This window comes from Microlunatus spumicola (genome assembly GCF_039536445.1).
GTDB classification, from domain to species: Bacteria; Actinomycetota; Actinomycetes; order Propionibacteriales; family Propionibacteriaceae; genus Microlunatus; species Microlunatus spumicola.
The window spans coordinates 115,344-230,686 of record NZ_BAAAYR010000007.1 but is presented as its reverse complement, the minus strand read 5'-3'; the positions used below and the strand labels follow the sequence as shown (position 1 = coordinate 230,686).

Below are 115,343 nucleotides of genomic sequence, written 5' to 3'. Positions count from 1 at the left end.
TCCGCCACGGTCCCGACGGCGCCTGGTCCCCGACGCGACGTCGCAGGGGGCCGGAGGCGACGGACGGCCCGGGCGAGTCGCGACGGACACCCCGTTCCTGAAGCAAAGGTGCATTCATGAAGCGCACGTCCTTGTCCGCCGCCGCCGCGGTGGCGCTCATCACCGGCCTCGCGGCCTGCGGCGGAGGCGGTGGCGGCGGAGCGGCCGCCCAGGGCGCCCCGCAGGTCGACGGGACCTTCACCATGAACCTGGGCAGCGACCCGGGCAGCGTGAACCCCTACAAGAGCACCGGCGGCTTCAACCGCCAGGTGTACGCGTTCGCCTACGACACGCTGGTCGGTCGCGGCGCGGACGGCAAGGCCGTCCCCCAGCTCGCGGAGAGCTGGAAGGTCACCGACAACACGGTCACCTACACGATCGGCAAGAGCGCCACCTGCGACGACGGGCAGGTGCTCAAGCCCAGCGACATCGCGGCCGACTTCAACTACATCAAGGACCCGAAGACGCTGTCGCCGTGGGTCGCGCTCTCCGTCCCCGTCGACTACACGGTCGCCGCCGACGACGCCGCGGGCACCTTCACGATCACCTCGAAGAACCCCTTCGGGTCGCTGCTGCAGGGCGCCGGCGCCGTGCCGATCGTCTGCCCGGCCGGCCTCAAGGACCCGGACTCGATCGAGCACGCCTCCGCCGGCACCGGGCCGTTCAAGATCACGAACTACGTCTCGGGCGACCACTACGACTTCGAGCGCCGTGACGGCTACACCTGGGGCCCCGCGGGCGCCTCGACCGCCACCCCGGGCACGCCCAAGAAGGTGACCATCGCCTTCGTGGCCAACGAGTCCACGATGGCCAACCAGCTCGTCTCCGGCCAGATCAACGCGGCCCAGATCACCGGTCCCGACCGTGCTCGCCTCGACAAGACCCCGGGCGTCCAGCGCTTCGACGTCCCGGTGATCGTCGGCGAGATCAACTTCAACGAGGCCTCCGGGCGGCTGTTCAACGACACCCAGCTGCGGCTGGCCGCCGCGTCCGCCGTCAACCGCGAGGACCTCGCGCCGGTGAGCACGGCCAACCAGGGCACCCTCGCCACCAACCTCATCGCGGAGGCGCCCGTCGCCTGCCCCGGGGACGAGACCACCGGGGCGCTGCCCACGTTCGACGTCGCCAAGGCGAACCAGACCCTGGACGCGGCCGGCTGGGCCATGGGGGCCGACGGCGTCCGCGCCAAGGCCGGCAAGCCGCTGAAGGTCAAGATCATCTACCAGACCGGCGCCCCGCAGACCGCGTCCGCCGTGGAGCTCCTCGGCCAGCAGCTCAAGGCCGCGGGCATCGGTGCCGACCTCGTCGGGCTGACCAACGCCGCCTTCCTCGAGTCGCTCTACACGACCGCGGACTTCGACATCTACTACAGCGCGATCAACGTCGAGTTCCCGTACATGGCCACCACCTTCTTCGGCGGGGCGACCCCGGCGAACGGCGGCCGCAACGCGGGCGACATCGACAACACCGCGTTCGAGAAGCTCTCGGCCCAGGCGGCCGCCGCCCCCGTCGAGGAGGCCTGCCCCCTGTGGACCCAGGCCCACCAGGAGCTCTTCAAGCGGGCCGACGTGATCCCGGTGTCGAACGGCGACCGCCCGTTCTACACCGCCAAGGCGACGCTGCAGACCGTCGGGCTGTTCGCGGTGCCGACCAGCATCCGCCTCACCTCCTAGGAGCAGGGTCACCCCGATGGCGAGCGGACGGAGCAGGGCATGACGAGCGCGACGACCGAGACGAGACCCGAGCCGCAGCCGGCGGTCCTGGTCCGGGAACCGACGCGGTCCCGGCGGGTCGGCCCCTGGGTCTGGTTCGTGGGCAGCCGGTTGCTCCGGCTGGTCGTCTCGCTCCTGGTCCTGGTGACCGCGACCTTCGTGATGGTCCACCTGATCCCGGGTGACCCCGTGCAGGCCGCGCTGGGCGAGCAGGCCACGCCCCAGCTGGTGGAGCTCCGGCGCCACGAGCTGGGGCTGGACCTGCCGCTCCCGACGCAGTACGCCCACTACCTGCGCGGGGTGCTCTCCGGCGACCTCGGGTCGTCGATCGTCACCGAGGCCCCGGTCTCGGACCTGCTCGGCACCCGGTTCCCGAACACGCTGCGGCTGGCCGTGCCGGCGTTCCTGCTCGTCATCCTCATCGCCCTGCCCGTGGGCCTGCTGACCGCCGTCCGGACCCGCGGCGGTCGCGGGCGGGTCACGCGGGGGGTCTTCGTGAACCTGACCGGCCTGTTCAACTCCATCCCCGACTACGTGATGGCGACGATCCTCAGCGTGATCTTCGTCGTCGGGCTGGGGCTGTTCCCCGCCGCCGGGCTCTCGGGACCACGCTCGTACGTGCTCCCGGTGGCGGCGCTGGTCGTCGGCCCGGCGGCGTCGCTCGCCCGGATCGTCCGCGTCGAGGCGCTGAAGGTCCTCGACACGGAGTACGTGCGGGCGGCCAAGTCGCGGCGGCTGCCGCCGATGCTGCGCTACCTGCGCCACGTCCTGCCGAACATGATGACGGCCTCCCTGACCTTCGGGACGATGATCCTGTCCGGCCTGATCGCCGGCACGGTGCTCGTCGAGAACGTCTTCGGCTGGCCCGGCGTCGGCACCGTGATCTCCCAGGCGGTCGTCCAGAAGGACTTCCCGCTCGTGCAGGGCGTGCTGCTGGTCCTCGGCACCGCCGTCCTGCTGCTGAACATGGTCGTGGACGTCCTGCTGGGCGTCCTCGACCCGCGCTCGCGGATCGGAGGCTCCCGATGAGCACCACGCTCACCGACCTGGCCGCGGCGGCGGCCGGACCCGCCGTGCGTCGGCGCCGGCGGCCGCGCGTCCCCGGCGGCGTCGCGCTCGGGCTGCTGGCCCTGTTCGTGCTGCTCAGCATCTTCGGCCCGTGGATCTGGGGCGGGGCGGCCGGCGCGACGAACATCCCCGACGCCAACCAGTCGTCCAGCGCCGAGCACTGGCTCGGCACCGACGACCTCGGGCGCGACCTCCTGGCCCGCACCCTGTACGCCACCCGCAGCTCGCTGGTCCTGGCCGTGCTCGCGACCGTGGTGGGCGGCATCGTCGGGGTCGCCCTCGGCCTGCTGTCCGGGGTGTCGCAGCGGCTCGGGCGCGTCCTCGGCGCCGTCATCAACCTGCTCATGGCCTTCCCGGCCCTGCTGCTGTCGATCTTCTTCGCCGTGCTGTTCGGCATCGGTTCCGTCGGCAGCGTGCTGGCGGTCGGGGCCGCGTTCGCCCCCGGCTTCGCGCGCATCACGCAGACCCTCACGGCCTCGGCGGTCAGCCGCGACTACGTCGAGGCCTCGAAGGTGCTGGGCAAGAGCCCGCTCTACGTCGTGCTCCGCCACATCCTGCCGAACATCGCCGAGCCGGTGATCCTCTACACGACCATCCACATCGGCACCGCGATCCTCGCGCTCTCCGGCCTGAGCTTCCTCGGGCTCGGCGTGCAGCCGCCGGCGTACGACTGGGGCCGGCTCCTCAGCGACGGCCTCACCCGGGTCTACATCTCCCCGCTGGCGGCCATCGGGCCGTCGGTGGCGATCGTGCTGGCCGGGCTGACGTTCAACCTCGCGGGCGAGCACCTCTCCGACCTCGTCGGCGGCCGTCGCTCGGCCCCGGGCACCGTCACCGACCCGGTCCCCGTGGCCGCAGGTCCGGCCGTCGGCGCGCCGCGGGACGCCGTGGTCCCCGGCGACGACACCCCCGCACGGTCGTCGGCACCGGCCGTCCCGGTGGTGGCCCCGCTGCTCGAGGTCCGTGGGCTGCGGGTGCTCTACCCCGGCGCCGACGGCGGCACCGTCACCCCGGTGCGCGACGTGTCCTTCAGCCTCGCCCCCGGCGAGACCGTCGGCATCGTCGGTGAGTCCGGCTCGGGCAAGAGCATGGCGACGTCGGCGATCGCCCAGCTCGTCGAGGCACCCGGGAGCGTCCGGGCGGAGGTCCTCACCTTCGACGGCATCGACCTCGCGGAGCGGTCCCGGGCCAACGAGTCCGTCCTCGGCCGGTCGATGGCGATGATCTTCCAGGACCCCGGCGAGGCGCTGAACCCGGCCATCAAGATCGGCACGCACCTCATCGAGCCGGCCGTCGTCCACCTGCACCAGTCCAAGCCGGTGGCCCGGGGCCGCGCGGTCGAGGCGCTGCGCGCGGTGGCCATCAACGACCCCGAACGCCGTTACGACCAGCACCAGCACGAGCTGTCCGGCGGCATGAAGCAGCGCGCCTGCATCGCGGTCGGCCTGATGGGCGAGCCCAAGCTGCTCATCGCCGACGAGCCGACCACCGCGCTCGACGTGACGGTGCAGCGGCAGATCCTCCGCCTCATCGCCGACGTCCGGGCGGAGAGCGGTGCCAGCGTGCTGTTCATCTCGCACGACATCGCCGTGGTCGCCGAGATCAGCGACCGGATCCTCGTGATGTACGCGGGGTTCGTGGTCGAGGAGGCGACGGCCGACGAGCTGCTCGCCCGGCCGGCCCACCCGTACACGAGCCTGCTGCTGGCCGCGAGCCCCGACATGGGCGTCGACCGGAGCGCGCCGCTGCCGATGCTGGACGGCCGGATGCCCGGCCCCGACGTCGACCTGCCCGGCTGCTACTTCGCCGCACGCTGCCCGCGCGCCGACCAGACCTGCGTGGACCGGCGCCCGCCGCTGCTCCAGATCGGCGCCCCCGCGCACCGCGCCGCCTGCTGGCACCCCCTCGCGGGCACCGCCCCGACCCCGACCGAGGAGGTCGCCCGATGACCGCCGCCCTCACCGTCGCGGACCTCGACGTCCGCTACGGCCCCGTGCACGCCGTCCGCTCGGTCTCCTTCGAGCTGGCCGCGGGCTCGGTGCTGGGCCTGGTCGGCGAGTCCGGCTCGGGCAAGAGCACCACGGCGCGCGCCGTCGTCGGGCTCGCACCCTCCACGGGAACCATCCGGATCGGCGACCAGGACGCGTCCTCGGCCGGCGGTCGAGCGGCCCGGCAGGCCCGGCGCCGGGTGCAGATGATCTTCCAGGACTCGCGCAGCTCGCTCGACCCGCGCTTCACCGTGGGTCAGTGCGTCGCCGAGGGCCTCGCCGCCGGCGACCGGGCCCGCACGGGCGACCGGGTCCGTGAGCTGCTGGAGCTCGTCAGCCTCGACCCGGCCCTCGTCCGGTCCCGGCCCGGCCAGCTCTCCGGCGGCCAGCGCCAGCGGGTCGCGATCGCGCGGGCGCTCGCGGCCCGTCCCGACGTCCTCATCGCCGACGAGGTCACCGCCTCGCTCGACGTGTCCGTGCAGGCCGTCGTGCTCAACCTGCTGCGTCGGCTGCAGGCCGACCTCGGGCTGTCCATGCTCTTCATCAGCCACAACCTGGCCGTCGTGCGCTACATGTGCGACGACATGGCGGTCATGTTCAACGGGCGGGTGGTCGAGCAGGGTCCGGTCGGCGACGTCATCGCCCGCACCGAGCACCCGTACACCCGGTCCCTGCTCGCCGCGGTGCCCGAGGTCGGCCAGCACCGCCTGCTGTCCGACGCGGCCATCGAGGCGTCGGCGGCGTCGAGCCCCGCACCCGGCCCGGGCTGCGACTACCGCCTGCGCTGCCCCGTCGGGCCCGCGGTCGACCCGGAGCGCGAGATCTGCGTGACCACCGACCCCGGGCCGGGCTCCGCCGACCGGGTGCACGGCGCGGTCTGCCACTTCGCCGCCGCGCGGCTCAGCCCCCTGCCCGACCCGGTCCCCGCCGCGCGTCGCTAGGGGTCGGCCGGGCTCAGCGACCCGCGGGCGGCGGGCCGGTGCTGGCGCGGACCACGAGGGTGGTCGGCAGCTCGATGCGGCCCAGCAGCGGGACCCGCTCGCCGTCGGCCAGGCCGAGGAGCGAGCGGGTCGCGAGCTGGGCCAGCTCGCGGATCGGCTGGTGGACCGTCGTGAGCGGCGGCAGGACCCACTGCGACAGGGGCACGTCGTCGAAGCCGACGACGCTCAGGTCCTCGGGGACCCGCAGCCCCTTCCCCATGGCCGTGGCGTAGACGCCCAGCGCCTGCTCGTCGTTGGCCGCCACGACGGCGGTCGGGGGTTCGGGGAGCTCGAGCAGGGCGGCCGCCCCGACGACGCCGGACCCGTAGTGGAAGTCGCCCTGGCGCACGAGCTCGGGCCGCACCGGGATCCCCGACCGTTCCAGGGCGGCGCGGTAGCCGGCCAGGCGGGCCTGGCTGGCGAGGTAGCGCATCGGCCCGGTGACCGTGGCGATGGCGCGGTGCCCGAGGTCGATCAGGTGCTGGGTCGCAGCGACCGCGCCCCCGAAGTTGCCGGAGCCCAGCGCCGGGAGCACCGACTCGAAGTCGCCGACCGGGTCCATGAGCACGGCGGGGACGCCGAGCTGGCCGACCGCGCGCTGCTCGTCGACGGAGAGGTTCGACACGGCCAGGATGACCCCGAGCGACCCGCGCGCGACCATGTCGTCCAGCCAGCGCTGGTGGCCGCTCGGACCGGGCTCGAGGGCCGTGACCACGATGGAGGCGCGGACCGCCCGGGCCGCCGCCTCCGCCCCGCGGATCATCTCGGCCGCCCAGGGCGAGCCCGGGTCGTTGAAGACGATGTCGATCAGCCCGCCGCGCTTCGGCAGCCGCGCCTTCGCGTTGTTCCGGGTGCGGGTCGACGGCACGTAGTGCTGCTCCGCGAGCACGGCCTTGACCCGGGCCCGGGTCTCGGGCGCGACGTCGGAGCGCTGGTTGAGCACCTTCGAGACCGTCGCGACGGACACCCCGGCGCTCGACGCGATCTCGGCGACGGTGACCCGTCCGGTCGACGGTCGGGGGTTGCTGGGCACGGGGCACCCCTCTCGGCGTGGCGGACGTCCCGCCCATCCTGGCACGTCGTCACCCGCGGGCGAAACTCCTCGAAACTCACGGTCGACCGTGCGGCTCGGCGACCTCGGCCGCCGCGCCGTAGGATGCGGTCGGAGGACGCGGCACCCGCCCCGTCCGTCGGTGCAGCGCCGCGGCGCCCGGCTGCGCACCCCGGGGACCCACGACCGTGCGCAGGAGAGCTGTGCGTGCGCCCGTGGTCCTCGACGCGCACGACGCCCCTCCGGTCGAGCTCGGGACCGGCGTCCGCGCGTACGGGCGGCTCTTGCGGCACGGCCCGGCGTCGAGGCCCTTCCTCTTCGCGGCCCTCGCCCGGCTGACCCTGGCGATGATCCCGCTCGGCATCCTGATCCTCGTCGAGGAGCAGCGCGGCACGTACGCGCTCGCCGGCCTGGTCAGCGGGGTCTACGCCGTCGGCGCCGCGGTCGGCACCCCGCTGTGGGGCCGGCTCATGGACCGCTTCGGCCAGCTCCGGGTGCTGCTGCCGACCGCGCTCACCAGCACGGGCCTGCTCGTGGCCCTCGCCCTGGCCACGACGCACGGCGCCTCCGACCACGCGCTGCTGGCGATCGCCGTCGGCGTCGGGCTCAGCTATCCCGCCATCGGCCCCGCGCTCCGGTCGAGCTTCCGCATCGTGCTGCCCGACCCCGCCGGGCGGCGCGTCGCCTTCGCGCTCGACGCCACCTCGGTCGAGCTGGCCTTCGTCTGCGGGCCGCTGCTGCTGTCCGCCCTCCTGCTGCCCGGGGTCGCGGCGGTGCCGCTGCTCGTCACCGCCGGCCTGCTGGCCGTCGGCGGCGTCGGCTACTGCCTGACCGGCGTCGCCCGCCGGGCCACCGCCGCGTCCCAGCAGGCCGCCGCCGGCCACGACGCCTCCGCCGCGCCGAGCGGGCCGCGCAGCGCGCTGACCGCGGCCGGCGTCCCCGTCGTCCTCGCGGTGATGCTCGTGATCAGCATCGGGTTCGGCCAGCTCGACACGTCGATGGCCGGGACGGCCGACCTCGCGCTCGGCAGCACCGAGCGCGTCGGGATCCTCTTCGCCGCCATCGCCGGGGGCAGCACCCTCGGCGGCCTGGCCTACGGCTCGCGGACCTGGTCGCTCAGCGAGCGGCGGGCCGTCCCGCGCCTGCTCGCCGTCTTCGCCCTGCTGCTGACCGTCCTCGCGGTGCTGCTCGCGACCGGCACCTCGAACCTCCCGGTGCTGCTGCCGGTGCTGTTCCTCACCGGCCTGACCATCGCGCCGACGCTGATCATGCAGCAGGCGCTGCTCGACCAGCTCGTGCCGCCGGCCCGGCTGAACGAGGCCCAGGCGTTCCTGTCCGCGTCGAACACCGCGGGCGCGGCGCTGGGGACGGCGGTCGCCGGCGTGGTGATCGACGTGGCCGGCCTGCCCTGGTCCTTCGGTGGGGCCGCGCTCGGCGTCGGCGCCGCCGCCCTCGTCGCCCGGCTCAGCCGGCGCGGCCGCGGTCGCTGACGAGACCCGGCACGCTCACCTCGCGGGCCCGTGCCACCCTTCTCCAGGCTCTCGCCCCGCCGCACCGTCGCCGCGCGCTGATCCGGTCCGACCCACCCACATCCGCACGAAGCGAGCCGACATGCCCACCACCCCCGCGCCGCCCTCCGACGCCCGGCTCCACGCCCGCCTGGGTGCCGAGGCCCTCGGCACCTTCGGCCTCGTCTTCGGCGGCTGCGGCAGCGCCGTGCTCGCCGCCAAGTTCCTCACCGACGACGGCGTCCAGCTCGGCATCGGCTTCGTCGGCGTCGCGCTCGCGTTCGGCCTCACGGTCCTGACCGGCGCGTACGCCTTCGGCCACGTCTCGGGCGGCCACTTCAACCCGGCCGTCACGGTCGGCCTCGCCGTCGCCCGGCGCTTCCGCTGGTCGGAGGTGCTGCCGTACGTCGTCACCCAGATCGTCGCCGCGAGCCTGGCCGGCGGCGTGCTGTTCGTCATCGCGACCGGGAGCCCGAGCACCACCGCCGCCCAGCTGCGGGCGACCGGCTTCGCCACCAACGGCTACGGCGCGCACTCCCCCGGCGGCTACGGCCTCGGCGCCGCGCTCCTGACCGAGGTCGTCCTGACGGCCGCGTTCCTCTACGTGATCCTCGGGGCCACCGACGACCGCACGAACAAGGCGTTCGCGCCCGTCGCGATCGGGCTCGCTCTGACCCTGATCCACCTGATCAGCATCCCGGTCACCAACACCTCGGTGAACCCCGCCCGCTCGCTCGGCGTCGCCTGGTACGTCGGCGGCCCGGCGCTGGCCCAGGTGTGGCTCTTCCTGCTGGCCCCCCTGGTCGGCGCCGCGATCGCCGGTGCGACGTACGCCCGCATCACCGGCGCCCGTCCGGAGGCCCCGTCCGTGCTGATCGCGGACGACGAGGAGACCGTGGCGCACGCCCGCCGGCCGTAGCCGTCGTCGCCTAGCTGGGCAGCCAGACCGTGGCCCGGACCATGTTGTGGTCCGAGGGGATGGTGCCGACGTACCGGCCCTTCTTGTCGAGCCGGGCCACGGTCTCCCACTCGCTGACCCGCATCTTCGTGGTCAGGACGTAGTCGATGTAGCTGCCGAGGCCCCAGCTCTTGTGGCCGGGTGCCTTGCGCGCCCAGCCGCCGTTGGAGCTGTTCAGCCAGGTGTGGATCTTGTGCTCGACGGTCGCGCCCTTGGGCTTGTGGGTCTTGTACCTCCCGCCGAGCGGGTCGACGAAGCCCGCCTTGACGTACACGTCGTACGGGCCGTTGCTCGGCTTCTCGAAGCGGCTCGAGTTCCAGTCGCCGACGGCGATCATGGGCAGGTCGTCCGGGTTGTGGTCCTTGAGCTCGGCGAGCGCGACCCGGGCCTGCTCGTTCTTGATCTTGTAGTCCTTGTCGGTCCCCACCGTGTGCAGGTTCGAGAAGAGGAACCGCTTGCCGGTGCTGCGCTGACGCAGCTCGGCCCAGGTCATGTAGTTGTCGCCCTTGCCCTTCGGCACGGGCAGCAGCCTCGAGCCCTGCGCCACCAGCTCCACCCGGGCGGCGTCGTAGAGGATCCGCTGACCCTCGGAGGCGCCCTTCTCCACGTACCGGCAGCTGTTCGGGGAGGTGTCCTTCTCGCAGTTGTAGCGGGTGGCGTTGGTGATCGCCCAGGTGCCCCCGAGCCGGGCGAGGAGGTCGTCGTACTGGTTGATCTTCTTCGGCTCGGACTCGCCGTCGTGCAGCAGGCCCTGGGTCGCTTCCTGGACCGCCAGCACGTCGAGGTCCTGGCCCAGGATCGTGTCGACCACCGCACCCCGGCGGTCCTCCCACCGCTTCTCGTTCTTGCGTCCCTCGTAGGAGTTGGCGTTGCGGATGTTGTAGCTCGCGACCCGGAGCGGGGCCGACAGGGTGGCGGTGGTGACCGTGGTGGCCTGCGTCGTGGTCGTCGGGGTGGCCTGGGCCGTGGTCGTCGGCAGCAGGCCAGTCGGGACGGCCACGGACAGCGCCAGGGTGACGAGCGCCGCGGCACCGGCGAGCCGGGGGCGGCCGTAGCGACGGGCGGGGCCCGCGAGGACCTCGCGGGCGGTCAGGGGCAGAGAGGTCACGAGGGGCTCCTTCGAGGACCGGGCCGCCTCGGTGCGGCCCGTTCGGCAGCCGTGCCCCCGCACACCGCGACGGTGCGTCGCCACCGTCTGCCCGTGTCCTCGCTCGTCGGGGCCCGCTCGTTACCAAGAATCCGGCGGCCCGTCCTCAGGGTCGCCCCGGGCACACTGGAGGTCCGCCCGGCCCGCGGGCGGACCTGGAGGGATGTCCCGTGACCTACCCCGTGACGTACGGGCCGCCGCCCGTGCTCGCGCTGCGCGACCCGATGCCGGTCGAGCCCGTCGCCTACCCGCAGATGCTGCGCACCCCGCGCGCCACCCGCGGCCGCGGCGTGCTCATGATCGTCTGCTTCGTGCTGTCCTACCTGCTCGTCAGCACCGTCCTGCAGGGCGCGGCGATCGGCTGGGACGTCTACCGCGGGCGGGTCGCCGTCGACGACCTGATGCAGATGAGGCTGAGCCTGACGCCCGCGCTGCTCGTGGCCGTGAACCTCTCGAACGCCGCCTGCATCCCGCTGAGCATGGTGCTGCAGCGGGCGTTCTTCGGCCAGCGCGGCCGCTGGCTGCACTCGGTCACCGGGCGGTTCCGCTGGGGCCTCCTGGGCCGCGGTGCCCTGGTGGTGCTGCCGTTCTGGGCGGCCTACCTCGCGATCACCCTGTACTACGCCCCGGAGACGGTGAAGACGCCGAGCGGCACGTACGTCGCGCTGCTCGTGATCGTCGTGCTGACCACGCCGTTCCAGGCCGCGGGCGAGGAGTACGGGGCCCGAGGGCTGATCACCCGGGGCGCCGGCTCGTGGTTCGCCTCGCCGCGGACGGCGCTGCTGGTGGGCACGGTCCTGTCGGGCGGCGTCTTCACGCTCGCCCACGGCGCCGGGGACCCGTGGCTGATCGGCTTCTACTTCGCCTTCGCCGTGGTGCTCTCGCTCGTCACCTGGCGTTCCGGGGGGCTCGAGCTGGCGGTGCTGCTGCACACCGCGAACAACCTCGTCGCGTTCGGCAGCCTGGTGCTGCTGCAGCAGGACACCTCGACCGTGTTCGACCGCGGTGCGGGCAGCGCGGGCCCGTCGGTCCTGCTGCCGGCCGTCATCCTCCTGCTGAGCACCGCGGCGCTCTGGCTGTGGGCCTCCCGCGCCAAGCCGCAGCGCGCGTACGTTCCGGAGGCTCCGCCGGCTCCGGCCCTCGACCCGGCGTCGACCTACGTCGGCCCGTGGGACCGGCCGGCGGGCTGAGGCTCGGCCTCGACGGCGCCGGCGGCGCCGGCGGCGCCGACGAAGACGAAGAGCCCGGCCGACCGAGGTCGGACCGGGCTCTCCGGGCCGCACCCCCGCCCGTGGGCTGCGGTGACGCGGGGACGCACCTCAGCCCGCGTGTTGGGGAGAGGGCAGGGGGCGGCGGTCAGTAGGCCCCGCGACGGGCGGCCACGGTCGTGAACGTACGGGCCAGGATCGTCACGTCGAGCAGGGTGCTCCAGTTCTCGGCGTAGAAGACGTCGAGCTTGACGCGCTGGTCGTAGCCGACGTCGCTGCGCCCCGAGACCTGCCACAGGCCGGTGATGCCCGGCTTGAGCGCCAGGAAGCTCTTGCGGTGCTCGCCGTAGCGCTCGAGCTCCATGGGGGTGATCGGCCGCGGACCGACGAGGGACAGGTGGCCCAGCAGCGAGTTCAGCAGCTGCGGGAGCTCGTCCAGGCTCGTCCGGCGCAGGAACGACCCGAGCCGCGACACCCGCGGGTCCTCCGCGACCTTCTGCGTGAGCGCGAACTCCTCGATCAGGTCCTGACGGCCCATGGCGACGAACGCCTCCTCGGCCGTCTTGTACGGACGGTCGGGCCCGGTGGAGTACTCCCACAGCATCGAGCGGAACTTGAAGACGCCGATGGCACGCCCACCGCGGCCGAGCCGCTGCTGGCGGTAGAGCACGGGGCCCGCAGGGTCGGTGACCTTGACGAGCAGCGCGACCGTGAGGAACAGCGGCGCAAGCAGGAACAGGCCGACCAGCGACCCCGCGACGTCGACGATCCGCTTGCCGACCGTGGCCCAGCCGTCGAGCGAGGTCAGCCGCACCTCCATCAGCGGGACGCCGTCGACGGCCGCCATGGTCGCGCTGGCGGCGAACACGCCGTAGAGGTCGGGCACGAAGCGGTAGCCCATGCCCAGGTCGTTCGCCAGGGCCATCAGCCGTGTCGACTCCTCGCGGCTGAGCGTGGTGTCGGTCTGGACGATCTCGTCGATCCGTACGCGGTGCGACGCCAGGGCCTGCTCGATGGTCGCGTAGACCGGCCGGTCACCGAGGAAGACCCCACCCGCGTCGGTGGGCGAGACGGCGGCGACGACGGACTGGCCGCGCCCGGAGCCGACCAGGCTGCCCGCGACCCGCTCGGCGAGCGGGCCGGTGCCGACGACCACGATGTTGTGCAGCGCCCGCTCGCGGCGGTGCAGCGCGCGCAGCACCCAGCGGAGGACCTGACGGCCGGCGAGCACCAGCGACACCCCGAGGACGAAGGCGTACGCCGGTACGGCCCGGCCCGGGAAGAGCGGCAGCTCGAAGGAGAAGAAGTCCAGGACGATCAGGGCCATGACGCCCAGCCCGACGGCGACCAGCACGCGGCCGACCTCGCTGACGCGCCCGTAGCTCTGCCGCGTCGCGTAGAGGCCGCAGGCCGCGAAGGTCAGGACCCAGGCCGGCGTCGCGACGGCGAGGTAGCCGGCGTACGCCGGGAAGCTCACGTACGCGACAAGCCGCTTGGGGTCGAGGAGCCGTAGCTCGTAGGCGACGGAGAAGGCGACGAACAGGGCGGCGACGTCGAGCGCCGCGGTGGCCACGGCCAGCCTCATCTGTCGATGGGCGCGTGTGGACGCGAAAGAACCGATCACGAAAATCTCCCCCGAGATTTTGCTGCCGAGCAGCGGCTACCAACGCAACGACGTTGATGCGAGAAGTCCCGGCCCCCCGGGTCTGTTGAAAACTTTAGCAACGGTTTCCGTCGAGCGCAGGGGCGCGCCAGGGTTTTGACAACGTTGCCCTGGTGACGTCCGCCACCGCCGACGCCGGAATAACGCCATGGTCGCCAGCGTCTCAAACACCTCGATGCTGAGGATCCCATTAATCTTTTGCCGAACAGAATCGGCTGACGAGCCGTCCTGCCTAGCCTCCTGCGGTGGACGGACGGCGACGCGTGCTGACCTCGGCCCTCGCCCGGCTGGAGGTCCCAGACGACGACGAGGGACGCGAGCAGCTCGTCTCGGACTACTTCCACGACTACGTCGAGAGCAGCCGCACGGGCGGTGCGTTCGTCCTGCACGAGCCCCGCCGCAGCATCGCCGTGATGGCGGCCGCCCTGCTGCTGCCTCACCTGCAGGCCCGGCTGGACGACTCCCCGGAGGGCCGGGAGATCCGCGACGCCCTCACCCACAAGCGCGGGCCGGGCCGCCTGCCGGTGCACGAGCTGTCCTCGGTGCTGACGGTCCCGGACGAGCCGGGCACGTACGCGCTCGGGCCGGACCGGCAGACGTTGCGGCGCCAGGCCCGCAAGGCCGAGCGGGCGGGCGTGACCTGGTCCCCGGTGGACGAGGCGGACCGGGAGGCCCTGCTGGCGCAGGCGACGGACCGGGAGCGCCACCACCCGTCCGAGGTCTACCGGACGACGGGTGAGGGGCTGCGGCGCCTGCTGGAGTACCGGCTCTGGCTCGTCGCCCGCGACGCCGACGGTGGCCCGCTGCTGCTCTCGGTGACCCCGACGAGCGGGAGCTGGGCGGCGCTGACGTACTTCCGCACCCTGGTCGACGACCCGGCCGCGACCGCCGCCCGCTACCTCATGACCCGGGTGCTGGCCGACGAGCTCGCCGCCCGCGGCGTGCGCCACCTGGCGGACTCGAGCAGCCCGATCGGCCTGCCCAACGGCCTGCGGCACTTCCAGCGGATGCTCGGCTACCGGATCCACCGCGTCACCGAGGCGCCGTCCGCCTCCACCCGCTGAACCGGTCCGGACGTCCCGCGCGACCCGGAGCGCGTTGCTAGGGTCGTGCGCCGGGGGGTGGGCAGGCGACGGCGGCTGCCCAGACGTCGTCCATGGTCCCCGCCCGGGGACCCGCACCGGCAGGTCGTGATGATTCCGCAGCCCCTCCCCTCCCCCGCGTCGGCCTCCGCCGCCCCTCCCCACCGTCGTCGGGCCCGCCTCGTCGGCGCGGCCCTCGCGGCCCTGCTCCCGGCGTCGGCGGTGCTCGCGCCCCAGCCGGCGGCGGCCGCCCCCTGGCGGCCGTTCGCCTCCAGCAGCCCGTACAACGTGCCGATCGGCGCCCGGCCCGAGGTGGACCCGGGGTCCGCGGCGATGGTCGCGCGGGCCGCCCGGGAGGACCAGGCGTACGCCGGCCTCTACGAGTTCGGCATCCCGATCTACACCGCCGACGCGTCCACGCCCCGCGTCGACGTGACCTGCACGATGGAGGGCGCCTGGGGCGACTGCCCGCTGAGCGGGCAGAAGATGCCGGTCCCGGCCGGTGCCGTCCCGCAGCTCGGCAGCGACGGCGCGATGGTCGTCATCGACAGCACCGACCACACGATCGGTGAGTACTGGCAGGCCGAGCGCACGGGCTCCGGCTGGCGCGCCTCCTTCGGCGCGGTCAACTCACTCAAGGGGTCGGGCTGGGGCGGCAGCAGCACCGGCTCGGGCGCGTCCCGGCTCGGTGGGGTCGTCCGGGTCTCCGAGATCGCGGCCGGCGACATCGACCACGCGCTCGTGGTGCAGTCCGACAACGTCTGCGCCAGGGTCTACCGCGCACCGGCGATCAAGACCGACGGGACGTCCTACCGCACCGACTGCCTGACCGAGGGCGCCCGGCTGCAGCTCGACCCGTCGATCGACCTGGACGGGGTCGTCGGGCTGACCCGGGGCGAGCGGACGGTGGCGGAGGCGCTGCAGACCTACGGCGCCTACGTCATCGACCAGGGCGGCGCCCCGCTGAGCGTGAGCTTCCAGCGAGCGGCCGACGCGACGGCGACGAGCCCGGGCGCGGTCTACACCTCGGCGGGCTTCGCCTGGGACTACTACGGGATGCCGCACGTCCCGTGGGACCGGCTGCGCGTCCTCGCCTGAGGACGCGCGTCCTCCCGGCTCAGCGGCCGGCGGACCCGGCCAGCGTGTCGCGGTAGGCGGCCACGGCCTTGTCGGCCACGCCCGACCAGGTGGAGCTGCGCTCGGCGTGCTCCCGGGCACCCGCGCCGAGGGCGTCGGCGCGGTCGGGGTCGCCGAGCACCGCGAGCATCGCGTCGGCCACGGCCCGTGGCGTCGGCTCCGCCAGCAGCCCGGTGACCCCGTCCTCGACGGCGTCCTCCATCGCACCCACGCGGGTCGCGACGACGGGCCGGCCGAAGGTGTAGGCCATGTGCACGCTGCCGCTGATGTTGACGGTGGCGTAGGTGAACATCACGGCGCGGTGCTGCGCGAACAGCCCGGGCAGGTCCTCGATCGCCACGTAGCCCGGGCGCAGGTCGACCCCGCCGATCGGTTCCGCGCGCCGCCGCACCTCCTCGAGGTCGACGTCGGGCATCACCGGCCCGGCCAGCGTCAGCGTCGCCTCCGGCAGCTGCTCGCGGACGAGGGCGAAGCCGTCGAGCAGGAGGGGGATGTCCTTGTACTTGGTCCACGCGCCGAAGAACAGGGCCGCGGGCGGGGCGGCCGACGGCAGCACGTCGACGGCCTCCTGGCGCACGAGCGCGGAGTAGTCGCCGTGCCCGCAGACCGCGGTGCGCCGGACGCCCGGGAAGGCACGGAGCAGCTCGGTGCGTGGGCCCTCGCCGAGCACGAGCACGAGGTCGGCGGCGGCGTACGCACGGGCCAGCAGCGCTCGCGTCAGCCGGCCGGACTTCTCCACGGAGTCGGACGACCCCGTGACGTCGTACGGGACCGGGTTGTGCGCCACGTCCACGACCGCGCGGGCCCCGCCGAAGCGGGCGACGAGGGCGAAGGCGGCGGTGTCGAGGGTGTAGCGGAGCTCGCCGAACTGCACGACGTCGGGCCGCTCGCGGCGGACGCGGACGAGCACCGACCCCCAGGCGGCGACGAGCTGGAGCGCCCGGAGCGCGCGCCGGGCCCTGCGGCGCAGGCCCCCGGTCTCGAGGCCCTCGTTCGGGTGCCAGGTGGGCAGGGACGGGTCGACCACGAAGCCGGCCCGCCGCGAGGCCAGCTCGGGCCGCGGTCCGGTCAGCAGGGTGACCTGGTGCCCGAGGGCGGCCAGCGCCTCGCCGAAGAGGTAGGAGAACTGGAACATGCCCCCGCTGGGCAGGAACTCGACGACGAGGACCTTCAGCGGCCGCTCGCCGGCGGCGGTCCCGGGGACCGGTTCCGCGGAGCTCAGCCCCACTGCGGCCTCCGGTCGCTCGGCACGCCGGGCGCGTCGTGGGCGGGCGGCTCCGGAGCCTCGGGCGGAGGCCCGACGGCGGCGGGGACGTCGGCCGGGCCGGCCGGCAGCGCGCGCCGCCGCTCCGGGCGCAGGGCCACGAGGCTGTGGTAGACCGCCTGCTGGATCGCCAGTCCGCCCACGAGGGCGACGACGACCGCGGCGCCGGCGACGACGAGCGGGGACGTGCTCGAGCGGAACGACGTTCCGGTACCCGGGTTGACGACGTCCAGCCGGTACGGCTTCGCGAGGCCCTGCAGGTAGGCCTGCGAGACCGTCGTCATCTCCTGCGTGACCTGCTCGGCCACCGTCCGGTCGTCGCTCGTCGCCCGGATCAGCACGACCGAGGTGGAGGGGGCGACCGTCACCTCGGTGGTGACGCCGGCCGAGCGGGCCGCGTCCAGCCCGAGGTTCTGCTCGGCCTGCTGCTCGAAGCGCTTGTTGCTCGCGACCTCGGCGAAGGTGGCGACGATCTGGCCGCGGCTCAGGGTCTCGTAGTAGGCCGCGGAGTCGGACGCGCTGAGCGTGGCGTCCGGCAGGACGACCGAGACGGACTCGGCGGTCCACTCCGACGTCGTCGTCGCGGCGAGCACGAGGCCCGCCACGAGCAGCACCAGCGCCGCGACCGCGCCGGCCAGGATGCTCCGGCGCAGGGTGCGGTCGGCGAAGCGCGAGGGCTTCTTCTCCACCTGTGGTCCTCTCGTGGTCTTCTCCGGCTCCCGGGACGACGTGCCCCCGGGTGCCCGACCCCGACGTCCGGCCCTGGACTCTAACGCCGGAGGCTGGGGCCGGGGGCTCTTTCGCGCGGACGGCTAGGCGCGCGTCGCCCCGCGACGACCCCGCTCGCCCACCTGGCGGTAGAGGGCCAGCAGGTTCCGGGCCCAGAGGCGGGCGTCGAAGTGCTCCTCCATCCGCAGGCGCGCGGCCGCGCCGAGACGGGTGCGCAGCGCGTCGTCGTCGAGCAGCCGGACGAGGGCGACCGCGATGGACGCGGCGTCGCCCGGCCGGGTCAGCAGGCCCGTCTCGCCGTCGACGACGATGTCGGCGATCCCGCCCACGTCGCTGGCCACGACCGGACGGGCGCACCCGCCGGCCTCCATCAGCACCGTCGGCAGGTTCTCGCCGAAGATCGAGGGCAGAAGCACCACGTCCGAGCCGCGCATGACCTCCACGACGTCGCTCCGCATGCCCGCGAAGACCACCGACCCGTCCAGCCCGAGGTCGGTGACCTGGCGGCGGAGCCGGTCGCCCTCCTCGCCCGAGCCGACCACCAGCAGCGTGGCCGAGGGGTGGCGGGACAGGACCTCGGGCCAGGCCGCCACCGCGTGGGTGATGCCCTTGAAGTCGCGCAGCGCCGCCACGACGGTGACGACGGGCCCGTCGCCGAGACCGAGGTCGGCCGGGAGCGTGGAGGGCTCACCGGGCCCGGGCGGCGTGAAGTGCTGCAGGTCGACCCCGTTGTGCACCACGTGCCAGCTGCCGGGCGTGCGCCCGGACCGGAAGTGCTCGGCGTAGCTGCGGCGCGAGGCGTTGGACACGAACACGGTGGCGTCGCTGCGCGTCGCGACCTCCACGGCCAGGCGCTCACGGCCCAGCTCGCGGCCGTGCATCGGGCGGTAGACCTGGTGGAAAGTCCCGACGCCGGGCTTGCCGGCCAGGCGTGCCGCCGGCAGCGCCATGGTCATGCTCATCTCGAGGTGGGCGTGCACGACGTCGGGGTTCGTCCGGCGGATGTAGCGGACGAGGCGGGCGAAGCCGGGCGCGTCGAGGGTGCGTCGTACGCCGAGGTAGCGCGGCTCGATGCCCGCCTCGACCAGCAGCGGCTCGAGGCGGGACAGCTCCGGCGAGCGGCCGTGCAGGCTGAGGACGTCCAGCTCGATCCCCACCTCCGCGGACACCCGGCCCAGCTGGGCCACCAGGGTCTCCGCCCCGCCGAGGCGGAAGGCGTCGATGACGGTCAGCACGCGCACGTCTGTTCTGCTCCTGGTTCCGGCCGGTCGCACCGGGCCTCCGTCGTCGCGAGGGGCACCGCTGGACCCTCGTTCGTCGGTGCCATGTTGACGGGTCCGGGACGATGACGCAGCATTTCCACGCAAACGGGCAGAGCCGCTCCCGACCTGGGGCAACAATGGTCGCGGACGCCGGGGGGCTGTCCACGGGCCAGCGCGCCCCGCCACCTCTTCCTCAGGGGGACTCCCACCCGTGCCGCCGTCACCCGGACCGGCCCGCCCTGCGGGCCCGCCCGCCGACCCCGCCGACCCTCCGACCGGGTTCACGCCCACGGACGGGGCGGCCGCGGGTTCCGTGGACCTCCACCTCGGCGTCGACGAGCCGCAGGAGCCGCTGCCCGGGCTCGCGGACCGCGTGGCGGACGAGGCCGGCGCCGGCACCGCAGCGGCCGGAGCGACCGCCACCCCGGAGACGGGGGCGGACGTCGGCCGGGCGTCGGCCCGAGGCTTCGCCTGGACCGCGCTGGCCTGGGGCGGCAACCGCCTGGTGGTGCTCGGCCTCACCCTGGTCCTCGCCCGCATCCTCGTGCCCGCCGACTTCGGCCTGGTCACCGCGGCGCTGACCGTCATCGCCATCCTCGACGCCGCGCTCGACCTCGGGCTCGGCGCGGCCGTGGTCGCCGAGCAGGAGACGGGCGTCACCCCGCGCATCCGGGCCGCCTTCACGCTCAACCTCGGGCTCGCGGCGCTGGTCGCCGGCGCCGGCGCGGCGGCCTCGCCGCTGATCGCCGCGCTGTTCCACGCGCCCGACCACGTCGAGCTGTTCGCCCTGATCTTCCTCTACCCGCTGTTCCGCGGGGCCGGCCTCGTGAACGACGCCGTCCTCAAGCGGGACCTGCGCTTCCGGCGGCGCACGATGATCGACGTCACGCGGGCCGTCCTGCGGGCCGGCGTGTCGATCCCCCTCGCCTTCACGATCGGCGGGGCGCTGAGCATCGCGGCCGGTCTCCTGGCCAGCGAGCTGGTCGCCATGGTGGTGCTGTGGTGCCTCGTGCCGATCCGGCCGACCACGGCGGTGCGCGGGGACGTCTCGCGCGGCCTGCTGCGGTTCGGGGGGCAGGTGACGGCGATCCGGGTGCTCGGCTCGTTCCGGACCACGGTCGACTACCTCGTGGTCGGCAGCGTCCTCGGCGCGTCCGCCCTCGGCTTCTACGGCATGGCCTACAAGCTGCCCGAGCTCGTCATCGAGAACGTCCTGTGGATCTTCTCCGCCGTCGCCCTCCCGGCGTACGCCCGGGCCCGCGCCGTCTCGGAGGGTGTCCTGAACAGCTCGATGCTCCGGGCGACCCGGCTGCTCGCGCTCTACGGGCTGGCCGCCGGGACGTCGCTCGCGGTCGTCGCCCGCGACGCCGTGCCCGTCGTCTTCTCCGCCACCTGGGAGCCCGCCGTGGTGCCGATGATGCTCATCTCGCTCAGCATCGGGGTGATGTCGGTGGCGTGGGCGAGCGGGGACGTGTTCTCGGCGCTGGGCCGGCCGGGCGTGCTCGTCCGCCTGGACGTGCCCGCCACCCTCGTCATGGCCGGGATGTTCCTGCTCGCGCCGCGCTACGGGCTCGTCGGCGTGGCCTCGGTGCACCTCGTCTTCAACCTCCTCTACTGCGTCGCGCGGCTGACCGTCCTGCACCGGGTCACCCGCGTGCCGGTCGGCGACGTGGTCCGCGCCGTGGCCCCGGGCTTCGCCGTCGCGGGCGCGACCGCCGCGGTCGGCCTCGCCGTCCGGGCGCTGCTGCCCGCCGGTCAGCTCGGCTCCCTGGTCGTCCTGGGCCTCGTCTGCGCCGTCGTCGTCGGGGTCGCCTCGCTGCTCGTCGACCGGGGGTCGGTCGCCTCGGCCCTGGCGCTCGTCCTGCCCGACCGGATGGCCGCCCGCCTGCCCCGCCTGCTCCGCAGCCCCTCGGGAGCCGCCGCATGAACACGCCCACCCGCTCCGTCGTCCTGGTCACCGCCAGCGAGCCCGAGCCCCGCACCTTCGGCAAGCAGGTCGTCCTCGGCGGCCTGCTGGACCACCTGGTCGCCCGGCTGGGGGCCGAGAACGTGCACGTGGTGCTCGTCGGCGACCCCGACCTCGAACGGCCGCCGGTGCCGTACGACCTGCACGTCCTGCGTCGCCCGGGTTCGCGGGAGCAGCTGCGCTCGCTGGCCACGCGGGTCCTCGGGCCGGCCCGGTCGGCGTTGCAGGAGGCGGCGCTGTGGTCGCCGCGGCTGCTGCGCGAGATCGGCACGCTCCTCGACGACCTCGACGCGGACCTGCAGGTCTGGGACACGATCCGGACCGCCCAGTACGCCCGCGCGCTGCCCCGCAAGCGTCGCGTCCTCTACGCCGACGACCTCTTCTCCCTGCGCTACCGCTCGATCCTGGCCCACGCACGGGAGCAGCAGGAGGCCAGCGACCCCCTCGGCGACTTCGGCAAGATGCTGCCCGGCCCGGCCCGGCGGCTGGCCGGTCGGCCCGCCGTCTACCGGCCCCTGCTCCAGCTCGAGCAGCGGCTGGCCGCGCGTTCCGAGGACCGGGCGCCGGCCGACTTCGACGCCACCGCGCTGGTCAACCCGGACGAGACCGCCCTGCTGGCGCAGCGGTCGGGCTCGGGCTCCGTGGTGACGCTGCTGCCCCTGCTCGGCAGCGGCTCCGACCGGCCGCGGACCTTCTCGGGCGAGCCGTCGTACGTCTTCCTCGGCAGCCTGGAGTTCCAGCCGAACCGGGACGCGCTGCGGTGGTTCCTGGGGACGTGCCGCGAGGCCGTCCTCGCCGCCGTGCCCGACTTCCGGCTCGCGCTCGTCGGGCGCGGTTCCGTGGACGCGCTGCCCGAGGCGGCCGCCTGGGGCGACCGGGTCCGTCCGCTCGGCTGGGTGCCCGACCTCGACGACGTGCTGCTGTCCGCCGCCGGGCTGCTGTCGCCGCTGCAGACGGGCAGCGGCATCAAGATCAAGGTCCTCGAGTCGCTGTCGCGCGGCCTGCCGGTCGTCGCGACGTCCTTCGGCGTGCTCGGTCTCGACGTCGACGAGTCGGCCGGCTGCCTGGTGGCCGACGACCCCGCCGGCCTGGCCGCGGCCCTCGCGCGTGCGGCCGACCCCGACGTGAACGCCCTCCTCTCGGCCGGCGCCCGACGCCGCTGGGACGAGCGCTACTCCCCCGCCGTCGCGCGGCAGGCGTACGACGAGGTGCTCGGGCTCGTCGCCCCCGACGCGGGGCCGGCGTGACCGTGCCGGGCGGCCCGACGGGGTCCTGCGCGTGACGGGCCTCGCCGCGCTGCTCGCGGCGGCCGTCGGGCTGGCGTTCGTCGGGCTGGCGCTGCTGCGCCCCCGTCTGGTCCTGGTGATGCTGGTCGGGCTCGGCGTGCCCAACCTCAACGTGGTCATCACCGCGAACACGGGCCTCAGCCCCTACCTCGGGGAGCTGGGCCTCGCGGCGCTGGCCCTGGTCGTGATGGCCCGGCGCGGCCAGCTCCGCCTCGCCTGGTCGCCGGTGGTGACCGGCGTGCTCGTCCTCTACGCCGCCTTCTGGGTCAGCCTCGCGACCGCCGTGGACCCCGTCGCGGGTGCGAGCGTGATGACGGAGCGGTCGAAGGAGCTCGTCTTCTTCGTCCTCGTCCTCGCGCTCTGCCTCTCGATCGACAAGGTCACCCTGGCGCCCGCGACCGCGGTGACGATCGTCTCCGCGCTGGCCGCCCTCACCGCCGTGCACGCCTTCGTGCTCGGCGGGCAGGGTGACCTCGGCGGCCTGAGCAACGTGCCCGTCGCGCTCGAGGAGGGCGCGCTCACCGCTCGGCACTCGGGCACCTCCCCCGACCCGAACTTCTGGGCCCGGCTGCTCGTCCTGCTGCTGCCGACCGCGCTGTCGTTCATGGCGCTGAGCCGTGGCTGGCGGCGGCTGTGGTGGCTGGGCTGCGCCGGTGCGCTGCTGGTCGGCATCTACCTCACCCAGTCGCGCGGCGGGTTCATCGCCCTCGCGGTCGCCCTGGTCGTCTGGCTCGTGCTGGCCGGCGGCCGCTACCGCCGGTCGCTGCTCGTGCTCCCGCTGGTCGTCGCCGTGCTGGTGCCGGTGACCGGCATCGCCAGCCGGCTGAGCACCCTCGGCGACGTCACCTCGACGTCGACCGCAACCGCTGACCTCTCGGTCGTCACCCGGGCCCGGCTGCAGCTCGACGCGCTGCGGATGTTCCTCGACTCGCCGCTGACGGGCAAGGGGCTCGGGAGCTTCGGCACGGAGTTCCTGCGCTACGACCGGGACTCGAACTTCTACCAGCCGGTCGACATCGTCGTCGCGGCGCACAACTTCTACCTCGAGCAGGCAGCCGACGGCGGCATCGTGCTGCTCCTGGGCTGGGCGGTCTTCTTCGGCACGATCCTCTTCGCCGCCCTGCGGGCCCGCGGGCTCGCGGGCCGTCGCAGCACCGAGGGGATGCTCGGTCTCGGCGTGGTCGGCGGGGTCGTCGGGTGGCTCGTCGCGAGCGTGTTCCTGCACCTGTCGGACTTCCGGGCCGTGCTCGTCGTGGCCGCCGCCGCCGCGGTCGTCGACGTCCGGGCCCGCTCGGGGCCGCGGCCCCCGGCGCAGGTGGCCGCCCGGCGACCGAGCCGCCGGGCCGTCCGGGTGGTCGCGGCGGTCGTCGCCGTCGCCTCCGCGGTGGGCGCCGTCGGGGTCGGGCTCGTGCCGGCGCGTCAGTACACGAGCACCACGACCCTGGCCATCGTGCCGGGGACGCAGCGGGTGGACGGGCTGAGCGCGTACGAGGTCGACCTCATCAGCCGCGACCTGCTCAGCCCGACCTTCGCCCGCGTCCTGACGTCGCGCGTCACCCCGGCCGCGGTCGATGCGTCGCTCGGTCGGAGCGTGCCCGGCCTCACGGTCACCGCGGCCCCGTCCCGGCTCGGCGGCGGGGTGACGCTCACGGTGTCGGGACGTGCAGCCGGCGACGTCGTCGACGCCTCCGCCGCAGCCACCACGCTCGGCACCGACGTGGTCGCCGGGCTCCGCACGCCGTGGGTGCTCGTCGGCCAGCCCTTCCCGCCGCAGGCGGTCACGTCCCCGACGCGCTGGGCGGCGGTCCCGCTGGCGCTGCTCTTCCTGCTGGCCTGCGGCGTCCTGGTGCGTTCCACCCGCCGCCGGGAGCACGAGCGTGGGATCCGGCTCGACGAGGCCCAGGATCGCTACGCGGTCCGCTGACCCCGCGCGCCGGGGGACGTGGGCCGTCCGTCGGCCCGGGGCCCTCGTCCGGGTGCTGGTGGTCCTGCTGGCCCTGGTGGTCCCGGCCGGTTGCGCGTCGGGCTCCGCGGCCGACGTCGACGACGGCCGTCCGTTCGCGGCGGACAGCCCCTTCAACGTCGCGGTCCCGGCCGGCGCGGCGCTCGACCCCGGCAGCGCGGCGATGGTGGCCCGGGCCACCCGGCGCGGCGAGGTCACCGCGAACCTCTACGCGTACGGCGTCCCCGTCTACCACGCCGGACGCGGCGACCCGGCCTACGACGTCACCTGCACGCGCGACGCCGAGTGGGGTCCCTGTCCGCTCGGCGAGGGCCGGCGGCGGATCCCGGTGGCGGCGGTCCCGTCGACCGGCACCGACGGCGCCCTCGTCGTGGTGCAGGAGGACGGGTCGGTCGACGAGTACTGGCAGGCCCGTCGGACCGGGTCCAGCTGGACCGCCTCGTACGGCGCGGTCAACTCCCTCGGCGGATCGGGATGGGGCGGTTCGAGCACCGGGGCCGGGGCGTCGCGGCTGGCCGGCGTCGTCCGGCTCGCCGAGGTCCGCAGCGGCACGATCGACCACGCCCTCGCCCTGCAGACCGACGACCTCTGCGCCGGGGTCGTCCGGCCCCCCGCCCTCAAGACCGACGGCGACTCCGACCGGTCCGACTGCCTGCCCGCCGGCGCACGGCTCCAGCTCGACCCGTCGCTGGACCTGTCGACCGTCCGCGGCCTCGGCCCGGGCGAGCGGGCCGTGGCCCGGGCGCTGCAGGTCTACGGCGGCTACGTGATGGACCGCTCCGGCGCTCCGCTGTCCGTGAGCTTCGAGGTGGCGGGCGACGCGACGCCCGCGACCCCGGGGTCGGTCTACCGCGCGGCCGGGCTGGAGTGGGACTACTACGGCATGCCGCACGTGCCCTGGCACCGGCTCCGGGTGCTCGCGGGTTGAGCCGCCCGTGGTGTGCGGGCCGACCGGTCCCGGGTCCTGGTGTCCCGAGGTCCTAGCCCGCGCTGACGGCCCGGCGGACGGCCGCGCCGCCGGTCAGCACCGCCGTGTAGAGGCGTTCGAGCTGCCGAGCCAGGGCGTCGAGGCTGTGCTCGTCCTCGGCCCGGGTCCGGATCGACGCCGACATGCGGGTGCGGGCGGCCGGGTCCTTCGCGAGCTCCTCCAGCGCGTCGGCGAGCGCCGTGACGTCGCCCGGCTCGACCACCCGGCCGTCGATCCCGTCGCGCACGAGGTCGGGCACCGCGCCGATGCGCGTGCCGACGACCGGCACGCCCGACGCCATCGCCTCGATGATCGCGATGGGCTGGCCCTCCAGGAAGGACGGCAGCACGAACAGGTCGGCCTGCTCGAGCCGCGCCCGCACCTGCGGCCCGTGCTCCTGGCCGACGAGGCTGTCGCTCAGCCCGCAGCGGGCGAGCTCGGCGACGATCTCGTCGTACTCCTCCTGCGGCGTCGGGCCCTGCCCGCCGACGACGACCAGCTCCAGGGCGGTCCCCCGCTCGCGCACCTGCGCGACGGCGCGGGCGAGCTCGATCGTCCCCTTGCGCCGGCAGACGACCCCGACGAACAGCGCGGTGGGCGGCTGGCGGTCGACGGCCGTGACGGAGAAGGCGTCGACGTCGACCGCGTTGTCGACCATGATCACCGGCACCCCGGGCACGAGGTCGCGGACGAAGTCCTCGCCCGGGCGCGACACCGTGCAGACCAGCGCCGCGCGGCGCAGGGTCTGCAGCAGGCGCCGGTCACGGCTCGAGTAGGCGGCGAACTCGGGCCGTCCGGAGTTCGCGGCGGCGGAGTGCACGTGCGCGACGAGCTGGGCCCGACCGAGCGAGCCGGCGATGCAGAGCGCGGCCGCGCGGACGACGGGCAGCCCCGGGTCCATCACCAGCTGCACGTGGACGACGTCGGCCCGCCGGGCGGCGAGCAGCGTGCGCCAGGAGTCGACGAGCGCGTAGCGCAGGTTGTCGAGGTTGAAGGACCCGCCCTGACGGTTGGAGAGCCGGCCGGTGTTCAGCAGCTCCATGTCGAACCGCTCGCGCAGGTGCGCGTCGGCGGAGATCGTCTCGGCGAAGGTGGCGATGCCCCCGCGCATCGGGGCGGCCTCCGCGACGACGACGACGACCGGACGACCGTCACGCCGGACGGGCCGTAGCGGGCCGGTCAGCGACCGGAGGGCGCGACGGGCGGCGGGCAGGGCGGGTGCCATGCGGGGCTCCTCGGCTGGCGGGACGGGTGGGGCGGGTGACGCACGGGCTCCGACGGTCGTCCCGGCCGGTGTGGGACCGGTGCGGCGGTCCGTACGGGCTCGGTGCGGTGACGTCGTGGCGTGGTCGTGCGGTGTCGCTGGTCGGTGGTCGGCGGAGAGGTGTCCCGGGCGGCGCCCCCGCGGTCGACCGGGCACGACCAACCCTAGGGGTGACGGTCGCCCTCCGCAGGCGTCCCCGGGCAGCCGGGCCGCGGTTCTGCACGGTGCTGATACCAGTTCGCGGCTGGTAACGTTCCGCCTCGATCGGTGCCTGGACGGCGGTGTCCTCGTGGTGCACCTGGGTGAGAGGTGCCACGTGAGTGCGCCGAGCGTGTTCGAGCGGGTGGGCCTGGACGTGAACGCACGTCGTCGTGACGGCGACCTGGCCTGGCTGGGGCTCCTGCTGTCGGTCGTGTCGGCCTTCCTGATGGTCGGCCTCGTGTGGTGGTTCGTCTCCTGACGTCCCCGCCGGGGCGTGGTGGCCCCGGTGACGTCAACGGAAGTCCCGGGACCGGTAGCTCTGCGGGATGACCGCGGTCGCGGCCGGGAAGAGGCCGCTGAGCGGTTCGAGCCGGTCCGCCACCAGGTTGGTCACCCCGTCGACGTACTCGATCGTGCCGCGCACCATCAGCGCGTTCGTCCGCCGGCCCACCCGGACGAAGCGCTGCCACATCGGGCGCGAGCAGACGATGTTCAGCATCCCCGTCTCGTCCTCCAGGTTGAGGAACGTGACCCCGCCGGCCGTCGAGGGCCGCTGCCGGTGCGTGACCAGGCCGGCGACCTTGACCCGGGTGCGGTCGTGCTGGACGCCCAGGGCACTGATCGCGACGATCTCGTGCTCGTCGAGCACCGGCCGGAGGTGGCCCACCGGGTGGTCGTCCGGGCTGATCTGCGTCGCCCACAGGTCGGCCAGCGTCAGCTCCGCAGCGCTCATGCCCGGCAGCTCCGGCGGCGCGGCGTCCACCGCCGTGCCCGGCAGGGTGTCGGCGCTGTCGGCGTACCCCGCGTTCCAGAGCGCCTGGCGCCGTGAGAGCCCGAAGGAGTCGAACGCGCCGGCGGTCGCCAACGCCTCGGTCTGGGGCACGGTCAGCCCGGTCCGCCGGACGACGTCGTTGATGCTCGTGTAGGGGCCGTCGGCCCGGGCGTCGACGATCCGCTGGGCCTGGGCCCGGCCGATCCCCTGCACCTCGGTGAGCCCGAGCCTGACGGCGAACCGCCCGTCGCGCCGGTGGCTGTGCGTCAGGTCGGGGGCGCTGCGGACCCACGGCCCCACCGGCGGCTGCTCGCGGTCCAGGCACCCGGGCATGCCCGTGGCGAGGCTGCCGCCCTCCATCCGGCCCTCCCCGTCCGCCGGGTCGAGCAGCTCGAGCCCGGCGTCGACGTCGGAGGCGACGACGTCGGGCCGCCGGACCTCGACGCCGTGCCGCCGGCCGTCGGCGACCAGCGACTGCGAGGAGTAGAAGCCCATCGGCTGGGCGCGCAGCAGCCCGGCCAGGAACGCCCCCGGGTAGTGCAGCTTGAGCCAGGACGAGGCGTAGACCAGCAGCGCGAAGCTGATCGAGTGGCTCTCGGCGAAGCCGAAGTTGGCGAAGGCCTGGATCCGGGCGTAGATGTCGTCGGCCAGGTCGCCGACGATGCCGTGCGAGGCCATCCCCGCGTACAGGGTGGTGCGCAGCCGCTCGATCTTCTCCACCCCGCGCTTGGACCCCATCGCGCGGCGCAGCAGGTCGGCGTCGTCGCCGGTGCACCCGCCCACGGTCATGGCGATCTGCATCAGCTGCTCCTGGAAGAGCGGGATGCCCTTGGTGCGCTCGAGCACCGGCTTCAGCGCCGGGTGCAGGTAGGTGATCTCCTCCTTGCCCGTGGCCCGGCGGATGTAGGGGTGCACGGCCCCGCCCTGGATGGGGCCGGGCCGGATCAGGCCGATCTCGACGACGAGGTCGTAGAAGCGGCGCGGCTGGAGCCGGGGCAGGGTGCCGATCTGGGCACGGCTCTCGACCTGGAACACCCCGATCGAGTCGGCGCGGCACAGCATGTCGTAGACGCCCTGCTCCTCCTTGGGGATGGAGTCGAGGTCGAGGCGCTCGCCGACCTGGTCGGCCGCGAGGTCGAGGGTGTACTGGATCGCGGCGAGGATGCCCAGGCCGAGGAAGTCGAACTTGACCAGCCCCATCCACGCGCAGGAGTCCTTGTCCCACTGCAGGACGGTGCGCTGGTCCATCCGTCCGCGCTCGATCGGCACCACCTCGCCGACCGGCCGTTCGGTGAGCACCATGCCGCCGGAGTGGATGCCGAGGTGGCGCGGCGCCCGGAGCAGCTGCTCGGCCAGGTCCACGACCGCCGTGGGGATGTCGTGGTCGTGCTCCTCGGCGTGGCCGTTGACGGTGACCGTGCCCCAGGAGTCGATCTGCTTGGACCAGGCGTCCTGCTGCCCGGTCGAGTAGCCGAGGGCCTTGGCCATGTCCCGCACCGCTGACTTGGGGCGGTAGCTGATGACGTTCGCGACCTGCGCCGCGTTGTGGCGGCCGTAGCGCCGGTAGACCTCCTGGATCACCTCCTCGCGCCGGTCGGAGTCGAAGTCGACGTCGATGTCGGGCTCCTCGTCGCGGTTGACCGACAGGAAGCGCTCGAACGGCAGGTCGTAGAGGATCGGGTCCACCGCGGTGATCATCAGGACGTAGCAGACGACCGAGTTGGCCGCCGAGCCGCGGCCCTGGCAGAGGATGCCCTGCTCGCGGGCGAAGGCGACCATGTCGCGGACGATCAGGAAGTAGCCCGGGAAGTCCTTCTCCTCGATCACCGCGAGCTCGCGCTCGAGCCGCTGCCGGGCGACCTCGCGGCGCTGCGGCGGGTAGCGCTCCTCCAGCCCCCGCCGGCACAGCTCGCGCAGCCAGGAGGCGGGCGTGTGGCCGGCCGGGACCCGCTGCTTGGGCAGCCTGGGCTTGGCCTGCTGCAGGTTGAAGGCGCACTCGTCGGCCAGGCGCACGGAGGTGGCCACGGCCCCCGGGTAGCGGGCGAAGCGCTGCGCCATCTCGTGGCCCGAGCGCAGGTGGGCGCCCGGCGGCGGCAGCCAGCCGTCCATGTCGGCGAGGCTCCGCCGGGCCCGGACCGCGGCCATCGCGGCGGCCAGGCGTCGCTCCTCGGGGGTCGCGAAGTGCACGTTCTGGGTGGCGACCACGGGCAGCCGCTGCTCGGCCGCGAGCGCGGCCAGGACGTCGTTGGTCGTCGAGTCGGTCGGCAGCCCGGCGTCGGTGATCTCCACCGCCACGTTCGCGTGGCCGAACAGCCCGACCAGGTCGTCGAGCGCCCGGGCCGCGGCCGCGGTGCCCACCCGTGTCGGCCGGCCCGCCTCGGCGTGCCGGGTCAGGGCGGCGCGCAGCGGGCCCTTCCGGCAGCCGGTGAGGACGAGCCAGTGCCCCTCCGACCGCTGCCCCAGCTCCTCGAGGTCGTAGACCGGGCGGCCCTTCTCGTCCCCGCGCAGCTGGGCGTCGGTGATGGCCGCGGACAGCCGGTGGTAGCCCTCCACGCCGCGGGCCAGCACCAGCAGGTGCTCCCCCTCGGGGTCGGCGACGCCGTTCTGCGGCACGGTCAGGCCCAGCGAGAGCTCGGCGCCGTAGACGGTGGGCAGGTCGTACGCCTTGGCCGCCTCGGCGAACCGGGCGGCGGCGTAGAAGCCGTCGTGGTCGGTGAGGGCAAGCCCCGCCAGCCGCAGCCGGGCCGCCTCCTCGATCAGCGACTCGGGGTCGCTCGCCCCGTCCAGGAAGCTGAAGTCGCTGTGCACGTGCAGCTCGGCGTAAGGCACGTACGGCTCGTCCGGCGAGCCCGGCCGGCCCTCCGGCACCCGGTAGGCCGGGCGCTTGTGCGAGTAGCCGGGCGCGCTGTCGTCACCCGCGTGGTCGAGGCTCGGGCGCCGCTCCGGCGCGGCCGGCTCGACCTCCGAGGGTGTCGGTGCCGCCCGGCGACCCGACAGCGCGCGTTCGAGCTCGCCCCACGACTGCGGCGGGTTGCTCCAGCCCATTCCTAGCCCCCGTCCGTGCGGTGCGCGACGACGCGCACGGCGTCGAGGACGGACGGGCCGGGCTCACTCATAGCGCGCCTCGACCCACCACTGTCCGCCCTCGACCATCAGCAGCCAGGCGGTGCCGTCGACGGCGACGACCTGGAAGCGCGCGACCGCGCGGGCGGCCTGCGGGTCCCACCACAGCTCGTCGATCGGCCAGGGACCGGCCCACGCGTCCACGACGAGGTCGACGTCCCCGTCCGGAGGGCGCCGGTCCGCCGAGGACCGGGAGGAGGGCCGGCCGGAGACCCGTACCCGGACCGGCTCGGCCGAGACGGCGCCGCGGCCGGTGAGGCGGACGGGCAGCCCCTCCGCCGAGAGCACCGTGGCGGGCAGCGGCTCGGCGAGGACCCGCGCCGGCGCCGGGGGCGGGATGCTCCCCGGCCACGGCAGCCCGGCCGGGCGGCGGTCGCCGGAACGTTCGCCCCAGGGCGTGAGCGACTGACGGTCCCGCGGGCTGCGACCACCCTGCAGCGAGGGGGTGAGCACCTGCTCGGGCCCGAGCATCCCCTGCAGCCGGGCGACGCCACGCACGATCCGCTCGTCCGGCGCGGTGCCCCACAGCCCCTCGCCGTGGTCGGCGAGCGACTCCACCGCCTCCGGGACGAACCGGACGGTCTCCACCGGCTCCGGCGCCGGGTCGCCCTGGAGCTGCCAGTAGAGCCGGTCGACGAGGTCGGCCGCGCTGAACCAGCGCGGGTGCGCCCACACCCGCGAACCGACCCAGCCACGGTCGCCGCTGACCTCGATGCGGACCTCCCCGCACACCAGCCCGTGGCGGGACAGCTCGGCGACGAACGACTCCGCGGTGCGCCGGCTGCTGAAGGCGATCGGCTCGATCGTCTCCAGCCCGGGCGAGAAGGTGACCCGCGCGTCGAGCTCGCGCGGCGGTTGCCGGGAGACCGCGGGCCGCGCGTCCGCCCCGCGGGCCAGCCGGTGGAGCCAGGAGCCCGTGGCGCCGAAGCGGGTCGCCACGTCCCGCACCGGCAGCGCGGCCAGGTCGCCCAGCGTCCGCAGCCCGAGCCGGCGGAACAGGCTCACCTGCTCGAGGTCGTCGAGGACCGCGACGGGGAGCCGGGACAGGAAGCGGCGCGAGCCGCCGACGGGCACGACGACGCTCTCCTGCGGCGCGGCCTGCTTGGCCGCCTGCTCCGCGGTGAACATGCCGTCGGCGATCCCCGCGCGGCAGTCCCACACCCCGGCGTCGACCAGGTGCTCGGCCACGACCGCGGCCGCCTGGGCCTCGCCGCCGTAGAAGCGGCGCGGCACCGAGAGGGCGCACAGGCCCGGGCGGATCGGGGTGACCGTCGCGCTCACGTGCTCGACCGCGGACAGCACCGCCTCGAACGCCCGCACGTCGCGCTCGGGGCTGTGGTCGACCAGCACCAGGTCGGGGCAGCGGGCGGCGGCGTCGCGCCGGCGCATGCCGCGCCGGACGCCGTCGCGGCGCGCCTCCTCCGAGCAGGCGAACACCTCGCCCGCCTCGATCACCGCGACCGGGTCGGTGACGGCCAGCCCGAGCTCGGCGGCGGCCGCGACGACGGGCCAGTCCGGGCACCAGACGACCATGACCCGGGGCGCTCCCCCGCGGTCGTCCTCGACGGGCGGCTCGGTGCCCGCCCGCGTCCGGTCGTCGGGCGTCCCCGTCCGGTCGCCGACCAGCAGCGCGCTCACCGGGTGCCCCCGGCGACCAGCGCGGGCTCGCGGGACGTGCGGAACGGCTCGGAGGTCGTCCGGACCGGCTCCACCCCGCCGCGGCCGGGCAGGTCCAGCCCGAACGTCTGGCGCGGCGAGCCCGTACGGCCCACCTCCACGACCATCCGCCGGCCCGAGAGGTGCCCGTGGCCCCGGCCCAGCCCGGACCAGACCGACTCCCGCACCCGGTACCGGGCCGAGCAGCGCGGCCACTCGCCCCAGCACACCAGCGCGGCGTCCTTGGTGCGCAGCCGCGCCCGCAGCCGCTCGGCCGGGTGCTCGCCCACCGCCACCGACGGCCGCACCAGCACCACGGAGGCGACGTCGACCAGCGCCGCGACGACGCTCAGCCAGTGCTCCCCGGGGTGCGGCACGACGATGGTGCGCTCGAGGTCCACCCCCAGCCCCGCCGCGGCCTCGTAGCCGAGGTCGGGCGCCCCGACCACCCCGACCCACTCGCCCGCCGAGGAGGGCCCGGCCAGCAGGGCCAGGGCGAGCCCGGCGCTGTCGGTCGCGTACGCCGCCCCCGTCGCCAGGTCGAGCTCGGGGACCAGCCCGGGCAGCCGGCGCCCGCTGGCCCCGCCCTGCATCCGGTGCACCCGCTGCCGCAGCTCGTCGAGGGTGCCCGCGTCGACCGCACGAGGCCCCTTGGGGACCGTCGGGAGCCCACGGACCGGGAGGTCGGGGACCTCGTCGAGGACGGCTGCGACTGACACCCCGCTATATTCGAACACGTGTTCGAGATCGTCAACCCCGTCCACCGGATCGACCTCGACGTGAGGTCGAGGCCCGGACCGTCCCGCCCGGGGTCGCACCGGCCCGCCCCGTGACCGTACGGCGGCGCAGGGGTGACAGCACGGTGTCGGTGTGCCCGTGGACCTTCTCGCACGGCCCGACGAGGCCCATAATCCTGCTGACAGCCAACACGTCCCTCGTGCACCCTGAGCGGGCCCCGTGACCAGCCAGGTCACGTCCTGCTCGGCGCGCACGGGGCAGAGGGGAGGTGGTCGTGTCCACGGTGGTCGTGCTCAACACGGACGACACCGCGCTGCACACCGTCTCGGTCACGCACGCGATCAAGATGCTGGTGCGCGAGGTCGCCGTCGTCGAGGAGTCGCGGCTCGGCGCCTCCATCGGCCCCTACCCCTGGCCCGTCGTGCTGCGGCTCGTCCGCTACGTCAAGACGACGTTCCTCTACGCCGCCGCACCGGCCTGGTCCAAGCGGGGCGTCCTGCGCCGCGACGGGCACCGCTGCGCCTACTGCGGGACGACGGCCGAGACCGTCGACCACCTCGTGCCGCAGTCGCGGGGCGGAGCCAACACCTGGCAGAACACCGTCGCCGCGTGCCGGCGCTGCAACAACGTCAAGGCCGCCCGGACCCCGGCCGAGGCCGGGATGCCGCTACGGCGCCTGCCGCACGTGCCGACGTGGCGCGAGGCCTACCACCGGCGGACGTGAGGGCCGGGTCCCTCCGTGGGGAGGGCCCGGCCGTCCGTCGTGCGCTCAGGCGGTCGCGCTCGGGTCGTCGTGCGCTCAGGCCTGGACGGTGAGCCCGTCGGTCCGGGCGAAGGCCGGACGGCCGAGCGCCGCCGGACGCTCGTGGCGCTCCGTGTGCCGGGCGCGGAGCACGGCCCGGGCGGAGTCCAGCGCGGACACGGAACGGTCGTAGGACCGCATCGCCACCCCCGTGAACAGGCAGTCGACCAGCACCAGCTGCGAGACCCGGCTCGACATCGCGCCCGTGCGGAAGGTGGTCTCCCGCGCGGCCGTCGTCAGCACGACGTCGCTCTGGGCCACGAGCGGCGCCCGGTCGAAGTTCGTGATCCCGACCGTCGTGGCGCCCCGGGTGCGGGCGACCCGGAGCGCGTCGATGACGTCGATCGTCGTGCCCGTGTGGGAGATGCCGATCGCCACGTCGCCGGACCCGAGGCCGGCGGCCGAGGACAGGGCGGCGTGCGGGTCCGCCCACACGCAGCTGGCCACGCCGAGCTTGTGCAGCTTGCCGTGCAGCTCCTGCCCGACGAGGGCGCTCGCGCCGACCCCGTAGACGTCGACGCGACGGGCCTTGGCGATCGCGTCCACCGCGGCCGCGAGCGCCGCGACGTCCACCGCCGCGCCCGTGTCGGCGATCGAGCGCTGGTCGGCGTAGGTGATCTTGGCGACCATCTCGGCGAGCGAGTCGGTCTCGACGATCTCGCCGTCGGACGCCGTGCCGGAGGCGCGGTCGTTCTCCTCGCCCTGGGCCGCCCGGGCCAGCGCGATCCGCAGCTCCGGGTAGCCGGCCAGGCCGAGCGCACGGCAGAAGCGCAGCACCGTCGTCTCGGACGTGCGGCACAGCCGGGCGAGCGAGGTGATGGAGCGTTCGCTGACGCCGGCCGGGTCCGCGAGGACCGCCTCGGCGACCCGCTGCTCGGCCGGACGCAGGCTGGGCAGCGCACCGCGGACGCGGATCAGGATGGACAAGGACGACCGCGTGGAGCCGGCCGCCGGGCTCGAAGACGTGCTGGCCGGGCGGGACGGCCTGGTGCCGTCCGTCCGTGGGATGTGCCCCACCCCAGCCGCCGGACGAACCGGCGGTCTGCGCATGCCGAAATCAGTTGTTGACACATCGCCCCCCTGACTGTGTGCCTTGGTCGGGATCCTACGGGCCACGGCGTTCCCGCGTCCCTCGTTCGCACAAAAACTCCCGCCCCGTGGCGGGCAGGTCCGAGACGGCGTCCGCGACGACCGTCCGCACGGGCCCGGGTACGGGAGCCGGGCCGGGTCAGGCCGCGGACGTGCGCGGTGGCGGGTGCGGTGGCGGGTGCGGTGGCGGGTGCGGTGGCGGGTGCGGGTCGAGGCCGCCGCCGCCGTGCTGGCTAGCGTGGGCCGCAGCGGCGGCACCCGACGCCGCACGAGCCCGAGGAGCGCGGTGCCCACCTGGGACGCCCAGGCCTACGCGGCCTTCTCCGACGAACGGCCCCGGCCCTTCGTCGACCTGCTCGCCCGCGTCGGCGCCGAGGCGCCGCGCACGGTGGTGGACCTGGGCTGCGGCCCCGGAGCGCTGACCGCCGGGCTCGCGGACCGGTGGCCGGGAGCGCGGGTGACCGGGGTCGACTCCTCCCCCGCCATGATCGAGGCCGCACGGCCGTACGCGGGACCGCGCGTCTCCTTCGTCCTCGGCGACCTCGCCGGGTGGCGCCCGGAGGAGCCGGTGGACGTGCTCGTCAGCAACGCGGCGCTGCAGTGGGTGCCCGACCACCGCAGCCTCCTGCCCGGCTTCGTCGCCGCGCTCGCCCCCGGCGGGTGGCTGGCGTTCCAGGTGCCCGGGAACTTCGACGCGCCCAGCCACCGCGTGCTGCGCGAGATCGCCGCCGAACCGCCGTACGCCGACCGCACGGCCGGCCTCGCCCGGCCCGGCGTAGCGGGACCCGCCGACTACCTCGCCGACCTCGTCCACCTCAGCTGCCGCGTCGACGCGTGGGAGACGACCTACCTGCACGTGCTGACCGGCCCCGACCCGGTGCTGCGCTGGCTCGAGGGCACCGGGGCCCGGCCCTACCTCGACGTGCTGCCGGAGGACCTGAGGGCGTCGTTCACCGCCACGCTCCGGGACCGGCTCGCGCAGGCCTACCCGGCGCAGGCATGGGGCACGGTGCTGCCCTTCCGGCGGCTGTTCGTCGTGGCCCGCCGGGAGGAGCGGTGAGCGGGCCGGACTGGTTCGCGGCCCCGTCGCTGCGGACCGCGCACCTGCGCCTGGACGCGCTGCGGCTGGCCGACGCGCCGGCCTTCCTGGCCGCGCTCGGCAGCCCGCAGGAGCGCGCCGACGTGCTGGCGCACCTGCGCTACCCGCCGATGGTCGGCCTGGCCGACGCCCGCCGCGTGGTCGCCGCCGCACTGACCGACCCGGACCGGGTGGCGTACGCCCAGCGGCTCGCGGACGGGACGTTCGTCGGGACGACCTCCTTCTACGAGATCGCCCCGGCGGTCAGTGCCGTGGCCATCGGACACACCTGGGTCGGGCGGCCCTGGTGGCGCACGTTCGTCAACACCGAGTCCAAGCTGGCCATGCTGACGCGGGCCTTCGAGGAGCTCGGGGCCGAGCGCGTGGTCTGGCACACCGACATCCGCAACGTCCGCTCGCAGGAGGCGATCGCCCGCCTCGGCGCGCAGCGCGAAGGGTTGCTCCGCCACCACCGGATCCGCTCCGACGCCAGCTGGCGCGACACCGTCCAGCTGGCGATGCTCGCCGAGGAGTGGCCCGCCGCGCGCGCCCGCCTGCTCGCCCGGCTCGACCGCCCTGCCGCCGACGGCGGGCAGCGTGCCGGGACCGGAGGGGACGCCGGCACCGGGTAGGACACCGCGCCGGGTAGAACACCGGGGCCGCGTAGGACACACCGGGGCCGGCGAGGACCGGCGGGGGCACCGCTGACGGCCGGGCCGCCCGCCGGGAGCGTGACGGCGGGCGGGAGGATGTGGTCATGCCCGCGCCTCGAGCCGCCCGATGAGCACCGACGTCCAGACCAGCCGGGACGACGAACGGTCCCGCTACGAGGGCCGCGTCGACGGCGAGGTGGTGACCGTGCTGGCGTACGTCCGGCACGGCGACGTCCTCGACCTGACGCACACCGCGACCGAGCCCGAGTTCCGCAACCAGGGGCTGGCCAGCGCGGTTACCGCGGCCGCGCTCGACGACGTGCGGAGCCGCGGGGAGAAGGTGCGTCCCTCCTGCCCCTTCGCGGTGGCCTTCCTCGACGAGCACCCCGAGTACGGCGACCTCGTGGCCTGAGGCCTCCGCTCAGCCGGTCCGCGCCGGCAGCGACAGACCCGCCTCGCGCAGCTCCACCTCGGCCAGGGCGTCGATCACCCGCCGGTCGCCGGCACGCCACGCCCGGACCGGGTCGTCGCTGATCGCGGCGAGCACGTGCATCGGCTGGTTGGCCATCGCCCGCAGCGCGAACAGGTCGAGATCGGCCGCGCCGTCGATGAAGCGCTGCGCGGCCCGCGCCCGGCGAACGAAGCGCACCCGCCGCGGCAGCCAGACGAGCAGCACGGTCGTCACCGGGATGAGGAACACCAGCCAGCCCATGACCGTCGCGAGCCGCTCGATCGTCACCGCCTGCCGGTCGGCCGTCGCCACCAGGTCGCCGAGGCTCCCCGACGCGGCGTCGAACGGTCGCCGCAGCTGGTCACCCAGCCCCGGGACCTGCGCGGCCGTCGTCGCCGCGTCGCCGAACTGGCCGGCCAGGTCTCGCGCCGTCCGCGCCGTCTCGCGCGCGGGACGGGCCAGCGCGGCCACCGCCCCGTCCACGACGAAGCCGACCACGGCCCAGACCACCGTCCAGACGAGCACGGCGACGTCGCCGGCGAGCTGGCCCGCCAGCTGGCCGCGCCGCTGCGCGTAGATCCTCATCCGGCCACCTCCGGGTGGCAGGATAAGCGCGGTGCGAAGAGGAGCAGGGCTGCTCGTGCTGGCGCTGGTCACCGCAGGTTGCAGCAGCAGCCTGACCCCGGACCCGCCGCCGGCCCCCGACACGGACGCCGCCCGTCAGGTCGCGACCCAGCTCGCCGACGCCCTCGAGAAGAAGGACCTGACCCCGGTCGCCTTCGCCGGCACGACCGGCGCGCAGGCGGACACCCTCTTCCAGCCGCTCGTCCGCGGCATGGGACCCGTGGCCCCCCAGGTCGACGTGACCACCGTGGAGGGGACACGCGCCACCCTCGCCTACCGCTGGACCTTCCCCGGCGTGCCCCGGCCCTGGACCTACGACACGACCGTCGAGCTCGTGCGCGAGGACGGCGGCTGGCGCCCGACCTGGTCCCCGTCCCTGGTGCAGCCCGCCCTCGACGGGGCGCACCGGCTGTCCCAGCACCGGCTCTACCCCGAGCGCGGCGAGCTCCTCGGCGAGGACGGCGACCCGATCGTCGAGAAGCGTTCCGTGGTCCGGATCGGCATCGACAAGGCCCACCTCGCGGCCGACCGGCAGGAGGCGTCGGCGACCCGTCTGGCGCGGCTCGTCGACGTCGACGCCAAGGCCTACGCCCGCCTGGTCGCCCGCTCCGGCAAAGAGGCGTTCGTCCCCGCCATCGTCTTCCGGGAGTCGGACCCCGACCGGCCGTCCAACCGCCAGGTGTTCAAGATCCCCGGTGCGCTGCCGGTCCAGGACGACGCGATGCTCGCGCCCACGCGGGACTTCGCGGCCGCGCTGGTCGGTCGCGTGGGACCCGCGACCGCCGACGTGGTGAAGGCCTCCGACGGGGCCGTGACCGACGGCGACGAGGTCGGGCTCAGCGGCCTGCAGAAGCGCTACGACGAGCAGCTGCGCGGCACGCCCGGCGTGGTCGTCCAGCTCGTCGCGACCACCTCGGGTCCGGCCGGCCCCTCCTCCTCCGCCCCGGCGTCCCCCAGCCCGTCGACCTCCCCGGAGAGCAAGCCGGCCACGACCTTCGAGGTCAAGGCCGTCGCGGGCAAGCCGCTCGGGACGACCCTCAACGTCGGTCTGCAGAAGCTCGCCGAGAAGGTGCTCGACCGGGCCTCCGGCGGTGCGTCGCTCGTCGCCGTCCGCCCCTCCACCGGAACCGTCCTCGCGGCCGCGAACAACGAGGACTCGGACGGCCAGCCGGTGGCCACGGCCGGTCAGGTCCAGCCCGGGTCGACCTTCAAGGTGGTGTCCGCCCTCGCCCTCCTCCGCGCCGGGCTGAAGCCCGACTCCCGGGTGGAGTGCCCGCGCACGATCAAGGTGGGCGGACGGACCTACGAGAACTACGACGACTACCCCAGCGCGCACCTCGGGCGCATCGACCTCCGGACCGCCTTCGCCCAGTCGTGCAACACCGCCTTCATCGGGCAGCGGGGCGAGCTCGGCGACGCGGACCTCGCGTCGGCGGCCGGCTCGCTGGGCGTGGGCACCGACTACGACGTCGGCTTCCCCGCCTACTTCGGGTCCGTCCCCACCGGCGGCAACGCCAACGCCCGGGCCGAGGCGATCTTCGGGCAGGGCAAGGACCAGGTCTCGCCGCTGGCGATGGCCCTCGTGGCCGCCAGCGTGGAGGCCGGCCGCACCGTGCTCCCGACGCTGATCGCTGACCAGCGGCCGACCTCGACCGCCAAGCCGCTCACGCGCGCCGAGGCCGCGAGCCTCAAGTCGCTCATGCGGGGCGTCGTGACCCAAGGCAGCGGACGTCGCCTCGCCGGGCTGGGCGGGCCCGACGTCATCGCCAAGACCGGCACCGCCGAGTACGGCGGGAAGACCCCGCCGAAGACGCACGCGTGGATGATCGCCGCGCAGGGTGACCTGGCCGTCGCCGTCTACGTGCAGGACGGCGAGTCCGGTTCCAGCAGCGCGGGCCCGCTGCTGGAGGCGTTCCTCCGCGGCGCCCGCTGACCGCGGCGCCGCCCCTCCCACCCCGCTCACCCGCCCAGGCCCGACGGGGTCGCCCGCCAGCCGCGGGCGTCCCCGGTGGCCAGCGCCAGGGCTTCCAGCTCGGTCAGCGCCGCCAGGCAGACGGGCACCCGGACGCCGGCCGCGCTCGCCAGCTCGCCGGGCGTGCGCCACCGCTGGGCGGACAGCGCCTCGAACACCCCGAGCTGGACCGGGTCCAGCCCGTCGGTCCGACGTCCGGGCCCCTGCGGCTGCGCCAGCAGGTGCTGCCCCGCGGGCGCCACGAGCTCAAGCACCTCGGCCGCCCGGGTCACGAGGACCGCCTGGCCGCTGCGGACCATCAGGTGCGGGCCGACGGAAGCCGCCGAGTGCACAGGTCCCGGCACCGCCATCAAGGAGCGACCCAGCGCCGCCGCCCAGCCGGCGGTGTTCCGGGCGCCGGAGCGGACCGCCGCCTCCACCACCACCGTCCCGCCGCTCATCGCGGCGATCAACCGGTTCCGCGCCAGGAACCGCACCCGCGTCGGGTGGGAACCGGGCGGGAGCTCGGACACGACGAGGTGGCGTGCGGCCAGCGCCTCGAAGATCCGGGCGTTGCCGGGCGGGTAGGCGACGTCGACACCGTTCGCCACCACCCCGACGCTCGGGCCGTCGACCGAGAGCGCTCCCCGGTGGGCGGCCGCGTCGATGCCGAAGGCACCGCCGGACACCACCGTCACCCCGGCATCGGCGAGGTCGGCACCCAGGTCGGCGGCCACCCCGCTCCCGTACGCGGTCGCCGCACGGGACCCGACGACCGCCACGGAACGTTCGGTGAGCGCCACGAGGTGACCCGGTCCGCGCAGCCAGAGCCCGAGCGGCACTCCCCCGCGGCGCTGCACCGCCTCGAGCCCGGCGAGGTCGTCCAGCCCCGCCGGCCACTCCTCGTCGCCCGGCACGACGAACCGGACGTCCGCCGCCACCTCCGCGGCCCGGCACACGTCCAGGTCGAGGGCAGCGGCGCGCTGCGCCACCACGTCGCCCAGAGCACCAGCGCGGACCGCCGCCCAGGTGTCGGATGCGCCGAGCCGCTCGACCAGCCCGGTCACCACAGGGTCGCCGGCGTCCGCCACCCAGGCCAGCGCCAGCCGTGCCGACCGGTCCTCGGCCGGCGTGGTCATCCCACCTCCCGCGCGAGGATGCCGGGCTGCTCGCCCCGGCGCATGGCGAGCGCGAGCGCGGTGTCGTCCCGGCTCGGTCGGTCGCGCCCGGCCAGGTCCGCGACGGACCAGGCCAACCGGAACACCTTGTCGACCCCGCGCGCGCTGAGCCGGCCGCGGTCGAGCGCGTCCCACGCGAGCTGCGCGCCGTGCGGCGCCGGCAGGGAGCGGCGCAGGTACGGGCCCGGGACCTCCCCGTTGGTCCGCCACGGTGTCCCATGCAGGCGGCTCCGCTGGCGTTCGCGGGCCTCCACGACGCGCTCCGCCACGCGCGCCGAGGGCTCGCCCTCCGCGCCCGCCGCCTTGAGGTGCGACCGCCGCAGGGGCAGGAACGCCTGGGCGATGTCGACCCGGTCCCGCACGGGACCCGAGATCTTGTCCGCGTAGCGGCGCACCGCGGCCGGCGGGCAGCGGCACTCGGCACCGGGCGTGGACGCCATCCCGCAGGGGCACGGGTTGGCCGCGAGGACGAGCTGGAACGCCGCCGGGAAGCGCGCGTTGAGCTCGCTGCGCGCGATGCTCACGGTCCCCGACTCCAACGGCGTCCGCAGGGCGTCGAGCACCTGGGGCGCGAACTCAGGCGCTTCTCCCATCGAAACCCCACCACATCACTGCTTCCGCCCCAATACCCGGAGTCGAGCCGTCCTACATTGGCCGCGTGTACGCAAAGACGCTGGTTCCGGGGCCTCGCCCGATCGCGGCGCTCGTGGCGACCACTGACGAAGCCGAAGTGCTGGTGCCACAGCTCACGGCCCGCGGCTGGGTGCCGTTCGGGGACCCTCTGCCAGCAGAAGCCGCCGGGCAGATTGTGATCGGCGCAGACCGCCTACGCCTGGTCGTCGACGGTCAGGCCCTCCTCGACGACTTGAATCCGTACGCCCCCGACGGTTGGTGGGCGGCGGTGGACCAAGGTCAGGGCCGGTGCATGGTGGTCATCCTGCGGAGCGGGCAGGTCGACCTGGCCGCGAACGACGCTGGTACGCAGATTGCGGCGCTCATAGGCAGCAGAAGCAGCGTGTACGCGTCCCTACCAATCACGACGTTCCTCGAGCCCTGAACGGGCTCGATCGCCCGCGCTGGCACGCTAAGCACGGTCGTCGCTGCTGCGCGCAGCCGGTCCCGAGGAGGTTGCTGATGTCGAAGAAGCCGGCAGACCGCGGTCTGTGCTTCTGCTGCCAGAAGCCGCTGACCTCAGCCACAGTTGGTGGGGACAAGTTCACCAAGGAGCACTACATCCCGCAGTGGCTGTTCAAGCGGCACGGCCTCCGGCAACAGACAATGGACCTACCCAGCAAGGCCGAAATCGCTTACGGCCACCTGTGGGTGCCGTGTTGCGAGGCGTGCAACGGCCAGCTGAACACCGAGATCGAGGAACGCGCTCGGGTCCTCATCACGAGCGTGCCTCCGCCGTGGAGCGAAGAGGACCGCCAGATCATGAAGCGGTGGCTGGCCAAGGTGTACCTGGGGGTCCGGGTCCGCGCGACCACGTTGCCGCTGGACCAGAAGGATCCGACCAGTCCGACCATCGCTGATCAGCGGGAGATCGACGAGGCAGTGCTGCTCAGGATGGTTGTCCAGGGCCTTGTGACGGTCCCGCACAGCTCGCTGTTCGTCTACGAGTGCGACCCGAACGACGGGGACGGCTTCGACTTCTTCTCCAGCGATGTCGCCAACCTTGTCCTGGTGCGCTCCGGGTCGGTCGGCTTGGCATGCATGGTTCTTGACGGGCAGCTCATCGAGACCGGTATGACCCCAGCGCACCCGCTCCTCAGCGAAGCGACGCTGGGCCCGCTCAACGCGGTCTCATTCCGAATGGTCGCCGCCTACGCCATGGCGGCCTGCGCAGCAGCTGACGTGTCACACGACGCGATCTACGTCTCCGGCACGGATGGTCAGCCGAGGCCGCTGTCGGTGCGGTTCACGCCGCACTGGACGAGCGGTCCACCGGCGGCCCAAGTACGCGAGATGGCGATGGCGATGGCCGAAACGGTCGCGGCTGACGTGCAGTGGAGTGACTTCAACCCACCGCAGTGAGGACAGCGCGGGGGTTCCGACTATGCACGTCCCACCAACCGCCGACTGAGGTCGTGAGCGGGGACTCCTTTGGGGTGAGTTCACGTCAGGTCCCCCGGTGGTCGGAGTCGAGCGGTTCGCCGTCAGCGCCGAGTCCGTCTTGGTAGACGCCCTCCAGGTTCCAGGGTGTGATGTCCAGCGGCGCGTTGGGGCCACCCGGTCCGGCAGGAACATCCGAACCCTGTCTCCGGGCGGCACGTTGAAGTGGACCGGGTGACCCTCTGCCATCCCGTAACTGGAGGCCGACTTGACGGTGTCGATCTGCTTCTGGTCGAGCCTGACGCGTGCGAGCTGGCTCAGCTTCGGCGGCCGAACTGGTTGGTCGAGGATGGTGACCTCGTCAGGTTCTCGATTGAGCCTGCTGCCCGTGGGCGCGGCGCTGAGCGCGGAGCCCTCGCCGCCTCCGCCCGCTACTCTCCCGGACTGACCATTGGTCGTCGCCCTCAGCACCGGCGGCAGTGTCACGTTCTCGATGATCACCGTCCTCGACCGGCTGATCGGAAGTAGACCGTGGCCTTTCCGGCGACGGAGCGGACAGTCGGTCGGTCGCATCCGCGGACCCGCGAGGTGTGGTTTTGCTCAGCGTCTCGGCGTGCACGCGAGCTGCTGCCGACGAGACACGCCAATCTGACCGCAGGAACGTCGAGTCGCTCACCCTGGCCTGCGATGTCTGTAGCTCGCCGTAGGGTGCGCGAGTGTTGATTTCTGACGACCGCGGGCGGGACGGACGCGCGCTGACCGACCTGACCCGCGACGAGCTTCTCGAGATGGTGACGACCCAGCAGGCGGGTATCCGCGTCCAGTTCCCTGGCAAGGACGTCGCCCGCGGCCTAGCTCGCCGGGTGCGTCCCAGGGTCAGTCGGACGATCGCCAAGTACTCCGTCGGTGACGCAGAAGCGCAGGCTCGAAACCTCGTCGTCGAGGGCGACAACCTGCAGGCGATGGCGAGCCTTTACCGCTACCGCGGGCAGTGCGACCTCGTCTGCTGCGATCCCCCGTACAACACCGGCCTCGACTGGCGCTACAACGACAAGTGGGACACCGACCCGAACGACCCTGGCCTCGGCGACTGGGTCGGGCCCGAAGACACCGGCCGACACACCAAGTGGATGAAGTTCATGCTCCCCCGGATCGAGCTGATGTACTCGCTCCTGAAGCCCACCGGGGTCCTCGCCATCTGCATCGACCACCGCGAGCTGTTCCGCCTCGGCCAGATGCTCGACGAGCGCTTCGGGGACGAGAACCGCCTCGCGATAATCAACTGGCAGAAGCAGACCGGCACGAAGTCGCACTCGACCGGCGTCAGCACCGCCACCGAGTACGTGCTCGTCTACGCCAAGAACGCTGAGGTGGCTCGCACCCGCAAGGTCGAGCGCTCCGCGGTTACCGCAGGCGGCTACCGCAACCCTGACAACGACCCCGTCGACAACTGGGCACCGTCCGACTCCACCCTCATGGGCGGCCCAACGCACCCCGGACAGGTTTACGCGATCCAGAACCCCTTCACGGGGAAGCTCCACTACCCCCAGGAGGGCCGCTGCTGGCGCAACGAGCGCGCCAAGATGAAGGCCGGCGTCGAGGAGTGGGGCGTCGAGTACGAGGACGTCGTCCTCGGTGACGGCCTGCACCCCGGACTGTTGATCAAGGGCGTGCGCAACCCCGACGACCCCGACGTCGAGACCGACCCAGTGCTGAAGGCAGCTCGCGAAACCGCGCTGGCTCGACGAGATGCCGGCGGCTGGCCGCGCTACTTCTGGCGCTCCGACCGCCAGCAACGGCCCGGCCAGGGCGAGCTGCGCTACAAGACGTACGAGCAGGAAGTCCGCGAGGGCGTGGTCCCCACGTCCTTCTGGGCGGACGACGACTACGCCGCACTAGAGCTCGACGCCATCTCATGGGACAGCGAGCAGTCCGGCACCACTGACATCGGACGTCGCGAGCTGAATGCCGTGGTCGGCCGGGGTCACCAGTTCGACACGGTGAAGCCGCTGGCCCTCATCCAGAAGATCATCGCCATCTGGTCGCCTCCCAAGGACGGGCTCGTCGTCGACGTGTTCGCGGGAAGCGGCACACTCGGTCACGCGGTGCTCAACCTGAACCAGGAGACGGGCTCCACCCGACGGTTCATCCTGGTCGAACGGGGCCGCCCCGACCGCGGAGACAGCTACGCCCGGACTCTTCTCGCCGACCGGCTCAAGCGAGTCATCAACGGCGACTGGGCCAATGGGCGGGGACGCGCTGTCGCGGGCGGTTTCCGGTTCGTCGAGCTCCAGCGCCGAGTGGACGCGGCCGCGGTCCTGCAGATGGAGCGTGACGAGATGCTCGACACCGTCATCGCGTCCCACTACGACAGCAACCGCCGACGCAGCGCGAGCCTCATCGCGATGGCCGACCAGGGTTACCAATACCTCGTCGCCAGGAACGCCGACAACGAGGGGCTGTTCCTCATCTGGGACGGCCCGAACGAGAACACCAACTTCACCGAGGACGTCTACGACGCCATCGCCGCAGAGTCTGAGAAGGCAGGGCTGAAGCCGACGTACCACGTGTACGCGAGGCTGTACCTCTTCCAGACGGAGACGGTGCGCTTCTACCAGATCCCCGACCGGATACTGGCCGACTTCGGGCTGAACGTGAGCAGTGAACCCCTCCAGGAGGACGTCCCGTGATCGAGCTGCTCGGCTTCCAACGTCGCGCCTCCGACAAGATTGCCGACCGGTACGCCGACTACTGGGCCGACCCTGCCCTTGCCGGCAGTCAGAAGAACCCCCGCGCGCTGCCGTTCTTCCAGTCGCTCGCGTCCATCACCGCGAGTGGCAAGACCGTCATCCTCGCGGCTGCGGTCGCCGACATCGCCGAAGGCCTCCAGACGAAGCCGGTGATTTTGTGGCTGAGCCACGGCAAGGTCGTGGTCGAGCAGTCCTACGCGAACCTCGACGAGGGTGGGCGCTACCACCACTTGCTCGGTGACTGCGAGCTCCACGCCCTCGCGGAGTACGACAAGTCTGACGTCGAGACGACGACGCGACCCCTCATCTACTTCGCCACGGTCGGAACGTTCAACCGCAAGGACAAGGAGGAGGGCTCCCTCCTCATCTACAAGTGCGACATCGACTACACCGATCAGTCGACCTGGGACGCGCTGAAGGACCGGCTCGACGGGCACGGGCAGCGACGGCCGCTCATCGTCGTCTACGACGAGGCGCACAACCTGAGCGATCAGCAGAGCGACCTGCTGCTGGAACTGGAGCCGCAGGCGCTCCTGATGGCTAGCGCAACCATGAGGCTGCCTGCGCGCCTGGCTGCCGAGATGCAGGAGCTGGTCAACAAGACTGGCCGCCCTGACGACTGGCTGGTGACACAGGTCAATGCTCGTGCTGTCGCCGACGCCGGCCTGGTGAAGAGCACCCTGGTTCTTGCCGGCTACCGCGCTCCGATGGAGGAGACCCTCGACCAGATGCTCGAGGACCTGGTCGAGGCGACGGCGGACGCCGAGGCGGCCGGCATCACCGACCCACTGAAAGCGGTGTACGTCTGCCTGACGAACATCGTGGAGGGCAACGCGTTCCAGACTGACGACCCGAAGCAGCCGTTCTCCGAGCGTCAGGCTCCGCCCATTGTCATCTGGCGCTACCTGGTCGAACATCACGGGGTCGACCCCGACTCGATCGCCGTCTACTGCTCGCTGAAGTTCGACCGCAACTACCCGGCGCCGGACACCTTCCACCTGTTCAAGGACGGCGACAAGGACTACACGAACTTCATCGCCGGCAACTATCAGCACGTCATCTTCAACAAGACCCTCCAGGAGGGTTGGGACGACCCGATGGCGTACTTCGCGTACGTGGACAAGAGTATGGACTCACAAGTCCAGGTCGAGCAGATCATCGGGCGTCTGCTGCGTCAGCCGAACCGGCAGCACTACACGGCGGAGCGGCTGAACACGGCCGCCTTCTACGTTCGGGTCGACCGCAACGCGGTGTTCGACGAACTCATCCAGGACGTGGAGCACAAGCTGAAGGCGGACGCGCCGACGGTGAAGCTCGTTGCGAAGTCGCCGGGCAAGGACAAGCCTGTCGAGCTCGAACCGTCGGAGCGGCGTCAGGTTCCCGGTACCGGCTACGACACCACTGGCGCGGTCGCTCCGATTGCGCAGATGCTCGCGCAGTTCACCGACTACCGGGGCGACGTCGTGAACACAGAGGGCTCTGGCGCTCGACGCACGGTCACCCAGACGGTGGGCGCCGTAGAGACGGTCGTCGAGTCTCAGTGGGAGGCCTTCAAGCGGTCGAACGTGGTCACGGCCAGGTGGCTCTTCACCCGCGAGGTGCGCCGGCTGTTCCAGAACGCGCTCGGGGTCGCACCGACGTCCGATCCGAAGTTCAACGCCATGATCGGCTTCGGCAGCTCCGCCCACGCTCACGTGCAGACGCTTGCGCACCAGGTCGTCGACGCCTACTTCGAGAACATCTACCTGAAGCAGCGCAAGCCTGACCCGTACGTGGTCGGCACGCAGCTCGTGCGCGTCGACGACCTAATCCCCTACAAGTACTCCCTGCACGAGGGCTACGACGGCATGAACAAGCTGGAGCGGGCCTTCGCGACCGAGCTCGACAAGAAGGAGCTCCCCTGGGTGCGCAACCCGTCCCGGAGCGGCTACGGCATCCCGCTGGCCACTCCGGGGGCTACGAGCACCTTCTACCCAGACTTCCTGGTGTGGCAGGGCACAGACGTCATCGCAGTCGACACGACGGGTGGGCACCTCCTGCCCGACAAGGCCGCGCGCAAGTTGCTGACGATCTACACGCCGGTCGGTGCGGCTGCGCGCATCGTGATCAAGTTCGTCAGCGAGGGCTCTTGGCAGGCCGACCCGGCACCGACTCGCACGTCTGGGGACGGCTACACGGTGTGGGAACTCAGCCCGAATCAGGAGCGGAAGGCCGTCCATGTCTCAGACATGGCGGAGGCCGTCGCCCGCGCGCTCAACGTGCCGGACTGACGCGTTCGACCCTATGACTCGCTGTCCTTGTCGAGCGAGCACGACATCCGGGCTGATTCGACATCGGTCGGCTTGAGCTCGGTGTTCGAGTCGTCCTCGCTCTCGGACCACGCGGAGAGTCAGACGTTTCCTTGGACGTGGGTGTCGTGACTGCCGCGGAACCAGAGCCCGGTCTTGGTGGAGCGGCGAAACTGGCCAAGCCACCCGAGAGGGGTGACGACGACGTCGACGCGTCGATCGTGGCCACCGTGGCGGGGCGGGCCAGCGGCAAGGAGTAGTCGGTACCAGCCGGCGTACCGGGGCAGGAGCAGGACGTCGTTGGGGCGCTGATTTGCAGTTCGACCGGTGTGGAGCAGGGCCGCGACCTTCGGATGAGTGGGCAGAGTCAGCAACTGCTCGAGCGCAACCTCGGGCAACTCCACCGAAGCATCGAGAGGGGTGCGGGCGTGGATCCACAGGTGGAGAGGGTCACTACCACTCCCCCATACCTGCTCCCACTCGGGCTGGGAGCGGCGGCCCCAGTACGGTTGGAACAGGGTGCCGCGCTCGAAGGTCGTCGGCGTCAAGGGGAGGTACGGGCCCTCGTTGTCGCCGGGTCTCCAGTCCGCGCCCCATGCGAGCACGTCGTCGAGCTGTGGTCCCCACCAGCGCTGCACAGCGGCGAGGACGGGCTCGTCAAGGGGTCGACCCGCTTGATCCCACCGAGCCAACCCTCGCAACGGTTGGGCCCACCCAAGGCCGTAGGACGTCAGCTGTAGCAGCGGCGCCCACCAGGCGATGAACTGACCGTCCTGGTTGTCGCCCCGCGGGACGGGTGGTGGGCTGTACGTGCCGCCAGGATCGGCGGCCATCGCCCATGCCAGCGGCAGCCACCGCACCCACGGCCCGGTATCGCCCGTAGCGGCCGCCGACTCCGGTCCCAACACCCAGTCCTGCACGCACAGCAGGCTAAACGCGCGTCGATCACTCCGCAGAGAGCAACAAGATGTTCAACGGTCACCAACTCGCCTCAACTCGGTGACCGGGCCACCAGTCGCGGCCGTGCAAGTCTGCCCACGCCAGGTCGTGCGGAGGTCTCCCTTCGCTGCGCTTGCCTCGGTGCGTCGACGCGCTCGCGGCGGCGCTCACCGATGCTCGGCCATACACAAGCGCGGACGTTCAGGACAGCAAGTAAACGACGAGCGCGACGACGAGCGCCGCGACCAGCACGAGCAGCAGGGTTCGCCCGGGACGGCTTCGGCTGCCCTCGAGCTTGACGTGGACCTTGAGGTCGCCCGCTGGTCCGCCGAATTCGCCGGGCAGGCCCCGAGCCTCGAACCAGACGACCGGCGCATCAGTCCCCTTCGGGATCGTGAACGCTTCGCCGTCGAACGGGTTGACGAACGTGTGCGCTCGGCGGACCTCCCTCGCCGGAATCGAGACGAAGGTCTCGGCGTCCCCACCGGGTAGCGGCGAGGGCCAGTAGTAGGTCAACAGCAGGTTCCCGCGAGGTCCGCCGAAGGGCGCGAACTCCCCGCGTCCTTCGGCGACCAGATAGCGGCCCGGCCGCAGTCGCGCTGCGACCTCGACTAACCCTCCGTCGGGACTCTTGATCAAGAAGCCGTCCCGGTAGTAGGTCCGCCCACCCACCACGGTCACCTCGACGTCCCGGCCGCGCACCGCAGCGAGCTGCCTGATCTGCTCACCAAGCATCGCCTGAAAGGTGGCATCCCCAGACGTAGTCCAGGATTGCCCGTCCCAGGCCAGGTACGCCCGGGCGCCGGGTCCCCCGGCACCCGGGGCCGGGCGAGGGCGCTGCTGCCGCAGTCTCTGCTCGGCCTCTTGCCGAGCGGCTCGAGCAGCCCTCTCTGCCTCGTCCCGCTCGCGGACCCTCTGCTCGGCCGCGCGAGCGCGGAGCCGACGGCGGTGCTCGTCGTACTCGGCCCGCTGCTTGCTAAGCACCTCGTAGGCCTCGGCGGCGGCCACGAACTCCTCGATCCGCGCGGTCGTCCTCGCCTGATCGGGGTGGGTGACAGAGGCGAGCCGCCGGTAGGCGCGCTGGATCTGCTGATCCGTGGCGTCGCTGTCCACGCCCAGGATCTTGTAGAACGAGGTTCCCGACCAGCTCGCGGATGCACCAGACCCTGTCGCCAACGCCGCCCCTGACTCGGTGGAAGACTGTGCGCACAAGTCTTTCAGAGATCCCGCGCGCATCTGATTCCCGCGGCAGGGAGGCAGTCGTGGCGGCTACGGCGTTCCGGCAGCCTGCATCTCTTCCTCCAGGAGGGGCGCTACTGCGGCAGGCGGAAATGAGCGCCGAACGGGTCGGCTGAGTAGTCGTTGGGATCTCCGTACTCGACCCTGGCGCCGTCGGTCCCGGTGACGCTGACCTCGTACACGTGGCAGCTGCTCTCGGGAAAGGTGCTCAGATCCCAGGACATCGTGTAGACGCCGTCGAACTTCGTGCCGGAGATCAGCTGGTCCGTCATGACCCAGGTGCCGCCGGTGCCGGCGGTGTTCCCGTCGGCGTCCACGCAGTAGAGGTTGGCCCCGACTGCGGAGAAGTCGAGCGGGTAGCTGCCGGCGAAGACGCTGAAGCCTCCCGGGCTGGCGGCGTGAGTGATGAAGGTGACGACCCCGTCCCTCGCCGACGCCGAGATCGAGTAGACGGCCAGCTCGGTGCCGCCGGCTCCCACGGCGGTGACATCGAGGACGAGCGGGAGGCTGACCTTCTTGCCGGCCCGGTCGGTGACGCTGATCGTCAACCTCGACGACACGGGCTCGGTGGGCGTGCCGGCGGCGGTCACGCGGTTGCCCGAGGTGCTCAGGCTCAGCCAGCCGGGGACGCCGTCGCCAGCGAGCACGCTGAGGGGAGGCTGCCCGCCTGTGGTGTCGACGCTCGCGGTGAGCGCTTCGCCGACGTCACCGCTGACGACTAGGCCGGATCCGGCGTAGCGCAGCGTGCTGGAGTCGAAGGCCTTCTGCACGGCCTGGCCCATCACCCGCTGCCCGCTCTTCGTCGGGTGGAAGGTGGCGCTGCTGAGCGCCTTCTTGATCAGCTTGGGGTCGGGACCGGTGAGCGTGCCGCTCACGCGGATGCCGTTGACGGTCACTCCAGCGGTGCTTCCGCTGCAGTTGTGCGGCACCGAGGCGGCGTAGGTGTCGGCGTAGACGAGGCGCCCGGCGTACTTCGGCGTCGCGTTCAGCGCGTCGATGACGGACTTGGCTCGCGCGTTCAGGCCGCGAATGATGCTGGTGTCAATCAGCTCGGCGTCGGCGGTGTAGAAGCCTGCGCGCAGGCCGAGGACCAGGTTGTCGGTGACACAGACCGGCTTCCGGTCGAGACCGGCGGGCGCGCCCGCGTAGCTGGCGGGGAAGACGGCCGGGTACCCGGCGACGGCGAGGACGGAGTCGGGCGCGGACCTGTCGAGGATCGAGGCGTACAGCGTCGTCAGGTGGGCCCCAAGCGAGCTCTTCGCGTCCTTCCCGATGATGCCGGTGCCCGCCTTGACCGCAGCCTTGCACTTCTTCGCCGAGGACAGCTTCGGGATGTAGCGGCTCTTGCTGATCCGAGGCAGGCGACGGTCGGGGGTGAACAGGACCGCTGCGCACTTGGTTCCGATGTCGGAGAACCCAACGTCGTTCCCGCCCGCCGACACCGAGACCCACTTCGTGTCCTTGGCGACGCTGCTGGTCTGCCAGTCCTGGCCGTTCTGGTACCCGGAGAAATCTTCTCGTCCGCGCTCCGACGGCGGCTTGGCCAGGTTCTTCTCCGACGTCTTCTTCATCACCGGGTCGGACTTGTCGTACCCCAGGAACTTGCTGCCCTTCTTCGTGACGATGGGGGTCATGTCGTAGCTTCGGGCGCCTGAGCACGCCCAGAAGGCTCGCTGGCTCTTCGAGACGTGCGGCAGAACGGTGTAGGCCTCCTGGTCGAGCGAACCGTAGGCGTCCGACGCGGAGCGGTGACAGGTGTTGTGATGCTTGTCGGTCCGGCGGTCGTCGGTGTTGACCGGCTTCGTCTCCCAACCGCCCAGGCCCTCCCCTGCTGCGTAGGAGTCGCCCAGCGCGACGTAGGTGGCGCCCTGCGTGGGCCCGCCTGCGGTGGCTGTCGGAGCCGGTATGCCAGGCATCACGGGAAGCAGCGTCAGCGCGGCCGAGGCCAGGGTGCTGGCCGCTGCGCCGACCAGGAGCCGTCTGGCCCTACCGGTCCTGGCCGCATGCGTGGTTGTGACGTCGAGGGCCCCCATGCTGACCGACAGTAGCGAGTTCTCTCAGGTCACGCTCATCGTTGTGCAACTTGGCGTACCCGACGCTGCCGCCGATGGGATGATGCCCGGCGCGAGCACCGCGCTCCTCGCACGGCGGTGGCTACTTCTGCTACATGCCCCTCAGGGTCGCCATCACCGTCGGGACGGCGAGCCGCTCGAACCCGGCTTCGGTGAGGGTGAACTTGTGGAGCGGGGGCGGGGTGTCCTCGCTGTACTTGGTGGAGTAGTCCGCGAAGGTGCCGTCGACGGCGTTGCGGCCTTCGGGGTACTCGACGTCCAAGAGGCCGAACCGGTGGAGCATCTGGTGGGAGCCGTAGGCGGCGGGCGACAGGGCGTAGCGCCGCAGTCGTGTGTCTGCGGCCACACTCGTTTGCCCCTTCACTCCGACCGCGTCGCTCGTGCGGACCCACAGCACCATCAGGAGCGCGATCTCGGAGGGGGTCAGTGCCAGGTGCCAGCCGTTCGTGAAGAAGGCGGCCGGGAGGGAAAAGACCTTCTCATCGTCGCCGGGGACGACGTACGGCCGGCGGGACGCGACGTCGAGTAGCCCGGCTTCCATCTGCGGCCTGAACCCTTCCTCCTTGCGGGAGCCGCGAGACGCGTTCGGCAGTGTGACGAGACGCATGTCGTCGTCGGCGAGCCGACGGAGCGCTCGAACAAGCTGACGCCGGCGGTTGTCGTCCACGTCGTGCTTGGTTGTGCCCGCCCCCGAGCCTTCTGTGGCGGGAACGGCGAGCAGATCCGACCACGGCCGCACCTCGGGGTCGTTCGTGTGGTGAGCGATGACCGGCCTGGTGGTGTCGGGCTTGTACCCAGGACCGCGCTGGCACTGCGCGATGAACAGCACCGTGAGGTACAGGGCTTGTGACGTTCCGGACGGGCTGATGAGGCGGGTCGACGGCGGGCGCTGTCGCACTGCCGGGAGCTTGCGGTCGCTGACGGGACCGGTGATCGGTTTGGCCAGCTGGGCGAACTCTGGCCGCAAGCGGATGCGCCCTGGGCGCCGACCCTCGACGTGCTCAGCCGCTAGGGCGCGAAGCACATGGTCGAGTTGATGGTCGGCCGTGAGAGAACGCAGCCGCGACTCCCGGGCCCTCCGCCGACTCTCGGCATCTCGTGGCGCCTTGGTCGGGTTTGGGTTCCCCGTGCTGCCGACCAATTTCACCACCTTGAAGTTCACCCCTTGTCGTGCCCGTAGCCCGAAGGGCTCGTGATTCGTCATTTCGATGTCTCGACACGGGCACGTCAAGCGGTGATCTTCACCCTACACGACCTGCCCACACCCGGGGTGATGCTGGGTTCAAGGCGGCGGACGGTCGGGCGGCCAGCAGAGGCGAGGATGGTGATGAACAGTGTTCGAGTGGCTGAAGCTGGCGTCCGAGACCACGGGTCCGGGAGCGGCGCTGATCGGGCTCGTGCTGGCTGTAGCGGTAGCGCTGGCCGTGATGCTGGTGGTGTTGGCTGCGGTGGTGCTGTCGGTGGTCTCGGTCCTCTCCGACGGCGCCCGCGGGCAGCGAGCTGCCGAGATCCTTCCCGAGCTTCTCCGTCTGGTGGGCATCCTGCTGCGCAGCCGATATGACGGCAGCCCGACGTCTGATTCGCCGGCAGTCCATTCCGGTGTGCCTGGCGACATCGATCGCGCTGATGTCGGCGTGCCGGCAGGGTCGATCAAAGGTGTTGTGGGACCTGTCCTCGACCCCCTCACGGAAGCGCCGTGCGCGTCAGATCAGCCTCGAGCGCGCTCCTGAACCTTCCACGCTCGGCCCTCCCTTTCCGCCTGGGGTGTGGTTTCGCTTTGGCGCCTCGTCCAAGAAGAGGACCCCGCGGTGGGCGCAGGAGATCGCCCCGGGCCGGGCGATCCTCGGTCCGCCGCCCACGATGCTCGCCACGCTCGCCGAGTGGTGCGGGTCGACGTACGGCGGCCGGCTGACCAGCCCTCCGGAGAGGTCGAAGCCGGCGAGGGAGTGCACCGCGGACACCTCGAGCGCGTCGACCGGCTCCAGGTCGGGCAGCAGCCCGGGCAGCCGGCAAGCGAGCATCGTCTTGCCCGCGCCGGGCGGACCGTGCAGGAACATGTGGTGCCGGCCCGCCGCAGCCACCTCGAGCGCCCACTTGGCCTCCTCCTGCCCGACCACGTCGGCCAGGTCGAGGACGCCGAGCCGGTCGTCCGCAGACGCCGTGACGCTCAGCTCCACGGGATCGACCAGCGGCACCGGGTCGCCCCGCAGCTCGGCGACCAGCTGGCTGAGCGAGGCGAGCCCCAGGACGTCGACCCCGTCGACGAGGCTCGCCTCTGACGCCTGCCGCAGCGGCACCACCACCCGGGTGAAGCCGGCGCGCGCGGCAGCCAGGGTCGCCGGCAGGACCCCGGGCACGGGTCGGAGCCGCCCGTCCAGGCCGAGCTCGCCGAGCAGCGCCGTCCGCGACAGCGCGTCGAGCGGCACCACGCCCGCGGCCGCGAGCACCGCGGCGGCGATCGCCAGCGCGAACGGCGCGCTAGGACAGTTCTAAGGAAGCCCTGCCATGAACACCACAGCCGACCGCACCACCATCGTCCCGCCCTGCCCCGACTGGTGCCAGCGCGACTTCCCGATGCACCGCGAGGACTTTGACGGCCACGAGGACGGCCTCCCCGCTCGGTGGCACGCGATCGAGTACGACCCCATCGAGGCCAAGACCGACCAGCCCGACAGGCACGGCGACCAGCCGGGTACGGAGGTACTCGTCACGCGCACCGACAAGAAGTTCGGCGACCGGACGGTGATCGGCGAGGTACGGATCGCCATGATCACGCAGGGCTTCCCGCACTACACGATTGAGGAGTTCGATCACCTCATCACGAGGCTTCAGGAGGCTCGCGTCCGGGCGGTTGATATCCCCGCCCCCTGACGGCACAGCAAAGCCCCCTCTGCAGAAATCATGCGGAGGGGGCTCTTGCTTTGCATGACGGCCATGAGCGCCGTCTGTCACGCAAGGTCTACATTAGAGAACGCGACGGTATTCTTAACCTAGAACCATCCGGCGCCCACCGAAGTCGGCTACCACCTCGACGTGCCCACCCAGAGCCTCGACATAGGCCTGGACTGTCGCAAGTTCGGCACGTTGCACCTGCCCCTGCTCGAGTCTTGAGACGCGCGCCTGGCTTACGTGCAGTTGCTTCGCCACCTCGCGCTGGGTGAGCCCCTGCTCCTTGCGAATCTCCGCCAACCGATAGGCCCGCGTGACCGCCTGGAGACGCTCACGCTCTTCCTTCACCGCGTCTTCGTTTAGATCAAGCTCGGACCGGACATCTCGCCAATTCCTAGCCATGATGATCACTTTCCTAGTTTCATATGTGTTTCGTAACGCTGCTCAGCAATCGGAATATTTTCCTTGTACCACTGCTTCCAATTACCGGCTTTGTCTCCTGCGACGAGCACTAGGGCCTGCCGGCGCGGATCGAAGGCGAAGAGCATTCGAACCTCTGATCGGCCGCTGCTACCGGGTCGCAACTCTTTCAGGTGATGCAGGCTGCTGCCTTTTATCCGATCGACTAGCGGTCGGCCGAGGGACGGACCCTCGGCTTCGAGCATGTCAAGAGCGGCAGCTACCTGCTCCTGCGTGCTCTCGTCTGCACTCGTCAGCCACTCGGACACCTCATCCAGTAGGACAACCTCCCACATGCGGACTACTGTACAACCTCAGCGTTGTACACCTCAAGTGTTGTCAAGGATCTGTCCCACGCAACGCCACGACGCTCCGCCTCTGCCCGTCGAAGCGGCCGACCCTTGGCCCGCAGGTAGCGAGTGCGCGCCGCGTCGTCGGACAACCCATACCGCTCCCCAAGTCGAGGGTAGGTCCAGCCCTCTTCGCGCAGCCGGATCAGCTCATCGAGGTCGACTGACGGCGCCGGCGTTGCCAGCGGCCGACCCTCTGGCCTCGCCTGGATGCCGGCCGACTTGAAGCGCCGAGCCAGATACGTAGCCGAGTAGCCCAGCCGACGCCCGACCTGCGCAAAACTCAGCCCCTGTTCGTAGAGGCCGCGTGCTTCCTTGAGGTCGAGCTTCGAAGACCGCGACCCGCGCGTGGACATGGCGGCACCTTGCCACAACACCTCCCAGCAGGTGGCAGATCAGATGACGATCCACAGTTCGATCGCGTGTTCGATTACCCTTCCCAAGGTGGGACAGCGTCGGGTCGACCGTGTCTGGCCAGTGCCCCTGACAACGCGCCACGTGTGGGCAAGGCTCGACGGCACGCCGCACGCTGCACCCGTCCAGGGCTACGTGCTCGAGTGGCGACGCCACAGCTACCGATGGTTCGCGAGCGTCGTCACAGTCGCACTGGACGAGCACGGACGGCCGCGAGCTGAGGTGCGCTGGGTAGACGTCGACCGGCTGACACCCGTGCGCAGCGACCCGAACAATGGAGGTCGAGTGCGGCACCTTGGGTGACCCGGCGGCCCAATAGGCTGACGCAGTGCCTAGACGCTTCGTCCTCGTGATCGTCGGTGCCGCTGGTTCGATTGTTGGATTCGCTACGGGAGCGCTCGTCGCCCAGCCCGGACCGTTCAAACCTGAGTGGTTTGAGGCTGTAGGTACGTGGGTTGGAGCACTCGTCTCGGCGGCAGCTGTTGTCCTCGCCGTGCTCGTGTTCCGGTCCGAGGAGTTCATGCGCCGCATGGAGGTAGCGCGTTTGAACCAGCGTGAGGACGCCGCCGCCAAAAGTGTCGCTCGTCAGGAGTTTCTCGCAGCTGAGGCAGTCGGCTGCTCCCTTCGCTTCGCCTCCGGACACCAATACCCAGACCGTTGGGTTGCGAATGATCTTTATCTGAACGTCCTCAACAAGAACGCTGACATCACTGTCACGGACGTCGCCGTTTACATCCCCGCTCTCTTCGGAGACCGTTGGCGCCCGCTGAGTCCGTTTCTTCCGGCAGGTCAGACCGCAATGGAAATGGGGAGCGCTAGCGAACCGCTCGAACTGAAGCCGACGAACGACGACCTAAGCGGTCGCGCGCAGTTCCGCTACACGGTAAACGGCATTCGTTGGACCCGGAGAAATGGAGAGGCGCCGGTGCGCGCCGAACTGACGTGAGGGCAGGGGCAAGGACCCCCCACGGTCCCCCAGCGGACTCCGGAACGTACTGCTCCTAGCCTTCTCTACGGGTCTGGGGCTTCAGGTCTGCCAAATCCCCAGACCCACGCGCACCGCGAGTTGCAGTACGTCCCGGAGTCCGGGCAGAGGTCGGAGTAGCTGCCTCCCCCTCCCCCCGCCAGCGCTTTAGGGCCAGGACGGGACCGCGTCAGCGATCGCCGACCTGCATTGCGGTACCACACTTGCACCTAACCCCATATCTGCGTCAGCCTCTTCTCTACCTCCCGGCCAGAGCAAGAGGAGTGGGAGTCTTGCGGCCCCTGACAATCGAACGCCTGTCCCATACTTTCCACTACGAGATGCAGCGCCTGGCCCTTTCCTAGACCCTGCCGAACAAACTCGTCGCCACGGTCGGTGGGTACGGTCACCGTTTCCGCCACATCGTCCCGCGTCACGTCGACCCGCAGGCGACCGCGATAGGTCAAGTCTTCCGCATTCTTCAGATCGACGCGCAGCACATTTTCTTCTCCTGCGCCGAGGTTGGTCACAAACGTCCTGAACTTGAGCGTATCAGGGTCGAGCAGTTTAGCTTTCCTGCTCGGCGACTGCATATCGATCTCCGTCACAAGATTGTCGCCAGCGCCCTGCCCGACACACGTTAGAAGTACACCTGGGCTGGCCGGCTCGGTGGTAACGTCTTCAACTCTTAAATTGTCGACGGTGAGGGCGCGGACTTCATCACTTCGATTTCGAAGCGTGGCGACATACGAACTGGGCCGGGCTTGACCGTACTGTTGAATCCAATCCAGTTGCCCCTGATTGTCCGCGCCGCAGGGAACAGTATCTGGCTTCGTTATTGGGAAACTGGAGAAAGGTGCGTCCGCCGGAACCCAATAGTCGTGGTAGTCGTCTGGGCCAATCCACTTCATGCGCAGTGCTGCAGCTGCTGCGGAGGACACCGACGGAGTCGGAGAGGCCGAAGCTGACTTGACCAGCGAGGAACTTGGCGAAGGGCTTACCGAAGTTTCAGGCTCAGCGGCGGTTTGACTTGCCGGGACAGCAGATATTGCTGTTACGAGACCCATGAAACCGGCTGCGACGATCACCGCCCTGCCGAAAGGATGCGTAAGTTCCTTCGCTCCAGCATCGCGGGAACTAGGTGCAGTCGTCTCAGGTCTCTCCGCGGGCCCCGCAAACCAGCGCGGAGGAACTCTCCAGAAGAGCAGCAGCACGGCAACGCCAGCAACTAGTAGTGGGCCGACGAAAGCCCTCCACGTCGTCCACCCGAACCAGATGTCGGAAAGCGCCACTACGGCCACGCCCGTTAGGGCAGCTTGTGCAGCAACTCTCAACCGCCGACGTGTCCGTACGTGCATGGTGCTGATGCTGCCAGCAGTGGACGAGCACGTTCAGGGACCCCTACGAATCTTCCCCGTGCGCCCCTACTTGTACCACTGCCGGGGCGCTGACACCCGAACGCCGCAGGTGCCACCGTCCCAGGTCCATGTGAGCTAGCTGCGGGAGCGCGCCTCTTCGACAGGACTCGAGAAGGGGCGGGGCGCAGGACCAGCCTCGCGAAAGAGTCTCGCGGTTACACGGTTGTGCTGCTGGGCCTTCGCTCCCGAAGCGGCCACAACAACGAAGACCGCTCAAGGTGACGTTGACGCCCCGACCCTGAGTCCTCAGGAAGCGGTGATCTTGGTGATCGTGGCGTTGTGCGTGAAGCCCCAACCGAGGCGCATGACCACGCGAATGCCGACCCGGTCGCTGCTGAAGAAGGCGGACTCATCCACCTTCAGCTCAGCGTTCTTTCGCAGTGCGACGACCACGCGCGGACGTGGGATGCACCAGATGACGTTGGCTGCGACGGCAGGGCTGGCGAGCACGGGAACGCCGCCGATGGTGCGTCGAGACGGCTGGGTGACGTCGGGGGTGATGAGCGGCTTCGCCGTGCCCGTGCCCTCCTTCACCTTGAGCAGCCGGCCCAGGGTGGCGGGAGCGGTGACGAACGTCAGGTCAGCGGGGCTGACGTAGAACTGCTCCGCGTTGAGGATCGCGTCACTGAAGGCGGGTGTGCGAGGTCAAGTGCCGGTCGAGCGCCACCACGTCGACCTCGCCCAGGCGCCCACACCGCCAGTTGCGGGCCAGCACCTCCATCCCCTGCCGCTCGAGCTCCGCGACCGCGAGATCCTCCCCGCGCCGCCCGATGACCTGTCGTTCCGTCCCCATCGCTCACCTCCGACGGAAGGATGGTGAGCGGAGGGCGATCCGAGCCGGTCCTGACGCCGGCTGTGGACGGAAAGACGACGTACGGATCCGTGCTGTGGACGACCGGCACGGTCCACGCCGGCCCTAGAGGAGACGCAGCGTGCCGGTGACCACGGGAAGCCCATGCTCTGCATGGCAGATCTGCCGTGGTCAGTACCGGTCTTTCACGTAAACGTGAAAGTCCTGGGACAGGTGGGGCAGCTCAGAGGTGCAGAGGTTCGCCGAGGGTCGGCGCAGCATCGCGGCCGGGGAGGCCGCAGCGGCTCAGCCGCCGACGCTCTTGGGGACCTGGAGGTCGGAGTGGGCGATCTCCTCGATGGAGACGTCGCGGAACGTCAGCACCTTGGCGCTCTTCACGAAGCGGGCCGGGCGGTACATGTCCCAGACCCAGGCGTCGCCCATGGAGACCTCGTAGTAGACGTCGCCACCCTCGGTCCGGACCTTGAGGTCGACGGCGTTGCAGAGGTAGAAGCGCCGCTCGGTCTCGACCGCGTAGGTGAAGATGCCGACGACGTCCTTGTACTCGCGGTAGAGCTGGAGCTCCAGCTCGCTCTCGTACTGCTCGAGGTCTTCCGCGCTCATGACGCCCTGACTTCTCCCTGCTCGTCCTGCTCGTCCTGCTCGTGCGTCTCGTCCTGCCCGTACGCCACGGCGTCCTCGACCTTAGTGGCCCGGCGGACGTTGACGAACCGCCGGCGGTGCGTGGGCGAGGGCCCGTACGCGTCGAGGCGCTCCTGGTGCAGCGGCGTGCAGTAGCCCTTGTGGACGTCGAAGGCGTACTGCGGGTGGACGAGGTGCTCGGCGGCCATGATCCGGTCCCGCGTGACCTTGGCGATGATCGAGGCGGCGGCGACGCACGCGGCGACCCGGTCGCCCTTCCAGACGGCCAGGCCCGGCACGCCGAGCCCGTCGACGCTGAAGCCGTCGGTGAGCACGTAGGTGGGCGCGACGTCGAGCCGTACGAGCGCGCGGCGCAGGGCGGCGAGGTTGGCCACGTGCATGCCCAGCCGGTCGCACTCCTCCGGCGGCACGGCGACGACCGACCAGGCGACGGCCTTGCGGGTGATCTCGCCGTAGAGGCGCTCGCGGGCGAGCGGGGTCAGCAGCTTGGAGTCGCGCAGGCCCTCGATGCGGCGGGCCCTGGACTCGCCGAGGATGACCGCACCGGCGACCAGGGGGCCCGCACAGGCGCCCCGGCCGGCCTCGTCGGCCCCGGCGACGGGGTCGAGACCGGCGCGGTGCAGAGCCCGCTCGTAGCCGTAGAGACCGCTGTCGCGCCGGAGCCGGATGCTGCCCGGCTCGGGAACGACCTCACGGGGGACGGACGTGGTCAACAGCTGACGCCCGCAGGCTTGATCTCGCCCCGCTCGGGTGCGGCCTGCGTCGGCGCGGGGATCTCCGCGAACGTCGCCGGCACCCGCAGCCGTTTGGCCCGGTCGAACGGCGACACGATGGCGAAGGCCGGCCCGACGACGTCGGAGATCGGCACGAACGCCGTCTGGCCGCGCCCCTGCGTCGACAGGTCCGACAGGTGGCAGCGGGAGTCGGCGCTCAGGTCGCGGTGGTCCCCCATCACGAAGATGCGGTCACGCGGCACGACGACCGTGAACTGCACGTCCGACGGCGTGACCTGCGTGCCCGACGGGCTCGTGTAGAGGTAGGCCGTCTCGTCGAGCGCCGTCCCGTTCACGGTGATCCGCCCGCTGTCGTCGCAGCAGACCACCGTGTCGCCGGGCATGCCGATGACGCGCTTGATCAGGTGCCCCGGGGAGCTGGCGGTCGGGATCCCGACGAACTCCAGGATCCGGTCGACCGTCGTCGGGTCGTCGGTCGGCTCGTCGCCCAGCCAGTCCGCCGGGTCCTTGAACACCACCACGTCGCCGCGGTGGAAGTCCGTGATCTTCTGCACGACCACACGGTCGCCGATGAGCAGCGTGTTCTCCATCGACTGCGACGGGATGATGAACATCTGCCCGACGAACGCCCGCAGCAGCGAGCTGACGATGATCGCGCCGACGACGACGAACACCAGCTCCTTGAGGAAGGCCAGTCCCGCGTTCGGGCGCCGCCGGACGGGCTGCTCCATCGTCAGCTCCTCGCTCGCCATGGCTCCCGTCCGGTTGCGCCCACCATCACCCGGAACCGGGTCAGATCTCGCGCTTCTCCTTGATCTTGGCAGCCTTGCCGCGCAGACCACGGAGGTAGTAGAGCTTGGCGCGCCGCACGTCGCCGCGACGGTCGATCTCGATCTTGTCGATGATCGGGGAGTGCACCGGGAAGGTGCGCTCGACGCCGACGCCGAAGCTGACCTTGCGGACCGTGAAGGACTCGCGGAGGCCGTCACCCGCACGGGAGATGACGACGCCGGCGAAGACCTGGATGCGGGAGCGGTTGCCCTCGACGACCTTCACGTGCACCTTGACGGAGTCACCGGGACGGAAGGAGGGGACGTCGTCGCGCAGCGAGGCGCGGTCCAGCTCGTCGATCAGTCTGCTCATGTTGTCTTCCTCGCCGGTGCCACAGGTCACCATGCTCGTCGTGCTCGGATTCGGGATGGCCCGCTCGTTCCGCTTCGCTCCCCCTGTGGCAGGTGGGCGGTACGTGGGCAACAGCGAGCAAGTCTGCCACAGCGCGGGGCACCCACCGAAACGCCGGGCCGGGAGAAGCACCGCGCCCCTCCGGCGGCCCTACGGCCTCGGGGAGGACGCGGGGTGACCGGAGGGGCGGCGGGGGTGCGCCGGAGGCTCAGGAGAGCCCTGGGCGCCCTACGACGGGCTCAGGAGACGGCGGACGGTCAGTCGCGCCCACGGGCGAGCGAGCCGAGCAGGTCGCGGTTGAGGCGGCTGATCGTCTCGAACGGGATGCCCTTGGGGCAGACGGCCGTGCAGTCGCCGATGTTCGTGCAGCCGCCGAAGCCCTCGGCGTCCTGCTGGTTGAGCATGTTGACGACCCGGCTCTTGCGCTCGGGCTGGCCCTGCGGGAGCAGGCCCAGGTGGGTCACCTTGGCCGAGGTGAAGAGCATCGACGACCCGTTCGGGCAGACCGCGACGCAGGCGCCGCAGCCGATGCAGGTCGCGGCGTCGAAGGCGTGGTCGGCGTCGTTCTTGGGCACCGGCGCCGCGTGGGCATCGGGGGCCGTGCCCGTCGGGGCCGAGATGAACCCGCCGGCCTGGATGATCCGGTCGAGCGCGCTGCGGTCGACCATCAGGTCCTTGATGATCGGGAACGGCCCGGCCCGGAACGGCTCGACGTCGATCGTGTCGCCGTCGTTGAAGCTCCGCATGTGCAGCTGGCAGGTCGTCGTCTGCTGCGGCCCGTGGGGGACGCCGTCGATGACCAGGTCGCAGCTGCCGCAGATGCCCTCGCGGCAGTCGTGGTCGAAGGTGATCGGCTCCTCGCCGCGCATCGTCAACCGCTCGTTCAGGACGTCGAGCATCTCGAGGAAGCTCATGTGCTCCGAGACGTCCTCGACCTCGTACGGGACCATCCGGCCCTCGGCCTCGGGGCGTCCTGGCGCCAGACCTTCACGGTGATGTTCATGCTGTACAACCTCTCCTTCGCGCTCGTCGCGCTCGGGTCTTCCTCGCTCGCGCGCAGGCCGCTCGTCTGCGCCGAACCTGATGTCTCCGCTGCGGCGCCCGTCCGGTCCTCCCGGACCAGGTGCACCGCCCACCCGTGAGCGGGAGGCGTGTGCTCCCGCGTCAAGCGTGTCCCTACTTGTAGCTGCGCTGCTTCAGCTCGACGTACTCGTACACCAGGGGCTCCTTGTGCAGGACGGGCCGCTGGCCCTCCCCCGCGAACTCCCAGGCCGCGACGTAGGCGTACTCGTCGTCGTGACGCAGGGCCTCGCCGTCCTCGGTCTGCGACTCCGCACGGAAGTGCCCACCACATGATTCGCGCCGGTGCAGCGCGTCGATGCACATGAGCTCGCCCAGCTCGATGAAGTCGGCCACACGGCCGGCGCGCTCGAGAGCCTGGTTCAGCCCCTCGCCCGTCCCGAGGACGCGCACGTCGGACCAGAACTCCGTCTTCAGCTCACGGATCCGCGAGATGGCCTTGCGCAGGCCCTCCTCGCTGCGCTCCATGCCGCAGTAGTCCCACATGATGTGGCCGAGCTCCTTGTGGAAGGAGTCGACCGTGCGGCTGCCCTTGATGGAGAGGAGCTTGTCGATCCGGCCCTTGACCGAGCCGACCGCCTCGGCGACCGCCGGGTCCGACGCGTCCACCTTGGGGAACGGGCCGGACGCCAGGTAGTCGTTGATCGTGTTCGGCAGGACGAAGTAGCCGTCCGCGAGGCCCTGCATCAGCGCGCTCGCGCCGAGCCGGTTGGCGCCGTGGTCGGAGAAGTTCGCCTCGCCGGTCACGAACAGGCCGGGGATCGAGCTCTGCAGGTCGTAGTCGACCCAGAGGCCGCCCATCGTGTAGTGCACGGCGGGGTAGATCCGCATCGGCGTCTCGTACGGGTTCTCGCCCGTGATCTGGGCGTACATGTCGAAGAGGTTCCCGTACTTGGCCTCGACGCTCTTGCGGCCGAGCCGCTCGATCGCGTCCGCGAAGTCGAGGTAGACCCCGAGCCCGCCCGGGCCGACGCCGCGACCCTCGTCGCAGACGTTCTTGGCCGCGCGCGAGGCGATGTCGCGCGGGACCAGGTTGCCGAACGCCGGGTAGATGCGCTCCAGGTAGTAGTCGCGCTCGTCCTCGGGGATCTCGCGCGGGTCGCGCTTGTCCTCGCCCGACTTGGGCACCCAGATGCGGCCGTCGTTGCGGAGCGACTCGCTCATCAGCGTCAGCTTGGACTGGTAGTCGCCGCTGACCGGGATGCAGGTGGGGTGGATCTGCGTGTAGCAGGGGTTCGCGAAGTGCGCGCCCTTGCGGTGCGCCCGCCACGTGGCCGTGACGTTGCAGCCCATCGCGTTGGTCGACAGGTAGAAGACGTTGCCGTAGCCGCCGGAGGCCAGCACGACCGCGTCGGCCGTGTGGGTCTCGATCTCGCCGGTGACCATGTTCCGCACGACGACGCCGCGGGCCTTGCCGTCGACGACGACCAGCTCGAGCATCTCGTGGCGGGTGTGCATGGCGACGGTGCCGGCGGCGATCTGACGCTCCAGCGCCTGGTACGCGCCGAGCAGCAGCTGCTGGCCCGTCTGGCCCCGGGCGTAGAAGGTGCGCGACACCTGGACGCCGCCGAAGGAGCGGTTGTCGAGCAGGCCGCCGTACTCGCGGGCGAAGGGCACGCCCTGCGCGACGCACTGGTCGATGATGTTCGTGCTCACCTGGGCGAGCCGGTAGACGTTCGACTCCCGGGCGCGGAAGTCGCCGCCCTTCACGGTGTCGTAGAAGAGGCGGTAGACCGAGTCGCCGTCGTTGCGGTAGTTCTTCGCCGCGTTGATGCCGCCCTGCGCGGCGATCGAGTGCGCGCGCCGGGGGCTGTCCTGGTAGCAGAAGCTGGTGACCTTGTAGCCGGCCTCGCCGAGGGTCGCGGCGGCGGACGCGCCGGCCAGGCCCGTGCCGACGATGATCACGCTGAGCTTGCGGCGGTTGGCCGGGTTGACGAGCTTGGCCGTGAACTTGCGCTCGTCCCAGCGCTGCGCGATGTCGACCTTGGGCGCCTTGGTGTCGGCGATGTCGTCGCCTTGGTCGTAGAGCAGGTCGGCGTCGACCGAGTTGATCAGGTCGCCCACCGAGTCCTTCGCGGAGTCGACGGCGTGGCGCCACGTGCCCACGACGCGGTCGCGCAGGCCGTGCCGGGCCTCGTTCTGGGTGTCGTCGCTCATCGGGTCACCATCACTCTCGTCGTGGGCTGGTGGGACGGGCGGTACGTCACGAGACGAGCCCGAACAGGATGGAGAAGGGGGGCAGCAGGAACCCGACCGTCACGACGCCGGCGACGACGTACGCGATGAGGTTCAGCCGGCGGCGGGCCACGGTCGAGGTGTTCAGGCCGAGGGTGGTGAGCGCGCTCCAGGTGCCGTGGCGCAGGTGGAAGCCGACGGCCAGCATCGCGATCGTGTAGACCGCGACCAGCCACCAGACGCCGAAGCCGTTGACGACCCGCTGGTAGGGGCTGTCGGAGGCGCCGCCCGGGTTCACGACCTGCCAGGTGAAGTTCAGCAGGTGGAACACCACGAACAGGGCGATGATGATGCCGCCCCAGCGCAGGGTGAAGGAGCTGTACGAGCGCTGCACGCCGCGGGCCGCACGCGCCGAGTGGTAGCGCTTGGCGCCGCCCCGGCCGTGGTGGTTCCGCTTCCACAGCTTGAAGGCCGCGTACGCGTGCGCCACGACCGCCACGAGCAGGACCACTCGGATGACCCAGAGCAGGCCCTCGTGCGGGAGGACCGGCTCGCCGATCGTGCGCAGGTGGTGCGCATACTCGTCGAAGGCGGCCTGCCCGGCGAACACCTTGAGGTTCCCGTACATGTGCGCGAGCAGGTAGCCGATGAGGATGATCCCGCTCACGGCCATGAGGGCCTTGAGCGCGACCGTGGACCGCGCCGCACGCTGCGACGTGGTCAGCGTCGTTGTTGCCACCCCGCCACGATAGAGCGACGGCCTGCCGAGGCACGAATAAGGCCAGTCGGGTCACTGGTGTCATTGATCACGTCGAGCCCCGCATCCGGCTCCGGGTGCCCCCCTCGCGCGACGTCGGGCACCCACAGGTCGGCTGCCTACGCTCCCCGGGTGGGCGCTCCCCTGCTCCGCCGCCTCGGCGTCGTGACCGCGCTGGTGCTGGTCGCCGGCTGCGGCACGGTCCCCGCGACCGCTCCTGCCGCTGGTCCCCCGTCACCCCTGCCGTCGTCGACACCGAGCACCACGCCACCGGGCGCGCTGCGGGTCGTCGGGCTCGGCGACTCGGTGACCTCGGGCGAGCACTGCGCGTGCGACGACTACGTCACCGGGTTCGGCCACCTGCTCGCCCGTGCCGACGGCGTCCGGGTGCGGGCGACCGACGACGGCGAGAGCGGCTCCACGAGCGACGGGCTCGCGGACGAGCTGTCTGGGCGCAGCGCCGCCGACCGCCGGCTGCAGGCCGACGTGGCCGGGGCGGACGTGGTCGTCGTGACGATGGGCGCCAACGACCTCGCCCCCGCGCTCGCGGCCTGGCGGGCGGGCTCCTGCTCCGCCTCCTGCTACGCGCCGGAGGTCGCGGGGATGGGGACCGACCTCGGCCGGGTGCTCGACCGCGTGCGCACCCTCGGCGACGGTCACTCCCGGGTGCTCGTGACGACCTACTGGAACGTCTTCACCGACGGTCGCGTCGCCGAGCGGGCCGAGCGGAACGGCTACCTGGCCTGGAGCGACACCGTCACGCGGGCCGCGAACGCCGCCATCGTGCTCGTCGCCGGCGCGCGGGGGGCGACGCTCGTCGACCTCTACGCCCCCTTCAAGGGCGCCGGTGAGCAGGACCCGACCGGCTTGCTGGCCGCGGACGGCGACCACCCGGACGCCGCGGGCACCGCCCTCATCAGCCGCACGGTCCTCGCCGCGTACGAGGCGGGTCGCTAGGGGGTCAGCCCCCGAACCCGCCCTGCCCGAGCCAGCGCAGCACCTCGGGCACGGCGCCGGCGTAGTTGCGGTAGTTGTGGCCGCCCGTGGGGAAGACGAGCGACGCGACGTCGGGGTCGCCCTGCGTGGCCGACAGCATCCGCTCGGTCTCGGCGTAGCTGTCCGGGTCCTGGCGTCCGGTGATGAGGAGCATCCGGTGGCCCGGCGCGAGCCCGCCGCGGTCGTAGAGCCAGAGCGGGGAGTTGGCGTCGTAACGGGTGCGGGACCCGTCGAAGAGGTTGCCGGTGGTGCGGTCGGTCAGCGGCTGGTAGTAGCCGCCGAACCCGGCCGCCTGGGAGAAGAGGGTCGGGTGCGCGAGCATCAGCTTCACCGCGCAGAAGGCGCCCGTGCTGTAGCCGGCCACCGCCCACGGCACGTGGCCCGCGCTCACCCGCTCGTGCTGCTGCACCGCCGTCCGCACGTCCGCGGCGAGCCACGTCTCCGCCTTCGGCCCGTGCTCGACGTCGGTGCACTCGGTGTCGCGCGGCGGGTTCGTCATGAGCGGCGGGAAGACGGCGACGAACGGCTTCACCGCGTGCTCGTCGATGGCTCGCGTCGCCGCGGCGCCGAAGCCGAAGTGCGCGAACATCACCGACGGCGTCGAGGGCTGCCCGGGCAGCACCATCAGCACGGGGAAGCGGGTGTGGGCGTACGCGGGCTGGTCGTACTGCGGCGGGCGCCAGACGAGCACCGGGGCCGTCGCGCCCGAGGCCGCGCCGTGCACCTGCAGCACCTCGACGCTGCCCTGGCCGGGGGCGACGAGGTCCTGGGTCTGGATGGTCGCCGCGGGCGCGGCCGTGCCGAGCAGGTCGCCCCACGAGGCGTAGAAGACGAAGTCGCGGTTGACGGCGAGGAAGGTCGTGGCCACCGCGAGGGCCTGGCAGCCGAGCACGGCCACCACCCGGCCCACCACCGCTCGCCGCCCGGCCCCGCGTCGTCGCCAGGTGAGCGTGGTGACCAGGGGGGCGGCGAGCGTGGCCACCCCGACGAGCAGCAGCAGTGGCAGGCCGGTGAGGCTCACCGTGGGCTCCTTCTGAGGTCCGCGTCGGCGCGGGCACCACGCGGTGAACTTCCGGCCGCGGCAGGGAGTTCCGGCGGTTAGCGTGGCGACGTGAGCGAGCGGGCGGCGCCGGCGGGCGAGCGGTGACCGGGCCGGTGTCGGTCGCCCTGCTCGGGCCCCTCCAGGTGCGCCGCGACGGCGCTGACGTCACGCCCGCCGGCGCCCGCCTCCGGGCCCTGCTCTGCCGGCTGGCCGTCGAGGCGGGCCGGCGGGTGGGCACCGGCGAGCTGACCGACGCCGTCTGGCCGGACGAGGCGCCGGCCGAGCCGGTCAACGCGCTGCAGTCGCTCGTCTCCCGCCTGCGCCGCGCGCTCGGGCAGGCCGGGCTCGTCGTCCAGGAACCCCTCGGCTACCGGCTCGTGCTCGACGAGGTGAACCTCGACGCGACGCGGCTGCGGCTCCTCGTCGCGCAGGGCGACGCCGCACGCCGCGACGACGACCCCGTCGCGGCCGCGGCGGCCTACACCGCCGCGCTCGCCCTGTGGCGCGGCGAGCCGCTGGTCGACGCCGGCGACGCCCCGTACGCCGCCGCCCACGTCACGCGCTGGGACGGGCTGCGGCTGGCCGCCGTGCGCGGACGTGCCGAGTGCGCGCTGCGGACCGGGGCCCCCGACGTGGCGGCCGAGGAGCTCGGCGGGCTCGTCGCCGACCACCCGCTCGACGAGCGGCTCCGGGTGCTGCTGATGCGGGCGCTCGCCGCGGCCGGGCGTGGCGCGGAGGCGCTCGCCGCGTACGAGGACGCCCGTCGGGTGCTCGCCGACGAGCTCGGCACGGACCCCGGCCCCGAGCTGTCGGCCCTGCACCTGCAGCTGCTGCGCGGCGAGGTCGAGGCGGTTCCGGTCGCGCGCACGGAGGTACGCCGCAGCAACCTGCCTGCGCGCCGCACGAGCTTCGTCGGGCGCGAGCCCGACCTCGACCGGGTCCTCGACGCGCTCGGCACCGCACGCCTGGTCACGGTCGTCGGACCCGGGGGCGCCGGCAAGACCCGGCTCGCCACCGAGGCCGCCGCGCGGTGGCTCGGCGCCCACGACGGCACGGCCTGGTTCGTCGAGCTGGCGCCCGTGACGGAGGCAGCCGGGGTGGTCGACGCCGCCCTCGCCGCCCTCGGGCTGCGCGACGCCCGGGTCACCGAACGCACGGAGCGGGCGGGCCAGGACCCGTACGAGCGCCTGCTCGACGGCCTGCGCGGCCGGCGCACGCTGCTGGTCGTCGACAACTGCGAGCACCTGGTCGACGCCGCCGCCGACCTCGTCGACCGGGTCCTGCGCGACGACCCGGACGTCCGCGTCCTCACCACCAGCCGTGAGGCGCTCGCGGTCGACGGCGAGGTCCTCGCCCCGCTGGCCCCGCTGCCGCTCCCCCCGCCCGGCGCGGACCCCGTCACGGCCGCGGCGCACCCGGCCGTCCGGCTGTGGGTCGACCGCGCGGCCGCCGTCGCCCCGGGGTTCGTGCTCGACGACGCGACGGTCGGACCCGTGGTCGAGATCGTCCGGCGGCTCGACGGGCTCCCGCTGGCCATCGAGCTCGCGGCGGCCCGGCTCGGCGTGCTGCCGGTCGACGAGGTCGCGCGGCGGCTGTCCGACCGGTTCCGCCTCCTCACCGGCGGCAACCGCGCGGGCCTCCCGCGGCACCGGACGCTGCGGGCCGTCGTGGGGTGGAGCTGGGACCTGCTCTCCCCCGCCGAGCGGCTGCTCGCGGAACGGCTGTCCGTCTTCCCCGCCGGCGCGGACCCGGAGGCGGCGGTCGCGGTCTGCGCCGACGCCCGGCTCCCGGCGGACGAGGTCGACGCGCTGCTCCTCGCCCTGACGGAGAAGTCCCTGCTGCAGGTCGCGGCCGACGGCGGGCCGCTGCGGTTCACGATGCTGGAGACGCTGCGCGAGTACGGCACCGAGCAGCTCGCCGCCCACGGCGAGCTCGCGGACGCCCGGCTGGCGCACGCCACGTGCTTCGCCGACCTCGTCGAGCGGCTGGAGCCCGTCCTGCGCGGCCGCGACCAGCTGGTCGCCTTGGACCGGCTGGCGCGCGAGCGCGAGAACGTCCTCGCCGCGCTGCGCCACCTCGTCGACTCCGGTCGGACGGCTCAGGCGCTGCGGACCTGCCTCGCCCTGACCTGGTGGTGGTCGCTGGTGGAGAGCCCCGACGAGTCGACGACCTGGCTCGGAGCCGTCGTCGCGGCCGACCCGGGGAGCGGGACGGCCGAGCTCGCCTACGCCGAGGCCGCGCTCCGCGTGTCCCTGGCGTTCGGGGCCGAGAGCTTCGCGCTCGGCGGCTGGACCGAGGAGCGCGACCGCCTGGTCGAGGTGGTCGAGGGGCTCGTGGACGTCCCGGCCCCCTTCCCCGGGCTCGCCGTCGTCCGCGTGATGATCGCGTCCTTCGCGGGCCGCCCGGACCTGGTCGACCGCTTCGTCGCCGAGGCCGGCGCGAGCGGCGACCCGTGGCTGCGGGCGGCCGTGCAGGCCACCGTGGCGAGCATCGCTGAGAACTCCGGCGACGTCGAGGGCATGCGCCGGGCGGCCGCTGCCGCGTACGCGGGGTTCCGCACGCTCGGCGACCGCTGGGGCCTCTCCTCGACCCTGCTCGTGCTCGCCCAGCTCGCCGTCCTCGACGGCGACCTCGACGCCGCCCTGCACGCCTACGAGGAGGCGTCCGGCCACGTCGAGGCGCTCGGGTCCTCCGAGGACGACCTCTACCTCCGCATCCGGCTGGCCGACCTGCTGTGCCGGCAGGGCGAGGTGGAGCGGGCGCGGGCCGTGGTCGCCGCCTTCGCGGGGCGGACGGACGGCTCGCAGACGCTCGAGCGCGACCTCGTGGCGCAGGCCATCCTCACCAACCTGGACCTGGACACCGGCCGGACCACAGCGGCCCTGGAGGGCGCGGCCCGACTGCGGCAGCGCGTCCTCGCCGGCTCGAGCAGGAGCGTGATGGCCGGCCACGTGGCGGCGATCTGCCTCGGCGCCACCGCGCTCGTGGAGGCGGCCGCCGGCGACGCCGAGCGCGCCCGCGCTGACCTCGTCCTCGCCTACGCGGCGGCGCGCCGCACGCAGGACATGCCGATCATCGCGTCCGTCGGCGTGGCCGTCGCCGCCCTCGCGCTACGCCTCGACGACGCCGAGGGGGCCGCGCACCTGCTGGGGTCGACCGCACGCGTCCGGGGTGCCGAGGACCCCACGGACCCGGTCGTCGCCCGGCTCGCCGCGCGCCTGCGGGAGGCGCTCGGGCCGGCCTTCGAGAGCACGTACGCCGCCGGCTGGTCGCTCGACCAGCCGACGGCGTCCGACCGTCTGGACCCGGCCCTCCTGGTGCCGGGCCCGGGGGTTCAGGCCCTCCGGGCGTAGGCGCGCAGGGCCAGCGGGACGAAGACGACCAGGAGCAGCGCCATCCAGCCGAGCGTCCAGACCAGGTCCTGCCCGTACGCGCCCCCGGTCATCAGCGCCCGCACGGTGGAGACCAGGTGCGAGATCGGGTTGACGCCGGCGAAGGCCTGCAGCCAGCCGGGCATCGTGTCCGTGGCGACGAACGTGTTGCTGCCGAAGCTGAGCGGGAGCACGAGCAGGAAGCCGATGCCCTGCACCGCGCCCGAGGTGCGCGCGACCATCCCGACGAAGACCGAGATCCAGCAGAAGCACAGCGCGAAGGCCACGGCCAGCAGCACCGCCGCGAGCGCGTGGAGGGCGTCGGTCTGCACCCGGAACCCCATCAGCGTGCCCGCCCCGAGGGTGACGACGCAGAGCACGACGTAGCGGGCGAGGTCGGCGAGCACGGCCCCGACCAGGGGCACCGAGCGACCGATCGGCAGCGACCGGAACCGGTCGAAGACGCCCTTCTCGATGTCGGTGTTGAGGTTGGTGCCGAGCGCGATGCCGGCCAGGGCGATCGACTGGCCGAGGATCCCGGGCAGCAGGAACTGCAGGTACGCGCCCCGGTCGCCGGAGGCGATGGCGCCGCCGAAGATGTAGGTGAACAGCGCCAGGAAGATCACCGGCTGCACGGTGACGTCGATCAGCGCCTCCGGGGTGCGCCAGGTCTTCACCAGGCTCCGGCGCGCGAGGACGACCGCGTGCCGGAGGTAGCGGGCGAGCCCGCCGTGCGGTTCCGTGGACGCCTGCGCGGCGGCGGAGGGCGAGGTCGGGGCGAGGGTCGTGGTGCTCATGCTGCGTGCTCCTGCGGTTCGGTGCCGGTCGCGGTGCCCGGCTCGGCCGGGCGGCCGGTGAGGGTGAGGAAGACCTCGTCGAGGCTCGGCAGGTGCAGCGAGAGCTCGGTGAGGCCGATGCCGGCGGCGGCGAAGCGCTCGACCGCGAGCGGCAGCACCGCCTCCCCGGCCACGGGCACGGTCAGGCGGTGCCGTCCGGTCGGCACGGGCTCGGCGCCCGAGAGCGCCGCGAGCGTGGCCGCGACGTCGGGGAGCCGGGCCGGGTCGGCCGGACGGACCGCCAGCCGGAACCCGCCGAGCACGCGCTTCAGCCCGTCCGGGGTGTCGTGGGCGACGACCCGGCCGTGGTCGATGACGCTGATGGCGTCGGCGAGGGCGTCCGCCTCCTCGAGGTACTGCGTGGTCAGCAGCACCGTCGAGCCCTGGGTCACCAGGGTCCGGATGACGTCCCACATCTCCTCGCGCTTGGCCGGGTCGAGCCCGGTCGTCGGCTCGTCGAGGAAGATCACCGCGGGCCGCCCGACGAGGCTGGCCGCGAGGTCGAGGCGGCGGCGCATGCCGCCGGAGTACTGCTTGGCCTGCTTGCCGGCGGCGTCGGTGAGGTCGAACCAGGCCAGTAGCTCGCGCGCCCGGGCCCGGGCCTCGCGGGGCCGGAGGTCGAGCAGCTCGCCGATCATCACGAGGTTCTGGGTGCCGGTGAGGTCCTCGTCGACGGAGGCGTACTGGCCGGTCAGGCCGACGCTGGCGCGTACGCGGTGCGGGTCGCGCAGGACGTCGTGGCCGGCGACCCGGGCCGTCCCGCTGTCGGGCCGCAGCAGCGTGGCGAGCACGCGCACGGCGGTGGTCTTGCCGGCCCCGTTGGGTCCGAGGACGCCGAGGACGGTGCCCTCGGCGGCGACGAGGTCGACGCCGTCGAGGGCCTGGGTGGTGCCGAACCGCTTGCGCAGCCCGGTCGCTTCGATCGCGTTCATGGGGCCAGCGTGCGCGGGGCCGCTGGCACGGCGCGCACACGGCGCTGGTACGCGCCGATGGTCTACGTCAGCGGGTCGCCCTGCGGCAGGGCCGGCTCGCGGCGCAGGGTCACGACGGGGACGCCGACCTCGTCGACGCCGTGGTCGACGACCCGGAAGCCGAACCGGCGGTAGAGGGCGACGTTGCGCCGGCTCGCCGCTCCGGTGATGAGGCCCGCGGGGGCGCCCGTCGGGGCGGCGGCGAGGACCTGTCGCAGCAGGGCGGAACCGAGGCCGCGGCGCTGCTGGTCGGGGGCGACCATGAGGCGGCTGACCCACCAGGTGCCGTCGTCGCGCAGGGTTCCGCGGACGGTCCCGACGATGCGGCTGCCGTCGCGGGCGACGAGCACCGTGCCCGGCGTACGCAGGGACGCGGCGAGCTCGTCGAGGGTCTCGGTGAGCGGCGGGATGTCGATCGAGCCGTTGAGCCGACCCTCCGGCACGTACGCGGCGCGCTGCAGCGTGAGCAGCTCACCGGCGTCCGCGGGCGTCGCGGTCGTGACCGCGACGCCGTCCACCCCGTCGAGCGCAGCGGGGGCGAGGTCGGGCCGGACGCGGCGCGTGTGCTCCAGGGCCTGCTCGCGGCGCCAGGCGGCGATGGCGCCGTGGTTGCCCGAGAGCAGCACCGGGGGCACGTCGAGCCCGCGCCAGGAGGTGGGCTTGGTGTAGACGGGGCCCTCGAGCAGCCCGTCGTGCTCGGCCGCGTGGGACTCCTCGGTCAGCGACGCCGGGTTGCCGATCACGCCGGGCAGCAGGCGGACGACGGCCTCGAGGATGACGAGCACCGCGGCCTCGCCCCCGTTCAGGACGTAGTCGCCGATGCTGATCTCGTCGACCCGCACGCGGGTGGCGGCCTCCGCCATGACGCGGGTGTCGATGCCCTCGTAGCGACCGCAGGCGAAGACGAGGTGCTCCTCGGCGGCGAGCTCGGCGGCGACCGCCTGGGTGAAGCGGCGACCCGACGGGGTCGGCACGACGACACGGGTGGTGGCCTCCGCCTCGGGCGGCACGAGCGCGTCGAGCGCGGCCCCCCACGGCTCCGGGCGCATCACCATGCCCGCGCCACCGCCGTACGGGGTGTCGTCGACGGTGCGGTGCCGGTCGTGGGTCCAGGTCCGCAGGTCGTGGACGTCGAGCCCGACGAGGCCGGTCTCGATCGCGCGGCCGATCAGCGACAGCCGCAGCGGGGCGAGGTAGTCGGGGAAGATCGTGACGACGTCGGCCCTGAGGAGCGGCGTCAGCGGCCCCGTCGACGGAGCGGTCACGCGACCGGGTCGGCGTCCGGCTCGTCCGGCTCGTCGTCGGTGAGCAGGCCCGGCACGTCGGCGACGACCAGGCGACCGGCGGCCAGGTCGACCTCCGGCACGAGCGCGGTGACGAACGGCACGAGCCGGGGTCCTCCGGCGGTGCTGATCTCCAGCAGATCCTGGGGTCCGGGGTGCAGGACCGAGAGCACCCGTCCGACGGACGTGCCGTCGGGGGTCACGGCCTCGAGGCCGACGAGCTGGCGGTCGTAGTACTCGCCCTCCTCGGCCGGCAGCTCGTGCTCGGCCACGTCGGTCACGAGGACCAGGCCCCGCGCACCCTCGGCCGCGGTCCGGTCGACGAGCTCCTCGAAGCGGACGAGCAGACGCCCGGAGTGGTTGCGCGCCGACTCGACGGTCAGCACGCGGGTGGCGCCCTCGACGCGTAGCCGGGCGCCCGGCACGAAGCGGCGCTCCGGCTCGTCCGTGCGGACGTGGATCTCCACGTCGCCGCGGATGCCGTGCGCGCGCCCGAGCACGCCGACGACGACCTCGACCAGCTGGTCGGGGCCGTCGGGCGGCGTGCGGGTCACGCGGTGGTGGTGGGCTGCATCAGCCGCGGGGACGCCGCGTCTGCCGGTCCACGTCGACGAAGTCGATGCGGACCTGGTCGCGACCGGCCAGCGCACCGACGACGGTGCGCAGCGCGGTCGCGGTGCGGCCCTGGCGACCGATCACCTTGCCGATGTCCTCGGGGTTGACCCGCACCTCGAGCATCCGCCCGCGGCGCTGGTCCTTGTCGCGGACCGCGACGTCGTCCGGGTGGTTCACGATCCCCCGGACGAGGTGCTCGAGCGCCTCGGACAGCATCAGAACGCTTTGCCCGGGGTGCGCGTCGCCTCGGCGACGCCGGCGTCGGCGGCCTGCTCGGCCTCGGCGGGCGTGCCCTCGACCTCGGCGTCGGGCGTGCGGCCCGACTTCGTGGTCGTGGCGCTACGCGCCTCGGAACCGGCCTCGGCCAGCGCGGCGTTGAAGACCTCGAGCTTGTTCGGCTTCACCTTCTGCGGCTCGACGCCCGAGGGGGACGTGTCGCCGGAGAACTTCTGCCAGTCACCCGTGCGCTTGAAGATCGCGACGACGGCCTCGGACGGCTGCGCGCCGACGGAGAGCCAGTACTGCGCGCGCTCCGAGTCGACCTCGATGACCGACGGGTCGTTCTTCGGGTGGTACTTGCCGATCTCCTCGATCGCGCGACCGTCACGCTTGGTGCGCGAGTCGGCGACGACGATGCGGTAGTGCGGCGACCGGATCTTGCCCAGACGCTTCAGACGGATCTTGACAGCCACGTGTGTGGAAACTCCTGTACGTGTACGTGACCGGGCGTTCGAGCACCGGTCACGAGGTGGGTGAGCTCGGACGACGCGGTGGGTGTCGCGGCCGCCAGGGCTCGAGGGACCCGTGCCGGAGGACGTTGAGAGGGCGCCGACCCGCACGGATGCGGCCCCCATCATGCCAGACCGGACCAGGGACGGCACCATCCGCGCACCGCTGCGGACCTGGCCGCGTCCGCCCGGCCGGATCCGCAGCGAGGCGTCCGGCCACGGAGCCCGTCCGCGGCCCTCAGCTGGTGACGTCGCGGCGCAGGAAGCGCCGGACGGCGACCCCGACCAGGACCACGGAGTAGCCGACCGACCACAGCGCGCCCTGCGCCATCGCCGACCAGTCGACCGTCGGCGCGAGCGCGTCGGCCCAGGCGAAGGCGAAGTGCCCGGGCAGCGCCTGGCGCAGCCCGCCGAGGGCGCTGATCTGGTCGAGGATCGCGCACACGATCCACAGCACCACCCCGCCGCCGACCGCGGCCAGCGGGGCGTCGGTCGTCGTGCCCAGCAGGAAGGCGAAGGCCCCGACCACGGCGAGCGAGACGAACAGGTAGGCGACGACGACGAGCAGCCGGGCCAGCAGCAGCGGGTAGCCGAGCTGGTCGCCGGTCGGCCCGACGTAGGGGCCCCACCCGTACGCGAGCCCGCCGACGAGCAGGGTCCAGGCCGGCAGGAAGACCAGCGCCGCGAGGGTGAAGAGCCCGGCCGCCACGAGCTTCTGGCGCAGCAGCCGCTCGCGCCGTACGGGGGCGGTGAGCAGGTAGCGCAGGCTCGACCAGCTCGCCTCGCTCGGCACCGGGTCCCCGGCGAACAGCGCGACCACGACGACCAGCAGGAAGCCCGTCGAGGCGAACAGCGCGAAGACCACGAGGTTGGCCCCGCTGTCCTGGGCCAGGTCGACAAACCCCCGCGCGCCGCCGGCGTCGTCCCCGCCGACGGCGAACGCCGCGACCAGGACGAGCGGCAGCGCGACCAGCACGGCGAAGACGACGAGCGTCCGGCGCCGCGACAGCTGCCGGCGGACCTCGGCGGCGAGCGGCAGGGCCCGCCCCGGGCGCACGGGCGTGGTGGTCGGGGTCGTCACGAGGCGGCTCCGGCGGGTTCGGGCTCGGCGTCGAGCAGGTCCAGGAACGCCTCCTCGAGGCGTCGACGGCCGTCGCCGGTGAGCGTCGCGGTGGACTCGGACAGCAGCACCCTGCCCCGGGCCATGACGACGACGTGGTCGCAGGTCTGCTCGACCTCGGCCAGCAGGTGCGAGGAGACGACGACGGTGCGGCCGGCGGCGGCGTAGTCGGCGAGCACCTTCCGCATGGCGCTGATCTGCGGCGGGTCGAGCCCGTTGGTGGGTTCGTCGAGCAGCAGCAGGCGCGGGAGGCCGAGCATGGCCTGGGCGATGCCCAGGCGCTGCCGCATGCCCTGGCTGTAGCCCTTGACCCTGCGGTCGACCGCGCTACCCAGCCCGGCGATGGCCAGCGCCTCGTCGAGGTGCGCCTCCTCGATCGGCCGGCCGGTCGCCGCCCAGTAGGCGTCGAGGTTGGCGCGGCCGCTCAGGTGGGGCAGGAACCCCGGACCCTCGATGAGCGCGCCGACCGACGACAGCACGTCGGCGCCGGCGTGCACCGGGTGGCCCTCGACCCACACCTCCCCGCTGTCGGGACGGATCAGGCCGACGACCATCCGCAGCGAGGTGGTCTTGCCCGCGCCGTTCGGCCCGAGGAGCCCGACGACCTGGCCGCGCTCGGCGCGGAACGACACCCCGTCCACCGCACGGAACCCGTCGGCGTACGACTTCACCAGCCCCTCGACGACCAGCGGCACGTCCGCGAGCTCGGGCCGGTCGACCACGGCCCGCCGCGAGCGCCGCAGCAGCACCAGGCCGACGAGGGCGGCGAGCAGGACGAGCCCGACGCCGACGACGAGCGGCAGCGGGACGTCCAGCCGGCTGCCCCCGCTGGCCGTGAGCCCGCCGAGGTCGGGCAGCACGAGCGAGGGGCGGACGAGGGACACCCGGTAGGTCGCCGGGGCGACGGGACCCGCGTACGCGCTGTCCGTCGTCGCGAGCACCACCTGCAGCCGGTGCCCGACCGGGACCGTGTGCGAGACGACGGGGAGCGCGACCTCGACGGTCGTCGGGCGGCCGGGCGTGAGGCCCGTCAGCCGGACGGGGGCGACCGCGCGGCCCGGCAGGACGGTGGAGGTCGGCCGCTGCGTCTCGGGGTCGTCGGGGCCGAGGTCCCAGACGCTCGCGAACAGCACGGCCTCGCTCGTCGACGAGCTGACCTCGACCTGGACCCGGCCGCTGCCCACGAGGTCGTACGGGCGGGTGACCGGCGCGCTGGTGAAGGTCGCGGCCTGCCCCGGCAGCACGGCCAGCGGGTAGCCGGCCGCCGCGGCGGCGGCCCCGAGGGCGCCGCTGCCCGGCAGGTTCGTCAGGGCGCCCGGTCGGGCACCGGCGGGGTTCACGACCGTCTGCGGTCCGCCGTCGAGGGCCACGGTCCGGGTCGAGGGGGCCGCGCTCCCCCGGCCCGGGTAGGTGTCGGACCGCAGCTCCCGCGGCGCGCGGTCGTCGTCGTCCGCCTGGCCCACGAGCGCCGTCTCCGGAACCGTCACGGCGAAGGTCGGCACGGCCGGGGCCGAGGCGTCCCGCTTCAGGTAGCGGTCGAACCAGGCGGTCAGCCGGTCGAGCTGGGCGTCGACGGAGACGTCGCCGTCGTGCCCGCCCGGCACCCAGGCGGTGGCCGCCGGGGTCGAGGCCGGCAGCCCGCGCATCACGCGGTCGGCCTGGTCGAGCCCGAAGAGCGTGTCGTCCTCGCCCTGGATCATCAGCGTCGGCGCGGCGATCCGGCCGAGGTCGGGCGACGACCGCCGGGTCAGGGCCAGGAGGTCGTCGTCCGGGGTGCCCGTCCGGGCGGCGCCGAGGTAGGCCCGGCACACGTCCGCCGCGAACCGCCCGCAGAGGCTCGGCGTCGGGCTCTGGGTCGACGAGGAGCCGGAGGGTTCGGCGGGAGCGCCGTCGTCCGCCGCTCCCCCGGCCGACGCCGTCCCCGTGAACAGCGCCGCCGCCCACGCGGCCTTGAGCACGCCCGTCGGACCGGCCGGCGTCACGTCGCCCAGGGAGCCGGGGCCGCCGACGACCGCGTGCTGCGGGACGAGCGCGCTGGTCAGGTCGGCGTAGGTGAAGGCGGGCACGATCGCGTCGATCCGCGGGTCCAGCGCGGCGGCCTCGAGCGCGACCGCTCCGCCGTAGCTCGCGCCCGCGAACCCGACCACCGGGTCGTCCCCCACCCGCTCGACCTCCGGACGCGCGGCGGCCTCGTCGACCATCGCCACCGCGTCGCGGCCCTCGTACGCGGGGTCGTCCAGGTGGACCAGGCCGCCGGACGCGCCGAAGCCGCGCGCGGTGTAGACGAGCACGGCGTAGCCGTCACGGGCCAGCGAGCGGGCGGTCGGCAGGCTGTCGGCCTTGGTGCCGCCCAGGCCGTGCGCCAGGACGATCGCCGGCCGGGCCGTGCCCGGGGCGGTGGTCAGCAGGGTGGCGTCGAGCGAGACGGCGGTGCCGTCGGGCTCGGGGGTCCCGGGGACCTGCAGCACGGTCTCGGTCACGCGCTCGTCCGCGGCCTGAGCGGGGACGGCGGCCAGCAGCGGGACGAGGCCGACGACCAGCCCGCCGAGCACCGCGGCGACCCGGGAGGCCGGGCCCGGGCGTGTCCTAGGCAACGCGACGTCCCCGCAGGACCACGGCGGCGGGCGTGCTCAGCACCCGCAGGTCGGCGCGCGGGTCGTCCGCGAACGTCACGAGGTCGGCCGGAGCGCCCTCGGCGAGCACGTCGGGACGCCCGAGCCAGGCGCGCGCCCGCCAGGAACCGGCGCCCAGGGCCTGCTCGGGCGACATGAACGTCCCCAGCGCCGCCATCTCGCGGCCGACGATGCCGTGCGGGAGGTAGCCACCGGCGTCCGTCCCGGCGTAGATCGGCACGCCCGCGTCGAGCGCCGCGGCGAAGGTCGCGACCCGCCGGTCGTAGAGCGAGCGGATCCGCCGCGCGTACGCGGGAAACTTCGCGTCGGCGGCCTCGGCGAAGGAGGGGAAGTTCTCGAGCTGGATCATCGTCGGCACCAGCGCGACCCGGCGCTCCGCCATGAGGGCGATCGTCGGCCCGTCGAGCCCGGTGCCGTGCTCGATCCCGTCGATGCCGACCTCGACCAGCTCGCTCACGGCCTGCTCGCCGAACACGTGCGCGGTCACCCGGCAGCCGAGCTCGTGCGCGCGGTCGATGCCGGCCTTCGCCACCTCCGCGGGCCAGAGCGGCGTGAGGTCGCCGACCTCGCGGTCGATCCAGTCCCCCACGAGCTTGACCCAGCCGTCCCCGCGCGCCGCCTGCCGCTCGACGGCCGTGACCAGGGCGTCCGGCTCGACCTCGTCGGCGTAGTTGCGCAGGTAGCGCCTCGGGCGCGCGATGTGCCGCCCGGCGCGCACGATCCGCGGCAGGTCCTCGCGCTCGTCCATCCAGCGGGTGTCGGCGGGGCTGCCGGCGTCGCGCAGCAGCAGGGCGCCGGCGGAGCGTTCGGCGAGGGCGTGCTGCTCGGCGACCTCGTCGGGCACCGCCCCGCTGCTCTCCAGCCCGACGTGACAGTGCGCGTCGACCAGGCCGGGCATCGCGTACGCCCCGGGGACGGTCTCGGCGTCGCGGACCGGTGCGTACGTCACCCGCCCGTCGACGACCCACAGCTCACGCCGCTCGCCCTCGGGCAGGACGACGGCGGACAGGTGCAGGCGGGAGCCCGTCGAGAGGGTCAGCGAACGTCCCTAGCGGCCGAGGCGGTCGCGCAGGTTGGCCGGCAGCTGGAAGTTCTGCATGGCCTCCTGCAGCGCCTTCTCGTCCATCTGGTCGGCGCCGAAAGCGGCACCGGCGTCGACCGCGGGCGCGGACCCGGCCGGGTTGTTCCGCTTGGCCGGGTTGCCCGAGACCTTGTGGCCCTTCTTCTTCGCGGCCGGCTTGGCCGGGGCCTTCTTCGCGGCGCCGGGCAGGCCCGGCATCCCGGGCATCTTGCCGCCCGCGAGCGAGCTCATCATCTTGCGCGCCTCGAAGAAGCGGTTGACCAGCCCGTTGACGTCGGAGACCTGCACGCCCGCACCCTTGGCGATGCGCGCCCGCCGGGACCCGTCGATGATCTTGGGGTCGTCGCGCTCGGCCGGCGTCATCGAGTGGATGATCGCCTCGAGCCGGTCGACCTCGCGCTCGTCGATGTTGTTGATCTGCTCCTTGAAGTCGCCCATCCCGGGGAGCATCCCGAAGATCTTGGACAGCGGCCCCATCTTGCGGACCATCTGCATCTGCTGCAGGAAGTCCGCCAGGCCGAAGTCCTTGCCCTCCTTGGAGGTGAGCTTGGCCGCCGCCTTGGCCGACTGCTCGGCGTCGAAGGTCCGCTCGGCCTGCTCGATGAGGGTGAGCACGTCGCCCATGCCGAGGATGCGGCTGGCCATCCGGTCGGGGTGGAAGACGTCGAACTCGGTGAGCGCCTCGCCGTTGGAGGCGAACATGATCGGCTTGCCGGTGACCCGCGCGATGGACAGCGCCGCACCACCGCGGGCGTCGCCGTCGAGCTTGGTCAGCACCACGCCGTCGAAACCGACGCCCTCGGCGAAGGCGTTCGCGGTGTTGACCGCGTCCTGGCCGATCATCGCGTCGACGACGAAGAGGACCTCGTCGGGGTTCACCGCGTCGCGGATGTCGGCGGCCTGCTGCATCAGGTCGGCGTCGATGCCCAGGCGGCCGGCGGTGTCGACGACGACGACGTCGAAGAGCCGGCGCTGCGCCTCGAGGATGGACTGCTGGGCGACGGCGACCGGGTCGCCAACGCCGTTGCCGGGCTCGGGCGCGAAGACCTGGACCCCGGCCCGCTGGCCGACGACCTGGAGCTGGTTGACCGCGTTCGGGCGCTGGAGGTCGGCGGCGACGAGCAGAGGCGAGCGACCCTGCGACTTGAGCCAGAGCGCGAGCTTGCCGGCCAGGGTCGTCTTGCCGGCGCCCTGGAGGCCGGCGAGCATGATCACGGTCGGCGGGTTCTTCGCGAACCGGATGGTGCGGGTGTCGCCGCCGAGGATCGCGACGAGCTCCTCGTCGACGATCTTGATGATCGCCTGGGACGGGTTCAGCGCGCCGGTGAGCTCCGCGCCCTTGGCCCGCTCCCGCACGCGCGCGACGAAGTCGCGGACCACGGCGAGGTTCACGTCGGCCTCGAGCAGCGCCACGCGGATCTCCCGCGCGGTGGCGACGATGTCGGCCTCGCTCAGCCGCGTCTTGCCGCGCAGGTTCTTGAACGTCGCGGCCAGGCGGTCGGAGAGGGTGTCGAACACGGAGTCAGACTACCCAGCGCAGGCATCGGGACTAGGTTGACGCCGTGCGCCTGGTGACGTTCAACGTCCTGCACGGAGCGAGCCCCGACGACGGGCTCGTGGACCTCGACCGCTTCGCGGGGGCGGTGGTGGCCCTCGACCCCGACGTCCTGGCGCTCCAGGAGGTCGACCGCGGGCAGGAACGCTCGCACGGGGCCGACCTCGCCGCGGTCGCCGCGGAGGCGATGGGCGCCGCGACCACCCGCTTCGTCGCCGCCATGACCGGGGACCCCGGCCCGACCTGGCGGCCCGCCTCGCGCACGCTCGGCCCGGACGCACCCGCGTACGGGGTGGCGCTGCTGTCGCGCTACCCGCTCGTCGGCTGGCGCGACCTGCACCTGCCCCGGATCGCCCCGCCGGTCCCCCGGGTGCGTCGCGACCCCCGGCGGCTGGAGCTGGCCCGCGAGGAGCTGCGGACCGCCGTGGTCGCCCGCCTCGAGACGCCCGAGGGCCCGCTGCTCGTCGCTAGCGCGCACCTCTCCTTCTTCCCCGGCTGGAACCAGCTGCAGCTCTACGCGCTGAGACGGGCGCTCACCACGGGCGGCGCCGGCCGCGGGCCCGCCGTCCTGATGGGCGACCTCAACATGACGCCCCGCCCGGTACGCGCCGTCACCCGGTTCCGTCCGCTCGTCACCGCCGACACGTTCCCGGTCCACGCACCGCGCTTCCAGATCGACCACGTGCTGGCCCGCGGGGACGTCGGCGCCGTGGTCGACGCCCGGGCCGTCGAGCTGCCGATGTCGGACCACCGGGCCCTGGTCGTCGAGCTTGACCGCTCCCGGCTCGGATAAGACGGACGCGTGCCCGACCTCACCCTCCACCAGGTGCCCTACGACGACCCGGCCGTGGTCGCCCTCACCGCCCAGGTCCAGGCCTACTACCGCGAGATCTACGGCGGCCCGGACGACTCGCCCCTCGGCGACGAGGAGCTGGTGCCGCCGGCGGGGACCTTCCTGCTCGCCCGGCTCGACGGCGACCCGGCCGGCATGGGCGGCTGGCGCCGGATCGGCGCGGTCGACGCGCTCGGCGGGGAGCGGCCGGCCGAGGTGCGACGGATGTACACGCCGCCGGCCGCCCGGCACCGCGGCGTCGCCCGGGCCCTGCTGGGCGAGCTGGAGCGCACCGCGGCCGCGCACGGGGCCGACGTGATGGTCCTGTCGACCGGGGGCGTCCAGGCCGACGCGGTCGCCTTCTACCGCGCCTGCGGCTACGTCGACATCCCGCCCTTCGGGCACTGGGCGGCCTCGCCCGGCATCGTCTGCCTGGGCCGGCGCCTGACGGGCTGAACGTCACAGTCCGGTTCAGGAAGGGTGGCGGGTCACCCACGGTTGAAGGCTGCATGACCACGACACCCGAGAAGATCGTCTACACCGCCGCCGCCACCACGATCGGCGGCCGCCGCGGCGGGCACGCCACCTCCAGCGACGGGGTCCTCGACCTCCAGCTCAACGCTCCCAAGGAGATGGGCGGGCCGGGCACCGGGACCAACCCCGAGCAGCTCTTCGCCGCCGGCTACTCCGCCTGCTTCAACTCCGCCTTCGTCATGGTCGCCAAGCAGGCCGGCGTGAACGCCGACGACGCCCACGTCACCGCCAAGGTCGGCTTCGGCCCGGCCGGGCAGGGCTACGCCCTCACCGTCGACCTCGAGATCTCGGTCGCCGGCCTCGAGGTCGCGCAGGTCCAGGAGCTCGCCGAGGTCGCCCACCAGGTCTGCCCCTACAGCAACGCCATCCGCGGCAACGTCCCCACCACGGTCACCGCCGTCGCCGCCTGACCTTCCGGTCAACCGCTCCGGCGGGCAGGACGACGCCCCCTGAGCCCGCAACGCCCCCCGAGCCTGTCGAAGGGCCACGACGAGGTCGGCGTCTTCCACGCGAGTAGGTGGAGCCGACCTCTTCGAGGCCCTTCGACGAGCTCAGGGGGCGTTCTCGTCCCAGCCCGTTCGGCGCGCTCCGGGGGCGTTCTGGTCAGCCGGCCTCGGCGCCCAGCCGCCGGACGCCGACCTCGAATCCGTGGGCCCGGAGCCGCCGGGCGAGCCCGGGGCCGATCCCGGTCATCGGCGTGAGCACGCCGGCGGCGTCGGGCAGGTCGTCGTCGTAGGCCAGGGCGAGCGTCGACTCGCCGAGCAGCACCGCCGTGCCCTCGTAGCCCGGGTCGTACGGCGCCGCCACGCGGGCCGCGTACCGGGCCCCGGTCGTCGTGGTCGTCTCGACCTCGACCTCGAACCTCCCCCGGCGCCGCGCGCCCTCGCTCGGTCCCTCGCCGGGTGCGGGGAGCACGCGGTCGGCGACCGTCCGGGTGAGCGGGTTGGCCATCGAGCCCAGCAGGGTGGCCTGCACCGCGGCGACGACGGCCGCCGCACCCGCACCGACCGGGCCGCGGGCCGTGTCCACCACCTCGCGGTAGTCGAACCCCGGCCCGTACGCCCCGCCCAGCAGCGCGTCGGTCCGCAGCACGATCTGGCGGTTGTACGAGCCCATGACGAAGGGGGCCGACCAGACGCCACCGTCGTCGGCGCGGGCGAGGGTCGGGTGCCCGCCGCGGCCCCGGCCGGACGGCGCACGCCCGGTCAGCGCCTCCGGGTCGGCGACCACGCGCCGCAGGTCGCGCCGGTGCTCGACGGCGATCGCCTGCTGCCGCAGGGAGTCGACCGTCCCGCCGCTGACGCCGCCGCGCATGTCGCGGACGTGCAGCGTGGTCGAGGTGAGCGTCCCCTGGCCGTCGGCCGCGGCCCGGTCGGCCAGCAGCCGGACCCCCAGGTCGGACGGCACCGAGTCGAAGCCGCAGGAGTGCACGACCCGCGCACCGGAGGAGACGGCGAGGTCGTGGGCGGTGGCCACGCTGTCGCGGACGAAGAGGGTCTCGCCGGTGAGGTCGGCGTAGTGCGTGCCGCGCAGCGCGCAGGCCTCCACGACGGGGAGCCCGTGGCGGGCGTACGGGCCGACGGTGGAGGTCAGGACCCGCGTCCGGGTGGCCAGCTCGTCGAGCGCGGCCCGGCTCGTCACGTCGGTCGTGCACAGCTCCCAGGACGCGGCGGCGTCGCCGAGACCGTGGCGGACGGTCCGGAGCCGTTCGGGCGAGCGGCCCGCCAGCGCGATGCGCGCCCCCGCCGGTGCCGAACGGGCGAGGTGCGCCGCGACCAGCCGGCCGACGAAGCCGGTCGCCCCCAGCAGCACCAGGTCCAGCTCACGGTCGTCCTCGTGCGGCGTCACCATGGCCCCAGGAGAGCACAGCCGCCGGGCCGACCGCGGGTCAGGAGGTCAGGAGGCCTGCTCCAGCAGCGCGTCGACGAACACCTCGGCGTCGAACGGCGCGAGGTCGTCGACCCCCTCGCCGATGCCCACGAGCTTGACCGGCACGCCGAGCTCGCGCTGCACCTGGACGACGATGCCGCCCTTGGCGCTGCCGTCGAGCTTGGTCAGCACGATCCCGGTGACCTGGACGACCTCGCGGAAGATGCGGGCCTGGGTGAGGCCGTTCTGGCCGGTCGTCGCGTCGAGCACGAGCAGCACCTCCCCGACCGGGGCCAGGCGCTCGACGACCCGCTTGACCTTGCCGAGCTCGTCCATCAGGCCCGTCTTGGTGTGCAGCCGCCCCGCGGTGTCGACGATGACCACGTCGACCTCCTGCTCCACGCCGGCCCGGGTGGCCTCGTACGCGACGCTCGCCGGGTCGGCCCCCTCGGCGCCGCGGATCGTGGGCACGCCCACCCGGTCGCCCCAGGTCTCGAGCTGGTCGGCGGCCGCCGCGCGGAACGTGTCCGCCGCCCCCAGCAGCACGTCCTTGTCCTCGGCGACGAGGACGCGCGCGAGCTTGCCGACCGTGGTCGTCTTGCCGGTGCCGTTGACGCCCACGACCATGACGATCGCCGGGACCTCGGTGCGGGTGGTCGCGAGCGTGCGGTCCATGGTCGGGTCGACCAGGGCCAGCAGCTCCTCGCGCAGGATCGTGCGCGCCTGCCCGGGCTGGGCGACGCCCTCGATGCGGAAGCGGGTCCGCAGCCGTTCCACGAGCTCGGTCGTCGGCCCGACGCCGAGGTCGGAGGTGATGAGGACGTCCTCGAAGTCCTCCCACGTCTGCTCGTCGATCCGGTCGCGGCTGAGCAGCATCAGCAGCCCGCGGCTGAGCCCGCTGTCCCGTCCGGCCAGCCGGCGACGCAGCCGGGCGAGCCGGCTCTCGGCGGTCTCCGGGCGCTCGTGGACGAGCGGCGGGACCATCGGCTCGACCTCGACCGACTCCGGGGCCTCGGTCCCGGGGCGGTCGAGCAAGTCGACCGCGCCGGCCCGCTCCTCCGCGCCGTCCTGCGCGCCCGGGTGCCCGGGGGCGCCCGTGAGCGATCGCGTGTCACGCCCCCGGCGCAGCGCGCGCCGACGGGTGCCGGCGACCAGGCCGACGACGACGAACGCCGCGACGATGAGGCCGCCGACGAGGTACCAGAGCTCGGTGCCGTTCACCGGCTCATCCTAGGGGCGGGCCCGGGCCCGCCCGGCGTCCGTGGACCCTGCGTACGAGCAGGGCCGGACGGGTGCGTCAGACGACGTGCAGGCGGCGCAGCAGGCGCAGGAACGCCGGCGGCGGGGTGCCGTCGCCGTTCAGGTGCCGGGCCGCCTGGGCGAGCCGGGTCCGCAGCCGCGGGTGCCCGTCGATGCCGCGGCCCTCGAGGCCGACGACGACGAGACCGACGATGCCGGTGATGAGGGCGAGCAGCAGCAGGCTGGCGACGGCGATCGCGATCATGCGCGGGTGCTCTGGGTCATGGCGGGTGCCTCTTTCGACAGTCGGGTGTTCCGGGGAAGGAACTGCCGTACGACGCCTCGGCCCCCGAGACGTCTGACCCGATCGTGCGACGGACGCCCCGCCCGACGCCCGCGGACACGCCGCGCGTTGCTACCGATCCGGTAACGGCGACTCTCGGGCGTCCGGCGGGCCGCTCAGGCGACGGCCTCGGTCTCGCGCAGGCGCTGGGAGATGACCGCGGAGACGCCGTCGCCGCGCATCGTCACCCCGTAGAGGGCGTCGGCGATCTCCATCGTCCGCTTCTGGTGCGTGATCACCAGGAGCTGGCTGCTGGCCCGCAGCTCGGAGTAGATGTCGAGCAGGCGGCCCAGGTTGGTGTCGTCGAGCGCCGCCTCGACCTCGTCGAGGATGTAGAACGGGCTCGGCCGGGCGATGAAGAGCGACACCAGGAACGCGACCGCGACCAGGGAGCGCTCGCCGCCGGACAGCAGCGACAGCCGCTTGACCTTCTTGCCCGCGGGCCGCGCCTCGACGTCGATGCCGGTGGTCAGCCAGTCCCCCGGCTCGGTCAGCACCAGCCGGCCCTCGCCGCCCGGGAAGAGCCGCGAGAACACCCGCTGGAACGCGACCTCGACGTCGGCGTACGCCTCGGCGAAGACCTGCTCCACCCGGGCGTCGACGTCGGCGATGATGTCGACGAGGTCCTTGCGGGTCCGCCGCAGGTCGTCGAGCTGCTCGGCGAGGAAGCGGTGCCGCTCCTCCATCGCCTCGAACTCCTCGAGCGCGAGCGGGTTGACCCGGCCCAGCACGGCGAGCGCCCGTTCCGCCTTGCGGAGGCGTGCCGCCTGCTCCTCGCGGACGTACGGGCGGGGCGACGGCAGCTCCTCGCCCTCCTCCAGGTCCTCGGCGGCCGGCAGCGCCGAGCCGTCCGGCCGCGACAGCACCGGCACGAGCTGGTCGGGCCCGAACTCGGCCACGAGGACCTCGACGTCGAGGGCCAGCTCCGTCGCCGCCTTCTCCCGCAGGTTCTCCACCCGCAGCCGCTGCTCGGTGCGAGCCATCTCGTCGCGGTGCGCCTCGTTCACCAGCGTCTCGAGCTCCGCGGCGAGACGGCGGACCTGGGCCCGGCTGTCCGCCAGGACCGCGTCGGCCTCGGCGCGGACGGCGTCGACCTCGGCGCGCTGGGCGGCGGCGGCCGTCAGCGACCGCTCGACCAGGGCCAGCAGGTGCTCGGCCCCGGTGCGGACGGCGGCCGCGGTCTGGGCCTCGCGGCGCATCCGCTCGCGCCGCGCGTGGGCCTGGGCGCGGGCGTCGCGTTCGGCGCGTGCCGCCCGTCGCAGCGTCTCCGCGCGGCCGGACAGCGCCCGTACGCGCTCCTCCTGCGTGCGGAGGGCGAGCCGGGCGTCCATCTCGCCCGAACGGGCCGTCCGGGCCTGCTCGCCCAGGGCGTCGCGGGTGGCGGGGTCCGGCTCCTCGTCACCGGTCGACGCCTCGGCGGCGGCGAGCCGCTCCTGCAGGGCGACCAGGTTGGCGGCGTCGGACTCACGTGCGGCCTCGGCCTGGGCGATCGCGTCGCCGAGACGGCCGGCCTCCGCGGCCGACCCGCGGGCCTGGGCGCTGTGCTGGCCGAGCTCCTCGGCCAGCGCCGACATGACGGCGTCCGACTCGTGGAGCTGGGCGAGCGCGACGTCGACCGCCGCGGCGGCCTCGCGGTGCTCGTCCTCGACCGACGATCGGGCGAACCGCAGCCGGTCGACCGTGTGCTCGGCCTCCGCGAGCCGGTCCTTGGCCTCGTCGTAGACGGCCTGCGCCTCCAGCAGGCTCGGCTGCGCGCTCGAGCCGCCGCTGACCAGGTGCGCGGCCACGACGTCGCCGTCGCGGGTCACGGCCGTGATCTGAGGGTGCGCCTGCACGAGCGCGCGGGCGGCCTCCAGCGCCGGGACCACCGCCACCAGGTCCAGGGCGCGCTCGACCGACGGCCTGAGCCCCTCGGGCGCCTCGACGACGTCGGCCGCCCAGCGGGCACCGACCTCTTCGAGGCCCCCTTCGACAAGCTCAGGACGGCGCTTCGACAGGCTCAGGGGGCGTTCTCCCGCCGCGCCGCCGGACGCCCCGGCGACCAGCAGGCCCGCACGGCCCAGGTCCTCGGTCTTGAGGTGCTCCACCGCGGCGAAGGCGGCGTCCAGCCCGTCCACGGCCACGGCGTCGGCGACGGAGCCCAGGGCGGCGGCGATCGCGGTCTCGAGGCCCGCCTCGACGCGCAGCAGCGCGGAGAGGGACCCGAGCAGGCCCGTGGTCGGTGAACCCTCGGCCAGGAGGGCGGCCGCCGCGTCCTTGCGCTGCAGCCCGAGCCCGAGCGCCTCGACGCGGGCGGCGAGGGCCGCGCGTTCCTGGGCGGCCGCGTTCTCGGCGTCGCGGAGCTCTCGGCGACGGGCGGCGACGGTCTCGAAGGCGGCGACGGCCTCCTCGTGCCGGCTGTCGAGGCCGAGCTCGCCGTCGTCGAGCCCGGCGATCCGCGACTCCAGCGCGGTGAAGGAGAGGTTCGCCTGCTCGGCGCGTCGCTCGGCCTCGGCCCGGGCCGTGGCCAGGCGCTCGAGCTCCGCGTCCGTCGCCTCGCCGCGGCTGCGCAGCGCCTGGACCTGCCCCTGCAGCCGCACGAGCCCCTCACGCCGGTCGGCGGCGGCCCGGACGACCGCGGCGTAGCGCTGCTCCTCCGCGCGGTGCGCCTCCTCCGCGGCGGTGCGGGCGGCCGTGGCCTCGGTGAGCGCGGCCGTGCGGCGCGCGACCTCGGCGAGCAGCTCCGCCTCCTGGGCGGCCACGTTGGCGGCCTCGGCCTCGAGGGCCTCGGGGTCACGGCCGGTCCGCACGTCGGCGGGCTGGTCGCTGGCGTGGCGGACGCGCTCGGACGCGATCGAGATCGTGCTCGTGACGCGCTCGCGCACCGCGGCCAGGGCGTACCAGGTCTCCTGGGCGGTGCGCTGCCGCGGCGTCGCCTCGCGCAGCCGCTCCTCGGCGGCCGCCTCGGTCTCCCGGGCGGCGGTCAGCGCGGTCTCCACGGTCGCGCGGCGGGCGAGCAGGGCCTCGGCGCCCGCGACCTCGGACTCCAGGGCGAGCGTCGCCTGCACCACGTCGTCGGCGAGCAGCCGCGCCCGCGCGTCGCGGGCCTCGGCCTGCACGACGGCCGCCTTGCGCGCAACCTCCGCCTGCCGGCCGAGCGGCTTGAGCTGGCGCCGGATCTCGGTCAGCAGGTCGGCGAGGCGCTCGAGGTTGCCCTCGCAGGCGTCGAGCTTGCGGAGCGCCTTCTCCTTGCGCTTGCGGTGCTTGAGGACGCCGGCCGCCTCCTCGACGAAGCCGCGGCGGACCTCCGGGGTGGCCTGCAGGATCGTGTCGAGCTGCCCCTGCCCGACGATGACGTGCATCTCGCGGCCGATCCCCGAGTCGCTCAGCAGCTCCTGGACGTCGAGCAGGCGGGCGGGGCGGCCGTTGATCGCGTACTCCGAGCCGCCGTTGCGGAACATGGTCCGCGAGATCGTGACCTCGGCGTACTCGACCGGCAGCGCGCCGTCGGTGTTGTCGATGGTGAGCGCGACCTCGGCGCGACCGAGCGGCGCGCGGCCGGCGGTCCCGGCGAAGATGACGTCCTCCATCTTGCCGCCGCGGAGCGACTTGGCGCCCTGCTCGCCCATGACCCAGGCGAGGGCGTCGACGACGTTCGACTTGCCGGACCCGTTGGGGCCGACGACGCAGGTGATGCCCGGCTCGAAGGTCAGCGACGTCGCCGAGGCGAACGACTTGAACCCCCGCAGGGTGAGGTTCTTCAGGTACACGCCATGCCTCTCCGGTCCGCGCTCGGCGGTCGAACGGGTCGGTCGCACGGGCACGGCCCCTGGTCAGGGGCACGTCGCGCGAACCGCCGGGGCGGAGAGCCGTACGGGACGGCCCGCCGGAGGAAGCCCCGGTACGAGGCCGTCAGGCTAACCGCGCCGCAGCCCCGGGACGGGCACCGCGCGCGGCGTGGCGGTCAGGGCCGGCGTACCGGCCGAGCTGCTGGTGCGGCTGCGGCCGGTGGTGCTGCTGGTGCCGTCGGGGAGGACGGCACGGGCGCCACCGACGTCGGGGCGGTGCCGTCCCGCTCCTCGGCCACGCCCTCCTCGGTGAGCGTCGGGTGCTCGCCGCCGCGGACGGAGGAGAAGGTCCACAGCTTGTTCAGCACGAACGACACCGGCACGGTGACGACGATGACGATCAGCTGGGCCCAGTAGAACTTGGTGCGCAGCCCGGTCGAGTTGTCGAAGACGTCCGAGGGCAGCGACAGGAACGAACCCGGGTGCATCAGGAGGGTGAGGATGCCGAGGCCGACGAGCTGGGCGCCGAGGCCGACGGCCAGGAACGGCCCGTACTCGCGCCACCAGCCCGAGTGCTGGGCGCTGCGGAACGTGAACCGCCGGTTGAGCTGGAAGTTCCAGAGGTTGGCGACCAGGAAGGCGACCATCGAGAACAGGTGGTACCAGCGGATGTTGAACGCGGTCAGCGGCAGGTCGACCGCCACCGCCTCGAAGTTGGGGCCGGTGCGCTTGAGCAGCACGCTGACGAGCAGGTTCACGAGCACGCCGGAGCCGCCGACCAGGCCGAAGCGGAACAGCAGGTTCCAGTTCTGCCGGTGGCGCACGAACACGTAGTGGCCGAGGCGTCTCACAGTGTCCTCGACGATAGCGCCGGGCGGATCGTTCCCCGGCGCGACGCCCGGCAGGCCGGGTGGCGGGTCCGGACGCTCACACGGCCCGCGCGGACGCGACCGGGGTGCGCTGGCAGCGGGGGCACCGGTAGGAGGACCGGTTCATGAAGGGCTCCCGCTTGACCAGGGCACCGCAGCGCGGGCACGGGCGTCCCTCCTGGCCGTAGACGGCGAGCGCCCGGTCGAAGTAGCCGCTGGCTCCGTTGACGTTCACGTAGAGGGCGTCGAAGGAGGTGCCGCCGGCCTGGAGCGCACGGTTCATGACGGCCGTGGCCGCGAGCAGGACCTCGCGGGCCTTCGGTGCCGACAACGCCCACGTGCCCCGCGCGTAGTGCGTGCGCGAGAGCCACAGCGCCTCGTCGGCGTAGATGTTGCCGATGCCCGAGACGACCTGCTGGTCGAGCAGCGCGCGCTTGACCCCCGTACGCCGGGCGCGGATCCGGCGCACCGTCGCCTCCAGGTCGAAGGCCGGGTCGAAGGGGTCGCGCCCGATGTGGGCGACCTCGGCGGGCAGCTCGGCGCCGCCCGGGGACAGCGACAGCCCCCCGAACATCCGCTGGTCGACGAACCGCAGCTGGACCCCGGAGTCGAGGTCGAAGAGCACGCGGGTGTTGGCGACGAGCGGCGCGTCGGGCGCGTCCAGCCGGAACTGCCCGCTCATGCCGAGGTGGGCCAGCAGCGCGTCGCCGTCGGCGAAGGGCAGCCAGAGGTACTTGCCGCGGCGGGCGGGTTCGGTGAACGTGCGTCCCGTCAGGACGGCCGCGAAGTCGTCGGCGCCGGCGAGGTGTCGGCGCACGGGACGCGGGTGCAGCACCTGCACCCGATCGACGCGGCGCCCGGTGACCCCGGCCACGAGGCCGCGGCGGACGGTCTCGACCTCGGGCAGCTCAGGCACGGTGCGTCGGTCGGGACGAGGAGGGCGAGCGGGTGGTGGTGCGCGTCGGCGTCAGGCCGAGACGCCGTCGACGGCGACGACCTGGCCGTCGGTCTGACCGTCGACCTGCCCGTCGGTCTGCCGGGCCTTGAGGGCCGCGAACGCGAGGGCGGCCGCGTTCTGCTCGGCCTCCTTCTTGTTGCGCCCCGCACCGGGGCCGAAGTCGAGCGAGTCGACCGCCACGGTCGCCGAGAACGACTTCGCGTGGTCCGGGCCCGACTCGACGACGCGGTAGACGGGGACGCCGAGCCCGGAGAGCGACGCGATCTCCTGCAGGCTCGTCTTCCAGTCCAGGCCCGCGCCGCGGGTGGAGACGTCGGCCATGAGGCCGTCGAAGAGGTGGTGCACGAAGCGCCGGGCGGCGTCGATGCCGTGCTCGAGGAACACGGCGCCGATCAGCGCCTCCATGGTGTCGGCCAGGATCGAGGACTTGTCCCGACCGCCGGTCGTCTCCTCGCCGCGCCCGAGGTGCACGAGCGCGCCGAGGTCGAGGCCCCGGGCCACGTCGGCGAGCGCGCGCGAGTTCACGACGGCCGCCCGCAGCTTGGCGAGCTGACCCTCCGACAGGTCGGGGAAGGTCGTGAACAGGTGCTCGGTCACCACCAGGCCGAGCACGGAGTCACCGAGGAACTCCAGGCGCTCGTTCGTGGGCAGCCCGCCCTGCTCGTACGCGTACGAGCGGTGCGTCAGCGTGCGTTCGAGCAGCTCGGGCGCGAGGACGAGCCCGAGCTGATCGAGGAGCGCGCTGGCCGGCAGCTGCACCACGACGGAGGACGTCGTCAGGACTCGAGGACCTGGCGACGGAAGGCGCGGGTGCCGTACGTGCCGCAGTTCGGGCACGCCGTGTGCGGCAGGTGCTTCTGCCGGCAGGCCGGGTTCTCGCAGGTCACGAGGGTCGGCGCGGTGGCCTTCCACTGCGCGCGACGGCTCCGCGTGTTGCTGCGCGACATCCGCCGCTTCGGGACTGCCATGATCTCTCCTCGCTCGCCCGCCTCAGCGGGACACGTCCTCGCCCTGCGCAGGGCCGGACTGATTGTACGGATGGGAATCGGGTGGCTCCACCCCAACGGGGTCGGGAGCGGGGGCCAGGGCGCCGAGCGCGGACCAGCGCGGGTCCGTGTCGGCGTCGTGGTGGTGGCCGGGGTGGTCGTCGAGCCGCACGCCGCAGGTCGGGCACATGCCCGAGCAGTCCGGGGTGCAGAGCGGCTGGAAGGGGAGGTCGAGCACGACGTCGTCGCGCAGCACCGGCTCGAGGTCGACGAGGTCGCCCTGCAGGAGGCTGACCTCGTCGTCGTCCTCGTAGCCCGCCTCGCTGCTGGCGTCGTGGACGAACAGCTCCTGCACGTCCACCTCGATCGGCAGCCGCACCTCGCGCAGGCAGCGGACGCACTCGCCCACCGCCTCCATCGTCGCGGTGCCGGTGACCAGCACGCCCTCGACGACGGACTCGAGACGCAGGTCCAGGTCGATCGGCGAGCCCTCGGGCACGCCGATGACCTCGATGCCCAGGCCGGCGGGCGCGGGGACGGTCGTGGTGACGGTCGACATCGCGCCGGCGCGGCGCCCCAGCACGCGGGTGTCGAAGACCAGCGGGGAGCGACGGTCGGCGGAGCGCTGGGACGCACTCATGACAGCTCCTCGGTCGACCTGGTGGTGGTGGAGGGGTCCGTGTTCGTCACCCTCGGGGTCCGGCTCTCCGCACCGAGCTCTCCTCGGCGGGCGGACCGACCTTTGATCTTAGCGGGGCCGGACCCCCGCCTCAAGCTCGCGCGGCACGGCCGGACTTCCGGCCGGGTCCGACGGCGGGCTCAGGCGTGCGTGCGGCCGGCGTCCAGCCCGCTGCGCTCGGCGAGCCGGGCCCGTGCCGTGTGCACCTGGCTGGTGGTCTTGTGCAGCACCGACTCGAAGCTCGCCATCCGCGAGTCGATGAAGAGGTCGGTCTCGCGGCGCAGGGCCTCCGCCTCGGCCTCGGCGTCGGCCTTGACCTTGGCCGCGATCTCCTCGGCGACCCGGGCGACCTCGCTCGCGCGGGCCAGGGCCTCGGCCTCCTCGCGGGCCTGCTCCTTGAGCCGCTCGGCCTCGGCCTCGCCCTCGGCGATGGCGGACTGGCGCTCGTCGATGACCTGCTGGGCCCCGGCGATCTCCTCGGGCAGGTTCGCGATGACGTCGTCGATCGCGTCCAGGACCTCGCCCCGGTTGACGACGCAGGACGCCGACATCGGCATCGAGCGCGCGTTCAGGACGAGCTGGCGCAGCTGCGTCAGCTTCTCCTCCGCCGTGGTGGTGGTGGCGACCATGTCCCTGCCTTCGTTCCTCGGTGCGCGTGCGTGCCTGCGGGCGGCGCCGGAGCCCCTGCCGGGCGTGCCCTCGGGGGATGTCCCGCCGCTCCCGCGATCACCCAGCATAGGGACGACCGGCGCCCGCCGCCGACCGCGCGCGGCCTCAGCCGGGCGTCTGCACCTTGGCCCGGACGCTGGCCGCGACCACTGGCGGCACCAGGTCGGAGAGCTCGCCGCCGAGGGCCGCGAGCTCGCGGACGCGCGTCGAGGAGACGAAGGACAGCTCGGGCGCCGTGGGCAGGAACACGGTGTCCAGCCCCGTGAGCCGACGGTTGAGCTGCGCCATCTGGACCTCGTAGTCGGTGTCGGACGCGCCCCGCAGGCCCTTGGTGACCACGGTGGCCCCCCGCGCGGTGCAGAAGTCGACGAGCAGCCCGTCGAACTCCTCGACGGTCACGTTCGGGAAGGGCGCGCAGACCTCCACCAGCAGCCCCACCCGCTCGACGGCCGTGAAGAGGGACCGCTTGCCCGAGTTGCGGCCGACCGCGACGACCAGGTGGTCCACCAGGGCCGCGGCCCGGCCGATGACGTCGAGGTGGCCGAGGGTCACCGGGTCGAAGGAGCCCGGGCACACGGCGGTCGTCATGGCCCGACGCTAACGGGTGCGTCGCCGGGTGGGGCCAGCGTCGCGAAGTGCAGGACGGTCTCCCCGTACGCGCGCACCCAGCTGTCGTCGACCCGGTCCGGCCAACGGGGCTCGGGCGAACGGCTGGACCGCTCGAGCACCAGCAGACCGTCCGGCGCCAGCCAGCCGTGCTCGACCAGGTCGGCGACGACGGCGTCGAGCCGGTCGCTCGCGAGCGCGTACGGCGGGTCGGCGAACGCGACGTCGTACGCCTGCTCCGCGGCCGTGCGGGCCAGGCTCTCGACGCCGAGCGTGCGGACCGTGGCGCCGAGCGCGAGGGAGGCGACGTTGCGGCGGGCGAGCGCGGCCGTCCGGGCGTCCTGCTCGACCAGCAGCACGGGCGCGGCGCCGCGGCTGGCGGCCTCCAGCCCGATGGCGCCGGACCCGGCGTAGAGGTCCAGGAAGGCGATCCCGGCCAGGGCCTCCGCCGGCGGCCCGGCCGCCGCGCCCGCCCAGGAGGCCAGCGCGGAGAACAGGGCCTCGCGCACCCGGTCGCTCGTCGGGCGGGTGAGCTCCCCGGACGGCGTCTCCAGCCGCCGGCCGCCCCGGCTGCCGGCCACGATGCGGCTCACGAGCGCTCCAGCCAGTCCCCGGCGGCCCGGCGCTCGACGTCGGTGACGATGTCGGACAGCCCGGGGTCGTCGGCCAGCACGGGGTCGGCGACGCAGCGCACCGCGATCTCCCGCGCCTGCGCGATCAGGTCGGCGTCGTCGAGGACGCGCAGCAGCCGCAGGCTCGACCGGCGGCCCGACTGGCTCGACCCGAGGACGTCGCCCTCGCGGCGCTGCTCGAGGTCGACCTCGGCCAGGGCGAAGCCGTCACGTGTCCCGGCCACCGCGGTCAGGCGCTCGCGGGCGGGCGTCCCCGGCTCGGCCTGGGTGAGGAGCAGGCAGACGCCGGTGTGGCCGCCGCGCCCGATCCGGCCGCGCAGCTGGTGGAGCTGGGAGATGCCGAAGCGGTCCGCGTCGCAGATGACCATGACCGTCGCGTTGGGCACGTCGACGCCGACCTCGATGACGGTGGTCGCCACGAGGACGTCGGTCTCCCCCGCCGCGAAGCGCGCCATCACCGCGTCCTTCTCGTCGGCCGGGAGCTGGCCGTGCAGCATCTCCACCCGCACCCCGGACAGCGCGCCGGCCGCGAGCTCGGCGTAGAGGTCCTCGACCGCGGCCGCCGGCGGCGCGTCCTCGGGCACGAAGCCGCTGCCGTCCCCGTCGCTCACCGCGGGGCCTTTGTCCTTGGCCGTCGACGAGATCCGGGCGCAGACGACGTACGCCTGGTGGCCGGCCGCGACCTCCTCGCGCACGCGGTCCCAGGCCCGGTCGACCCACGTCGGCTGGCGGCGCACGTCCACGACCACGGAGGTGACCTCGGCGCGGCCCGCCGGCAGCTCGCGCAGCGTGGAGGTCTCGAGGTCGCCGAACACGGTCATGGCCACGGAGCGCGGGATGGGCGTCGCGGTCATCACGAGGACGTGCGGCCGGGCGGTGGCTTTGGCGCTGAGGGCCGCACGCTGCTCGACCCCGAAGCGGTGCTGCTCGTCGACCACGACCAGCCCGAGGTCGGCGAAGGCCACGTCCTCGCTGAGCAGGGCGTGGGTGCCGACGACCAGGCCCGCGGTGCCCGACGCGACCTCGGCGAGCGCCGCCCGCCGGCGGGCAGCCCCGAGCGAGCCGGTCAGCAGCACGACGCCGGTGGCGTGCTCCGCGGCCCCGAGGGTGCCGACCTCGGCCAGGTCGCCGAGCATCCGGGCGATGGTGTGGCGGTGCTGGGTGGCCAGGACCTCGGTCGGCGCGAGCAGCGCCGCCTGCCCGCCGGCGTCGACCACGGCCAGCATCGCGCGCAGGGCGACGAGGGTCTTGCCGGAACCGACCTCGCCCTGCAGCAGCCGCTGCATCGGGGTCGGGCGCGCGAGCTCCTCGAACAGCAGGTCGCCCACCTCGACCTGGCCGGCGGTCAGGACGAACGGGAGGCGGGCGTCGAAGGCGTCCAGCAGCCCCCCGCTGCGCCGGGGCCGCGGCGTCGCCCCGTGCGCCGCCGCGTCGGCCCGTCGCCGGGCCATCGTCAGCTGCAGCGCGAAGGCCTCGTCGAAGCGCAGCCGCTCCAGGCCCTCGTCGGCCCGGTGGCGGTCCTGCGGCTGGTGCACGGCGCGGAAGGCCTCGCCGAGCTCGACCACGCCCGCCTCGCGGCGTACGGCCTCGGGCACGGGGTCGGGCCGGCCGGCCACCGCGTCGAGCGCGAGCCCGACGCAGGACCCGATCGTCCAGGTGCGCAGCTTGCCCGTCTGGGGGTAGATCGGCACCAGCGCGCTGCCGGTGATCTTGGCCATGTCCTCGTTGCGGGCCGCGCCGCCGACGACCGTGCCGTCGTCGCCGAGGATCACGAAGTCGGGGTGCGCGAGCTGGAGGGTCTGGTTGAAGACCCGCACCTTGCCGGCGAAGATCCCCCGCGCGCCGGGCTGGAGGTCGTTCTGCCAGTAGCGGATGAGGTGCGGCGTGCCGAAGAACGTGAGCGTGAGGTAGCCGCGGCGGTCGGTGACGACGACCTCGAGCCGCGGCTTGCGCCCCGTGTGCTGCCCGGCGCTCGGCAGGTTGTGGGCCCGGACCGAGCGGACCTCCGCCAGCACCGCGACCTCCTCCTCCGGCTGCAGCGTGGAGAGGTCCGACAGCTCGGTGCCCGAGAAGTACTTGCGGGGCACCAGGTGCAGCAGGTCGCCGACGGTCCGGAGCCGCAGGCCCTCGAGCTGGGTCGCGGTCCGCCCGCCCACCAGCGCGTCGAGGCGGGCGTCCAGCTGCCGGAAGGTCGGGGTGCGCCACAGCGCGTCCGCAGGACGCACCTCGGGCGCCGCACCGGTACCGGTCTTGTCCTTCACCGCTCCCGTACGCCCGGCCACGGGACCACCGTAGGGCCCGCCTACGACAGCAGGACGAGCGACAGGACGAGCAGCACGACCCAGACCACGGCGAACAGGACCGGGACGGTGCGGAAGAACAGCAGCCCGCGCCGCTGCTCGCGGACGCCGGACGGTCGTACGGCTACCCCGCCACGCGCGTCGCCGGAACCGGGCAGGCGGGCGTAGAGCTGCTCCTGCAGCGCCGTGCCGGCCAGGATGATCCGGACGGTCGTCCCCACCCCGGGCAGGGCGGCCAGGGCGAGCACCAGCCCGAGCACGGCGAGCAGGGGCGCGGCGACGACCGCGAAGGTCCTCCCCCAGGGCGCCCCGTTGCTCATCGCCGCGGTGTAGGCGATGGTCAGGAACGCCTCGGCGGCCAGCAGCGCGTTCACGCGCTCGTGCAGCAGCCCGAGCTCGGAGCGCGTCTCCACGCGGACGAGGGCGAGGCGCTCGGCGTCGGCGGCCGGGTCGGGCGCGGGTCCGGCAGGGGCGGCGCTCACCAGGGCATCGCGGCGAAGGCGTGCCGCAGCGCGTCGACGTAGGTGTCCGGCACCTCCAGCATCGGGAAGTGCCCGCCCCGCTCGGCGCGCGTGAACGAGCGCAGGTCGGTGAACCGCCGCTCGACCCAGGCCCGCGGCACCTTCTCGATGTCGGCCGGGAAGACCGTCGCCGCCGACGGGACGCCGACCTCGCCGGCGTTGTCGGGCGGGAAGTTCTCGGCGTAGAAGCGGGCCGAGGAGCCGCCCGTCCCCGACAGCCAGTAGAGGGTGACGGTGTCGAGCACCTGGTCGACGGTGAGCGCGGCGGCGAGGTCCCCGTCGTGGTCGGTCCACGCCCAGAGCTTGTCCAGCACCCAGGTCAGCTGGGCGACCGGGGAATCCGTGAGGAGGTAGGCCACGGTCTGCGGCCGCGTCGACTGCTCGAGGGAGTAGCCACCACCCGTCCGGCGGAACGTGTCCGTGGCCTCCACCCAGCGCTGCTCGGTCTCGGTCAGGCCGCCCCGGTCCTCCGGCTCGACCACGTACGGCGTGAAGCTGTGCAGGCCCGCCACGCGGTCGGGGTGCCGGTGCCCGAGCGCCGCGGTCACACGACCGCCCCAGTCCCCGCCCGCGGCGTAGAAGCGGTCGTGCCCGAGCCGCGCCATCAGCTCGACCCAGGCGTCGGCGGTGCGGTCGACGTCCCAGCCCGTCGCCGCGGGCCGGCCGCCGAAGCCGAACCCCGGCAGCGAGGGCGCGACGACGTGGAAGGCGGGGAGGTCGTCGTCGCCGGGGTCGGCGAGGGCGTCCATGACCGCCAGCGGCTCGAGCACCGAGCTCGGCCAGCCGTGCGTGATCACCAGCGGCCGGGCGTCCGCCCGCGGGGAACGGACGTGCAGCAGGTGCAGGTCCAGCCCGTCGACCTGGGTCAGCGCCTGGCCGTGGGCGTTCAGCGCGGCCTCGACCCGGCGCCAGTCGTACGCGGTCGCCCAGTGGTCCACGAGGTCGCGGACGTACGCCAGGGGTGGCCCCTGGGACCAGTCGGGCGTCCCGTCGGCCCGGGCGACCGTCTCCGCCTCGGGCCACCGCGTCCGCCGCAGCCGCTCCCGCAGGTCGTCCAGCGCCGCCTCGGGCACGTGCAGCGCGAACGGGCGGACATCGGTCGTCATGGGTCTTCTCCCCCGGGTCGTACGATCCTGCTCCGACGGGGAGTCTCGCTGATTCGACCCGCTTCCACACCGTCGGGTACTCTCGTGAAGTTGCCCGGGGCAGACCGCGTCCGCGTGAGTCACCAGGGCCAGACCAGATCCAGATCTTTCGTGGGAGTGAATCCAAGTGGCTGCGGTGTGCGACGTGTGCGGCAAGAGGCCTGGCTTCGGCCACAACAAGCCTTGGTCGAAGAAGAAGACCAACCGGCGGTGGGACCCGAACATCCAGTCCGTCAGCGCGGCCCTCACCGGCCGGGCGAAGCGGGTCAACGCCTGCACCTCGTGCATCAAGGCCGGCAAGGTCGCCGTCACCAGCTGACCTCGCGCCCCTGAGCGTCCGACCAGGACCCGCCCCTCCTCACGGAGGGGCGGGTCCTGGCGTCTCCCCGAGAGCGTACGGACGTGCAAACGCCCCCTGAGCCTGTCGAAGGGCCCCGGAGGGGTTGGGCCGTAGAACGCCCCTTGAGCCCGTCGAAGAGCCCCGGAGGGGTTGGCGCCGTAGAACGCCCCCTGAGCCTGTGGAAGGGCCCCGGAGGGGTTGGCGCCGCAGAACGCCCCTGAGCCTGTCGAAGGGCCCCGGAGGGGATTGGCGCCGCAGAACGCCCCCTGAGCCTGTCGAAGGGCCCCGGAGGGGTCGGCACTCCCGGACATGGCATCCGGTAGAGCCGACCTCTTCGAGGCCCTTCGACAGGCTCAGGGGGCGTGCTCGGCCTTCGACAAGCTCAGGGGGCGTACGTGGCCCTCGTCAGGCTCAGGGGTCGTGCTGCCCGCTCAGGTCAGGACGACGACCGGGACGATCATCGGGCGGCGGCGGTGGGTGTCGTTGACCCAGCGGCCGAGGCGACGGCGGATGACCTGCTGCAGCTGGTAGGCGTCGTCGGTGCCGTCGGCCAGGGCGGCCTCGAGGGCCTCGGTGATCTTCGGGCGTACGGGGTCGAAGATCTTGTCGCCCTCCACGAAGCCGCGGGCGTGGATGTCCGGGCCGCTGATCACCTTGCGGCTGCGGGTGTCGACCACCGCGACGACGGAGATGAAGCCCTCCTCGCCCAGGATCTTGCGGTCGGTCAGCGCGGCCTCGGAGATGTCGCCGACCGTCGTGCCGTCCACGAAGATGTAGCCGGCGTCGACCTTGCCGACCACGGTCGCCTTGCCGCGCTCCAGGTCGATGACCGTGCCGTCCTCGGCCAGGATCGTGCGCTTGCGCGGGACCCCGGTCTGGATGGCGAGCTCGGCGTTGGCGACCAGGTGGCGCGCCTCGCCGTGCACGGGCATGACGTTGCGGGGCTTGATGATGTTGTAGCAGTAGAGGAGCTCGCCGGCGCTCGCGTGGCCGGACACGTGGACCATCGCGTTGCCCTTGTGCACGACCTTCGCGCCCAGGCGGGTCAGCCCGTTGATCACGCGGTAGACCGAGTTCTCGTTGCCGGGGATGAGCGAGCTGGCCAGGACGACCGTGTCGCCCGGCTTCAGGTCGATCACCGGGTGCTCGCTCGCCGCCATCCGCGAGAGGGCGGACATCGGCTCGCCCTGCGAGCCGGTGCAGACGATGACGACGTCCTCGGGCTTGAAGTTCTCGATGTCACGCATCTCGATCAGCGTGTTCGCCGGGACCTTGAGGTAGCCCAGGTCGCGCGCGACGCCCATGTTGCGGACCATCGAGCGGCCGACGTAGACGACCTTGCGGCCGTGCGCGACGGCCGAGTCGAGGACCTGCTGCACGCGGTGCACGTGCGAGGCGAAGCAGGCGACGATGACGCGCTGCTTGCTGCGGTCGAAGACCCGGTCCAGCGCCGGGGCGATGTCGCGCTCGGGGGTGGTGAAGCCCGGGACCTCGGCGTTGGTCGAGTCGACCAGGAACAGGTCGACCCCGGCCTCGCCCAACCGCGCGAACGCCCGCAGGTCGGTGAGCCGGCCGTCGAGCGGGAGCTGGTCCATCTTGAAGTCGCCCGTGTGCAGGATGCGCCCGGCCTCGGTGCTGATCGCGACGGCGAGCGCGTCGGGGATCGAGTGGTTGACCGCGACGAACTCGAGGTCGAACGCGCCGACCTGGGTCTGCTCGCCGTCGGTCACGACCAGCTCGACCGTGTTGCGCAGGCGGTGCTCCTTGAACTTCTCGCGCAGCAGCGCCAGCGTGAGCCTGGAGCCGATGAGCGGGATGTCCGGACGCTGCTTGAGCAGGTAGGGCACGGCGCCGATGTGGTCCTCGTGGCCGTGGGTCAGCACGAGGCCGACGACGTCGTCGAGCCGGTCGGCGATCGCGCCGAAGCCCGGCAGGATCAGGTCGACCCCCGGGTGGTTGTCCTCGGGGAACAGCACGCCGCAGTCCACGATCAGGAGCTGGCCGTGGTGCTCGACGACCGTCATGTTCCGGCCGATGTCGCCGAGACCACCCAGGGGCGTCACGCGCATCGCGGAGCGCGACAGGGGCGGAGGGGTCTGCAGACGGGAACCAGCCACGTCGGTCGACCCTACCGGTCCCACCCGCGCCCCCATTTCTCCGGAACCTCGGTGCCCTCTCGTCCGTTACGGAACAATAAGAGGGTCCGCAGGCTGACTGCTCGGGGGTTCAGGCAGCCTGCGGATCTCTCTCCTCCCCCTCCGGCGCCGCCCGGGCACCACCTCGCCGGCGTCGTCGTACGGTCCTCGGGTGGCGATCACCTGGACCTCGGACACGACCGGTGCGGACTGGCTCGGGGCCACCGGCGCACCGTGGTGGCAGGTCGTCAGGTTCGGGCCGCCGGTCTTCGAGGCGTACGCGCGGCTGCGGTACGTCCCCGACCCGGCCTTCCCCGGGCAGCGCGAGGCCGAGGTCGACCGGCCGGAGGACCTTCCCCCCGACCTCCAGCAGGCACGGACGGCGCTGGCTGTGCTGAGCGCGTTCACGAGCACCCCGGACGACTGCTGGTTCGCGATCTGGGAGGGCTGCTCCAGCAGCCTGGAACTTCCGCCCGGCCTCCCGCTCCACGCCCTGCCGCACCGGTCCTACGGCCTCCTGCGCGGTGCCCTGAACGACCTCGCCGACTGGGAGGAGACCGTGCGCATCCAGCTCGACGCCCCTCCGGCGTTCGTCTGGCCGGCCGACCGGAGCTGGTGCTTCGCCAGCGACGTCGACCCGCACTACGCCGGCGTGGGCGCGTCGGAGGCCGCCGTCCGGGCCCTGCTCGCCGCGCCCGGGCTCGACGCGGTGCGCGCCGAGCCGAGCGGGCACCAGCCCACGTACTCCTGAGACTCCCCGGTCACGACCTCGTGGCGAAGTCCTTCGGCTTGAACCGGCCCTTCCGCAGCCGGCTCTCGATCCCCTCCAGGCTGTGGCCGGTGAGCTCGGGCATCCGCAGGAAGACGAAGATCCAGGCGGCCACGTTGAAGGCCGCGTAGACCCACATCGTCGGCCCGACGCCGATGCCCTCGATCATGGTCAGTACGGTCAGGGTGATCAGCATGTTGGTGGCCCACAGGGTCATCGACTGCGCGCTCGTGCCGGCGCTGCGGACGCCGAGGGGGTAGATCTCGGAACCGGTCAGCCAGCCCATCAGCTGCAGGCCACCCGCGTTGAAGAACATGAAGACGACCAGGCACGCGACGATCAGGCCGATGTCGCCGCGGCCGCTGTGGCCGGTGACGAACAGCGTGCCGAGCACGGCCAGGGCCAGCGCGGCGCCCGGCACCATGATCAGCGTGAGCCGGCGGCGCCCGACCTTGTCGACGATCGCGAGGCCGACGATCATCATCACGAGGTAGGTCACACCCAGGGCGAGGCTGACCCGCAGGGCGGCGCTCTCTGAGAACCCGTTGTCGGTCAGGATCGTCGGCGCGTAGTAGATGATCATCTCGATGCCGCTGAGCTGGGTGAAGACGGCGATCCCGCAGCCGACGACCAGGGCCGGGCGGACCCAGGGCTTCCGCAGACCGCGCCAGCCGCGGTTCTCCCGGCCGGCCGAGCGCTCCTCCTCCTCGAGGCCCACGATCTCGTCGAGCTCGGCGTCGAGGTCGCTGCCGTCCTCGCGCACGCCGCGCAGGGCCTCGCGGGCGTCGTCGCGGCGGTCGGCCTTGACCAGCCAGCGCGGGCTCTCGGGCAGCCGCAGCATCAGGACGAGCATGATCGCCGCGGGCACGGCGGCCGCCCCGACGGAGACGCGCCACGGGGACGCCTCGCTGGCGCCGACCAGGGTCGCGAGCACGATGCCGACGCCGATGCCGAGCTGGAAGGTGAGGACCAGCCGTCCGCGCTTGCGGGCCGGGGCGAGCTCGGCCACGTACATCGGGACGACCTGCGTCGCACCGCCGACCGCGAAGCCGAGCACGATCCGGGCCAGCGAGAGCGTGGTCGCGTTCGGCGCCACCGAGCAGAGCAGCGTGCCGAGGACGAACACCCCGGAGACGATGAGGATCGTCTTGCGGCGACCCTGACGCTCGGACAGCTGGCTGCAGGTGAACGCGCCCAGTACCGCGCCGAAGAGGATGCTCGCGGCGATCACCTGCTCCATGCCGTTGCCGGTCTGGAAGTCGCGCCGGATCTGCAGCAGGGCGCCGGAGATGATGCCGGTGTCGTAGCCGTAGAGCAGGGCGGAGATCGCCGAGACCACGGCGGCCATCAGCATCCGGCCCGTCAGGGCCTGGGAGACCCCCTCGGCGCCACCGGAGCCCTGCGGCGGGTCCTCGTCGCGGGTGGTCGTCCGGTCGGCGTGCGCGGCCATGGGGCTCCTCGCGTCGGTGCGCACCCGGCGGTGGGCGAGCGTAGCCAACCTATGAGGCGAGGACCGCGGTCCCCGGGGCAGGTCGCCCGCAGACGTGACGAGGTCGGCGCCATGCCTGCTCGGGGGTTCAGGTAGGGCGCCGACCTCACCAGGGACATCGCTGCGGGCCGACGTTCGTTACGTCCGGCGGACGTGACCTGGCCCACACGTCGCGGTCGATAGCATCGCCCGGTGACTGAACCCCCAGCGGTGGCCGACTCCGTACGGCTGGCCTGGCCCACCGAGGCGCCTGCGGTCGCCGCGCTGCAGCGGCGCGGGTGGCAGGGCCTGCCCGACCCGCTGGGGTCCGCGCTGCTCGCCGAGGTCGACGAGGCGGCGATGGTGACGGCCTGGGAGCAGGTGATCGCGCGCCCGGCCGACGCCCGTCAGCGGGTCCTGGTCGCCGTCGGCGAGGGCGGTCGGCTGCTCGGCTTCGCGACGACGGGTCCGTGCGACGACCCGGACGCCGAGGCGGGGGCGGACGGCGAGGTCGACCAGTTCTGCGTCGACCCGCCGGCGCAGGGCCGCGGGCACGGCTCGCGGCTGCTCAACGCGTGCGCGGACACCCTGCGCGCGGACGGCTTCACGCACGCCCGCTGGTGGGTCCTCGCCGCGGACACGGTGCTCCGGCGGTTCCTGGTCGCGGCCGGCTGGGAGCCCGACGGCGCGACGCGGACCATCGGTTCCGAGGACGGCACCGTCACCCTCGACCAGGTGCGCCTGCACACGAGCCTGGCGCAGGACGACGACCGCTGAGCGGTCCCGGCGGGGTCAGCGCGTGATCGGGATGTCCGCCCCGCCGAGGCCGACGTGCAGCCCGTCGTCACGGGCGTCGACAGAGGTGACGCGCAGCTCGAAGGGGATGCCCTCGAGCGGGATCGGGCGGACGACGGCCTTGATCAGCTGCTGGGCGACGACGTCGGGCAGCGTGTAGCCCGCGACCTCGACCGTGGCGTCGGCCAGCGAGATCGTCTGGTCGGGCTCGTCCAGCGCGAGCCGCCCGGAGACGCTCGCGTCGACGGTGAGCCCGTAGAGCGACTGGTTGCCCTTGATCGTGTAGCGGCCGTTGCCGGAGTAGGTCAGTGGCGTCCCGGCCGCCCGGCTCAGCGCCTCGTGGTCGACCAGCGCCTTGCCCTCGGCCTTGGCGACGTTCATCGTCTTCCACCAGTCGGTGGTCGTGACGTCGTCGAGCGTCAGGTCGACGTGCCGGATGGGCAGCGCGGCGTCGTTCGTCTCCCCCACGTCGTCGGCGACGACGTGCACCTCCCCCATCCGCCGCGCGGCGACCTGGGTCAGGAACGGGCGGCCCTCCACGTCGACGGCCGGCGGCTGCGGCGTGCCCAGCTCGGACTGCAGCGAGGCGGCGACCTCCCGCTCCACGCGACCGTGGGCGTACGCGTCGGCGCCGTAGAAGAGCCCGGCGAGGACGGCGGCGACCACGACGAAGACGATCGCGAAGCGGACCCCCGCGGCGCCGCGCTGGCCGCGGTGAACCGGGCCCGTCACGCGAGGCCGAGCACGGAGTCGATGCCGACGGTCAGGCCCGGCCGGCCGGGCAGCGCGCGGACCGCGGCGAGGACGCCGGGCATGAACGAGACGCGGTCGAGGGAGTCGTGCCGGATGGTGAGCGTCTCCCCCTCGGCGCCGAACAGGACCTCCTGGTGCGCCACCAGGCCGCGCAGGCGGACACTGTGCACCGCGATGCCGTCCGCGCGCGCCCCCCGGGCGCCCTCCAGGCCCGACGACGTCGCGTCCGGGGGTGCGTCCAGCCCGGCGGCCGCACGGGCGGCGGCGACGCGGGCGGCCGTGCTGGCGGCCGTGCCCGACGGGGCGTCGGCCTTGCCCGGGTGGTGCAGCTCGATGATCTCGACGCTCTCGTAGAAGGCCGCGGCCCGCTCGGCGAAGTGCATCATCAGCACCGCGCCGACGGAGAAGTTCGCGGCGACCAGGACGCCCACCTCCGGGTGGTGGCCCAGCAGCTCCTCGACCCGCCGCACGCGCTCGGGCGTGAAGCCGGTCGTGCCGACGACCACGCCCACCCCGTGCTGCAGGCACCAGGTGAGGTTCTCCATGACCGCGTCGGGGTGCGTGAAGTCGACGGCGACGTCCGCGGCCTCCGCCGGCGTCCGGTCGTCGCCGGCGTCCAGCGCGGCGACGAGCTCCAGGTCGGCGGCCCCCTCGACGGCGCGGCAGACCTCGGCCCCCATCCGTCCGCGGGCGCCGAGCACGGCGACCTTGATCGTCACGGGACTCCTCGGGTTCGGCGTCGGGCGGACGCCCAACCTAGTCGCAACCCGGACCGGGCCTCGCGGTGACGGAGCCGCGGCTACGCGGCGAAGGTCGCCAGGTCGCGCGTCATCAGCGCGTGCTGGTCGGCGTAGCCGCCCCCGTAGAAGCGCAGGGTGCGGTCGAGCGCCTCCTGCAGCCACCGCCTGCCCCGGGCGTCGATCTGCCCGGTCAGCCGGAGCAGCGCGAAGCCGGCCCCGATGACGAAGCCGTCCAGGTCGGGCGACCCTTCGCCGATCTCGTCGACGAACTCCGTCGCGTCGTCGGCCGCGGTGAGCTCCAGCACGTCCGCGACGGTGGACGTGGGACCGAGACGGGCCCGCTGCTCCTCCGCCTCGACCAGCAGGTCGGAGCCCTCGTCCGACCCGAAGGGCGCGAAGTCGTCCGCCGGGTCGTCGTAGAAGGGGTCCGTGAAGTGCGCCGCGTAGGCGGGGTGCACGAAGCCCTCGACGCCCTGGTTCGTCATCGCCCCATCATGGTGCCGACCCGCGCCGGACGAGACGTTCCACGAGGGACCGCGCGCCGTCGGGCGCCGACGCACCGCGGCGGGCCGGTCAGCCCCAGGTCTTGGTGACGGCGGCGGGGACGCGGGGTCCGACCAGGCCGAGCGTCGGTCGCTGGCCGAAGACGCGCTCGGCCTCGGCCCGCAGCTCGTCGGGCGTGACGGCGTCGTAGTGGGCGAGCACGTCGTCCAGCGAACGTCCGTCGTGCAGCAGGGCGGTCGTGCCGAGGCGGCCCATCCGGCTGGAGGGACCCTCGTACGAGAGCACGGTCTGGCCCCGCATCTGCGTCTTGGCGTCGGCGAGCTCGGTGGCGGTGACGCCGTGCTCGGCCACCGTCTCCAGCTGGCCGCGCACGACGTCGAGGATGGTGCCGAGCCGTTCCGGCGCGCACGCGAACTCGACGCTCCACATCCCCGCGTCGGAGTAGGTGGTCTCCCCCGCGTCGATGCCGTAGGTCAGGCCCCGCCGTTCACGGACCTCGACGAAGAGGCGCGAGGCCATGCCGCCGCCGAGGACGACGGCGAGCAGCCCGGAGGCGTAGCGCCGGTCGTCGAAGAGTCCGCCGGACCGGTACGCGAGAACGGCCTGCACCTGCTCGATGCGGCGGCGGGACACGACCAGGCCCGCCTGCCCGGTCTCGGGGGTGGGCGCTGACGGACGCGGCTCGGGCCCGGTCTGCGGCATCGCGTCGAGCGCGGCGACCTGCTCGACGAGCCGGTCGTGGTCGACGTCGCCCGCCGCGGCGACGACGAGCGAGCCCGGGCGGTAGTGCTGGCGCCAGTGCCGCACGACGGTGTCGCGCGACATGGCCTCGATCGAGGCGGGCGAGCCGATGACCATCTTGCCCAGCCCCGACCCCGCGAACACGGCGTCGGCGACCTGCTCGGCCACGACCTCTCCCGGGTCGTCGGCGTGCATGGCGATCTCGTCGAGGATGACGGCGCGCTCGGCGTCGACGTCAGCCGTCCGCACCCGCGACTCCGTGACCATGTCGGTCAGCACGTCGGTGGCGAGGTCGGCGTCAGCCGCGAGCACCCGTGCGTAGAAGCACGTGTACTCCTTCGTCGTGTACGCGTTGAGCTCGCCGCCGCGCGACTCCACGGCGGCCGAGATCTGCTCCGCCGTACGCCGGCGCGTGCCCTTGAACAGGACGTGCTCGAGGAAGTGCGAGGCCCCGTGCCGGGTCGCGCTCTCCTGCCGCGAGCCCACGCCGGCGTAGACGCCGACGCAGAAGGTGCGGCTGGAGGCCATGCGTTCGCTGACCACGGTCAGCCCGTGCGGCAGCACGGTGCGCCGAACGGCGCCGTCCTGGTCAGGACGGCGCCGCGCGGTGGTGTTCGAGCGGTTGGTGCTCAGACGGCGACCGGCTCCTCGACCACGGGGATCAGCGAGAGCTTGCCCCGGTCGTCGATGTCGCTGATCTCGACCTGCAGCTTCTGGCCGACGCTCAGCACGTCCTCCACGCTCTCGACGCGCGCGCCACCGGCGAGCGGACGCAGCTTGGAGATGTGCAGCAGGCCGTCCTTGCCCGGCAGCAGCGAGACGAAGGCGCCGAAGGCGGTGATCTTGACGACCGTGCCCAGGTAGCGCTCCCCCCGCTCCGGCATCGTCGGGTTGGCGATGGCGTTGATCAGCGAACGCGCGGCTTCGGCCTTCTCGCCGGAGTCGGCGCCGACGTAGATCGTGCCGTCGTCCTCGATGCTGATCTGCGCACCGGTGTCGTCCTGGATCTGGTTGATCACCTTGCCCTTCGGGCCGATGACCTCGCCGATCTTGTCCACGGGGATGTTGATCGTGATGATCCGCGGCGCGAAGAGGCTCATCTCGTCCGGGGTGTCGATCGCCTCGGCCATGACCTCGAGGAGCGTGGTGCGCGCCTCCTTGGCCTGGCTGAGCGCGCCGGCGAGCACGTCGGACGGGACACCGTCGAGCTTGGTGTCGAGCTGCAGGGCGGTGATGAACTCGCTCGTCCCGGCGACCTTGAAGTCCATGTCGCCGAACGCGTCCTCGGCGCCAAGGATGTCGGTCAGCGCGACGTAGCGGGTCTCCCCGTCGACGGTGTCGCTGACCAGGCCCATGGCGATGCCGGCGACCGGGGCGCGCAGCGGCACACCGGCGTTCAGCAGGGCCAGCGTCGAGGCGCAGACCGACCCCATCGAGGTCGAGCCGTTGGAGCTGAGCGCCTCCGAGACCTGACGGATGGCGTACGGGAACTCCTCGCGCGTCGGCAGCACCGGCAGCAGGGCGCGCTCGGCGAGCGCACCGTGGCCGATCTCGCGGCGCTTGGGCGAGCCCACGCGGCCGGTCTCGCCCGTGCTGTACGGCGGGAAGTTGTAGTTGTGCATGTAGCGCTTGGTCTTCTCCGGCGCCAGCGTGTCGAGCTTCTGCTCCAGGCCCAGCATGTTCAGCGTGGTGACGCCCAGGATCTGGGTCTCGCCACGCTGGAACAGCGCGGAGCCGTGCACACGCGGGACCACGGCGACCTCGGCGGACAGGGTGCGGATGTCCCGCACGCCACGGCCGTCGATGCGGAAGCCCTCGGCCAGGATCTTCTGGCGGACGAGCTTCTTGGTCAGCGCGCGGAAGGCCCCGCTGATCTCCTTCTCGCGACCCTCGAAGCCGGCGGAGGTGAGCCGGCCCTTGAGCTCGTCCTTGAAGGACTCGGTCGCGGCCTCGCGGTCGGCCTTGTCCGCGATGGACATGACCTCGGAGAGGCGCTCGGTCCCGTGCTCGGCCACGGCGGCGTACACGTCGTCGTTGTAGTCGAGGAAGATCGGGAAGTCCGCGGTGTCCTTGGGGAACTGCGCGGCGAGCTCGGCCTGCGCGTCGCACAGGATCTTGATGAAGGGCTTCGAGGCCTCGAGCCCGGCCGCGACGACCTGCTCGGTCGGGGCGGTCTTGCCGGCGCGGACGAAGTCCCACGTCTGCTGCGTGGACTCGGCCTCGACCATCGCGATGGCGACGTCACCGGTGGCGGTGACCCGCCCGGCGACGACCATGTCGAAGCTCGACTCGGCGAGCTGGCTGACGTCGGGGAACGCGACCCAGTCGTCACCGATGAGGGCGACGCGGACGCCACCGACCGGGCCGGTGAACGGCAGGCCGGCGAGCTGGGTGGACAGCGACGCGGCGTTGATCGCGACGACGTCGTACGACTTGTCCGGGTTGAGCGCCATGACCGTCACGACGACCTGGACCTCGTTGCGCAGACCCTTGACGAAGCAGGGGCGCAGGGGGCGGTCGATGAGGCGGCAGGTGAGGATCGCGCCCTCGCTGGGGCGGCCCTCGCGGCGGAAGAACGAGCCGGGGATCTTGCCCGCGGCGTACATGCGCTCCTCGACGTCCACCGTCAGGGGGAAGAAGTCGATGGCGTCGCGGGGCTTGCTCTGGGCCGTGGTGGCCGACAGCAGCATCGTGTCGTCGTCGAGGTAGACGGTCGCCGAACCGGCGGCCTGCTGGGCCAGCAGGCCCGTCTCGAAGCGCACGACGTGGCGCCCGTGGGCGCCGTTGTCGATGACGGCTTCGGTGAACCGAACGTTGGGTCCCTCCATGGGGGTCCTTTCTCGCTGGCACGCCCGCGTCGCGGGTCGTGCCGAATGGGGACCACATCCACGCACCGGTGGGGCTGGTGCGGCGCGGCTCGCGACTCCCCCGTCGCTGCGGGAGGGTCGGCGGGCACCGGCGCCGCACCCACGGCTCGCATCGGGAGCCGGTCTTCGATCGAGGTCCGCGGGTCGGGCCGTCCGTCCTGGACGGCGTCCTCCCGAGGGCCACTACCGGAGACCGGGCTTCTCGTGCCCGACACGCTGGTCGGGGTGCTCGACGGGTCGAGCGGTGCGGGATGCGGTCTGAAGTGGGTCTTGGCTGGTGGGCCGTTATGAAGTTGTCGGCCCGGCCGCGGTGCGGCCGGCCCGGTGATGCGGCAAGCGGTCCTGGCGGGCTCTCACCCGCAGGACCGCTTGGTCGTCAACGACGCAGACCGAGGCGCTCGATGAGCGAGCGGTACCGGTTGATGTCGGTCTTGGCGGCGTAGTTCAGGAGCCGGCGCCGCTGGCCGACCAGGAGCATCAGGCCACGACGCGTGTGGTGGTCGTGCTTGTGCTCCTTGAGGTGCTCCGTCAGCATCGCGATGCGACGGCTGAGCAGGGCGACCTGGACCTCGGGAGACCCCGTGTCACCGGGGTGCGTGGCGTACTTCTCCATGATGGACTTCTTCTCGGCAGCGTCGAGCGCCATGGGTTCCCCTCCGGGGGTCTCGTTGCGCGGCGCTCCCCGGAACCGTCGGGGACGGGTCTGCACTCGGTGTGCGAGGGAGCTCTTGGGCATCCGCGGCCGATCGAACGGCGTGACCGAGCATACCGGGGCCGCCGTCACATCCGAAATCCCCCCTGACCAGGGCTGATCGGCTCCGGCCCCACCCGGACCACGGCGTGTCGTCCGGCGTGTCGCGGCCGGGACGCCGGGACGCGACGGCCGGCGCGCCTACGTGGTGTGCAGCAGCTGGCGGGCGTGCTCGACGTCGGCGTGCATCTGCACGACCAGGGCCTCCATGCCGGCGTACTTCACCTGGCCACGGAGCCGGGCGTAGAAGTCGACGGCGATCGGGACGCCGTAGAGCTCGAGGTCGTCGCGGTCGAGCACGTACGACTCGACGCGGCGCTCGAGCCCGTCGAACGTCGGGTTCGTGCCGACCGAGATGGCGGCGGGCCAGCGCTCGGCGTCGGGGACGTCGAGCCGGGTCACCCAGCCCGCGTAGACGCCGTCGGCGGGGACGGCGAGCCCGGGCGGGACGGAGACGTTCGCCGTCGGGAAGCCCATCTCGCGGCCGCGCTGGTCGCCCTTGACCACGACGCCGCTGAAGCGGAAGCCGTGGTCGCTGAGCTCGCGGACGCGCCCGAGGTCGCCCTCGGCCACGGCCTGCCGGATCAGCGTGGACGAGCTCGGCTGGGTGCCGTCGGTCAGCAGCGGCACGCCGGTCACCGCGAACCCCGGGCCGGACCCGTCCGCCGCGTCGCGGCGACCGAGCGCGGTGAGCGTCGCCAGGTTGCCGGCCGCGCGGAACCCGAAGTGGAAGTTCTCCCCCACGACCACGCGGCGGGGGTTCAGGGGGCGGACCACCTCGTCGACGAAGCGCTCCGGGCTCCAGCCGGCGACCTCCGGGGTGAAGTCGACGACCACCACGTCGGCGGCCCCGTGCTCGCGCAGCAGCTCCACGCGGCGCTCGAGGGGGGCGAGCAGCAGCGGGGTCTGGTCGGGGCGCACCACCGACATGGGGTGCGGCCAGAAGGTGACGACCACGAGCGGCGCGCCCGGCTCGGCCTCGCGGGCGGTGCGCAGCAGCTCAACGTGGCCGCGGTGGACCCCGTCGAAGTTCCCGATCACGACCACGGGCCGCTCGGGAGCGCTCCCCGGTGCCTCGTCAACCACGCCCGGAGCGTACCTGCGCATGAGCACCAGGATGGGCGCATGACCGACAAGAAGGACCGGACGGACGCCGCCGACCTCGGCCTCGACCTCACCCGCGGGGCTCCGGCGGGCGACGACGCCACCCTGTTCCGTTGGCTCGTGGCCTGCCTGCTCTTCGGTGCGCGCATCAGCCAGGAGCGCGCCGCCGCGGCGTTCCACCAGCTCGACGACGACGGCGTGCTGACGCCCGACGAACTCGCCTCCGCGTCCGAGCGGCACCTGGTGGAGCTGCTCGACGCGGCCCGCTACACCCGCTACGACGACTCCAAGGCCGCCGAGCTCACCCAGCTGGGGCGCGACGTGCTGGAGCACCACGACGGGCGGCTGTCGTCGCTGCCGGAGGGGGCGAAGACCACCAAGGAGGTGTCGCAGCGCCTCCAGCGCTTCAAGGGGATCGGCCCGGTGGCCGCCGACATCTTCCTGCGGGACGCGCCGGCCGCCTGGCACCCCTGAGCACCGGGCAGGACCTGGGCCGCGGGCGCGTGGAGGACGAGGTCAGCCGACGAAGACGGCCTCGGGCCGGGCGCCGTCGGGCGCAGGCCGGTAGAGGGCCAGGAACGTCCCGTCGTCGTCGAAGAGCGCCGTCAGCCCGTCGAGCGTGAGGTCGGGGAGGCGGCGGCCCACCCGGACGTCCGCGACCTCGGCCGGCGGGAGCCGGAGCACCGGGAAGGTCCGGCCCGCCACCTCGGCGATCGGCTCCACCCGGGGCGCGGCGACCCCGGGGCCGGGCTCGGGCAGCACGACGGCCTCGTCCAGCCTGAACGGGCCGACGCGGGTCCGACGCAGCGCGGTCAGGTGCCCGGCGCTACCAAGGGCGACCCCGAGGTCGCGGGCGAGCGCCCGGACGTAGGTCCCGGACGTGCAGTCCACGACGACGTCGAGGTCGACGACGGGCACCCCGTCCACCTCCGACGTGCGCCGTGCGACCACGTCCAGCCGGTGCACGGTCACCGGCCGGGCCGCCAGGGCGACGTCCTCGCCGGCGCGCACGCGGGCGTACGAGCGGACGCCGTCCACCTTGATCGCGGAGACCGCGGTGGGGACCTGCAGGATCGGTCCGCGCAGCGTTCCGAGCGCACTCTCCAGCGCGGCCTCGTCGAGCGACGCCAGCCCGGGGGTCGTCAGGACGTCCCCCTCGGCGTCGTCGGTCACCGTCCCGACCCCGAGCCGGATCGTCGCCTCGTACGACTTGTCGGTGAGCGTCAGGTGACCGAGCAGCCGGGTGGCCCGCTCGACGCCCACGACGAGCACGCCGGTGGCCATCGGGTCCAGCGTGCCGGCGTGGCCGACCTTGCGGGTCCCGAGCAGCCGCCGGACGCGGGCGACGACCCCGTGCGAGGTCAGCCCGGCCGCCTTGTCGACGACGACGACGCCCGACGGGACGGGCGTCCGCGTCTCAGCGGGCAGGGCGCTCGGCCCCGTCCGCGTCGTCGGGCTCGGCAGCGGACGTGGCGTCCGCGTCCGGGTCGACGTCCTCGTCCGGCTCGTCGTGCTTGTACGGGTCGGCATCGCCGGCGTACGTGGCGCCGACCGCCGCCTGGGCGACGCGCGCGTCCACCTCACGGGCGGCGGCGAGGGCCTCGTCGAGCTGGCGCGCGCTCTCCGGCACGACGTCGGGGATGAAGACGAGCGTCGGGGTGAAGCGGAGCCCGAGCTGCTTGCCCACCTGCGAGCGGATGAGCCCGGTAGCGGACTGCAGGGCCGCGGCGGTGGCCGCGTAGTCGGCGTCTCCCCCGAGCACGGTGTAGAAGACGCTCGCGTCCTGCTTGTCACCGGTCAGGCGCACGTCGGTGACGGTCACGAAGCCGAGCCTCGGGTCCTTGATGCGCCGCTCGATCATGGCCGCGACGATCTCCTTGATCTGGTCGGCCAGCTTGAGCACTCTCGGCGACGGCATGCGTCCTCCTCGGTCGTCGGGTGGGGAACACCCGATTGTGCCTCAGGCCCCGCAAGACCTCAGCGGCAGTCGACGGCGACGCCGAGCGCCGTGCAGATCGAGCGCATGCGGTCGGGCCCGAGCACGCCGAGCCGCTGCACCAGGACGCCCGTCGGGACGGACTCCACCGAGTCGAGGCTGGCGACGCACGGCTGCGGCACCGGGTCCTCGGCGGGCTCGAGCCGCACCTCGCTGGGCAGCCCCCGCACGTTGGTCGTGCAGGGCGCGACCACCGCCCGGCGGCGCCGTCGGACGGCCTCGCCGCGGGAGAGCACGACGACGGGGCGTCGGCCGACCTCGGGCAGCTCGCACCACCACACCTCGCCGTGCTGCGGGTGCTCGCTCATGCCCGGCCGGCCGCCACCCCGAAGGACGCGAGGTCGCCCCAGGCGTCGGGCTCGTCGAACGGGACGCGCTCGTACGCCTCGCGGTAGGCCCGGTCGACCTCCGCACGGCGCAGGTCGGC

General features: G+C 73.1%; 103 protein-coding genes and 2 pseudogenes (1 of these 105 only partly in view). 35 read left to right on the top strand and 70 right to left on the bottom strand.

Annotation, left to right across the window (positions count from 1 at the left end):
* Positions 1–116 precede the first annotated feature (116 nt).
* The 4 genes from ABD665_RS21110 to ABD665_RS21095 are packed head-to-tail and all read left to right on the top strand — an operon-like array spanning position 117 to position 5,748.
* Positions 117–1,712, top strand: a complete 1,596-nt coding sequence (locus ABD665_RS21110; protein ID WP_204912943.1) for an ABC transporter substrate-binding protein — start codon at positions 117–119, stop codon at positions 1,710–1,712.
* A gap of 39 nt (positions 1,713–1,751) precedes the next feature.
* Positions 1,752–2,780, top strand: a complete 1,029-nt coding sequence (locus ABD665_RS21105) for an ABC transporter permease subunit (RefSeq protein ID WP_204912944.1) — start codon at positions 1,752–1,754, stop codon at positions 2,778–2,780.
* Positions 2,777–4,768: an oligopeptide/dipeptide ABC transporter ATP-binding protein gene (locus tag ABD665_RS21100; protein ID WP_204912945.1), complete on the top strand. Its 1,992-nt coding sequence runs from the start codon at positions 2,777–2,779 to the stop codon at positions 4,766–4,768. The genes ABD665_RS21105 and ABD665_RS21100 overlap by 4 nt, the downstream gene beginning before the upstream one ends.
* On the top strand, positions 4,765–5,748 hold the full coding sequence (locus ABD665_RS21095) for an oligopeptide/dipeptide ABC transporter ATP-binding protein (RefSeq protein ID WP_204912946.1): 984 nt from the start codon (positions 4,765–4,767) through the stop codon (positions 5,746–5,748). The genes ABD665_RS21100 and ABD665_RS21095 overlap by 4 nt, the downstream gene beginning before the upstream one ends.
* A gap of 13 nt (positions 5,749–5,761) precedes the next feature.
* Here ABD665_RS21095 and ABD665_RS21090 read toward each other — a convergent pair whose 3' ends face one another.
* On the bottom strand, positions 5,762–6,820 hold the full coding sequence (locus ABD665_RS21090; protein ID WP_204912947.1) for a substrate-binding domain-containing protein: 1,059 nt from the start codon (positions 6,818–6,820) through the stop codon (positions 5,762–5,764).
* Between the two features lie 221 nt (positions 6,821–7,041).
* Between ABD665_RS21090 and ABD665_RS21085 the strand changes: the two genes are divergently transcribed.
* Together ABD665_RS21085 and aqpZ are read left to right on the top strand one after the other, a co-directional pair.
* Positions 7,042–8,328 carry an MFS transporter gene (locus ABD665_RS21085; RefSeq protein ID WP_204912948.1) on the top strand — a complete coding sequence of 429 codons (1,287 nt, stop codon included), beginning with the start codon at positions 7,042–7,044 and terminating at the stop codon, positions 8,326–8,328.
* A 121-nt stretch (positions 8,329–8,449) separates the two neighbouring features.
* Complete coding sequence (gene aqpZ / locus ABD665_RS21080; RefSeq protein ID WP_204912949.1) at positions 8,450–9,265, top strand: aquaporin Z; 816 nt, start codon at positions 8,450–8,452, stop codon at positions 9,263–9,265.
* Positions 9,266–9,275: 10 nt separating this feature from the next.
* Here the strand turns inward: aqpZ and ABD665_RS21075 are convergent, their stop codons facing one another.
* Entirely contained in the window at positions 9,276–10,412 is a 1,137-nt protein-coding gene (locus tag ABD665_RS21075; protein ID WP_204912950.1) for an endonuclease/exonuclease/phosphatase family protein, read from the bottom strand.
* 209 nt (positions 10,413–10,621) lie between these two features.
* Between ABD665_RS21075 and ABD665_RS21070 the strand changes: the two genes are divergently transcribed.
* A complete protein-coding gene (locus ABD665_RS21070; RefSeq protein WP_204912951.1) occupies positions 10,622–11,641 on the top strand; it encodes a CPBP family glutamic-type intramembrane protease in 1,020 nt (339 codons plus the stop codon).
* Between the two features lie 166 nt (positions 11,642–11,807).
* Here the strand turns inward: ABD665_RS21070 and ABD665_RS21065 are convergent, their stop codons facing one another.
* A complete protein-coding gene (locus tag ABD665_RS21065) occupies positions 11,808–13,244 on the bottom strand; it encodes an exopolysaccharide biosynthesis polyprenyl glycosylphosphotransferase (RefSeq protein WP_204912952.1) in 1,437 nt (478 codons plus the stop codon).
* A 323-nt stretch (positions 13,245–13,567) separates the two neighbouring features.
* On the opposite strand from ABD665_RS21065, the gene ABD665_RS21060 reads away from it, so the two are divergent.
* Together ABD665_RS21060 and ABD665_RS21055 are read left to right on the top strand one after the other, a co-directional pair.
* Positions 13,568–14,386 (top strand): hypothetical protein, encoded by an 819-nt coding sequence (locus ABD665_RS21060; RefSeq protein ID WP_204912953.1) that lies wholly within the window; start codon positions 13,568–13,570, stop codon positions 14,384–14,386.
* 129 nt (positions 14,387–14,515) lie between these two features.
* Entirely contained in the window at positions 14,516–15,502 is a 987-nt protein-coding gene (locus ABD665_RS21055) for a hypothetical protein (RefSeq protein WP_204912954.1), read from the top strand.
* A gap of 19 nt (positions 15,503–15,521) precedes the next feature.
* Here ABD665_RS21055 and ABD665_RS21050 read toward each other — a convergent pair whose 3' ends face one another.
* From ABD665_RS21050 to ABD665_RS21040, 3 genes are all read right to left on the bottom strand, one after another.
* Positions 15,522–16,769, bottom strand: coding sequence for a glycosyltransferase (locus ABD665_RS21050; RefSeq protein ID WP_204912955.1), 1,248 nt, complete (start codon positions 16,767–16,769; stop codon positions 15,522–15,524).
* Positions 16,760–17,494 carry a hypothetical protein gene (locus ABD665_RS21045; protein ID WP_204912956.1) on the bottom strand — a complete coding sequence of 245 codons (735 nt, stop codon included), beginning with the start codon at positions 17,492–17,494 and terminating at the stop codon, positions 16,760–16,762. The genes ABD665_RS21050 and ABD665_RS21045 overlap by 10 nt, the downstream gene beginning before the upstream one ends.
* A gap of 123 nt (positions 17,495–17,617) precedes the next feature.
* Positions 17,618–18,775 carry a glycosyltransferase gene (locus tag ABD665_RS21040; RefSeq protein ID WP_204912957.1) on the bottom strand — a complete coding sequence of 386 codons (1,158 nt, stop codon included), beginning with the start codon at positions 18,773–18,775 and terminating at the stop codon, positions 17,618–17,620.
* A gap of 232 nt (positions 18,776–19,007) precedes the next feature.
* On the opposite strand from ABD665_RS21040, the gene ABD665_RS21035 reads away from it, so the two are divergent.
* Genes ABD665_RS21035 through ABD665_RS21020 form a run of 4 tightly spaced genes read left to right on the top strand, consistent with a single transcriptional unit; the run spans position 19,008 to position 24,939 of the window.
* The gene (locus ABD665_RS21035) at positions 19,008–20,723 is read left to right on the top strand and encodes an oligosaccharide flippase family protein (RefSeq protein ID WP_204912958.1); all 1,716 of its coding nucleotides are present in this window, start codon (positions 19,008–19,010) and stop codon (positions 20,721–20,723) included.
* Positions 20,720–22,009 (top strand): glycosyltransferase, encoded by a 1,290-nt coding sequence (locus ABD665_RS21030; RefSeq protein WP_204912959.1) that lies wholly within the window; start codon positions 20,720–20,722, stop codon positions 22,007–22,009. The genes ABD665_RS21035 and ABD665_RS21030 overlap by 4 nt, the downstream gene beginning before the upstream one ends.
* A gap of 31 nt (positions 22,010–22,040) precedes the next feature.
* Positions 22,041–23,972 carry an O-antigen ligase family protein gene (locus tag ABD665_RS21025; protein ID WP_204912960.1) on the top strand — a complete coding sequence of 644 codons (1,932 nt, stop codon included), beginning with the start codon at positions 22,041–22,043 and terminating at the stop codon, positions 23,970–23,972.
* A gap of 52 nt (positions 23,973–24,024) precedes the next feature.
* The gene (locus tag ABD665_RS21020) at positions 24,025–24,939 is read left to right on the top strand and encodes a hypothetical protein (RefSeq protein WP_204912961.1); all 915 of its coding nucleotides are present in this window, start codon (positions 24,025–24,027) and stop codon (positions 24,937–24,939) included.
* A gap of 52 nt (positions 24,940–24,991) precedes the next feature.
* On the opposite strand, the gene ABD665_RS21015 is transcribed toward ABD665_RS21020, so the two are convergent.
* Positions 24,992–26,203: a glycosyltransferase gene (locus ABD665_RS21015; protein WP_204912962.1), complete on the bottom strand. Its 1,212-nt coding sequence runs from the start codon at positions 26,201–26,203 to the stop codon at positions 24,992–24,994.
* Positions 26,204–26,558: 355 nt separating this feature from the next.
* Here ABD665_RS21015 and ABD665_RS21010 point away from each other — a divergent pair, with 355 nt between their 5' ends.
* Positions 26,559–26,702: a hypothetical protein gene (locus tag ABD665_RS21010; RefSeq protein WP_204912963.1), complete on the top strand. Its 144-nt coding sequence runs from the start codon at positions 26,559–26,561 to the stop codon at positions 26,700–26,702.
* A gap of 33 nt (positions 26,703–26,735) precedes the next feature.
* Here the strand turns inward: ABD665_RS21010 and ABD665_RS21005 are convergent, their stop codons facing one another.
* The 3 genes from ABD665_RS21005 to ABD665_RS20995 form a co-directional block, all read right to left on the bottom strand.
* Positions 26,736–30,260, bottom strand: coding sequence for an error-prone DNA polymerase (locus ABD665_RS21005; protein WP_204912964.1), 3,525 nt, complete (start codon positions 30,258–30,260; stop codon positions 26,736–26,738).
* A gap of 63 nt (positions 30,261–30,323) precedes the next feature.
* Positions 30,324–31,976: a Y-family DNA polymerase gene (locus ABD665_RS21000; RefSeq protein ID WP_344743024.1), complete on the bottom strand. Its 1,653-nt coding sequence runs from the start codon at positions 31,974–31,976 to the stop codon at positions 30,324–30,326.
* The gene (locus ABD665_RS20995; protein ID WP_204912965.1) at positions 31,973–32,713 is read right to left on the bottom strand and encodes a hypothetical protein; all 741 of its coding nucleotides are present in this window, start codon (positions 32,711–32,713) and stop codon (positions 31,973–31,975) included. The genes ABD665_RS21000 and ABD665_RS20995 overlap by 4 nt, the downstream gene beginning before the upstream one ends.
* Positions 32,714–33,006: 293 nt before the next feature.
* Between ABD665_RS20995 and ABD665_RS20990 the strand changes: the two genes are divergently transcribed.
* Complete coding sequence (locus ABD665_RS20990) at positions 33,007–33,456, top strand: HNH endonuclease (protein WP_344743021.1); 450 nt, start codon at positions 33,007–33,009, stop codon at positions 33,454–33,456.
* Between the two features lie 75 nt (positions 33,457–33,531).
* On the opposite strand, the gene ABD665_RS20985 is transcribed toward ABD665_RS20990, so the two are convergent.
* Positions 33,532–34,461, bottom strand: coding sequence for a MurR/RpiR family transcriptional regulator (locus ABD665_RS20985; protein WP_344743019.1), 930 nt, complete (start codon positions 34,459–34,461; stop codon positions 33,532–33,534).
* A gap of 448 nt (positions 34,462–34,909) precedes the next feature.
* Here ABD665_RS20985 and ABD665_RS20980 point away from each other — a divergent pair, with 448 nt between their 5' ends.
* From ABD665_RS20980 to ABD665_RS20970, 3 genes are all read left to right on the top strand, one after another.
* The gene (locus ABD665_RS20980) at positions 34,910–35,683 is read left to right on the top strand and encodes a trans-aconitate 2-methyltransferase (RefSeq protein WP_204912967.1); all 774 of its coding nucleotides are present in this window, start codon (positions 34,910–34,912) and stop codon (positions 35,681–35,683) included.
* Entirely contained in the window at positions 35,680–36,333 is a 654-nt protein-coding gene (locus tag ABD665_RS20975) for a GNAT family N-acetyltransferase (RefSeq protein ID WP_344743016.1), read from the top strand. Before ABD665_RS20980 ends, ABD665_RS20975 begins: the two co-directional genes overlap by 4 nt.
* A 148-nt stretch (positions 36,334–36,481) precedes the next feature.
* Positions 36,482–36,766 carry a GNAT family N-acetyltransferase gene (locus ABD665_RS20970; RefSeq protein WP_204912969.1) on the top strand — a complete coding sequence of 95 codons (285 nt, stop codon included), beginning with the start codon at positions 36,482–36,484 and terminating at the stop codon, positions 36,764–36,766.
* Between the two features lie 9 nt (positions 36,767–36,775).
* On the opposite strand, the gene ABD665_RS20965 is transcribed toward ABD665_RS20970, so the two are convergent.
* Complete coding sequence (locus tag ABD665_RS20965; RefSeq protein ID WP_204912970.1) at positions 36,776–37,390, bottom strand: hypothetical protein; 615 nt, start codon at positions 37,388–37,390, stop codon at positions 36,776–36,778.
* A 31-nt stretch (positions 37,391–37,421) separates the two neighbouring features.
* Here ABD665_RS20965 and ABD665_RS20960 point away from each other — a divergent pair, with 31 nt between their 5' ends.
* Entirely contained in the window at positions 37,422–39,362 is a 1,941-nt protein-coding gene (locus ABD665_RS20960) for a penicillin-binding transpeptidase domain-containing protein (RefSeq protein ID WP_204912971.1), read from the top strand.
* A 26-nt stretch (positions 39,363–39,388) separates the two neighbouring features.
* On the opposite strand, the gene dprA is transcribed toward ABD665_RS20960, so the two are convergent.
* Entirely contained in the window at positions 39,389–40,519 is a 1,131-nt protein-coding gene (gene dprA / locus ABD665_RS20955) for a DNA-processing protein DprA (protein WP_204912972.1), read from the bottom strand.
* Positions 40,516–41,151, bottom strand: a complete 636-nt coding sequence (locus ABD665_RS20950) for an ATP-binding protein (protein ID WP_204912973.1) — start codon at positions 41,149–41,151, stop codon at positions 40,516–40,518. The genes dprA and ABD665_RS20950 overlap by 4 nt, the downstream gene beginning before the upstream one ends.
* 65 nt (positions 41,152–41,216) lie before the next feature.
* Between ABD665_RS20950 and ABD665_RS20945 the strand changes: the two genes are divergently transcribed.
* The 4 genes from ABD665_RS20945 to ABD665_RS20930 all read left to right on the top strand — a co-directional run bounded on the left by ABD665_RS20945 (position 41,217) and on the right by ABD665_RS20930 (position 47,630).
* Positions 41,217–41,615, top strand: a complete 399-nt coding sequence (locus ABD665_RS20945) for a hypothetical protein (RefSeq protein ID WP_204912974.1) — start codon at positions 41,217–41,219, stop codon at positions 41,613–41,615.
* 77 nt (positions 41,616–41,692) lie between these two features.
* Positions 41,693–42,592 carry a hypothetical protein gene (locus ABD665_RS20940; protein ID WP_204912975.1) on the top strand — a complete coding sequence of 300 codons (900 nt, stop codon included), beginning with the start codon at positions 41,693–41,695 and terminating at the stop codon, positions 42,590–42,592.
* Positions 42,593–43,326: 734 nt separating this feature from the next.
* On the top strand, positions 43,327–45,300 hold the full coding sequence (locus ABD665_RS20935; RefSeq protein ID WP_204912976.1) for a DNA methyltransferase: 1,974 nt from the start codon (positions 43,327–43,329) through the stop codon (positions 45,298–45,300).
* Positions 45,297–47,630: a DEAD/DEAH box helicase family protein gene (locus ABD665_RS20930; protein WP_204912977.1), complete on the top strand. Its 2,334-nt coding sequence runs from the start codon at positions 45,297–45,299 to the stop codon at positions 47,628–47,630. Before ABD665_RS20935 ends, ABD665_RS20930 begins: the two co-directional genes overlap by 4 nt.
* Before the next feature lie 119 nt (positions 47,631–47,749).
* Here the strand turns inward: ABD665_RS20930 and ABD665_RS20925 are convergent, their stop codons facing one another.
* The 4 genes from ABD665_RS20925 to ABD665_RS20910 all read right to left on the bottom strand — a co-directional run bounded on the left by ABD665_RS20925 (position 47,750) and on the right by ABD665_RS20910 (position 53,060).
* Positions 47,750–48,568: a hypothetical protein gene (locus ABD665_RS20925; RefSeq protein ID WP_204912978.1), complete on the bottom strand. Its 819-nt coding sequence runs from the start codon at positions 48,566–48,568 to the stop codon at positions 47,750–47,752.
* Positions 48,569–48,788: 220 nt separating this feature from the next.
* Entirely contained in the window at positions 48,789–49,823 is a 1,035-nt protein-coding gene (locus tag ABD665_RS20920; protein WP_344743009.1) for a DnaJ domain-containing protein, read from the bottom strand.
* Positions 49,824–49,900: 77 nt separating this feature from the next.
* Positions 49,901–51,460, bottom strand: a complete 1,560-nt coding sequence (locus tag ABD665_RS20915; RefSeq protein WP_204912980.1) for an SGNH/GDSL hydrolase family protein — start codon at positions 51,458–51,460, stop codon at positions 49,901–49,903.
* A gap of 529 nt (positions 51,461–51,989) precedes the next feature.
* Entirely contained in the window at positions 51,990–53,060 is a 1,071-nt protein-coding gene (locus ABD665_RS20910) for a hypothetical protein (RefSeq protein ID WP_204912981.1), read from the bottom strand.
* Positions 53,061–53,232: 172 nt separating this feature from the next.
* On the opposite strand from ABD665_RS20910, the gene ABD665_RS20905 reads away from it, so the two are divergent.
* Positions 53,233–53,628 (top strand): hypothetical protein, encoded by a 396-nt coding sequence (locus ABD665_RS20905; RefSeq protein WP_204912982.1) that lies wholly within the window; start codon positions 53,233–53,235, stop codon positions 53,626–53,628.
* A gap of 45 nt (positions 53,629–53,673) precedes the next feature.
* Here the strand turns inward: ABD665_RS20905 and ABD665_RS20900 are convergent.
* Positions 53,674–54,369, bottom strand: a pseudogene (locus ABD665_RS20900) (ATP-binding protein); the annotation flags it as partial.
* Positions 54,370–54,403: 34 nt separating this feature from the next.
* Here ABD665_RS20900 and ABD665_RS20895 point away from each other — a divergent pair.
* Entirely contained in the window at positions 54,404–54,769 is a 366-nt protein-coding gene (locus tag ABD665_RS20895; RefSeq protein WP_204912983.1) for a DUF6907 domain-containing protein, read from the top strand.
* A 114-nt stretch (positions 54,770–54,883) separates the two neighbouring features.
* Here ABD665_RS20895 and ABD665_RS20890 read toward each other — a convergent pair whose 3' ends face one another.
* Both ABD665_RS20890 and ABD665_RS20885 read right to left on the bottom strand, forming a co-directional pair.
* On the bottom strand, positions 54,884–55,189 hold the full coding sequence (locus tag ABD665_RS20890) for a helix-turn-helix domain-containing protein (protein WP_204914752.1): 306 nt from the start codon (positions 55,187–55,189) through the stop codon (positions 54,884–54,886).
* Positions 55,190–55,194: 5 nt separating this feature from the next.
* Positions 55,195–55,542, bottom strand: a complete 348-nt coding sequence (locus tag ABD665_RS20885) for a type II toxin-antitoxin system RelE/ParE family toxin (protein WP_204912984.1) — start codon at positions 55,540–55,542, stop codon at positions 55,195–55,197.
* 796 nt (positions 55,543–56,338) lie between these two features.
* Between ABD665_RS20885 and ABD665_RS20880 the strand changes: the two genes are divergently transcribed.
* Positions 56,339–56,956 (top strand): hypothetical protein, encoded by a 618-nt coding sequence (locus ABD665_RS20880; protein ID WP_204912985.1) that lies wholly within the window; start codon positions 56,339–56,341, stop codon positions 56,954–56,956.
* 248 nt (positions 56,957–57,204) lie between these two features.
* Here the strand turns inward: ABD665_RS20880 and ABD665_RS20875 are convergent, their stop codons facing one another.
* The 10 genes and pseudogenes from ABD665_RS20875 to ABD665_RS20830 form a co-directional block, all read right to left on the bottom strand.
* On the bottom strand, positions 57,205–58,062 hold the full coding sequence (locus tag ABD665_RS20875) for a hypothetical protein (RefSeq protein WP_204912986.1): 858 nt from the start codon (positions 58,060–58,062) through the stop codon (positions 57,205–57,207).
* Between the two features lie 576 nt (positions 58,063–58,638).
* Positions 58,639–59,010, bottom strand: a complete 372-nt coding sequence (locus ABD665_RS20870) for a phage major capsid protein (RefSeq protein ID WP_204914754.1) — start codon at positions 59,008–59,010, stop codon at positions 58,639–58,641.
* Positions 59,011–59,014: 4 nt separating this feature from the next.
* On the bottom strand, positions 59,015–59,185 hold the full coding sequence (locus ABD665_RS20865; RefSeq protein ID WP_204912987.1) for a YraN family protein: 171 nt from the start codon (positions 59,183–59,185) through the stop codon (positions 59,015–59,017).
* Positions 59,186–59,488: 303 nt separating this feature from the next.
* On the bottom strand, positions 59,489–59,806 hold the full coding sequence (locus tag ABD665_RS20860; RefSeq protein ID WP_204912988.1) for a DUF2469 family protein: 318 nt from the start codon (positions 59,804–59,806) through the stop codon (positions 59,489–59,491).
* Complete coding sequence (locus ABD665_RS20855) at positions 59,803–60,513, bottom strand: ribonuclease HII (RefSeq protein ID WP_204914756.1); 711 nt, start codon at positions 60,511–60,513, stop codon at positions 59,803–59,805. Before ABD665_RS20855 ends, ABD665_RS20860 begins: the two co-directional genes overlap by 4 nt.
* A 41-nt stretch (positions 60,514–60,554) precedes the next feature.
* Complete coding sequence (lepB, locus tag ABD665_RS20850; protein WP_344743002.1) at positions 60,555–61,310, bottom strand: signal peptidase I; 756 nt, start codon at positions 61,308–61,310, stop codon at positions 60,555–60,557.
* Between the two features lie 61 nt (positions 61,311–61,371).
* Positions 61,372–61,722 carry a 50S ribosomal protein L19 gene (gene rplS, locus ABD665_RS20845; protein WP_204912990.1) on the bottom strand — a complete coding sequence of 117 codons (351 nt, stop codon included), beginning with the start codon at positions 61,720–61,722 and terminating at the stop codon, positions 61,372–61,374.
* 296 nt (positions 61,723–62,018) lie between these two features.
* Positions 62,019–62,764 (bottom strand): annotated as a pseudogene (locus ABD665_RS20840) (succinate dehydrogenase/fumarate reductase iron-sulfur subunit).
* Positions 62,765–62,937: 173 nt separating this feature from the next.
* The gene (locus tag ABD665_RS20835; RefSeq protein ID WP_204912991.1) at positions 62,938–64,998 is read right to left on the bottom strand and encodes a fumarate reductase/succinate dehydrogenase flavoprotein subunit; all 2,061 of its coding nucleotides are present in this window, start codon (positions 64,996–64,998) and stop codon (positions 62,938–62,940) included.
* 46 nt (positions 64,999–65,044) lie between these two features.
* On the bottom strand, positions 65,045–65,755 hold the full coding sequence (locus ABD665_RS20830; protein WP_204912992.1) for a succinate dehydrogenase/fumarate reductase transmembrane subunit: 711 nt from the start codon (positions 65,753–65,755) through the stop codon (positions 65,045–65,047).
* A gap of 150 nt (positions 65,756–65,905) precedes the next feature.
* Between ABD665_RS20830 and ABD665_RS20825 the strand changes: the two genes are divergently transcribed.
* Positions 65,906–66,730, top strand: coding sequence for a GDSL-type esterase/lipase family protein (locus ABD665_RS20825; RefSeq protein WP_204912993.1), 825 nt, complete (start codon positions 65,906–65,908; stop codon positions 66,728–66,730).
* A gap of 4 nt (positions 66,731–66,734) precedes the next feature.
* Here ABD665_RS20825 and ABD665_RS20820 read toward each other — a convergent pair whose 3' ends face one another.
* Positions 66,735–67,790: an alpha/beta hydrolase-fold protein gene (locus ABD665_RS20820; protein ID WP_204912994.1), complete on the bottom strand. Its 1,056-nt coding sequence runs from the start codon at positions 67,788–67,790 to the stop codon at positions 66,735–66,737.
* 122 nt (positions 67,791–67,912) lie between these two features.
* Between ABD665_RS20820 and ABD665_RS20815 the strand changes: the two genes are divergently transcribed.
* Positions 67,913–71,164, top strand: a complete 3,252-nt coding sequence (locus tag ABD665_RS20815) for a BTAD domain-containing putative transcriptional regulator (protein ID WP_204912995.1) — start codon at positions 67,913–67,915, stop codon at positions 71,162–71,164.
* Here the strand turns inward: ABD665_RS20815 and ABD665_RS20810 are convergent.
* The 10 genes from ABD665_RS20810 to ffh all read right to left on the bottom strand — a co-directional run bounded on the left by ABD665_RS20810 (position 71,146) and on the right by ffh (position 81,967).
* Positions 71,146–71,979, bottom strand: a complete 834-nt coding sequence (locus ABD665_RS20810) for an ABC transporter permease (protein ID WP_204912996.1) — start codon at positions 71,977–71,979, stop codon at positions 71,146–71,148. The two genes, ABD665_RS20815 and ABD665_RS20810, sit on opposite strands and share 19 nt — an antisense overlap.
* On the bottom strand, positions 71,976–72,950 hold the full coding sequence (locus ABD665_RS20805) for an ATP-binding cassette domain-containing protein (RefSeq protein WP_204912997.1): 975 nt from the start codon (positions 72,948–72,950) through the stop codon (positions 71,976–71,978). The genes ABD665_RS20810 and ABD665_RS20805 overlap by 4 nt, the downstream gene beginning before the upstream one ends.
* 62 nt (positions 72,951–73,012) lie before the next feature.
* Positions 73,013–74,254, bottom strand: coding sequence for a tRNA (guanosine(37)-N1)-methyltransferase TrmD (trmD, locus tag ABD665_RS20800; RefSeq protein WP_344742996.1), 1,242 nt, complete (start codon positions 74,252–74,254; stop codon positions 73,013–73,015).
* Positions 74,251–74,826: a ribosome maturation factor RimM gene (gene rimM / locus ABD665_RS20795; RefSeq protein WP_344742994.1), complete on the bottom strand. Its 576-nt coding sequence runs from the start codon at positions 74,824–74,826 to the stop codon at positions 74,251–74,253. Before rimM ends, trmD begins: the two co-directional genes overlap by 4 nt.
* Before the next feature lie 19 nt (positions 74,827–74,845).
* A complete protein-coding gene (locus ABD665_RS20790; RefSeq protein WP_204912998.1) occupies positions 74,846–75,103 on the bottom strand; it encodes an RNA-binding protein in 258 nt (85 codons plus the stop codon).
* The gene (rpsP, locus tag ABD665_RS20785) at positions 75,103–75,579 is read right to left on the bottom strand and encodes a 30S ribosomal protein S16 (RefSeq protein WP_204912999.1); all 477 of its coding nucleotides are present in this window, start codon (positions 75,577–75,579) and stop codon (positions 75,103–75,105) included. The genes ABD665_RS20790 and rpsP overlap by 1 nt, the downstream gene beginning before the upstream one ends.
* Before the next feature lie 274 nt (positions 75,580–75,853).
* Positions 75,854–76,696 carry an ABC transporter permease gene (locus ABD665_RS20780; RefSeq protein WP_344742991.1) on the bottom strand — a complete coding sequence of 281 codons (843 nt, stop codon included), beginning with the start codon at positions 76,694–76,696 and terminating at the stop codon, positions 75,854–75,856.
* Positions 76,693–79,329 carry an alpha/beta fold hydrolase gene (locus ABD665_RS20775; RefSeq protein ID WP_204913000.1) on the bottom strand — a complete coding sequence of 879 codons (2,637 nt, stop codon included), beginning with the start codon at positions 79,327–79,329 and terminating at the stop codon, positions 76,693–76,695. The genes ABD665_RS20780 and ABD665_RS20775 overlap by 4 nt, the downstream gene beginning before the upstream one ends.
* Positions 79,322–80,317: an amidohydrolase family protein gene (locus tag ABD665_RS20770; protein WP_425562197.1), complete on the bottom strand. Its 996-nt coding sequence runs from the start codon at positions 80,315–80,317 to the stop codon at positions 79,322–79,324. Before ABD665_RS20770 ends, ABD665_RS20775 begins: the two co-directional genes overlap by 8 nt.
* 99 nt (positions 80,318–80,416) lie before the next feature.
* A complete protein-coding gene (gene ffh / locus ABD665_RS20765) occupies positions 80,417–81,967 on the bottom strand; it encodes a signal recognition particle protein (protein WP_204913001.1) in 1,551 nt (516 codons plus the stop codon).
* Positions 81,968–82,011: 44 nt separating this feature from the next.
* Here ffh and ABD665_RS20760 point away from each other — a divergent pair, with 44 nt between their 5' ends.
* Genes ABD665_RS20760 through ABD665_RS20750 form a run of 3 tightly spaced genes read left to right on the top strand, consistent with a single transcriptional unit; the run spans position 82,012 to position 83,780 of the window.
* Positions 82,012–82,797 (top strand): endonuclease/exonuclease/phosphatase family protein, encoded by a 786-nt coding sequence (locus ABD665_RS20760; protein ID WP_204913002.1) that lies wholly within the window; start codon positions 82,012–82,014, stop codon positions 82,795–82,797.
* Between the two features lie 9 nt (positions 82,798–82,806).
* Complete coding sequence (locus tag ABD665_RS20755; protein ID WP_204913003.1) at positions 82,807–83,292, top strand: GNAT family N-acetyltransferase; 486 nt, start codon at positions 82,807–82,809, stop codon at positions 83,290–83,292.
* A gap of 53 nt (positions 83,293–83,345) precedes the next feature.
* Entirely contained in the window at positions 83,346–83,780 is a 435-nt protein-coding gene (locus ABD665_RS20750; RefSeq protein ID WP_204913004.1) for an Ohr family peroxiredoxin, read from the top strand.
* A gap of 193 nt (positions 83,781–83,973) precedes the next feature.
* Here ABD665_RS20750 and ABD665_RS20745 read toward each other — a convergent pair whose 3' ends face one another.
* From ABD665_RS20745 to ABD665_RS20675, 15 genes are all read right to left on the bottom strand, one after another.
* Positions 83,974–85,221: a saccharopine dehydrogenase NADP-binding domain-containing protein gene (locus ABD665_RS20745; protein ID WP_204913005.1), complete on the bottom strand. Its 1,248-nt coding sequence runs from the start codon at positions 85,219–85,221 to the stop codon at positions 83,974–83,976.
* A gap of 45 nt (positions 85,222–85,266) precedes the next feature.
* Positions 85,267–86,460 (bottom strand): signal recognition particle-docking protein FtsY, encoded by a 1,194-nt coding sequence (gene ftsY / locus ABD665_RS20740; protein WP_204913006.1) that lies wholly within the window; start codon positions 86,458–86,460, stop codon positions 85,267–85,269.
* Positions 86,461–86,536: 76 nt separating this feature from the next.
* Positions 86,537–86,743 (bottom strand): hypothetical protein, encoded by a 207-nt coding sequence (locus ABD665_RS20735; protein ID WP_204913007.1) that lies wholly within the window; start codon positions 86,741–86,743, stop codon positions 86,537–86,539.
* Positions 86,744–86,937: 194 nt separating this feature from the next.
* Complete coding sequence (gene smc / locus ABD665_RS20730; RefSeq protein WP_204913008.1) at positions 86,938–90,570, bottom strand: chromosome segregation protein SMC; 3,633 nt, start codon at positions 90,568–90,570, stop codon at positions 86,938–86,940.
* A gap of 194 nt (positions 90,571–90,764) precedes the next feature.
* Positions 90,765–91,439 (bottom strand): GtrA family protein, encoded by a 675-nt coding sequence (locus ABD665_RS20725; protein ID WP_204913009.1) that lies wholly within the window; start codon positions 91,437–91,439, stop codon positions 90,765–90,767.
* A 76-nt stretch (positions 91,440–91,515) separates the two neighbouring features.
* Positions 91,516–92,373 carry a bifunctional DNA-formamidopyrimidine glycosylase/DNA-(apurinic or apyrimidinic site) lyase gene (gene mutM, locus ABD665_RS20720; protein WP_204913010.1) on the bottom strand — a complete coding sequence of 286 codons (858 nt, stop codon included), beginning with the start codon at positions 92,371–92,373 and terminating at the stop codon, positions 91,516–91,518.
* A gap of 51 nt (positions 92,374–92,424) precedes the next feature.
* Positions 92,425–93,177, bottom strand: a complete 753-nt coding sequence (gene rnc, locus ABD665_RS20715; protein ID WP_344742984.1) for a ribonuclease III — start codon at positions 93,175–93,177, stop codon at positions 92,425–92,427.
* Between the two features lie 14 nt (positions 93,178–93,191).
* Positions 93,192–93,383: a 50S ribosomal protein L32 gene (gene rpmF, locus ABD665_RS20710; protein ID WP_204913011.1), complete on the bottom strand. Its 192-nt coding sequence runs from the start codon at positions 93,381–93,383 to the stop codon at positions 93,192–93,194.
* A 22-nt stretch (positions 93,384–93,405) separates the two neighbouring features.
* Positions 93,406–94,041 (bottom strand): YceD family protein, encoded by a 636-nt coding sequence (locus ABD665_RS20705; RefSeq protein WP_204913012.1) that lies wholly within the window; start codon positions 94,039–94,041, stop codon positions 93,406–93,408.
* A 179-nt stretch (positions 94,042–94,220) separates the two neighbouring features.
* Positions 94,221–94,709, bottom strand: coding sequence for a hypothetical protein (locus ABD665_RS20700; protein ID WP_204913013.1), 489 nt, complete (start codon positions 94,707–94,709; stop codon positions 94,221–94,223).
* Between the two features lie 145 nt (positions 94,710–94,854).
* Complete coding sequence (gene coaD / locus ABD665_RS20695; protein WP_204913014.1) at positions 94,855–95,337, bottom strand: pantetheine-phosphate adenylyltransferase; 483 nt, start codon at positions 95,335–95,337, stop codon at positions 94,855–94,857.
* Entirely contained in the window at positions 95,334–95,948 is a 615-nt protein-coding gene (gene rsmD, locus ABD665_RS20690) for a 16S rRNA (guanine(966)-N(2))-methyltransferase RsmD (protein WP_204913015.1), read from the bottom strand. The genes coaD and rsmD overlap by 4 nt, the downstream gene beginning before the upstream one ends.
* On the bottom strand, positions 95,945–98,212 hold the full coding sequence (locus ABD665_RS20685) for an ATP-dependent DNA helicase RecG (protein WP_204914775.1): 2,268 nt from the start codon (positions 98,210–98,212) through the stop codon (positions 95,945–95,947). The genes rsmD and ABD665_RS20685 overlap by 4 nt, the downstream gene beginning before the upstream one ends.
* A gap of 77 nt (positions 98,213–98,289) precedes the next feature.
* Positions 98,290–98,769, bottom strand: coding sequence for a hypothetical protein (locus ABD665_RS20680; protein WP_204913016.1), 480 nt, complete (start codon positions 98,767–98,769; stop codon positions 98,290–98,292).
* A complete protein-coding gene (locus ABD665_RS20675) occupies positions 98,766–99,914 on the bottom strand; it encodes an alpha/beta fold hydrolase (protein WP_204913017.1) in 1,149 nt (382 codons plus the stop codon). Before ABD665_RS20675 ends, ABD665_RS20680 begins: the two co-directional genes overlap by 4 nt.
* A gap of 166 nt (positions 99,915–100,080) precedes the next feature.
* Here ABD665_RS20675 and rpmB point away from each other — a divergent pair, with 166 nt between their 5' ends.
* Positions 100,081–100,272, top strand: a complete 192-nt coding sequence (gene rpmB, locus ABD665_RS20670) for a 50S ribosomal protein L28 (RefSeq protein WP_204913018.1) — start codon at positions 100,081–100,083, stop codon at positions 100,270–100,272.
* Between the two features lie 452 nt (positions 100,273–100,724).
* Here the strand turns inward: rpmB and ABD665_RS20665 are convergent, their stop codons facing one another.
* Positions 100,725–102,446, bottom strand: a complete 1,722-nt coding sequence (locus ABD665_RS20665; RefSeq protein WP_204913019.1) for a ribonuclease J — start codon at positions 102,444–102,446, stop codon at positions 100,725–100,727.
* Between the two features lie 154 nt (positions 102,447–102,600).
* On the opposite strand from ABD665_RS20665, the gene ABD665_RS20660 reads away from it, so the two are divergent.
* Positions 102,601–103,179 (top strand): hypothetical protein, encoded by a 579-nt coding sequence (locus tag ABD665_RS20660; protein ID WP_204913020.1) that lies wholly within the window; start codon positions 102,601–102,603, stop codon positions 103,177–103,179.
* A 10-nt stretch (positions 103,180–103,189) separates the two neighbouring features.
* Here ABD665_RS20660 and ABD665_RS20655 read toward each other — a convergent pair whose 3' ends face one another.
* Positions 103,190–104,647, bottom strand: a complete 1,458-nt coding sequence (locus tag ABD665_RS20655) for a sugar porter family MFS transporter (protein ID WP_204913021.1) — start codon at positions 104,645–104,647, stop codon at positions 103,190–103,192.
* 231 nt (positions 104,648–104,878) lie between these two features.
* Here ABD665_RS20655 and ABD665_RS20650 point away from each other — a divergent pair, with 231 nt between their 5' ends.
* Positions 104,879–105,442, top strand: coding sequence for a GNAT family N-acetyltransferase (locus ABD665_RS20650; protein WP_204913022.1), 564 nt, complete (start codon positions 104,879–104,881; stop codon positions 105,440–105,442).
* Between the two features lie 15 nt (positions 105,443–105,457).
* Here the strand turns inward: ABD665_RS20650 and ABD665_RS20645 are convergent, their stop codons facing one another.
* The 7 genes from ABD665_RS20645 to ABD665_RS20615 form a co-directional block, all read right to left on the bottom strand.
* Positions 105,458–106,192, bottom strand: coding sequence for an LmeA family phospholipid-binding protein (locus ABD665_RS20645; protein ID WP_204913023.1), 735 nt, complete (start codon positions 106,190–106,192; stop codon positions 105,458–105,460).
* Positions 106,189–106,932, bottom strand: coding sequence for a 4-hydroxy-tetrahydrodipicolinate reductase (gene dapB / locus ABD665_RS20640; protein WP_204913024.1), 744 nt, complete (start codon positions 106,930–106,932; stop codon positions 106,189–106,191). The genes ABD665_RS20645 and dapB overlap by 4 nt, the downstream gene beginning before the upstream one ends.
* Before the next feature lie 80 nt (positions 106,933–107,012).
* Entirely contained in the window at positions 107,013–107,438 is a 426-nt protein-coding gene (locus tag ABD665_RS20635; protein ID WP_204913025.1) for a hypothetical protein, read from the bottom strand.
* 88 nt (positions 107,439–107,526) lie between these two features.
* Positions 107,527–108,741 (bottom strand): insulinase family protein, encoded by a 1,215-nt coding sequence (locus tag ABD665_RS20630; RefSeq protein ID WP_204913026.1) that lies wholly within the window; start codon positions 108,739–108,741, stop codon positions 107,527–107,529.
* Between the two features lie 86 nt (positions 108,742–108,827).
* Complete coding sequence (locus ABD665_RS20625) at positions 108,828–111,026, bottom strand: polyribonucleotide nucleotidyltransferase (RefSeq protein ID WP_204913027.1); 2,199 nt, start codon at positions 111,024–111,026, stop codon at positions 108,828–108,830.
* 415 nt (positions 111,027–111,441) lie between these two features.
* Complete coding sequence (gene rpsO, locus ABD665_RS20620) at positions 111,442–111,711, bottom strand: 30S ribosomal protein S15 (protein WP_204913028.1); 270 nt, start codon at positions 111,709–111,711, stop codon at positions 111,442–111,444.
* Between the two features lie 246 nt (positions 111,712–111,957).
* Positions 111,958–112,923: a bifunctional riboflavin kinase/FAD synthetase gene (locus ABD665_RS20615; RefSeq protein ID WP_204913029.1), complete on the bottom strand. Its 966-nt coding sequence runs from the start codon at positions 112,921–112,923 to the stop codon at positions 111,958–111,960.
* A gap of 18 nt (positions 112,924–112,941) precedes the next feature.
* On the opposite strand from ABD665_RS20615, the gene ABD665_RS20610 reads away from it, so the two are divergent.
* A complete protein-coding gene (locus ABD665_RS20610; protein WP_204913030.1) occupies positions 112,942–113,394 on the top strand; it encodes an HhH-GDP family DNA glycosylase in 453 nt (150 codons plus the stop codon).
* A 42-nt stretch (positions 113,395–113,436) separates the two neighbouring features.
* Here the strand turns inward: ABD665_RS20610 and truB are convergent, their stop codons facing one another.
* The 4 genes in view from truB to ABD665_RS20590 are tightly spaced (at most 59 nt apart) and all read right to left on the bottom strand, a layout consistent with a single transcriptional unit that may run on beyond the window.
* Positions 113,437–114,450 carry a tRNA pseudouridine(55) synthase TruB gene (truB, locus tag ABD665_RS20605; RefSeq protein ID WP_204913031.1) on the bottom strand — a complete coding sequence of 338 codons (1,014 nt, stop codon included), beginning with the start codon at positions 114,448–114,450 and terminating at the stop codon, positions 113,437–113,439.
* On the bottom strand, positions 114,338–114,838 hold the full coding sequence (gene rbfA / locus ABD665_RS20600) for a 30S ribosome-binding factor RbfA (RefSeq protein WP_204913032.1): 501 nt from the start codon (positions 114,836–114,838) through the stop codon (positions 114,338–114,340). Before rbfA ends, truB begins: the two co-directional genes overlap by 113 nt.
* A 59-nt stretch (positions 114,839–114,897) precedes the next feature.
* Entirely contained in the window at positions 114,898–115,224 is a 327-nt protein-coding gene (locus ABD665_RS20595) for a type II toxin-antitoxin system PemK/MazF family toxin (protein ID WP_204913033.1), read from the bottom strand.
* Positions 115,221–115,343, bottom strand: the 3' portion of a protein-coding gene (locus ABD665_RS20590) for a hypothetical protein (RefSeq protein ID WP_204913034.1). The gene runs 117 nt beyond the window's last position; only the last 123 of its 240 coding nucleotides appear in the window; its start codon lies off the right edge, out of view; it ends in the stop codon at positions 115,221–115,223. Before ABD665_RS20590 ends, ABD665_RS20595 begins: the two co-directional genes overlap by 4 nt.

Coding starts and splice junctions, on each gene's coding strand:
- ABD665_RS21110 (WP_204912943.1), top strand. CDS start 117: ATGAAGCGCACGTCCTTGTCCGCCGCCGCCGCGGTGGCGCTCATCACC.
- ABD665_RS21105 (WP_204912944.1), top strand. CDS start 1,752: ATGACGAGCGCGACGACCGAGACGAGACCCGAGCCGCAGCCGGCGGTC.
- ABD665_RS21100 (WP_204912945.1), top strand. CDS start 2,777: ATGAGCACCACGCTCACCGACCTGGCCGCGGCGGCGGCCGGACCCGCC.
- ABD665_RS21095 (WP_204912946.1), top strand. CDS start 4,765: ATGACCGCCGCCCTCACCGTCGCGGACCTCGACGTCCGCTACGGCCCC.
- aqpZ (WP_204912949.1), top strand. CDS start 8,450: ATGCCCACCACCCCCGCGCCGCCCTCCGACGCCCGGCTCCACGCCCGC.
- ABD665_RS21065 (WP_204912952.1), bottom strand. CDS start 13,244: ATGAGGCTGGCCGTGGCCACCGCGGCGCTCGACGTCGCCGCCCTGTTC.
- ABD665_RS21055 (WP_204912954.1), top strand. CDS start 14,516: ATGATTCCGCAGCCCCTCCCCTCCCCCGCGTCGGCCTCCGCCGCCCCT.
- ABD665_RS21030 (WP_204912959.1), top strand. CDS start 20,720: ATGAACACGCCCACCCGCTCCGTCGTCCTGGTCACCGCCAGCGAGCCC.
- ABD665_RS21015 (WP_204912962.1), bottom strand. CDS start 26,203: ATGGCACCCGCCCTGCCCGCCGCCCGTCGCGCCCTCCGGTCGCTGACC.
- ABD665_RS21005 (WP_204912964.1), bottom strand. CDS start 30,260: ATGGGCTGGAGCAACCCGCCGCAGTCGTGGGGCGAGCTCGAACGCGCG.
- ABD665_RS20970 (WP_204912969.1), top strand. CDS start 36,482: ATGAGCACCGACGTCCAGACCAGCCGGGACGACGAACGGTCCCGCTAC.
- ABD665_RS20965 (WP_204912970.1), bottom strand. CDS start 37,390: ATGAGGATCTACGCGCAGCGGCGCGGCCAGCTGGCGGGCCAGCTCGCC.
- dprA (WP_204912972.1), bottom strand. CDS start 40,519: ATGACCACGCCGGCCGAGGACCGGTCGGCACGGCTGGCGCTGGCCTGG.
- ABD665_RS20950 (WP_204912973.1), bottom strand. CDS start 41,151: ATGGGAGAAGCGCCTGAGTTCGCGCCCCAGGTGCTCGACGCCCTGCGG.
- ABD665_RS20940 (WP_204912975.1), top strand. CDS start 41,693: ATGTCGAAGAAGCCGGCAGACCGCGGTCTGTGCTTCTGCTGCCAGAAG.
- ABD665_RS20920 (WP_344743009.1), bottom strand. CDS start 49,823: ATGCGCGCGGGATCTCTGAAAGACTTGTGCGCACAGTCTTCCACCGAG.
- ABD665_RS20915 (WP_204912980.1), bottom strand. CDS start 51,460: ATGACCCCCATCGTCACGAAGAAGGGCAGCAAGTTCCTGGGGTACGAC.
- ABD665_RS20895 (WP_204912983.1), top strand. CDS start 54,404: ATGAACACCACAGCCGACCGCACCACCATCGTCCCGCCCTGCCCCGAC.
- ABD665_RS20890 (WP_204914752.1), bottom strand. CDS start 55,189: ATGGCTAGGAATTGGCGAGATGTCCGGTCCGAGCTTGATCTAAACGAA.
- ABD665_RS20885 (WP_204912984.1), bottom strand. CDS start 55,542: ATGTGGGAGGTTGTCCTACTGGATGAGGTGTCCGAGTGGCTGACGAGT.
- ABD665_RS20865 (WP_204912987.1), bottom strand. CDS start 59,185: ATGGGGACGGAACGACAGGTCATCGGGCGGCGCGGGGAGGATCTCGCG.
- ABD665_RS20860 (WP_204912988.1), bottom strand. CDS start 59,806: ATGAGCGCGGAAGACCTCGAGCAGTACGAGAGCGAGCTGGAGCTCCAG.
- lepB (WP_344743002.1), bottom strand. CDS start 61,310: ATGGAGCAGCCCGTCCGGCGGCGCCCGAACGCGGGACTGGCCTTCCTC.
- rplS (WP_204912990.1), bottom strand. CDS start 61,722: ATGAGCAGACTGATCGACGAGCTGGACCGCGCCTCGCTGCGCGACGAC.
- ABD665_RS20835 (WP_204912991.1), bottom strand. CDS start 64,998: ATGAGCGACGACACCCAGAACGAGGCCCGGCACGGCCTGCGCGACCGC.
- ABD665_RS20810 (WP_204912996.1), bottom strand. CDS start 71,979: ATGAGCACCACGACCCTCGCCCCGACCTCGCCCTCCGCCGCCGCGCAG.
- ABD665_RS20805 (WP_204912997.1), bottom strand. CDS start 72,950: ATGAACGCGATCGAAGCGACCGGGCTGCGCAAGCGGTTCGGCACCACC.
- ABD665_RS20790 (WP_204912998.1), bottom strand. CDS start 75,103: ATGCTGTCCGAGGCGCTCGAGCACCTCGTCCGGGGGATCGTGAACCAC.
- ABD665_RS20750 (WP_204913004.1), top strand. CDS start 83,346: ATGACCACGACACCCGAGAAGATCGTCTACACCGCCGCCGCCACCACG.
- ABD665_RS20745 (WP_204913005.1), bottom strand. CDS start 85,221: ATGGTGACGCCGCACGAGGACGACCGTGAGCTGGACCTGGTGCTGCTG.
- ABD665_RS20735 (WP_204913007.1), bottom strand. CDS start 86,743: ATGATCGCGATCGCCGTCGCCAGCCTGCTGCTGCTCGCCCTCATCACC.
- rpmF (WP_204913011.1), bottom strand. CDS start 93,383: ATGGCAGTCCCGAAGCGGCGGATGTCGCGCAGCAACACGCGGAGCCGT.
- ABD665_RS20705 (WP_204913012.1), bottom strand. CDS start 94,041: ATGAGTGCGTCCCAGCGCTCCGCCGACCGTCGCTCCCCGCTGGTCTTC.
- ABD665_RS20700 (WP_204913013.1), bottom strand. CDS start 94,709: ATGGTCGCCACCACCACCACGGCGGAGGAGAAGCTGACGCAGCTGCGC.
- coaD (WP_204913014.1), bottom strand. CDS start 95,337: ATGACGACCGCCGTGTGCCCGGGCTCCTTCGACCCGGTGACCCTCGGC.
- ABD665_RS20675 (WP_204913017.1), bottom strand. CDS start 99,914: ATGACGACCGATGTCCGCCCGTTCGCGCTGCACGTGCCCGAGGCGGCG.
- ABD665_RS20665 (WP_204913019.1), bottom strand. CDS start 102,446: ATGGGGGCGCGGGTGGGACCGGTAGGGTCGACCGACGTGGCTGGTTCC.
- ABD665_RS20655 (WP_204913021.1), bottom strand. CDS start 104,647: ATGGCCGCGCACGCCGACCGGACGACCACCCGCGACGAGGACCCGCCG.
- ABD665_RS20635 (WP_204913025.1), bottom strand. CDS start 107,438: ATGACGAACCAGGGCGTCGAGGGCTTCGTGCACCCCGCCTACGCGGCG.
- ABD665_RS20625 (WP_204913027.1), bottom strand. CDS start 111,026: ATGGAGGGACCCAACGTTCGGTTCACCGAAGCCGTCATCGACAACGGC.
- rpsO (WP_204913028.1), bottom strand. CDS start 111,711: ATGGCGCTCGACGCTGCCGAGAAGAAGTCCATCATGGAGAAGTACGCC.
- ABD665_RS20615 (WP_204913029.1), bottom strand. CDS start 112,923: ATGCGCAGGTACGCTCCGGGCGTGGTTGACGAGGCACCGGGGAGCGCT.
- ABD665_RS20610 (WP_204913030.1), top strand. CDS start 112,942: ATGACCGACAAGAAGGACCGGACGGACGCCGCCGACCTCGGCCTCGAC.
- truB (WP_204913031.1), bottom strand. CDS start 114,450: ATGCCGACCCGTACAAGCACGACGAGCCGGACGAGGACGTCGACCCGG.
- rbfA (WP_204913032.1), bottom strand. CDS start 114,838: ATGCCGTCGCCGAGAGTGCTCAAGCTGGCCGACCAGATCAAGGAGATC.
- ABD665_RS20595 (WP_204913033.1), bottom strand. CDS start 115,224: ATGAGCGAGCACCCGCAGCACGGCGAGGTGTGGTGGTGCGAGCTGCCC.